This window comes from Pseudomonas sp. NFACC43 (genome assembly GCF_900119645.1).
Lineage (GTDB): Bacteria > Pseudomonadota > Gammaproteobacteria > Pseudomonadales > Pseudomonadaceae > Aquipseudomonas.
The window spans coordinates 114,061-215,381 of the sequence record NZ_FPKK01000010.1; the positions used below are offsets into that span (position 1 = coordinate 114,061).

At 62.4% G+C, this 101,321-nt stretch carries 71 protein-coding genes (1 of these 71 running past the window's edge); 40 read left to right on the plus strand and 31 right to left on the minus strand.

The features are described from left to right. A protein-coding gene (locus tag BT179_RS18125) for a DUF58 domain-containing protein (RefSeq protein WP_072431890.1) crosses the window boundary here: on the plus strand, positions 1-1,228 show its 3' portion. 104 nt of this gene lie to the left of the window's left edge; 1,228 of the gene's 1,332 nt are visible here — the last part of the coding sequence; the start codon falls outside the window, past its left edge; the stop codon is at positions 1,226-1,228. A gap of 2 nt (positions 1,229-1,230) precedes the next feature. Here the strand turns inward: BT179_RS18125 and BT179_RS18130 are convergent, their stop codons facing one another. From BT179_RS18130 to BT179_RS18145, 4 genes are all read right to left on the minus strand, one after another. Continuing rightward, a complete protein-coding gene (locus BT179_RS18130) occupies positions 1,231-5,289 on the minus strand; it encodes a hypothetical protein (RefSeq protein ID WP_072431891.1) in 4,059 nt (1,352 codons plus the stop codon). Beyond that, on the minus strand, positions 5,286-9,401 hold the full coding sequence (locus BT179_RS18135) for a Tc toxin subunit A-related protein (RefSeq protein ID WP_072431892.1): 4,116 nt from the start codon (positions 9,399-9,401) through the stop codon (positions 5,286-5,288). The genes BT179_RS18130 and BT179_RS18135 overlap by 4 nt, the downstream gene beginning before the upstream one ends. A gap of 67 nt (positions 9,402-9,468) precedes the next feature. Beyond that, the gene (locus BT179_RS18140) at positions 9,469-13,056 is read right to left on the minus strand and encodes a Tc toxin subunit A (protein WP_072431893.1); all 3,588 of its coding nucleotides are present in this window, start codon (positions 13,054-13,056) and stop codon (positions 9,469-9,471) included. Between the two features lie 14 nt (positions 13,057-13,070). Further along, entirely contained in the window at positions 13,071-14,810 is a 1,740-nt protein-coding gene (locus BT179_RS18145) for a hypothetical protein (protein ID WP_143148716.1), read from the minus strand. A 1,980-nt stretch (positions 14,811-16,790) separates the two neighbouring features. Here BT179_RS18145 and BT179_RS18150 point away from each other — a divergent pair. Then, positions 16,791-17,144 (plus strand): DUF6124 family protein, encoded by a 354-nt coding sequence (locus BT179_RS18150; protein ID WP_072432129.1) that lies wholly within the window; start codon positions 16,791-16,793, stop codon positions 17,142-17,144. Between the two features lie 157 nt (positions 17,145-17,301). Here BT179_RS18150 and BT179_RS18155 read toward each other — a convergent pair whose 3' ends face one another. Further along, positions 17,302-17,661 (minus strand): PilZ domain-containing protein, encoded by a 360-nt coding sequence (locus BT179_RS18155; RefSeq protein WP_072395228.1) that lies wholly within the window; start codon positions 17,659-17,661, stop codon positions 17,302-17,304. Between the two features lie 295 nt (positions 17,662-17,956). After that, positions 17,957-18,331, minus strand: a complete 375-nt coding sequence (locus tag BT179_RS18160) for a tetratricopeptide repeat protein (protein WP_072432126.1) — start codon at positions 18,329-18,331, stop codon at positions 17,957-17,959. A gap of 260 nt (positions 18,332-18,591) precedes the next feature. On the opposite strand from BT179_RS18160, the gene pyk reads away from it, so the two are divergent. Continuing rightward, the gene (gene pyk / locus BT179_RS18165) at positions 18,592-20,043 is read left to right on the plus strand and encodes a pyruvate kinase (RefSeq protein WP_072395232.1); all 1,452 of its coding nucleotides are present in this window, start codon (positions 18,592-18,594) and stop codon (positions 20,041-20,043) included. Positions 20,044-20,123: 80 nt separating this feature from the next. Here the strand turns inward: pyk and BT179_RS18170 are convergent, their stop codons facing one another. Together BT179_RS18170 and BT179_RS18175 are read right to left on the minus strand one after the other, a co-directional pair. After that, entirely contained in the window at positions 20,124-21,059 is a 936-nt protein-coding gene (locus BT179_RS18170) for an iron-sulfur-binding ferredoxin reductase (RefSeq protein WP_072395234.1), read from the minus strand. Further along, positions 21,052-22,158 carry a GGDEF domain-containing protein gene (locus tag BT179_RS18175; RefSeq protein ID WP_072395236.1) on the minus strand — a complete coding sequence of 369 codons (1,107 nt, stop codon included), beginning with the start codon at positions 22,156-22,158 and terminating at the stop codon, positions 21,052-21,054. The genes BT179_RS18170 and BT179_RS18175 overlap by 8 nt, the downstream gene beginning before the upstream one ends. A gap of 486 nt (positions 22,159-22,644) precedes the next feature. Between BT179_RS18175 and BT179_RS18180 the strand changes: the two genes are divergently transcribed. The 5 genes from BT179_RS18180 to BT179_RS18200 all read left to right on the plus strand — a co-directional run bounded on the left by BT179_RS18180 (position 22,645) and on the right by BT179_RS18200 (position 34,898). Further along, positions 22,645-24,168 (plus strand): fumarate hydratase, encoded by a 1,524-nt coding sequence (locus BT179_RS18180; protein ID WP_072432125.1) that lies wholly within the window; start codon positions 22,645-22,647, stop codon positions 24,166-24,168. Between the two features lie 237 nt (positions 24,169-24,405). Next, the gene (locus BT179_RS18185) at positions 24,406-28,860 is read left to right on the plus strand and encodes a SpvB/TcaC N-terminal domain-containing protein (protein ID WP_072432128.1); all 4,455 of its coding nucleotides are present in this window, start codon (positions 24,406-24,408) and stop codon (positions 28,858-28,860) included. Between the two features lie 3 nt (positions 28,861-28,863). After that, complete coding sequence (locus tag BT179_RS18190) at positions 28,864-31,701, plus strand: RHS repeat-associated core domain-containing protein (protein WP_072449269.1); 2,838 nt, start codon at positions 28,864-28,866, stop codon at positions 31,699-31,701. A gap of 88 nt (positions 31,702-31,789) precedes the next feature. Beyond that, on the plus strand, positions 31,790-33,556 hold the full coding sequence (locus BT179_RS18195) for a sensor histidine kinase (protein WP_072432123.1): 1,767 nt from the start codon (positions 31,790-31,792) through the stop codon (positions 33,554-33,556). After that, the gene (locus tag BT179_RS18200) at positions 33,549-34,898 is read left to right on the plus strand and encodes a sigma-54-dependent transcriptional regulator (RefSeq protein ID WP_256327853.1); all 1,350 of its coding nucleotides are present in this window, start codon (positions 33,549-33,551) and stop codon (positions 34,896-34,898) included. The genes BT179_RS18195 and BT179_RS18200 overlap by 8 nt, the downstream gene beginning before the upstream one ends. Positions 34,899-35,007: 109 nt before the next feature. Here the strand turns inward: BT179_RS18200 and BT179_RS18205 are convergent, their stop codons facing one another. Next, a complete protein-coding gene (locus tag BT179_RS18205; RefSeq protein ID WP_143007948.1) occupies positions 35,008-35,337 on the minus strand; it encodes a hypothetical protein in 330 nt (109 codons plus the stop codon). A 329-nt stretch (positions 35,338-35,666) separates the two neighbouring features. Between BT179_RS18205 and BT179_RS18210 the strand changes: the two genes are divergently transcribed. The 7 genes from BT179_RS18210 (at position 35,667) to BT179_RS18240 (ending at position 44,020) form a co-directional block, all read left to right on the plus strand. After that, entirely contained in the window at positions 35,667-36,419 is a 753-nt protein-coding gene (locus BT179_RS18210) for a fimbrial protein TcfA (protein WP_072395246.1), read from the plus strand. An 89-nt stretch (positions 36,420-36,508) separates the two neighbouring features. Further along, positions 36,509-37,006, plus strand: coding sequence for a CS1 type fimbrial major subunit (locus tag BT179_RS18215; RefSeq protein ID WP_072395258.1), 498 nt, complete (start codon positions 36,509-36,511; stop codon positions 37,004-37,006). Positions 37,007-37,078: 72 nt separating this feature from the next. Further along, positions 37,079-39,766: a TcfC E-set like domain-containing protein gene (locus BT179_RS18220; protein WP_072432122.1), complete on the plus strand. Its 2,688-nt coding sequence runs from the start codon at positions 37,079-37,081 to the stop codon at positions 39,764-39,766. Then, positions 39,763-40,908: a CfaE/CblD family pilus tip adhesin gene (locus tag BT179_RS18225; RefSeq protein ID WP_072432121.1), complete on the plus strand. Its 1,146-nt coding sequence runs from the start codon at positions 39,763-39,765 to the stop codon at positions 40,906-40,908. The genes BT179_RS18220 and BT179_RS18225 overlap by 4 nt, the downstream gene beginning before the upstream one ends. 346 nt (positions 40,909-41,254) lie before the next feature. Further along, the gene (locus BT179_RS18230; protein ID WP_072395264.1) at positions 41,255-42,574 is read left to right on the plus strand and encodes an MFS transporter; all 1,320 of its coding nucleotides are present in this window, start codon (positions 41,255-41,257) and stop codon (positions 42,572-42,574) included. A 297-nt stretch (positions 42,575-42,871) separates the two neighbouring features. After that, positions 42,872-43,231, plus strand: a complete 360-nt coding sequence (locus tag BT179_RS18235; protein ID WP_072395266.1) for a hypothetical protein — start codon at positions 42,872-42,874, stop codon at positions 43,229-43,231. A 168-nt stretch (positions 43,232-43,399) separates the two neighbouring features. After that, entirely contained in the window at positions 43,400-44,020 is a 621-nt protein-coding gene (locus BT179_RS18240; protein WP_072395267.1) for a flavin reductase family protein, read from the plus strand. A gap of 51 nt (positions 44,021-44,071) precedes the next feature. Here BT179_RS18240 and BT179_RS18245 read toward each other — a convergent pair whose 3' ends face one another. Both BT179_RS18245 and BT179_RS18250 read right to left on the minus strand, forming a co-directional pair. Beyond that, complete coding sequence (locus tag BT179_RS18245; RefSeq protein WP_072395269.1) at positions 44,072-44,305, minus strand: hypothetical protein; 234 nt, start codon at positions 44,303-44,305, stop codon at positions 44,072-44,074. A 41-nt stretch (positions 44,306-44,346) separates the two neighbouring features. Next, positions 44,347-44,700: a putative quinol monooxygenase gene (locus tag BT179_RS18250; RefSeq protein WP_072395271.1), complete on the minus strand. Its 354-nt coding sequence runs from the start codon at positions 44,698-44,700 to the stop codon at positions 44,347-44,349. A gap of 327 nt (positions 44,701-45,027) precedes the next feature. On the opposite strand from BT179_RS18250, the gene BT179_RS18255 reads away from it, so the two are divergent. After that, entirely contained in the window at positions 45,028-45,957 is a 930-nt protein-coding gene (locus BT179_RS18255) for an AraC family transcriptional regulator (protein ID WP_072395273.1), read from the plus strand. 27 nt (positions 45,958-45,984) lie between these two features. Here BT179_RS18255 and BT179_RS18260 read toward each other — a convergent pair whose 3' ends face one another. After that, a complete protein-coding gene (locus tag BT179_RS18260; protein WP_072432120.1) occupies positions 45,985-47,622 on the minus strand; it encodes a 5-guanidino-2-oxopentanoate decarboxylase in 1,638 nt (545 codons plus the stop codon). 157 nt (positions 47,623-47,779) lie between these two features. On the opposite strand from BT179_RS18260, the gene BT179_RS18265 reads away from it, so the two are divergent. Then, complete coding sequence (locus BT179_RS18265) at positions 47,780-48,667, plus strand: LysR substrate-binding domain-containing protein (RefSeq protein WP_072432119.1); 888 nt, start codon at positions 47,780-47,782, stop codon at positions 48,665-48,667. Here BT179_RS18265 and BT179_RS18270 read toward each other — a convergent pair. Then, a complete protein-coding gene (locus BT179_RS18270; RefSeq protein ID WP_072432118.1) occupies positions 48,654-49,673 on the minus strand; it encodes an alpha/beta fold hydrolase in 1,020 nt (339 codons plus the stop codon). The two genes, BT179_RS18265 and BT179_RS18270, sit on opposite strands and share 14 nt — an antisense overlap. A 269-nt stretch (positions 49,674-49,942) precedes the next feature. Beyond that, on the minus strand, positions 49,943-52,255 hold the full coding sequence (metE, locus tag BT179_RS18275) for a 5-methyltetrahydropteroyltriglutamate--homocysteine S-methyltransferase (RefSeq protein ID WP_072395282.1): 2,313 nt from the start codon (positions 52,253-52,255) through the stop codon (positions 49,943-49,945). 107 nt (positions 52,256-52,362) lie between these two features. Between metE and metR the strand changes: the two genes are divergently transcribed. Next, a complete protein-coding gene (metR, locus tag BT179_RS18280; protein ID WP_072395284.1) occupies positions 52,363-53,280 on the plus strand; it encodes a transcriptional regulator MetR in 918 nt (305 codons plus the stop codon). A 66-nt stretch (positions 53,281-53,346) separates the two neighbouring features. Here the strand turns inward: metR and BT179_RS18285 are convergent, their stop codons facing one another. The 4 genes from BT179_RS18285 to BT179_RS18300 all read right to left on the minus strand — a co-directional run bounded on the left by BT179_RS18285 (position 53,347) and on the right by BT179_RS18300 (position 56,498). Beyond that, positions 53,347-53,844 carry a GNAT family N-acetyltransferase gene (locus BT179_RS18285; RefSeq protein WP_072395286.1) on the minus strand — a complete coding sequence of 166 codons (498 nt, stop codon included), beginning with the start codon at positions 53,842-53,844 and terminating at the stop codon, positions 53,347-53,349. Further along, a complete protein-coding gene (locus BT179_RS18290) occupies positions 53,841-54,479 on the minus strand; it encodes a LysE family translocator (RefSeq protein ID WP_072395288.1) in 639 nt (212 codons plus the stop codon). The genes BT179_RS18285 and BT179_RS18290 overlap by 4 nt, the downstream gene beginning before the upstream one ends. A gap of 17 nt (positions 54,480-54,496) precedes the next feature. Continuing rightward, positions 54,497-54,913, minus strand: coding sequence for an NUDIX hydrolase (locus BT179_RS18295; protein WP_072395299.1), 417 nt, complete (start codon positions 54,911-54,913; stop codon positions 54,497-54,499). Between the two features lie 220 nt (positions 54,914-55,133). Continuing rightward, positions 55,134-56,498 (minus strand): response regulator c-di-GMP phosphodiesterase, NosR family, encoded by a 1,365-nt coding sequence (locus BT179_RS18300; RefSeq protein WP_072395302.1) that lies wholly within the window; start codon positions 56,496-56,498, stop codon positions 55,134-55,136. Between the two features lie 230 nt (positions 56,499-56,728). Between BT179_RS18300 and BT179_RS18305 the strand changes: the two genes are divergently transcribed. From BT179_RS18305 to BT179_RS18335, 7 genes are all read left to right on the plus strand, one after another. Beyond that, positions 56,729-59,026: a GGDEF/EAL domain-containing response regulator gene (locus tag BT179_RS18305; RefSeq protein WP_072432117.1), complete on the plus strand. Its 2,298-nt coding sequence runs from the start codon at positions 56,729-56,731 to the stop codon at positions 59,024-59,026. Then, the gene (locus BT179_RS18310) at positions 59,023-60,897 is read left to right on the plus strand and encodes a putative bifunctional diguanylate cyclase/phosphodiesterase (RefSeq protein WP_072395306.1); all 1,875 of its coding nucleotides are present in this window, start codon (positions 59,023-59,025) and stop codon (positions 60,895-60,897) included. The genes BT179_RS18305 and BT179_RS18310 overlap by 4 nt, the downstream gene beginning before the upstream one ends. Before the next feature lie 42 nt (positions 60,898-60,939). Then, positions 60,940-61,899 (plus strand): cytochrome-c peroxidase, encoded by a 960-nt coding sequence (locus BT179_RS18315; RefSeq protein WP_072432116.1) that lies wholly within the window; start codon positions 60,940-60,942, stop codon positions 61,897-61,899. Continuing rightward, positions 61,896-63,698: a DAHL domain-containing protein gene (locus tag BT179_RS18320; RefSeq protein WP_072432115.1), complete on the plus strand. Its 1,803-nt coding sequence runs from the start codon at positions 61,896-61,898 to the stop codon at positions 63,696-63,698. Before BT179_RS18315 ends, BT179_RS18320 begins: the two co-directional genes overlap by 4 nt. Beyond that, on the plus strand, positions 63,695-65,101 hold the full coding sequence (locus BT179_RS18325; protein ID WP_072395312.1) for an ATP-binding protein: 1,407 nt from the start codon (positions 63,695-63,697) through the stop codon (positions 65,099-65,101). Before BT179_RS18320 ends, BT179_RS18325 begins: the two co-directional genes overlap by 4 nt. A gap of 169 nt (positions 65,102-65,270) precedes the next feature. Further along, positions 65,271-66,923, plus strand: a complete 1,653-nt coding sequence (locus tag BT179_RS18330; protein ID WP_072395314.1) for an OpgD/OpgG family glucan biosynthesis protein — start codon at positions 65,271-65,273, stop codon at positions 66,921-66,923. 28 nt (positions 66,924-66,951) lie between these two features. Next, positions 66,952-69,240, plus strand: a complete 2,289-nt coding sequence (locus tag BT179_RS18335) for a glycoside hydrolase family 3 N-terminal domain-containing protein (RefSeq protein WP_256343852.1) — start codon at positions 66,952-66,954, stop codon at positions 69,238-69,240. Between the two features lie 125 nt (positions 69,241-69,365). Here BT179_RS18335 and BT179_RS18340 read toward each other — a convergent pair whose 3' ends face one another. Then, the gene (locus BT179_RS18340; protein WP_072395318.1) at positions 69,366-70,787 is read right to left on the minus strand and encodes an amino acid permease; all 1,422 of its coding nucleotides are present in this window, start codon (positions 70,785-70,787) and stop codon (positions 69,366-69,368) included. Positions 70,788-71,230: 443 nt separating this feature from the next. Between BT179_RS18340 and BT179_RS18345 the strand changes: the two genes are divergently transcribed. Then, a complete protein-coding gene (locus tag BT179_RS18345) occupies positions 71,231-72,220 on the plus strand; it encodes a LysR family transcriptional regulator (RefSeq protein ID WP_371264411.1) in 990 nt (329 codons plus the stop codon). Between the two features lie 16 nt (positions 72,221-72,236). Here BT179_RS18345 and BT179_RS18350 read toward each other — a convergent pair whose 3' ends face one another. After that, positions 72,237-72,698 (minus strand): RidA family protein, encoded by a 462-nt coding sequence (locus tag BT179_RS18350; protein ID WP_072395320.1) that lies wholly within the window; start codon positions 72,696-72,698, stop codon positions 72,237-72,239. 354 nt (positions 72,699-73,052) lie between these two features. Here BT179_RS18350 and BT179_RS18355 point away from each other — a divergent pair, with 354 nt between their 5' ends. Beyond that, complete coding sequence (locus BT179_RS18355; RefSeq protein WP_072432113.1) at positions 73,053-76,160, plus strand: transglycosylase domain-containing protein; 3,108 nt, start codon at positions 73,053-73,055, stop codon at positions 76,158-76,160. A 69-nt stretch (positions 76,161-76,229) separates the two neighbouring features. Here the strand turns inward: BT179_RS18355 and BT179_RS18360 are convergent, their stop codons facing one another. The 5 genes from BT179_RS18360 to BT179_RS18380 form a co-directional block, all read right to left on the minus strand. Next, a complete protein-coding gene (locus BT179_RS18360) occupies positions 76,230-77,498 on the minus strand; it encodes a hypothetical protein (protein ID WP_371128596.1) in 1,269 nt (422 codons plus the stop codon). Positions 77,499-77,516: 18 nt separating this feature from the next. Then, on the minus strand, positions 77,517-77,999 hold the full coding sequence (locus BT179_RS18365) for a CS1 type fimbrial major subunit (protein ID WP_072432112.1): 483 nt from the start codon (positions 77,997-77,999) through the stop codon (positions 77,517-77,519). A 34-nt stretch (positions 78,000-78,033) separates the two neighbouring features. Continuing rightward, positions 78,034-78,777 (minus strand): pilus assembly protein, encoded by a 744-nt coding sequence (locus tag BT179_RS18370; RefSeq protein WP_072432111.1) that lies wholly within the window; start codon positions 78,775-78,777, stop codon positions 78,034-78,036. A gap of 74 nt (positions 78,778-78,851) precedes the next feature. After that, on the minus strand, positions 78,852-81,374 hold the full coding sequence (locus BT179_RS18375) for a TcfC E-set like domain-containing protein (RefSeq protein WP_072432110.1): 2,523 nt from the start codon (positions 81,372-81,374) through the stop codon (positions 78,852-78,854). A 113-nt stretch (positions 81,375-81,487) separates the two neighbouring features. After that, on the minus strand, positions 81,488-81,976 hold the full coding sequence (locus BT179_RS18380; RefSeq protein WP_072395331.1) for a CS1 type fimbrial major subunit: 489 nt from the start codon (positions 81,974-81,976) through the stop codon (positions 81,488-81,490). Positions 81,977-82,409: 433 nt separating this feature from the next. On the opposite strand from BT179_RS18380, the gene BT179_RS18385 reads away from it, so the two are divergent. The 4 genes from BT179_RS18385 (at position 82,410) to purT (ending at position 85,655) form a co-directional block, all read left to right on the plus strand. After that, the gene (locus BT179_RS18385) at positions 82,410-82,973 is read left to right on the plus strand and encodes a PadR family transcriptional regulator (RefSeq protein ID WP_072432109.1); all 564 of its coding nucleotides are present in this window, start codon (positions 82,410-82,412) and stop codon (positions 82,971-82,973) included. Continuing rightward, complete coding sequence (locus tag BT179_RS18390) at positions 82,970-83,755, plus strand: siderophore-interacting protein (RefSeq protein ID WP_072432108.1); 786 nt, start codon at positions 82,970-82,972, stop codon at positions 83,753-83,755. Before BT179_RS18385 ends, BT179_RS18390 begins: the two co-directional genes overlap by 4 nt. Positions 83,756-83,903: 148 nt before the next feature. Next, positions 83,904-84,371, plus strand: coding sequence for a preQ0 transporter (locus BT179_RS18395; RefSeq protein WP_072395355.1), 468 nt, complete (start codon positions 83,904-83,906; stop codon positions 84,369-84,371). Positions 84,372-84,473: 102 nt separating this feature from the next. Next, entirely contained in the window at positions 84,474-85,655 is a 1,182-nt protein-coding gene (gene purT / locus BT179_RS18400) for a formate-dependent phosphoribosylglycinamide formyltransferase (RefSeq protein ID WP_072432107.1), read from the plus strand. A 112-nt stretch (positions 85,656-85,767) separates the two neighbouring features. Here purT and BT179_RS18405 read toward each other — a convergent pair whose 3' ends face one another. Then, positions 85,768-88,182, minus strand: coding sequence for a glucose/quinate/shikimate family membrane-bound PQQ-dependent dehydrogenase (locus BT179_RS18405; protein ID WP_072432106.1), 2,415 nt, complete (start codon positions 88,180-88,182; stop codon positions 85,768-85,770). Between the two features lie 512 nt (positions 88,183-88,694). Here BT179_RS18405 and BT179_RS18410 point away from each other — a divergent pair. Beyond that, positions 88,695-88,925, plus strand: coding sequence for a VF530 family protein (locus BT179_RS18410; protein WP_003205228.1), 231 nt, complete (start codon positions 88,695-88,697; stop codon positions 88,923-88,925). A gap of 9 nt (positions 88,926-88,934) precedes the next feature. Beyond that, positions 88,935-89,576, plus strand: coding sequence for a Pr6Pr family membrane protein (locus BT179_RS18415; protein WP_103894298.1), 642 nt, complete (start codon positions 88,935-88,937; stop codon positions 89,574-89,576). A gap of 37 nt (positions 89,577-89,613) precedes the next feature. On the opposite strand, the gene BT179_RS18420 is transcribed toward BT179_RS18415, so the two are convergent. From BT179_RS18420 to BT179_RS18430, 3 genes are read right to left on the minus strand one after another with little or no spacing between them, the layout of a single operon-like run. Further along, the gene (locus tag BT179_RS18420; RefSeq protein ID WP_072395363.1) at positions 89,614-89,823 is read right to left on the minus strand and encodes a DUF1289 domain-containing protein; all 210 of its coding nucleotides are present in this window, start codon (positions 89,821-89,823) and stop codon (positions 89,614-89,616) included. Next, positions 89,820-90,344 carry a gamma carbonic anhydrase family protein gene (locus BT179_RS18425; protein ID WP_072395365.1) on the minus strand — a complete coding sequence of 175 codons (525 nt, stop codon included), beginning with the start codon at positions 90,342-90,344 and terminating at the stop codon, positions 89,820-89,822. The genes BT179_RS18420 and BT179_RS18425 overlap by 4 nt, the downstream gene beginning before the upstream one ends. Positions 90,345-90,367: 23 nt before the next feature. Further along, entirely contained in the window at positions 90,368-90,967 is a 600-nt protein-coding gene (locus BT179_RS18430; protein ID WP_072395367.1) for a CoA pyrophosphatase, read from the minus strand. A 145-nt stretch (positions 90,968-91,112) separates the two neighbouring features. On the opposite strand from BT179_RS18430, the gene BT179_RS18435 reads away from it, so the two are divergent. After that, positions 91,113-91,664 (plus strand): NUDIX hydrolase, encoded by a 552-nt coding sequence (locus BT179_RS18435; RefSeq protein WP_072395388.1) that lies wholly within the window; start codon positions 91,113-91,115, stop codon positions 91,662-91,664. 39 nt (positions 91,665-91,703) lie between these two features. Next, entirely contained in the window at positions 91,704-92,210 is a 507-nt protein-coding gene (locus tag BT179_RS18440; RefSeq protein WP_072395390.1) for a L,D-transpeptidase family protein, read from the plus strand. 38 nt (positions 92,211-92,248) lie between these two features. Here BT179_RS18440 and BT179_RS18445 read toward each other — a convergent pair whose 3' ends face one another. After that, entirely contained in the window at positions 92,249-92,563 is a 315-nt protein-coding gene (locus BT179_RS18445) for a hypothetical protein (RefSeq protein WP_072432105.1), read from the minus strand. Between the two features lie 771 nt (positions 92,564-93,334). Between BT179_RS18445 and BT179_RS18450 the strand changes: the two genes are divergently transcribed. Genes BT179_RS18450 through nagE form a run of 5 tightly spaced genes read left to right on the plus strand, consistent with a single transcriptional unit; the run spans position 93,335 to position 100,508 of the window. Then, positions 93,335-94,066: a GntR family transcriptional regulator gene (locus BT179_RS18450; protein WP_072395392.1), complete on the plus strand. Its 732-nt coding sequence runs from the start codon at positions 93,335-93,337 to the stop codon at positions 94,064-94,066. 17 nt (positions 94,067-94,083) lie between these two features. After that, positions 94,084-95,190, plus strand: a complete 1,107-nt coding sequence (nagA, locus tag BT179_RS18455; protein WP_072395394.1) for an N-acetylglucosamine-6-phosphate deacetylase — start codon at positions 94,084-94,086, stop codon at positions 95,188-95,190. Beyond that, positions 95,171-96,193 carry an SIS domain-containing protein gene (locus BT179_RS18460; protein ID WP_123397838.1) on the plus strand — a complete coding sequence of 341 codons (1,023 nt, stop codon included), beginning with the start codon at positions 95,171-95,173 and terminating at the stop codon, positions 96,191-96,193. The genes nagA and BT179_RS18460 overlap by 20 nt, the downstream gene beginning before the upstream one ends. Positions 96,194-96,247: 54 nt before the next feature. Beyond that, positions 96,248-98,761, plus strand: a complete 2,514-nt coding sequence (gene ptsP / locus BT179_RS18465) for a phosphoenolpyruvate--protein phosphotransferase (RefSeq protein WP_072432103.1) — start codon at positions 96,248-96,250, stop codon at positions 98,759-98,761. A 31-nt stretch (positions 98,762-98,792) separates the two neighbouring features. Further along, on the plus strand, positions 98,793-100,508 hold the full coding sequence (gene nagE, locus BT179_RS18470) for an N-acetylglucosamine-specific PTS transporter subunit IIBC (RefSeq protein ID WP_072432102.1): 1,716 nt from the start codon (positions 98,793-98,795) through the stop codon (positions 100,506-100,508). Positions 100,509-100,829: 321 nt separating this feature from the next. Here the strand turns inward: nagE and BT179_RS18475 are convergent. After that, positions 100,830-101,321: IS110 family RNA-guided transposase (locus tag BT179_RS18475; RefSeq protein WP_143148717.1), on the minus strand; the 492-nt coding region annotated here is incomplete at its 5' end.

The window sequence follows — 101,321 nt, forward strand, 5'->3', positions numbered from 1 at the left end:
GCAGTCGATCAACTGGGGCTTGCTGCTGGCCTTGCTGGCCCTGGCGACTCTCGATGCGGTGCGCCTCAAGGGCTTGCCCTCGCCCCGGGTGCAACGGCAGATGCCCGGGAGTCTGGCGCTGGGTCGCTGGAGCGAAGTCCACCTGGGCATCACCCACGATTTCCCCCAGCCGCTGGACATCCTGGTCTTCGATCATGTCCCCGACGGCCTGGCCTTCGAACACCTTCCGCTGACAGTGGCGCTTCAACCGGGCCAACCCAGCCAGGCCGGCTATCGCCTGCGCCCGCTCAAGCGCGGCCACTTCATCTTCCAATACTGCGAGGTCAACCTGCCAAGCCCCTTGGGCCTGTGGTCCGACAAGCGCCTGCTGGCCGCGGCCGACGAGATCCGGGTCTATCCCGACTTCGCCAGGCTCTACGACGGCCAGTTGCTGGCGGTGGACAACTGGCTCAGCCAGCTTGGCGTGCGTCAGCGCCAGCGACGGGGCCAGGGGCAGGAATTCCATCAGTTGCGTGAGTTTCGCGAAGGCGACAGCCTGCGTCAGATCGACTGGAAGGCCACCGCCCGCCACCGCACGCCGATAGCCCGGGAATACGAAGACGAGCGCGACCAGCAGATCATCTTCATGCTCGATTGCGGCCGGCGCATGCGCAGCCAGGACGGCGAGCTGTCGCATTTCGATCACGCCCTCAACGCCTGCCTGCTGCTCAGCTACACCGCGCTGCGCCAGGGCGACGCCGTGGGCCTGAGCGCATTCGCCAGCGAACAGCCGCGCTACCTCGCCCCGGTCAAGGGCGCCGGCCAGCTCAATGTACTGCTCAATACCGTGTACGACCTCGACAGCACCTCGCGCCCCGCCGACTACCAGGCCGCCGCCAACGAACTGCTGGTCCGGCAGAAACGCCGGGCCCTGGTGGTGCTGGTGACCAACCTGCGGGATGAAGACGACGAGGACCTGCTGGCCGCCGTCAAGCGGCTCGGCCAACAGCATCGGGTACTGGTGGCCAGCCTGCGGGAAGAAGCGCTGGACCGCCTGCGGGAAACCCCGGTGCAGTCCTTGCCCGAGGCCCTGGCCTATTGCGGGGCCGTCGAGTATTTGAATGCACGCAACGAACTGCACGAGCGCCTGAACGCCCATGGCGTGGTGGTGTTGCAAGCCCGGCCCGGGGAGCTGGGGGCCGAGCTGGTGACGTTGTACCTGGGGTGGAAAAAAGCCGGGAATCTATAGGATCAATGCTCCACCTTGAACGGTAGCCAGCGAGGCGGCAGGTCAGGGCTTCGAAACTCCAGCTCGAATTCGCCGAAAGCGCCTTCCCGTGGAATGATCGACCAGGACAAGGGCACCGTGGTGACGGGCCGCAGGACACGCAATTGCGGGTCAAACCGCAGCCCGAGGGCTTCCGGAGGGAAGCCATACAACGAAACACTGGTTTCGTGAATCAGGTTACTGTCTTTCCTGACCTTCAATTCCAGCGTACTGGGCAGCGTATCCTTGAGGATCATTTTCCAGTTGACCAGATCGTCCATGTCGATCGGCCGCTCGTTCAGCCGAAGCGTGAATTCCCGCACCCAGGAATCCTGTGTCCCCGTGACCCTGGACTCCAACCGGGCTGCCTCCCACCCCAGCACGCCCCTGACGGATGCACTCAGGACATAACGCCCTATCCTCGGCGGTAATTCGAATGTGATCCGCGCCTTGCCAGCCGCATCGGTGACGACCGGCTCGAGCACAACGCCCTTGTAGAACCAGTGCACCCGCACCCCCTCTACCGGCTCGCCGCTGGCGGCACTGACCACCGTGGCCTCGGCGCTGATTTCTTCGCCCGGCGCGTTCTCCAGGCCCGAACCGGTCAGCTCCTGTATCACACAGGCTTCATGTACGAAATAGGTAAACTCAACGACCTCGATGCCACCGACGGCACGGGCAGTCACGGTGCCCGGCCCGGACGCCGTCGCCGTGAAACTGAAACGCGCGACGCCATAGAAATCGGTGAATGTCGCGACGTCCTCCATGGCCTGGTCAGTACCGCTCCAGGACACCTGAACATTTCGGGCAGGTTGTCCGGACAATGAATTGGTCAAGGTGATCTCAAAAAACAACGTCTCGCCCCAGTCAACCACTGTCGGCTCCTGGTTCGTTGCGGCCATGACATCCACAGGCAGGTGGCTGCCCAGGGAAAACGCATTCAGTGGTGAGCGGGCCAACAGTCTCGAGGCGGACAGTTGCAGGTAAAACGCCGCATCGGTCCGGTCAGCGGCCAACATACTGAGCGGCAGGCCGGCAGCGCCCAGGGGACGCGACACGCCCAGCCCTACCGGTCCGAAAGACAAGCCCGTGTCCAATTCATAGGCGCCATCGAGCCCCAGCGTCAGCGCCTGGTTGAGCAACGGACTGTCCGGCGGGGCCGAGAGTGTCAAGTCCAACCGCCCTTCGCGTCGGGGGAAAAAAGTACCTTCGCCCCAGCGCTGTTCTGCGCCGGTACCGACGCTGACGTTCAGATCGAGCCAGGGGTCTTCCTGATAGGCAAACACCGAAAATGTATGTTCGATCTGGGTCGCATCATAGGGGTTGATGACGGACGCCTGGACCTCCTGGCTTCCCGCGTTCGTCGGCTGGTAACTGCGCTGGGCGATACCGTCCAAGGCGCTCAAGGACACCTCCCCGTCGTCCCATTCCACGCTGACATCGTTTGCCGGCCTGCCGGTGAACGCCGACAGGTATCGCACGGCCAACCGTGCGCTTTCGCCCTTGCTCAACACCGGGTCGGTCGCCACGTCGTACGGCGTACCGATCACCACTTTGTTGTGGGCCAGCTTGAACCCGAAGGCCGACGGTTGGGTAAAGCCATCGACATCCCGGAAAGTGGCATTGCACCAACGCTCCGCGGTTTCGGTCGTTGCCGTCAGATCACAGCGATAGCGAACGCCACCCGCCGTCATGGGAGCAGGCTGCGCCAAGGACGGGGTGATGACCCATTGCGGCGGCAAATCCGGCGCCATGACGGTTTCCAGCAGCAGCCCATGCAGGCCTCCGAGGTTGTTCGTCGGTTGGACCGTGAGCTCGTGGGTCGCGCCGATGCACGGGTACAACGCGACATCGTCCGCCCAGGGCTTCTGCACCTGGTCGAAGACCAACCCGATCTCGGTGGACAGGTCCTGGGGCAGCGAACGAAACGCCAGGTCGCGTGGCTCCATCCCCGTGGAGATCACCTGCAGGTCAAATACGCCGCTGGTGTCGACCGGCAGTACGTCGACATTCCATTGCACGCCGCTGGCGGTGACGGTGACCGGAGCTTCCATATTGGCGATGACGATTGAACGGACGGCGGCCGGATCGCGCCAGCGCAGGGAAATCTCCTTGCCGATCAGCGGGCTGCCGGACTCAACCGCGAGGCGAAACGCATACGTCTGCCCCATGCGGCACACCGCCCCCGCCCCCACCCGGTCGACCGCAGTCTCATCCAAAGTGAAACTGGCCGTCTTCCAGGCGCTGGTGGCCAAGGTCTGGATCTCGAAGTCGTGCTTGAGCGCCGGCGCGCCTTCCCGGGGGTTGACCCGCGCTGCCAGGGTGTAGGCCCCATGCACAGCAGGCCGATCGATCACGCTGGCCCAGCCGTCGACGCCGGTGAAGGTGCGCTGGAGTCCCCCAGAGGCGTCCCACTCCACCGCAACCCCGGCAACCGGCTGGTCACCTGCCTGGGTCACCACCCGCAACATGCACCAGGCATAATCCCCCTCGTCCACCACCGGAGCCCGGTTGGGCCCGCGCACCTCGCCAATCTTCAGGCTGTGCCGGGCCAGCGACATGGGGTTTACCACGGTCGGCCTCAACAGGTCGGCGCTGCCCAACCGCAAGTTGAACTGGCCATCGTTCAGGTCCTGACAATCAAGGCGCCAGGCCAGAGGGGTGCTGGTGACCGGAACCGGCTGCATCAAGGCCGGCTGAACCGTCACGCCCAAGTCCTCGGGGGGCTTGCCCTCCCAGGCCAACCAGACATGACGGTTGAGCAGCGGGCTGTCGGCGGCAAAGGAGACTTCCAAGCGATACGACGCACCGCGGTCGGGGTAGCCGGTTTTCTCCCCCCAGGGCGCGGCGTCCATATTCGGGAACTTGACTTGCACAGTCTTCAGCGGGTCCGTGGCATGGGCCTGGACGTTGAAGGTGTGTGCCGTGTTGCCCTGTGCATAAAAGGGGCTCTCGACCCGGGCTTTCACGGCGAGCGCGCCGTCGCGGGCAGGGGTGAAATCAAGCCACGCCTCGCCACCGTCATCGGTCGGGCCGACTGAAATCATGTCATTGCCCAGCAGCCAGGTGACTTCATAACCGCGCATCGGCAGGTCCAGGTAATAGGACTTCACCCGAACGCCCAGCTTGACCGATTGAGCGTATTCGATCACCGGTTGATAGGCCGGGTCCAGGATAGTCTCGACCACCAGCCGATGATGCCCGAGCGAAACGGCAATCGGGTAGATATCGGCGTGGTACTTGCTGTAGATGGACAGGTTGAACCGTTGAGTGTCATCCGAGACCGGTTCAGGGCAATCCACCTGCCAGGCCGTTTCGATCGCTTGGTTTTCCCCCCATTCGGGGGAGATCACCACCGCCTCCAGGGGGTTGTCCTGGCTCCACAGCAAGGCTTCGGTGCCGGCCCAGGGGCTGTCCGGCGCCGGCTGGAAGGTGACCTGGTGGCGCTTGCTGCCGGTGGCACCGTGACACAGGTAGAGCAAGGGCTCCCCGGTCGGGGTGAACGCCTGGCCATCATTGACGATGCGCGCCAGCACCAGCGGCTCAAGCTCAAGGTGCAAATCGATCCGGGCGACGATGAGGTCCACGGTCGTCGAGGCTTGAGCCGGGCTGAGGATGACGAACTCGAAAAGATCCTCGCCCTCGACATCGAACTCGATCGACGCCGTGATGGGTGTCAGGCTCAATGCCAGGGTTTCAGGGGCGTCCCCCCTGTTCCCCGTTGCAGGCAACGGTATTTCCAACAGGTCTTCGGTGCCACGCCGGCGCAGGATGAAAACCCCCGGATCTGCATGGCGGTTGTCGTAGAGGAAACTCAAACGGTAGCGCCCCCCGGCTGATTGCGGTGCCGGCGCAGGCACTGTCTGGGTAATCCCCGTACCTTTGTAAAGAGACATGTAGAAGATGGGCAGCCCTTCCCATGTGCCTTCCTTGCGGGCGTAGTTGTATCCTGGCGCACCGGCGCTTTCCCAGTGGGCAAAGCCCAGGTCGAAATGCCCGTTGAGGAGGATATTGGTCCGGGTGTTGACAGGTTCTCTGTTCATCGTTGCGACCCCTTGAGCGCTGTGCTGCCGGCTGTTCGCACTTTGTCCTGGACATACCGGGAAAACGCCGGGCCTCCCACCTTGGCCGTGTAGCGCACCTTCACGATGACGTCGTTCAGGGCCTCCAGTTGCTTCTTCTGGCGGTGCTGCTCGCTATCGAACCAGGGGAAGGACAGGGTCCAACGGGACACCGCGCCAGTGTTCTCGAAGGTATTTCGCAAGCCCTCATCGGGTTTCAGCGCCGCCACGCCAAAATCGTCCAGGCCGATGGAAATGGCCATCTGTTCACCGCTGCTGATATTGAGCAGCACATCGGCCGGTGGCAGGGAACTGGCCCCGTACAGGTAGTCCAGCGACTCGAGGGAGGGCTTGATCGCGGTGGCACTGCCGATCTGCGTCAATGTTGCGCAGACGTTTTCAAAAGGGCCAAGCAACGTCGGCAAGGTGACATCCACGGCGCTGATCTGCCGGCAGTAGTGGTCGTGGTAGTCACGGTCGAACAGCAATTGGGAAAGTCGAAAATTCAGGACGCCGTTTTTTGTCAAATAGTTTCGCGCTTCATCCCAGCTTGCGTAGTCCGGCTCTGGATCGATGCCGTCATCGAACAACTGACGCAGGGATACGGTCTTGACGATCTCCAGTCGTCGCTCGTACCGCAGCAGGTAATCGGCTTCCATGCGCAGCAGATCGAGCCGCAACGCGTCTCCGGCGGTCAGGCCGTAATAATTGTCGAGCCACGCATCGGTGCGTATGTGAGAAAGACCGAACTCGGCGGTTTCCAGCTGCAATGCGCTCTGGGCGCTCAGGCACAGGCTGACGACCTGGTCGTAGGCCTGGTAATGCAGGGTCTTGCACTGCCCCAGGTACCAGCGGTACAGCTCGACGCGGGTGGCGCGGGTGAGCAGGAAATCATAGAGCGCCTGGGTCTGTGCATTCATCTTGAGAATCTGCTCCAGGCTGGCCTCGGCGGCGTAGACCGCGTGCTCCTGGGCCTTGATCTGCTCATTGATCATCGCCAGCTCCGCCGTGGCCTGATCCCGTGCCAGCCCCCAGTCCTGACGCCGCCGCCGATAGCTTTCGGAGGTGGCATCCTTCTCGGCATCGGTGCGCACCACCTCGGCCGCGACCTGGAACCCATAGCTGACGGCCCTGGGCAGGCTACCCGGCTGGTGCCCGCCGTTGGCCAGACCGAATATTGTGGGGAAGGCGTCGATGACAGCGCCGGCCACTTGCATCGATGTGCTCAGCGACGTCAGCCATTTAGCGGTGTCGAGCGCCCCCATGACCTTGTATTCGCTATTGGAAATGTGCTCGACATACAGCCTCGCGTAATGTGTTTGCCGTTCCTCGGTCAACGTGCGGCTGCTGTGCAAGGCCGCCAGAGTGTCCCGCAGTTGAGCGAGATTTTCTTCCTGCACCGTCCTGACGAAAGTACTCAGCTCGGTCAGATGGCGCTGCTGCAGAAGATCCTGTTCGCCCCGATCCTGCTGTTCCAGCAGGCGCATCACCTGATTGCCGCAATCCTGCAAGTACTGGGTGGCCCGGATGGCGGTATCGAACAGCGGGCGCCAGCGAAACGCCGCGACCCGCAAGGGACCGCCCATGGGACGTACGGGCCCGCCACCGCCGGCCGCCAGATTGTTGAGCAGATCCGAAGGGTTGATCGTGCTGAACAGTTCGATGGAGAGGGGTTTGCCGTCGATGGTCAGGTTGTTGCGCAGGTTGTACATGCGCTGGGCCGGTAATTCATAAAGCTGCATCACTCGCTGGCTCACCGGCAGCCGGAAACGACCGGCCCCGATGACGCCGGGGTCTTCGAAAAAACGGGTCCTGACCGGCAACGAACCCGAATCCAGCAGCAACGCCTGCTCGAATGCCTTGAGCTCGGCACTGTCCTCCAGCTCCTCGACCAGCTCCGCCAATGTGGCGGGCGTCCACTGGCTGAGAGTCTGAACGTCCGGGGCAGCGCCCATCAGGTTCTTGGCCCGCAGGTATTGCAGCTTGGCCGCCGCCAGGCTGTCACGGGTCAATTGCCGATACAGCCAGTCCCCCCACGCCACCAGGTTGGCGACGTAGTCGAGGAAAATCAGCATCTGGTAATGCCGCGGCGTCGAGTAAGCAATCGCGTCGGGATCGGTGGGGTTGTCGGCTTCGCAGCCCACGTCACCCTCGGCGCTGGGCACATTCAACGGTCGGCAACGCCAATAGCGCGGTTTCGGATTCGCTCGAGCGGCATCTGCGGGCGCCTGGGGATCGAAAATGAAATGCAGCCATTGCTGGGCTTCGACAAAACGCTCTTCGTCCTTGAGCCGCGTTGCCACCAAGTGGGGCAGATGAAAAAACAGTTCCCAGAAAAACAGCCCGTTGGCCCCGTCGAACGGCCCGTTGGGCTCGGCTGCCCCGTCGGGCAGCGCGGGCTCGTCGGGAAACTGGGTATCCCAATCGAGCACGGCATCGGTCGACACATTGGCGCGCGTCACCAGCTCAGCACCGATCAGGGTATTCAGGCGAGCGTACTTGAGGGTCAGGGCCGGGTCGTTGAGGTGCAGGAATTGGGCTCCGCGCGCATTGGTCTTGTGCAGGGAGGGCAGGCGAGGTTCGACAGCCAGGCCCTTGAGCTCCAGCACGAAGGTCTTGCTGCCAAAGCCTGTCGGCCCCTCCAGGATGAATGTGGCGGTCAAACCGGCAAAGCTATCGCGCTCATATTTATTCCAAGCGAATGACCAGCCGCCATTGTCGGAATGCGACTCGGTAGCGGATGGCGGATCACCGCCCGAGGGAAATTGCACCGATATCGTGAAAGCCTTCTGTTCGCCTTCCCTCCCGGGCACCAGAAGGGCACAGTGCGGTTGAAAGTGCAGTTGCTGCTTGCCTGCGTTCGTAGTCATGACCGTTTTGAGGGTAAATTTTTCTACCAGCGGATTCGCGCCCGCCGATACCGTTTCCGTCATCCTGGAAAAGTCCGTGGGCGACACGCGCTGCTGTAGGGTCGACGGGTTGGAGAAGCGAACCATGGCCAAGTGATCCATGATCGGCTTTTCATCGCCCACTTTGCGAAACAGCGCGTCGCGTGTTTCGTAAATCTCCACCGGCCCGGACCGACTCCCACTGAATACCGGCGGAGTCCGCGCATTGGTCAAATGCACCGCCAACCGCCCCTTGGGGTACAGCGGGTCCACATCGTCGCGCAGCATCACCGCCACCAGCCGGCAGTCCGGACTGACGTCGTCACCGAACTCGGACAGGTTCAGCCGTATCGGCGGCGACCACTTGCCGTCCAGCGTGATGAACGCCACCTTCAGCTCAAGCTCATAGGGCTTTTGCAAGCCGCCGTCGCCATCGAACAACGCCTGGCGCCATTCGGCCCAGACCAGGCACAAGCGCCCTCCCCAAAAGACCAGCCGGCTGTCGAGCACCTGCACATCGGCGGGAATGTCGACCGGTTGCCATTCGCTCCAGGCCGCCGGGTTGATCGCCCGGCTGTCGACATCCAGCTGGACGTCGGCCTTGCGCCAGAAATAGCGATAGGGCGCGATCCGCTCCCGGCCCACCAGGTAATAGTCGGCACGACGCGCATCGGCGCCGTCGACATAGCCGTTGAGCACATCCAGGTTGCACACCTCTTCAAAGGCGCGCAGATATTGCTGGATGCCCGACTGCACCGAATCGGTCGTCAGCCGGGTCTGGTTGAGATTGCTTTCCAGCGCCCTGAACAGGCTGGTCTTACGGATGCGCGCATATGGAGTGATGTAGTCCTCGGGCATGCATTTGAGCAATTGGCTGGCGGCCCACAGTGGGTATTGGCTGGCGATGTCCCAATCCTTCAGGTCCTTGCTGTCGAATTCCCGTTGGGTATAGCCCGGTTCGAGCTTCTGATAGACGGCATGGATGTACTGCTGCAAACAACTGACCGCCTCGGCGACCCAGGTCGTCTTGACCTGATGGTTATCCAGGGGATCGGTGCGCAGCCACTCCAGCAGGTCGTCCGCCGTTTGGATCGTCGGGTATCCCTTGTTGTCGTCCTTGTCTTCGATCTGCTTGATGCCCAAGGCACATTCGATCAACGCGTCTCGGCGCAGGGCGGTCGCCCGGGTGATGTCTTGCGTGGCCATTGCCCTCTCCTGTGAGTGGGGGGCACTCGTCAAGGCGACGAGTACCGTGGTGCTGGAGAAGCGTGCTTCATGAGATGAATTCGATGGGCATAAACAGCAGGCTCAGGTCATCCCTCCTGATTATCGGTTCGTCAACTTTAAGCGGTGCCGTGCTGGTGAACGTCACGTCGGCCATGCCCTCGGCGTTGGTGGTACCCAGGACAGGGATGTTGTAAAGCGGTTTGAGCTCCCAACTCACCGGCTCATGGGCAACCGGGTTGCCGTAGCGGTCGTGCAAGTGCGCCCGCAAGGTAACGTCGGTGCCGGCTTTTTCCTTGGTGACAACGAAATCGCCCTCCACGCGGGCAAACTCGAACGTAGAAGGATCGTTCCCCAGGGTGATCGTCACCGCCGGCTGTGGCTCGCGGGCATCGAGCCGACAGCTGATCAGGTCACGCCCCATCGTCGTACCGGCATGCACGGTGGCCGTGACCTTGCCATATTGGTTGGTGACGGACTTTGGCGGATCGATACGGCACGACTTGGACGTCCAGTACACGTTGACGTTTTTCTGCGGCTCCCCTGCGAGGGTAACCGTGAGGGTCAGTTCCGCCGTTTGATTGCTGTTGGCGATCATTTCGCTGCGATCTACCGTGCTTTGGACCTCCACCCGATCACCGCCGGCATGAAGACCGTACAAGGGTGAAGTCCTGTGGGGGTCCGCCAATTGGGCCGTGACCTGATCGGCCACGGCCTGGTAGGCACTGAAGGACGCATCGGGCGGCAACATGCCCAGTTTCAGCGTGGTCGATGCATCCAGCGTGCTCTGGAGCGAAAACCCACGCAGGCGCGTGAACAGATCCAGGTGCCCCAGGCTGCGGATGTAGCCCTGGCCGGGATTGACCCGATCGGCGCAGGCGCGCACTTCCTCGGCGCTCCAGTCGAAGAGTTCGGCCAGCAGCTCGGCGGCATGGGCCTGCACCAGTCTCAGCCCGTCTCCGGACAGGTCGTTGGGCAGCCCGTTGACCAGTTCCAGGTAATCGAGCAGTGGTGATTCGGGTTTCTGGCTGAGCGTTACGGCACGGTTGTAGACCGTCAGGTAATACAGCGCGCGTGGGGTGAAGGGGGCCGTGGCGGGTGCTGGCTCGACACCGTCACCGACGCGGAGGTAAAGCGCCAGGAACGCCTCGCTCAGCTTGAGGGTTTTCACGACGTCGCTGCGGTGCGTAAACCCCACCAGCATGCCCAGGAAAGGGTCGCCAGGTTCGTCATCGCGCCGATGGTTGCGCGACGACACGCCCGCGGCCGGACGTCCCAATACGTAGGAAAGCACCTCATATACCGTACTTCCCGCCCAGGCCAGCACCGGCAATGCCAGGGACGCGGACAGTTCGCCATACACCCCGAGGCTCTCCTGGACCACGCTGCGCTGGCCGGCACGGCTGCTCAGCAACACGCCGACGATCTGCTCGACGGTCTGTGGATCGTCCCGGCCGAGCACTTGGCGCACGATGCGCTCGACCATCGCCCGGGCATAGTCCTCGTAAGGCAGGTCGGCGGACTCGCTGCGATGGATCACCAGCCCGTGCGTGTCGGCCAGTTCGAGCAACTGCTGAGTCCATTGCCGGTCGTTGGACAACGGCGGGACACCAGCCATGCGCAACGCGGCCTCGGTGAACAACGCAGGCGCGAGCTGCGAGCGGAGCAGATCGAAGAGCCGGTTCTGTGCCGGCGAAGGCTCGGTGGGAGCGGCCACGGGTTGGACGCGCTCCACGGTCCAGGCCACGTCCAGGTTATTGTCGGCGCACCAGCGGACCCACCCCTCCAGGCGCTGGATCGACGCCAAGACATCCGCTGCCTGGCCGTCCGCGCCGATGACCGGCCGACCGAGCAACGCAACGAGCCCGGACTCTCCACTCAACCGCCTGAGAATCTCCACCGCCACATTCGGCGCGATTCCCAGTAGCTGCGCTAACCTGGCTATGCGGTAGAAACTGGACAGTACCGGCAGGCTGCGTTGCAGCGCGGTAAGGCCCAGGGCATCGGCGATCAATGGAGCCAGGTTGAAATAGGTAGCCAGGTCGATGTTCAGCCCGCCGCAAATCTGCGCGACCGTCAATGCATCGGCTTCCGTTTCCGGTATCAACTCGAACGTACCGTCGTCCATCAACAACGCGGGTGTCGACAGCGTGTCCCGGTTGAAGACACGGTCGAATTGCGACAGCTCGCTGCCACGACCGAAAACCGAGATATCCCCCACGAATACCGCAAATTCCTGCGCCGAACACCGATAGTCCTCCTGGAGCATCCGGAACAACCCCAATGCCCGGACGGTACTGCTCGTCATCCAGTAATCGGGCGGTTGCGCCTGCGACGAGGCGTTCGCCGTTGCAGCGGAATTCGATTCAGCGCCGATGATCGCGCTCAGCAGCGCATCGGTTTCATGGCTGGGCAACTCAAGGGCGTTGTCCAGACGGATCTTGCGATTGAGACGGTCGATCCTGTCGGTCGTGAAGATACCGTCTTCGGAAATAAGCTCGATGATCTTGTTGGTCTTTTCGTCGCCGCCATATCTGATGAACATCGACGGCTCTGCCAGCCCGTTGTTGACGAACACCGAGCCCGAATGCCCGGGCGTGACCCGGGCATCGAGCATCAACGCATGCTCGGACAGCGTCGGGGCAAACAATTCAACCGAGAGCAGGGCTTCAAGTCCGGATTGAGTCAGCTGGGTCCGCTGGTTGAAAAAGAACGTCTGGTTCAGGTTCTGCGATTCGATGTTCGAGCGCGCCGCGAAGTTTTCCTTGAAATAGCTGTCTTGATCCCCGTCGGGGAAAGGCGACGCCTCCAGCATGAGCTGTCGTAAGGCCGGACTCAGCCGGGCCGCTTGGGTGAGTGCATGACCGCTGGTGTCTCCCCAGGGCAGCGCACGCAGGAAATAAGGAAACGCCGGATCGCACCAGCGCACCACAGTGCCCACGGAAAGCCCCAGGTCCCGGGTCAGTTCGTCCAGCGTGGTCCAGGGATGATGGTAAGGCAGCCCGTTGGGGTAGCGTCGCCGGCTCAGTTTCTCGTCCAGGTTGCCGCCCCCGCCCAAGGAATCCGCGATGGACTTCTCCAGCACGGCGCTGATCACCTCGACCGATGACACCACGCGATGGGTCGTTACCGGATCGATGCGCAGCAGGTCCAAGTCCTTGCGTCGCAAGGTCAGCGCATAAGCGTCGCTGGCTTCGGAAGGCACGAGGCGCCGTTGCGACCAGTGCTTGAGCCACACCGCATAGGCCACGGGTGAATGAATGGCTTCGATTGCATCCGATGGGCATTTATTACCGAAATTGGGTTTGAACAGCCCTTCGTAAGTGGGGCCGTCGACCAACGCCAACAAGCCTTGACGCAGGTGCGAGGGCAGCGACTCGTGGCGGGTCAACTGGTCCTCGATGAAGCCCCTGAGCACCCTCGTCGCCAGCCCGTTGAGACGAAATGCAAGCGCCTGGGCATCCTCGCTTTCCAACCCGTACTCGTTCACCAGCCCGGCCACTCCTTTGCGTGCCAACGCACACACCGAGCCGCCCGCAGCAAAATACTGCTCAAGGTCGGACAGTTGTTCGGACTGTCGCTCAGCCAAGAGTTGTTCGCAAAAACGGCTGGCGATTCGAGCCGGAGAATCTTTCATCGCAGAGCTCCGCTTTAATGATTGAGGACGGCGCGAGCCGTGGGGTTTTCCTCTACCTGAGCCACTTCAAAACGCGGGCTATCACCCCAGTCCGTTCCACTCTGCCGCGCCTTCGCCCAGTGCGAGCCGGGGGCCAACGGTGCTTCGGGCGAGCCCGTCCAGGCACCGTCGGCCACCGGGCGATCCTGGGCGATCAACTGCCGGGCATCGAACCAGTACGACACATCGACGCCCTGGCCGGCCGCGCCGGTGCCTTCGAAAAACACCTGCCCGGCAAACCAGTGACCGGCCTCGGGCGAGGTGAACGTCGGGGCCGGGGATAACAGCAGTACCTCGTGCGCCGCGCTCCAGCCGGAGCGATAACCTTCGCATTCCTGCTGCACCATCAATGAATGAGTGCCGGCCGCACGCGTGATAGCGATGGGAATCGACCAGGTGCGGTTCGCCTGCACCTGCGCCCTGCCCAACAGCGTGTCGGGCGCGTCGCTCCAGGCCACTTCCACCCAATCGCCGACATAGCCATGGCCGGAAATCGTCGCTGTCGCGCCGAGGTGCTGTTGCAGCGCCGGGGACTCGATGAGCGGGATGGCCGGCACGGCGGTGAATTCATGGTCAGGACCGAAATCGGAGGGCTTGCCCTGAAAAAACTGTTTGGCCCGCAGCGTGTAAGTGCCCACCGGCAAATGGGTTTCATAGGACCAGTAGCCATCGACACCCCTGGCCCGCACCGTGGCCAGCGGCTCATCCGCGCCGTCGAGCCACAACTCGACCGTCGCCATGTCCACCCCGGACGCCTTGCGGGCATAGCCGTCGATGATCGAGACGCGGGCCATGGCATCCCCAGGCTGGGGATACTCGATGGTGGGCGGGAACAGGATCACCGTGAAGCTGGCCGGTTCGCTTTTCTCGGAAGGAAATTCGCCATACTGCTGGATGGCGTAGACCTTGTAATCGTCAAACAAAAGGTCTTCCCGAATGGGCACCGACCATTCGTTTCCCGTGACTGGGGCTTCGCCGAGGAGCCCTTCCGAGACGAACTCATGCACCCGCATCGTCGCCCCCGGAATGCCACCGGTGCCCCGGATGACCGGGTTGTGATCCACGTCTTCATCGATGGGTGAAGTGATAACCGGTTTCAACACGACGATATCGAACGGCTGGAGCACCTCGTCGGAAGTCTGGCCGCCGAAGGACTGTTTCACCCTGGCGGTATACGCGCCGGGCATGAAAGGTTCGTCTCGGGTGAAGCTCCAGGTGGTACCGCTCACCACCGCGTCATAGGGCGAATCCGGGTCGCCGTCGAACCACAGCTGCACCTGCCCACCGGCCAGGCAGGTGCCGGAAAAACGCGGCGTCAGGCCGTCGTGGCGAAACTCCACGGTGGGCACCGGGGCCCTGATGGTGAATTCCCGCGAGGGGGTCGGCTCAGACCGCAGGTCACTGCTCTCCCCGGCCGGCTTGAACAGTTGCCAGGCTTCGACGAAGTAGGTCCCTGGGTTCCAGGCTTCGGCGGCGATGCTGGACCAGGCGTTAATCGCCACGTTGGCAATCGGCGCGGCAGGCGTCGACTCCCCGACCCGCCGCACCTCGACCCGCGCGGCGGGCTGGCCCGTCCAGCTATGGCCGGTGCCGGAGAACACCGGTTTGCGGTCGGCGCCTACGCTAACCGTGAGGGTCGGGACCGGGACCGGCACAGTGATACTGAGCCCATATTCGAAGTCGGAGTAAATCCAGCCGCCAGCCCCATCGGACACACCTTGCCGGGCATTCATCTGATGAGGTGAGGAAGGAGGCCGATCGTTCCAATCCACTCTCCAACTGCGGTCTGTATTCACATTGGTATATATCTGAAGATCACCCTCTATATTGAAAATCTCTACCCTTGCACCGCTGCTGTAGCCAACACCTGAAAACCTCACGGTATTGGGACTGGGGTAGGACACCTGGGAATCTATCAATTTCGGCGGTTTTATTTTGAAAGCCCGGGAGACGCTTCGCCCAGACCCCTTCCCACTCAATGTTTGCATCGCCACAAGTGAAACAGGCCCAGCGGCTGTTGTAACGCTCGCACTCCAGACACCATTGGCGCCTACGGAACCTGTTCCGACCATAGTTGACGACCATTCGATATAAACCTGCACGGAGGCCCCTTCCAGACCCTGGTTACCTGAAAGGGTGAATGTTTGCATCTGATGGCTATTAGCGGAGGGGGAAGTAATAGCCAGAATTCCCAGGACTCGGTAGGTGACAGCAGCGGTTTTACCTGATGGATAACCAGCCAGACTGAACTGTGCCACCACAGGTACGGAACCGCTCGGTAGGGTGGCATTGAAAGTCGTTGACCAAATGCCGCCCGTTGCGGTTACCTCAGGCGCCAGAGCAAAGAGACTGTCGTTAGCCTTCACCACCCTAATCAACGTTCCAGGAGCAGCGGCTCCACTAAAACCCACACCAGTTTCCAGAAAAGAATTAGAAGCAGGCGCTGCCAAGGTCACCAAGTATATTCTCGATGTGCTAGCAGACTTTAAGGAATATATATCGCCAACTTTCTGCTTGGCGTAAATGGAAATCGAACCAGATGTCGGGCTCAGTTCTACACTGGCAGCCCACTTTCCATTCGACTGCATTGTTGCTGGCCCCAACGTAGCGTCGTTGTCTTCGTTGTACAGAATAACCGTACCACTGCCAGGCACCCCTCCTGCCCCCGAGACAGTAAATGTCCTGCTATTAACGTTTCGAATGGGGTCAATGGTTGGGGTGGGCGGGAGAGGTCGATAATAATATTTTTGACTTGCATATAGAAAAGGGTCATCTTCAAGGTAAATATCGTACGTATATTTATAGTACACCTCGACAAAATCAGAATTCCCTCGCACCGCAATCGTTTGATTTATTTCGTGCCAGTTCCCATCCTGAATCCCATCATCATCTGTAAGCTCCTGATATCCAGTCTCTACGGCCGATTTAAGACTTATGTAAACATTTCCGCTTCTTCGCCCATTACTCTTTGCACTGTATTTCGGCCTTCTCAACTCAAATGACTTTCCATCCGAAGACCATGCATATAAAGCCGTGAAATTTGCCCAAAGAGAACCGTTGACAGCTTGTAAAAAAACTTCCCCGGTTAAAGAGTTTGGATTAGATTCCGGCTCTTGGCCAAGCGTATCACTATCACCCTCAGTGACATGAGCAATCTCGCTCGCCGCCCCCGGTGAGGAGGCGAACTTATTTTTCTCAGGATCATCGCCAGTTTCCATGACTTACCCCTTAATCGTCACTCGTGCATAGAGGCTCATTGCGGCCGACGTATCACCGGAAGTCCGCTTGGGCTCAGTGAATGACAAAACAGCTTGCTTGATCACCTGTTAGTTCTGACAGTGCTGACGAGCGGCAGGGATCGGCGGTGTAGGCCTAATGCCCAACTGGCTACACCGCCTTGCGCAACGGACTACATATCCGCCAGAATCCGCCGGCTTGTGCGCCTTGGCCTTGCCCCGTAACTTGATTCGCGTCGCTGATAATCAGCGTCCGGGTTTAGTCGCCCGGTGTGAAGAACGATGTGCACAAGTGTCATCAAGCCGGGTAACCCTATCCCCGCACTTGATGGTGGCTGTTCGCAGGGCGCCCTCGGGCGCGCCGGGTTTCGTTTTTCCACCGGTCGACTAACCTGCGTCCAGCCGCCACCCCTCGTTTAGTCGCGAACCGGGTGGCAGCCCAATCATGGAAAAACGATGATGATCAAACCCACACCCAATCCCCCGAAAACCAACCCGCTGTCCGCCCCCCTCGACGCAAGAAAACTCGACAAAGCCGCCAAAAAGGCCCTGGACCATTACCTCAAGCCCGACACGCCGGCCAAACCCGAAAGGCACCTGGACTACTTCATCGTCGCGCCCGATGCCGACCCCGAAGGGCTACTGGTGCACAGTTATGAAACCTTCTGCTCGGTGAGCACGTTGATTCTGGATTTGTCCGAAGATCTGGAAGGTGCCACGCGCAACCTGGCGCTGGCGATTCATCAGATGGGCGAGATGGGGGTGTTGTTGCTGGAGCGGTTGCTGGATAACGAAGCGAAGGTCCAGCGCTGAAGGTCGAACGACCTCTAGAAGTAAAGAATGTATGAAGACCCTGTGGGAGCGAGCTTGCTCGCGATGACGGTGGATCAGCTGGCATCAATGCTGAATGTGCCGACGCCTTCGCGAGCAAGCCCACTCCCACAGAAGGCCTGGCCCTATGGAAGCATTCTCAAGCCGATTCCGACATCGAGCGAAAACTGAAGTACTGCTGCAGCGCACTGACCAGTTGCCCGTACTCCGGTGGAATCACCTGCAGACTGAAGCCAGCGTCGAAGTGCTGCGGCGTCACGTCCTCGTGGCACCACAGGCAAGTGGCCTTCAGCTTGATGTTCATCTGCGGCCCTTCATCGGCGGGAATCTTGAGGTGCAGGTCGAAATCCGCACCGACCATCAACGGCAACTGGCTGATCAGCATCAGCCCGTCTGCGGAAACATTGCCCAGGTAGCCGATGAGCTTGTCATTGACACCATTGAACACTTTCAGGAAGCACGGCAAGTCCTGCCGCTCTATCCGACGCTTTTTGTACATGTCCTGTATCGCTTTTCCCAGCCACCCAACAGGGTGCCTACCGAATACTTCGGAACGGGCCAAAGCCTGCCCGCTCTCCCCGATCCCGGTGCCAGACGCTTCCAAGCCTCTTGGCCATAATTCTGCCAGTCACAGGTGACGCCTCGAAATTAGAGACCTGGCTCTAATCACGACTTGTACAAATATAGCTGACGATTCAGCGACGACCAGCCAGGTGTCGTAAGTTTCATCTGGCGCAATGGTATAGACGAAGAATGGCCATGTATTTCACATGGCCATTTCTGTTGACGAACGGTCAGAATGCCGTCGGGCGGATTGCGGAGGCGCTGCGGGTCGGGTAATGCCCCAGGCTCTGCAGGGTTTCCAGGCGGGCGCGGGCGCGGAAAGCGTATTCGCTGGTGGGGTATTGAATGATGATGAACTGGTAGGTCTGTGCCGCATCGATGAACAGTTTCTGCCGCTCCAGGCACTGGCCACGCAGCATCGAGACCTCCGGCTGCATGTAGCGGCGGGCCCGGCTGGCGCGGTCGACCTGGGACAGTTCGAGCATCACCTGCTCGCAGTTGCCACGGTCATAGGCCTTGTAGGCCAGGTTCATATGATGGTTCATCGACCAACGGGTGCAGCCCGTGATGCTCAGGGCCAGGGCAACAAAAAGCACGAATCGCATGGGAGGTTCTCCTGTCTTGAGTCCTGTATCGACCTGGCCGGCAAAATCTTCAGCCTGAAAATGGAGCCGGGCTTGCGCTTGTGGCGAGGGGATTTATCCCCTCGCCACAAAAGCGATGTTCGGCTTTCGGGCTTAACAGGTGTGAAAATATTCGGGAATGTTCATTTCGAAAAAGAAACGAATAAGTAGTGCACATGAACAATGACTACACCCAAAGACCATAGTAGCCTTCGCTGGCGCTTGAACTTGAGGAGTCTTGCATGTCCGTCCGTCGCACCAAAATCGTCGCTACCCTAGGCCCGGCCAGTCACTCGCCGGAAGTTCTTGAACAGCTGATTCTGGCTGGCCTGGACGTCGCCCGCCTGAACTTTTCCCATGGCACGCCAGAAGAACACAAGGCCCGCGCCAAGCTGGTGCGCGACCTCGCGGCCAAGCATGGTCGCTTCGTCGCCTTGCTGGGCGACCTGCAAGGCCCGAAGATCCGTATCGCCAAATTCGCCAACAAGCGCATCGAACTGAAGATCGGTGACACCTTCACCTTCTCCACCAGCCATCCGCTGACCGAAGGCAACCAGCAGGTGGTGGGCATCGATTACCCGGACCTGGTCAAGGACTGCGGCGTGGGCGACGAGCTGCTGCTGGACGACGGCCGCGTGGTGATGCGCGTCGACACCGCCACCGCCACCGAACTGGTGTGCACCGTGACCATCGGCGGCCCGCTGTCGGACCACAAAGGCATCAACCGCCGCGGCGGCGGCCTCACGGCACCGGCCCTGACCGACAAGGACAAGGCCGACATCAAGCTGGCCGCGGAAATGGAAGTCGATTACCTGGCCGTGTCTTTCCCCCGTGACGCCGCCGACATGGAATACGCCCGCCAACTGCGCGACGAGGCTGGCGGCACCGCCTGGCTGGTGGCCAAGATCGAGCGCGCCGAAGCCGTGGCGGACGACGAGACCCTCGACGGCCTCATCAAGGCCTCCGACGCCGTGATGGTGGCCCGTGGCGACCTGGGCGTGGAAATCGGCGATGCCGAGCTGGTGGGTATCCAGAAGAAGATCATCCTGCACGCACGCCGTCATAACAAAGCGGTGATCGTCGCGACCCAGATGATGGAGTCGATGATCCAGAACCCGATGCCGACCCGCGCCGAGGTGTCCGACGTAGCCAACGCCGTGCTCGACTACACCGACGCCGTGATGCTCTCGGCCGAAAGCGCCGCCGGCCTCTACCCGCTCGAAGCGGTGCAGGCCATGGCGCGCATTTGCATCGGCGCTGAAAAGCACCCGACCAGCAAGACCTCCAGCCACCGCATCGGCAAGACCTTCGAGCGTTGCGACGAGAGCATCGCCCTGGCGACGATGTACACCGCCAACCATTTCCCCGGTGTGAAGGCGATCATCGCCCTGACCGAGAGTGGCTACACGCCTCTGATCATGTCGCGCATTCGTTCCTCGGTGCCGATCTACGCGTTCTCCCCGCACCGCGAAACCCAGGCCCGCGCGGCGCTGTTCCGCGGCGTCTACACCGTGCCGTTCGACCCGGCCGCCCTGCAACCGGGCGAAGTCAGCCAGGCGGCGGTGGATGAGCTGGTCAAGCGCGGCGTGGTGCAGACCGGTGACTGGGTCATCCTGACCAAAGGTGACAGCTACCACACCATCGGTGGCACCAACGGCATGAAGATCCTGCATGTGGGCGACCCGATGGTCTGAGTGACCGGCCGCTGAAAAAAGCCCTGCCATGTGAATGGCGGGGCTTTTTGCTTTCTGCCTGGAGGTGGGTGAGCACAGACTCAAGCCCGGGGAAGGAACACATCCACCAGCAGTTGATTACGCGGCAACCCCGCCAGGTACAAGCGCTTGGCGAAGGCCTCGACCCGCTCGGGATGACCACAGGCCAGGGCCTGGGTCTGCCGCGAGGGCAGCCGCAGCCGCGCCAGCGCCGCGGGGGCGTCGGACGAGGCCAGCAGCTCCACCGTGAGGTTCGGGTGCTTGGCCGCCAGCGCGGCCAGGGGTTTGTCCAGATAATGACCGCCAGCGTCATGGGCCACATGGATGAGGTGGATGCTGCCTCGATGTTGCTGGCGCAGGGCCTCGCGCAGGATGCCGAACAGCGGTGCCAGCCCGGTGCCAGCGGCCAGCAGCCACAGCGGTTTGTCGCGCCACTCGGGGTCGTAATGCAGGGCACCACCGCGCAGTTCACCGAGGCGGATGGGGTCGCCAGCCGTCATGGATCGGGCCGCATCGACGAACTGACCGGGCTGGCGACAGTCGAGGTGAAACTCCAGGAAGCGGTCTTCGCCGGGCAGGCTCGCCAGGGAATAAGGCCGGGCTATGTCACCGAGCCACAGCACCATGTGCTGGCCGGCCTGATAACGCAGCGCCCGCTCAGGCGTGATACGGATGCGCAGCACGTCGGGCCCCAGCCAATCCACCGCCGCCACCCGGGCAGCCTGACCGTCGCGCTGCGGATCGAAGGCGTGGATCTGCACGTCCTGCACCACCTGGCATTGACATGCCAGGCGCCAGCCCTGGTCGCGCTGCGTCGGGCTCAAGGCATCGGGCCGGCTGTCGCGCACGTCGCCGTCCACACATTGCACCAGGCACGCATGGCAACTGCCGGCGCGGCAACTGTAGGGCACGGCCACGCCGGACTGATTCAACGCGTCCAGCAGGTTGCTTCCCGCCGCCACCGTCCAGTGTCGGCCGGCAACCGTCAATTCAGGCATCGACATTCTCCCAGGCCGCCGCGCATCGGTTTCGCCCGTCGCGCTTGGCACGGTACAAGGCCTGGTCGGCGCGCTGCAAGGCGCCGTCCAGGTCGTCGTCGATTTCCAGCAGGGTCATGCCCACCGACAGGCTGAGGGTCCCCAGTCGCAAACCGCTCAACTCGACTTCGCTGAACGCTCGCCGCAGTCGTTCGCAGCAGGCAGTCAGGCGCGCGGGATCACAGGCAGGCAGCAGCATCACGAACTCTTCACCGCCATAGCGGGCCAGCACGTCACCTTCGCGCAGGCAGGCCGTGGCGACGCCGGCGAATGCCTGGAGCACCTGATCGCCTGCGGCATGGCCATGCAGGTCGTTGATGCGTTTGAAATGGTCCAGGTCGATCAAGGCCAGGCCATGGGCGACACCAGGCCTGAGGGAGTTGAGTTCACGAGTGGCCAGGCGCAGGAAGTGCCGGCGGTTGAACAGCCCGGTCAACTCGTCGGTGGCCACCAGGTCTTCGAGCTGGCGCATCATCCCGCGCAGGGTGTCCTGGTGCGCCTGCAAGGCAAAGCGTCGCTGGCGCATGCGTTGGCGCGAGGTCTGGACATATCGGGCGTACAATACCAGCCACACCAGCACAATAAACAGCACGCACACCTGCAACCCGGCCAGGGTCGGGTCGGGCAACCGGAAGAAGTAGGCATCCCACAGGGTAATGCCGGTGAAACTGATGAAGACCAGCGTCGCGCAACGCACGAAAGCCCGTCGGGACAAGTGAAACAGCCCGAACAGCAGGATCAGCACGTAGAACACCAGGAACACGCCCCGGGCCTGGTCCAGGTGCATCATCATCCAGGTCTGCCAGCCCAGGCCGATCAGGACCTGCGCCTCGGTGAGGCTTGGGTCGGCGAAACGCAGGTTGCGATCCGTGACAAACAGGACGAACAGAGCCCCCTGGCACAACACCACCAACCCACTGCCGATGATCACATCGCGCAACGAGTCTTGGTAATGACCACTGAAATATGCCAGCCACAACAACACCAGTGCCAGCGCGTAGGTTGCGGCCGCCAGGGCGAAGCGTTTGAGCAGGAGACGTTGAATGGCGTTATGGGTCAATCGTTGACTCACCGTTGGAAATGAGACTGAAAAATCAGTCCTACACTACAGGCCAGACGCCACTTTAGTGGCGTGCAGGGCAAATGACCATTCAATTCTGGAGCAGAAAAATGGCGTCAAAGCAATGGCCCAGATTGACGCATTATTCGATGCGGGCGGACCCCGGTTTGGGCCATGGATATGGTTCCCTGTGCGGAGGGATTTTATCCCCGCAGGGCTGCGCAGCAGCCCCAAAAAGCTCGAACGAGATCAGCCTGATACACCGAATTGTCTGGTTATGGGGATGCTGCGCAGCCCAGAGGGGATAAATCCCCTCGCCCAAAAGCAGCTCGCTCCCACAGGATGCCCGCCTGCGATATACTGCCGCGCCTTTTTAGCGTCGCGCCAGCATGCCCGGCGTGTCTTAAGAGGTGCCGTTCGTCGACCGATGCACCCAAACGAGCGACACCTTATTGAATGTTCCCGTCTTTGAGAGGAGCGCGACTCATGACCGTGATCAAGCAAGACGACCTGATTCAGAGCGTTGCCGACGCCCTGCAGTTCATTTCCTATTACCACCCCGTGGATTTCATCCAGGCGATGCACGAGGCCTACCTGCGCGAAGAATCGCCGGCGGCCCGTGATTCCATGGCGCAGATCCTGATCAACTCGCGCATGTGCGCCACCGGTCATCGGCCGATCTGCCAGGACACCGGCATCGTGACCGTGTTCGTGCGCGTGGGCATGGACGTGCGTTGGGATGGCGCGACCATGAGCCTGGACGACATGATCAACGAGGGCGTGCGTCGCGCCTACAACCTGCCGGAGAACGTGCTGCGTGCATCGATCCTCGCCGACCCGGCGGGCGCGCGCAAGAACACCAAGGACAACACCCCGGCGGTCATCCACTACTCCATCGTCCCGGGCAACACCGTGGAAGTGGACGTGGCGGCCAAGGGCGGCGGTTCCGAGAACAAGTCGAAGATGGCGATGCTCAACCCGTCCGACTCCATCGTCGACTGGGTACTCAAGACCGTGCCGACCATGGGTGCCGGCTGGTGTCCACCGGGCATGCTCGGCATCGGTATCGGCGGCACCGCCGAGAAGGCCGCCGTCATGGCCAAGGAAGTGTTGATGGAGTCCATCGACATCCATGAACTGAAGGCACGCGGCCCCCAAAACCGTATCGAAGAGATGCGCCTGGAGCTGTTCGAGAAGGTCAACCAGCTGGGCATCGGTGCCCAGGGCCTGGGTGGCCTGACCACCGTGCTCGACGTGAAGATCATGGACTACCCGACCCACGCCGCCTCCCTGCCGGTGTGCATGATCCCCAACTGTGCCGCCACCCGTCACGCCCATTTCGTGCTGGACGGCACCGGCCCGGCCTCCCTGGAAGCGCCACCCCTGGACGCCTACCCGGAAATCGTCTGGGAAGCCGGCCCGTCGGCCCGTCGCGTGAACCTCGATACCCTGACCCCGGAAGAAGTCCAGAGCTGGAAGCCGGGCGAAACCGTGTTGCTCAACGGCAAGATGCTTACCGGCCGTGACGCGGCGCACAAGCGCATGGTCGAGATGCTGAACAAGGGTGAAACCTTGCCGGTGGACCTCAAGGGCCGCTTCATCTACTACGTCGGCCCGGTCGATCCGGTCGGTGACGAAGTCGTGGGCCCGGCCGGTCCGACCACCGCCACGCGGATGGACAAGTTCACCCGCCAGATCCTGGAACAGACCGGCCTGCTGGGCATGATCGGCAAATCCGAGCGCGGCCCGACCGCAATCGAAGCGATCAAGGACAACAAGGCCGTCTACCTGATGGCCGTCGGTGGCGCCGCTTACCTGGTGGCTCAGGCGATTCGCAAATCCAAGGTCCTGGCATTCGCCGAACTGGGCATGGAAGCGATCTACGAGTTCGAGGTCAAGGACATGCCGGTGACCGTGGCGGTCGACAGCAAAGGCGAGTCGGTGCACATCACCGGCCCGGCGATCTGGCAGAAGAAGATCAGCGAAAACCTGGCGATCGAAGTGCAATAACCGTACGTCGAACCCGAAAAGGCCGGCAGGTGGCTCACCTGCCGGCCTTTTTTCATGTCCGCCGGAACTGCCGCACAGCGCTTTTCACCCGGGGCAACGGTGTCCCTGTCCGGGTACCTACCACTTATCGACCTGCTTGCGCACCTGTCGGATCTGACAGGTTACCCATCGCCCATCTCTTGGCATCCTCATGTTTTGCCGGGTATGGCCCTGGCGTTGCCGAACGAGATGATCACGATGGCAGAACAGACGCCCCTCCAGATTGTGCCCCCCACCCTCTCCAGCAGTGCATCCATTGCCACGATCGGCAACCGGATCGGCCCTGTCGGCACCCGGGGAGCCGCCTCGTTCGAGTTACCATTACCCTTGTCCGGAGCCCGTCACCTGACCCCCGCGCTGGCACTGCTCTATGGCAGCCAGGGCGGCAATGGCACCTTTGGTATCGGCATGCGGCTACCCATTCCCAGCATCGCCCGCCGGAGCAGCGAGGGCGTTCCGCACTATGCCGACGACGATGTGATGATCGATGCCGACGGCGTCGAGCGTTGGCCCGAATTACTGGAGCCGCCGATCATTCGACCCCAGGCAGGCCCCGGCGGCACTACCTGCGCGGTGGTGCGGTATTACCCCAGGGTCGAAAGCGCCTTCGACGTCTACGAACTCTGGACGCCCACGGACGGCGGCGCGCCGTTCTGGCGTGTCCAGGGCAGCAACGGCCACCTGTATTGCTACGGCAGCACTGAAGCCTCGCGCATCGCCGAACCCATCGACCCCGAGGCAGATCCTCCCGCGCCGATACGCATCGCCGAATGGCTGCTGCTGGAGGAGGTCAGCCCCTCGGGCGAGCACATCTATTATGAATACGCGGCCGATCCCGGCCCGTTCGACGGCCCCCACGACTATCGCACCCAGCGTTACCTGCGCCGGGTGTGCTACGGCAACGCCACGGCCAGTGAAACCTTTTACTGTTTCGAAGACCAAGACCCGGCAGACCGGGACTGGCATTTCCACCTGCTCCTGGACTACGGCCAGCGCACCCTCGACCTTGCGCAGAAACCTTCCTGGCTGACCGAGGAAGAGGCACCGTGGCACCTGCGCAGCGACCCGATCCACGCATACCGGTACGGGTTCGAAGTCGGCACGCGGCGCCTGTGCCATCAAGTCCTGATGTTCCATCACTTTCCCATCGAGACCGGCACCGAGCCCGCCCTGGTACAACGACTGCTGCTGGAATACACCTCGACGGCACTGGGCTACAGTCTGCTGACCGCCACCCATTACCAGGCCTGGGACGCCGAGGGTCGGGTCGAATACCGGCCGCCCGTGGAACTGCAATACAGCGGTTTCGAGCTCAACCTCACCCCCGAAACCTTCCTCGAGTTCGAGACGATGCCGGCCATCGAGGACGGTCGGCATTATCAATGCGTCGACCTCTACGGCGAGGGTGTTCCGGGTTTCCTCTGCCGGTACACCGACGGCTGGTATTACCGCGAACCCGAGCGCGCCGAGGCCGGTGGCGACACGATCGCCTACGGCCCGTGGTCACGCCTGGAGAGCCTGCCGGTCGCCAGCGACAACCCGGCGGTACTGCAAGTGTTGACCGACCTGACCGGCAGTGGCCGACTCAACTGGGTCATCGCCCAGCCCGGCATGAACGGCTTCTACACCCTCAACCCGGACCGCAGCTGGTCAGGTTTCCAGAGCTTGCAGCGCTTGCCGACCGAATTCCTGCACCCGGCCGCGCAACTGGGTGACCTTGTCGGCGACGGCTTGCGTTCCCTGGCCATGATCGGGCCCAAAAGCGTGCGGCTGTATGCCAACCTGCGCGAACAAGGATTCGCCCCTGGCGTGAATGTGCCCCACGAACCGGACAGCGAATTGCCCCTGTTCAGCAACGTACGCAGCGAGCTGGTGTTGTTCGGCAACCTGCTGGGCAGCGACAGCACTGAGCTGTGTCGCATCCGCTTCGATGAGATCAAGTGCTGGCCGAACCTGGGGCACGGGCGTTTCGGCGAAGGATTCGTCATGAGCGCCCTGCCCTTTCATTATGGTGAGTTCGACGCCGACCGGGTACGGATCGCCGACCTGGACGGCTCCGGCGCCCCCGCGCTGATCTACCTCGACAGCGACGGCTTCGACATCTACCTCAACCGCGGCGGCAATGGCCTCGAGCAGACACCGGTCCGGGTGCCCTGGCCCACCGGTGTGCGGTACGACAATCTGTGCCAGGTCACCCTGGCCGACCTGCAGGGCCTGGGTTGCGCCAGCCTGATCCTCAGCACGCCCCACATGACCGATATCGGCAAGCCCAGACACTGGCGCTATGATTTCGTCACGGCCCGCCCCTATCTGCTGGAGGGCACGAACAACAACATGGGCTGCAGCACCCGCCTCGCCTACCGCAGCAGCGCCCAATACTGGCTGGATGAAAAGCAGCAGCACGTGGCCCAGGACAAACTCCCCGTGTGCTATCTGCCGCTGGCCCTGCTGCTGGTGGCGCGTCAACAGCAGCGGGACGAGATCACCGGCAATTGCCTGACCCAACGCTTCACTTATTTCGAAGGCGACTACGACAGCCGTCACCGTGAGTTGCGTGGTTTCGGCCGGTTGTACCAGCTCGACAGCGAAGTCTGCGAAGACGAGGCGCAAGAGGGCTTCACCGCACCGGTACTGGTCAAGACCTGGTTCCACACCGGTCGCACCGTCGACCAGCCCCTGAGGGACTGTTTCGCAGGCGACGCCGACGCGGTGCCATTGGGGCCGACGCTGCTGGCCCGCTTCCATGAAAGCGACGAGGCCAACGAGATCATCGTTCCCGACCCGGACACCGCTCGGGAAATGGCCTATGCCTTGGGCGGCTACGTCCTGCGCAGTGAAACCCATCCCGTCGATCCGGACGGCCCCCCCAGGCCCTATACCGTGACGCAACAGCGCTACCTGCTGCGCCATCCCCACGCCCATCAGAAAAGCCTGCTGGTGCTGGAGCTGGAGACCCTCACCCATCAATACGACGGTTTCCCCCACGATCCGCAAGTGCGGCACGACATCAACCTGAAATGGAACCTCTTCGGCCAGCTCATCCACGGGTTCGCCGTTCACTATGCCCGTCGTCTCACCGCCCTGGACTCACCGCCCTTCGAAGACGAACTGGAAAACACCTGGTGGCGCGATGCCCATGACGAGCAGCAGCAGCTGTTCCATATCATCGAGAAACGGGCCGAGCACCTGCACCTGATCGATGACACCGGGCTGCGCCAGCGTCTGGGCCTGCCATGGCGCTCCAGGGCCAACGGGTTGCAACGTCCGAAAGGCGAACTGCCCCAGGGACTCAACCCCAGGCAGATCAGCTACGAAACGTTCCTCGAACACCAGGATTCCGCGCCCTGGGTCGCCGCCCGGCAACTGATCGCACTGCAGGAACAGAATTACCTGCTGGACGAGCACGATGACATCGCCTTCCAAGCCCTGCGTGGCCCTCTGGAAGTGGCTGAATTCGACAAACAGGCTCTGGACGCCTACGACACCGTGCCGCCCCCTTTCGATATTCGCGAGGAACTGGAAACCATAGGCTACGAGCCCATGAAACTGTTCCTGCCGGAAGATCCCGACGAGGACATGGCTGAAAACCTCTGGTCGAAAAAGCTCGGCTTTGCCATCTACCAGCCTCTGGAGGGTTTTTTCCAGGTCAGTGCCCTGCAAGAGACCCAAAGCCATGGCATCACGACGGTCGAATATGACCCTTACCACCTGATGAGCATCGCCATAACCCTGCCGGACGGCTGCCAGACCCGTGTCCGATACGATTACCACTCGCTGTTGCCGCAGCAGATCGTCGATGCCAACGACAACATCCAGCAAGCCTTGTATGGCCCCGGCGGGGTGCCATTGGGGATCACCTTCCATGGCACCGAAAACGGCGTTCCGGCCGGCTTCGATGACATCGCCTGTTACCGTCCGCCCGAGGACCTGACGCCGGGTCATGCCATCGCCTATCCGGAAGAAACCCTGGGCAATATCGCCAGCGCGGTGCGCACCGACGCGCTCAGCTGGATGGGCTCGCTCGACGTCACGCTGGTGCTCTCGACGCAGCGCGACGAGTGGATCCGCGAGCGTTACATGCTGCCCAATGGCCATGTCCGTGCCTCAGGCCGAACCCGCCTGGCGCAACTGAAACAACGCAGCGCCGCCGAGGAACTGCTTTGGGTGCTGGTCAATGCCGCACCCCGGGAACCGGCCCACAGCGTGGTGCTGAGCGCCGATCGCTACCCGGACGATCCGTTACGGCAGGTCCGCATCGCCGTCAGCGCCGTCGACGGTTTCGGTCGCGCCCTGCAAACCAAGCAACGGGTCGAGGCCGGCCAGGCCTACGCCGTGGCCGAGGACGGTTCGCTGGTGCTGGAAAACGGGCAGCCGCTGCAACACCTGGCCGAACAACGCTGGCGCGTGAGCCAGCGTGTCGAGTACGACAACAAAGGGCTGGTCACCCGAGTCTATCGCCCTTATTTCGCCGATGCCTGGCGCTACATCAACGACGCCTCGCTGCGTGTCCACGGCTACCACGACCAGCAGTTCTACGACCCGCCGGGACGCCTGGTCAAGGTCATCAATGCCAAGGGACACGAGGCCTGGCATGTCTATCATCCCTGGTATCAATGCGACCATGACTACAACGATACGGATCCCGGGGCCTGACAGGTGAACAGCCAGCCCCACGCAAACACGCCAGTGCTGGCGGTGTTCGACGGACGCGCCGGCCCGGTGCGGCGCGTGGACTACCTGCGCGACTCCAGCGGCGATCAGACACAGCGGCTGATCACTGCCCAGGCGCATGACGTGGCCGGCCGCATCGTTTTCCAGTGGGACCCTCGCCTGCACGGTACGGAAACGGCCAACCTGCATAGCTTCTATAGCCTGTCGGGAACCCCGTTGCTCACCCACAGTGTCGACGGCGGAATGCGTCGGGAGCTCTTCGGCGTGGCAGGACAGAAACTGAGGGGCTGGGACGGGCGCGGCAGCGAGCAACACATCGATTACGACTCGCGACTACGCCCCGTGGCGATCCGGGAACGAGGCCGGGACCAGGCCTGGGTCGCCGTCGAATACCTGCACTATGGCGACAGCTCGAGCGACAGTGCCCGGCGCAATCGATGCGGTCGGCTGGTGGAGCATTACGACACTGCCGGGCGTCTATCGATGATCGATTATTCAATGGCCGGTGCCTCGCTCCATCAGTCCCGGCGCTTTCTCGTCACGCTGGACTCGCCAGACTGGCCCCGGAACGAAACCGAGCGCGATGCGCTGCTCGAACCCACTGCCTACGACACACACTGGTTCTACAGCGCCCTGACTGAAATCCTGGGCCACAGGGATGCCAAGGGCCATGCCCAACGCCGGGACTTCGACATCGCCGGACAGCTCGCGGCCACTCACTTGCAATGGGCCGACAGCCCCATCGCGCAGGTGATTGTCCAACGCATGCAATACAACGCCGACGGTAGACTGAACGCATATGTCGCCGGTAACGGGGTCATGACCACCTACAGCCATGACCCTGCCAATGGACGCCTGCTTGAACAAAAGGCTGTCAAAGACAGCGACGTCCTTCAACACTTCAGCTACCGGTACGACCCCGTGGGGAATATGACGTCCCTGACCGACCACACCCATGTCACCCGTTATCACGCCAACCAGCGCATCGAGGGCGTCCGCCGGTTCACCTACGACAGCCTGTATCGCCTGGAAAGCGCCACGGGCCTGGAGGCTGGCGGCGCCGGCACTCAACCGCAACTGCCAGCGCTGATCCCGCCGATGGACCTGTCACTGCGCACGCCCTACACCCAGCATTATCGCTACGACCCAGGCGGCAATCTGCAGACACTGATCCACAACAGCGCGGCCCCGGGCCAGGCGCATACGCTGCACCTGACCATGGACCCGTCGAGCAATCGTTGCGTGCAGTGGCGCAAGGGCGATGTTCCCGGCGATGACCTGAGCTTCGATGCCGACGGCAACCCGTTGACACTGCCCGGAACCGGCAGGCAACTGACCTGGAACCTGCGCAACCAGTTGCACGGCGTGACACAGGTGCATCGCCTGGCCAGCGACGACGATGAGGAGCGCTACGTCTACGACGCCCAGGGCTTGCGTGTGCGCAAGCGGCAAAGCAGCCAGGCGGCCGCTACACGCCATGTGCGCGAGGTGCGCTACTTGCCCGGCCTCGAGATCCGCACCCTGGACGACAGCCAGGCGCTGCATGTCTGCACCTTGCAAGGCCTGGGCTTCAACGTGCGGGGACTCTACTGGGAAAAAGGCCGGCCGGAAGAAATCGACCAGGGCCAGCTGCGCTACAGCCTGGAAGACCACCTGGGCTCACTGGTCAAGGAACTGGACCAGGACGCCCGGCTCATCAGCCATGAAGGGTATTACCCTTTCGGCGGCACCGCATGGTGGGCAGCGGACTGCGAGGTACAGGCCAGCCAGAAAACCATCCGCTACAGCGGCAAGGAAAGGGACGCCAGCGGGCTTTACTGCTATGGATTGCGTTACTACGCGCCGTGGACGATGCGCTGGGTCAACCCGGACCCGGCGGGGCCGGTGGATGGGTTGAACCTGTATGCGATGGTGGGGAACAACCCTATGCGCTATTCGGACAACCTGGGCCTGAACAAGGACAGCAAGACGCTCCAGGGGGGCAACGAGCTGCTCACGCTCATGAGCGAGCGTACCCAGCTCATTCTGCAAGGCGGGGCCAACCCGCTGCCCGCTATTACCGGCTCACCGGCCAAAGTGAAAAAAATGCGCGAGATCCATTTCAGCGACAACCCGGAAGCCGAGCTGTTTCTCAAGAAGAACAGGGACGACAACCTGGTCGCCCATGCGGGCTTTGAAATACCCGGCGCGACACCTGACGAAACGATTCGACTGACGGATTTCTTCAATATCCCGTTGCCTCCCCAGTTAACGGTGGAACGCCACGGCGTCGTGGAATATCGTCCCGCCGAACAAGGCCTGGAGAGAGACGATCCGGTCTCGGGGGGCATCTTCAAGTTCGGCGATATCGACCGTTACGAGACATTCCTGGAGAAGAAGCTCATCGAGACGTACCAGGACACCCAACGTCCCATCAAGGTCTACAAAGGCACGAACCCCGACCCGATCAACCTGGCGGGCCTGGAGTACGAAACCCCCACGTTTCAACCCCTGCTCCAGAGGCGGTTGAAGGCCCATATCGTCGCGGGGGGAAGTTACCTGCCCAAATCCGCCGGGCTTCCAGGCATGCATGCCGAGAGCGTCGGCGGACACGTTGCGCTGGCTTTTCAGAAGGCCATGACGGGTGAAGCCGATCCGTCGCAGATTCTGGTCGTGACGCAGAAACTCAAGGGTGCCAAGACCGCCTCGGCCTTCCCCGCCTGTTTCAACTGCGCCAACATCCTGATGGAGTCCCAGGATGGCTCTGCCCCGTTCAATGTCCTGACCGATAGGGTGAACATGACTCATCAACAATGGAACCGCGCACTGCAGCCGTACATTTGAGCGCCTGGCCGGCACGCGCGTGATCTTGGCCCTGGCTACGGTCAGCATGCTATGGTGCGCGCCCGACTTTCTACCGGTTCGCGCCAGCATGCTGCCGACTTCCCGTACCTTGCGTCTGTCGTTGTATACCCTGCTGATCCTGGCGGGCGCCGTCGGCGCCGCGGCCCTGGCCGTGCGCCACGCCGAACGCGCGGCCTTGGAGGAAGACGCCAGCCGTGCGAACCAGCAACTGGCGTTGTACGCCAATTCCCTGCACACCCTGATCGACCGTTACCGTGCCCTGCCCGCCGTGCTGGCCCTGGACCCGGAGTTGCGCGCGGCCCTCCACGGTCCCGTCAGCGCAGCGCAGCAGGATGCGCTGAATCGCAAACTGGAAAAGATCAACGGTGCCGCGCAATCGTCCACCCTGGAATTGCTCGACCGTACCGGTCTGGCGGTGGCGGCCAGCAACTGGCGGTTGCCCAGCAGCTACGTCGGGCACAACTATGGGTTCCGGCCTTATTTTCTCCAGACCCGTACCCAGGGCACCGGGCGGTTTTATGCGGTGGGCGTGACCAGCGGCATCCCGGGATACTTCCTGTCCAGCGCGGTGACCGGCGACGACGGCGGCTTCCTCGGGGCGATGGTGGTGAAGCTGGAATTTCCCGAGCTCGAACGAGAATGGCGCCAGGGCAGCGACACCCTGCTGGTCAGCGATGCCCGAGGCATCATCTTCATTGCCAACCGACCGGGTTGGCGCTATCGCCACCTGCGCCCCCTGACCGACAGCGACCGCGCCGAGCTCAAGGCCACCCGCCAATACGACAAGCAGCCGCTGCAAGCGCTGTCCTTCGAGCCGTTGCGGCGCTTTGACGACAACAGCCATCTGAGCCGGGTCGAGGCTCCCGAGGGCGCTGCGGATTACTTGTGGGAGTCCCTGCCGCTGCCTGCCGAAGGCTGGACGCTGCACCTGCTGCGCCCTCCTCAGATCGCCTTCGAGGACCTGCGCAACGCCGGGCTCGCCGCTGCCGGCTCATGGCTGGCGCTGGTGTTCCTGTTGCTGTTTCTCAACCAGCGCTGGCGCCTGGCGAAACTGCGTCAGCGCAGCCGCGCCGAACTCGAACGCCTGGTGCAAGAGCGCACCCGGGAGCTGCGCACGGCCCAGGAAGGGCTGGTGCAATCGGCCAAGCTGGCGGCCCTGGGGCAGATGTCGGCGGCCCTGGCCCATGAAATCAACCAGCCGCTGACCGCCCAGCGCACGCAACTGGCGACCCTGCGCCTGCTGTTGGATCACGGCCGGGTCGATGATGCCTACAAGGCCCTCAATCCGGTGGACGACATGCTCACCCGCATGGCCGCCCTCACCGGCCACCTGAAGACCTTCGCCCGCAAAAGCCCCAGCGGCCTGCGCGAACGCCTGGACCTGGCGGCGGTGGTGGACCAGGCCCTGCAACTGCTGGAGACACGCCTGCGCGATGAGCAGATCGACACCGTGCTGCACCTGGCCCGCCCGGCGTGGGTACGTGGCGACGCGATCCGCCTCGAACAGGTGTTGATCAATCTGTTGCGCAATGCCCTCGACGCCATGGCCGGACAACCGCTCAAACGCCTGGAAATACGCCTGGAGGCCGATGATCAGTTGTGGCGCCTGACGGTCAGCGACAGTGGTAGCGGCATCGCCGAGGAACACCTGGCGCAGGTCTTCGATCCGTTCTTCACCACCAAGGCCGTGGGCGACGGCCTGGGCCTGGGGCTGGCGGTTTCGTTCGCCATCATCCATGAGTCCGGCGGACGACTGACGGCGGACAACCATGAAAACGGCGCGGTATTCTGCGTGACCTTGCCCATCGACCAGGAGGCGCAGTTGCATGCCTAGCGAGTCCCTGTTGCAAAACGTGATGGTGGTGGACGACGAAGCCAGCATTCGCAGCGCCGTCGAGCAATGGCTGAGCCTCTCGGGGTTCCAGGTGCAATTGTTCGGCCGCGCCGAGGAGTGCCTGGCGAGCTTGCCTGAGCATTTTGCCGGGGTGATCCTCAGCGATGTACGCATGCCTGGGCTCAGCGGCCTGGAACTGCTGGCCGAAGTACGGCGGCGCGACCCGGATCTGCCGGTGATTCTGCTGACCGGCCACGGCGACGTGCCCATGGCCGTCGAAGCCATGCGTGACGGCGCCTACGACTTCCTGGAAAAACCCTTCAGCCCCGAAGCCCTGCTCGGCAGCCTGCGCCGTGCCCTGGACAAGCGCGCCCTGGTCCTGGAGAACCGGCGGCTGCACGAACAGGCCGACGCCAGGGCCCGACTCGATGGGACATTGCTGGGTGTTTCCCGGGCGCTGCAGAACCTGCGGCGCCAGGTACTGGACCTGGCGACGTTGCCGGTCAACGTGCTGATCCGCGGCGAAACCGGCAGCGGCAAGGAATTGGTCGCCCGTTGCCTGCATGACTTCGGCCCGCGGGCGAGCAAGCCCTTCGTGGCCTTGAACTGCGCGGCCATTCCCGAGCCGCTGTTCGAGGCGGAACTGTTCGGCCATGAAAGCGGCGCGTTCACCGGCGCCCAGGGCAAGCGCATCGGCAAGCTCGAATACGCCGACGGAGGCACGCTGTTTCTCGATGAGATCGAAAGCATGCCTCTGGCCCAGCAGGTCAAGCTGCTGAGGGTATTGCAGGAACAGAAGCTCGAACGCCTGGGCTCGAACCAGAGCATTGCCGTGGACCTGCGCATCGTCGCCGCCACCAAGCCGGACTTGCTGGAAGAAGCCCGGGCCGGACGCTTTCGCGAAGACCTGGCTTATCGCCTGAACATCGCCGAGCTGCGCCTGCCGCCGTTGCGTGAGCGGCGCGAAGACATTCCCCTGCTGTTCGAACACTTCACCCACAGCGCCGCCGAACGCCTCGGCCGCCGCGCCGCGCCCCTGAGCGGCCCGCAACTGAGCCATCTGCTGAGCCACGACTGGCCGGGCAACGTGCGCGAACTGGCGAATGTCGCCGAACGCCAGTTACTGGGGCTGGACCAGCCGCACCTGCTGGAAAGCGAGCCAGGCCAATCCCTCGCGGCCCGGCAGGAAGCGTTCGAAGCCCAATGCCTGCGCGCCGCCCTGGCCCGACACAAGGGTGACGTGAAAGCGGTGCTCGAAGAACTGCAGCTACCACGCCGCACCTTCAACGAAAAGATGCAGCGCCATGGGCTGAGTCGAGAAATGTTCCTGCAGGACAGCTGATGCCGCAAGGCCTGGATCGGCCATCGCTCGGACCGCTGCGGTGTCGGCCCCCCATACCGCAGACACCCGCCCCATATGGACGCGAGCCTGCTCGCGGTGGACGCAGCGCCTAGCTTGAGACCAGGCTGGCGAGCATCCTTTTCTTGCCGGCCACATCCAGGGCGCGGTAACTCTCCAATAGCATTTCCTCATCAGGCGCCAATGATGGCTTCACGGCTTGCCCGCGTTCGCCGATCAGGACGTACTGCGCATCCACGCCGATCACCGCCAGTTTCGCCACCAGGTCGGCCGGGCATTTCTGCCGCCCGGACACCACTTCCTTCAAGCGTTGCGGGCTGGACTCCCCGGCGGCCCGGGAGGCGGCCGCCAACGAAAAACCGCAACGGTCAATCTCTTCGCGCAAGCGAACGTGGATATATCCCACCAAATCTATTGACATGGTGTAACTATCCCACCAAAATAATTCGGACAAACAACACTCATCTTTGCCTCACAGGAATCCACCATGCCCGTGCCAATGCCGCGCGTCCGAGAAGTCACCTCATTGACGGCAGCCAGCGTGTTCAGGTGCGTTGGGTCTGAATCTACTTTGGAAATTTCCTACATGAAATAGGGATGCATCTGTAGCACAAAAGGAAGTAACACAAATATAGCTCGCCCCCGAGACGAGAGATTTCTCTTCACCGCTACGGACCCGGAGTCAAGGGCAGGATCCTCCACCAAGCGTATTGAAAACCTTGATGTTTTCTCACCCACTTGAGGTCAGACATGCATTTGTATCAAACATTTACCGTTCGATGGGCTGTCTCGAGCAAGCTGGCACTCCTGACGCTGGTACTCGGTTTGTCGATGCCGGCGGCCGCCAACATGGTGGTCTACCCGATGACCAGCACCATCGGCGCCGAACAGGACGGTATCGGCCAGATCCAACTGCACTCCAAATCGGACAAGGTGCAATACATCAAGGTCAGCGTGACCCGGATCCAGCGCCCCGGCACACCGGACGAACATGAAAGCCCGCTGTCTCCCGCCGATACCCAGGGTATCGTCGTGTCGCCACAACGCACGGTGCTCGCCCCGGGCGCCAGTCGTACGGTACGTATTATCGCGCAAGCGATCCCCAGCGAGGAAACCGTCTACCGCGTTTATTTCGAGCCGGTGGCCGCGCCGGACCTGGCGGATGAAGTCACCTCCGAGCAAGGCGTCCAGCCCAGGATCGGGGTCAACCTGATCTGGGGCGCCCTGGTACGCCTGCTGCCCGACGAACGCCGCACCAGCATCAGCCTGCAGCAGAACGGCGGCGCCCTGCGCAACGACGGCACCCTGCGCGTCGGCGTATTGCAAGTCGGCCGCTGCGCCGACACCAAGGGCGAGAAAGACTGCATCTGGAACGACGTCAATCGCAGCCTGTACCCGGGAAGCACACTCCCCGTCTCGCCGCCCGGCGTGAACGGCAACGTGCTGATGCGCTTCGTGACCAGCGACGACAAGCAGCCCCGCACCCTGGCCGTGCTGCCTTAAAGCCCCACCCCTCTACCCCTTTTTCACCTGAGCTACGTGCCTTGCACGTGGTCTGGCCCTGTTCATCCATAGCAAAGAGGCAACACCCCATGAAACTGTTCCAAATCGCTCCGTTGGCACTGGCTGCCCTGGTTTCACTGCCCGCCCTGGCGGTGGAAAAAAGCATCCTGGTCTACGCCGATGTCGATCCGACGATCGAACTGCTCCAGTCCGATGGCAGCCCGCTGCCGGCTTCCATGGAGATGGCCTACCTGCCAGGCGCGGGTCTGCAGCCTACCCGCCTGGGAACGCGGATCTTCAGCAATGACACCGACAAAGACATGACCCTGCGGCTGATCACCAACCCGGTGCTGGCGAACATGACCAATCCCGCCGCCACGGGCGTTCCCCTGTCCGTCAGCTTCGGTGGACGCGCACTGAACACCACCGGTGTCTCCCTGTCGGCTGCCGACCTGTTCCCCGGCGGCGACCCGACCAGCGGCTCGATCGAGCAGATGCTGGACATCCGCCAGACCACCGTCGGCGCCATCGCCAACGCCGGCCGCTATGAAGGCATCGTCAGCCTGGTCCTGACCCAGCAGCCGTAACGACCGTCGGTCCTCCCCGGAGGGGGGGTACGGCACCGTCGTACCTCCCCTTTTTCTTCGCCAAGGCCCCGTATGAAACTCCATTTCACCGCACTCTCCATTTCCCTTTCATGGGCGCTGGCCGATGCCGTAGCGGCCACGTCCGCCGACCTGACTCGGGTACCGGCTGGCTTCGAAGCCCTGGTCGAGGGTCAGGTGGAACAACTCGAGCTGCAACTGTTCAATCGCAACCTCGGCCTGCATCCGGTGCTGGTCCGGCCCGGCCGGATCGAATTCCAGCAACCGGAACGCATCGCGGCCCTGCTGGTGGAGGCCGGCGCGCTGGCCACGCCCCAGGAACTGTTGCCACTGCTGTCACAGCCCTTGCCCAGCAACAGCCAACTGGCCTGCTCCTACGGTCTGGCCAGCGAGGCGAGTTGCGGCTATCTGGAAACCGAGGCAGTGGCCGTGATCCTCGACGAGGCCGGCGCCCGGCTCCAGGTGCTCCTGCGCAAGGACTGGCTGCCCACCAACGAGGCCTCGACCCTGCGGTTGCATACACCGAGCGAGGCGCAGAACGCCCTCGTCCACCGGCAGAACATCAATATCGCCCAGTCCGACAGTTACCGTGCCCTGGGCGCCAGCGGCCTCGGTGCACTGGGCCTGGGTGAAAACAGCCACCTGGGATTCACCTGGATCTACCAGGCCAACCAGAACAAGCGTGGCAGCGACAGCAACCTGGAATTCAACAACGCCTATTACCGGCGCGATTTCGACCGCGAACACTATGCGCAGGCGGGACGCATGGACATGAGCAACCTGTCCAGCGCCGAAGGCGGCAACTTCAATTTCAGCCTGCTGCCCCTGGGCCGGATCGACGGTGCCCGGGTCGGCACCACCCTGGCCTACCTCAATCGCGATGTCGTCGGGCAGGGCACGCCTATCTCCCTGATCCTGACCCAGCGCGCCCGCGTCGACGCCTTTCGCGGCGAGGAATTGCTTTCGACGTCTTACCTGGATGCCGGCGTGCAGAACGTCGACACCCGCACCTTCCCCAACGGCAGTTATCCGGTGACCCTGCGGGTGATCGAAAACGGCCAGGTGACCCGTACCGAAACCGTGCCCTTCAGCCGCACCGACGGCAACGGCCTGGGGGATGACACCGTGCAATGGTTCTTGCAGGGCGGGCGCACGGCCGAGCACTCCCTGTACGAACAGGACCCCGCCGCCGTGGTCCAGACCGGCCTGCGGGTGCCGTTGCTGGACAACCTGGCGCTCACCAGCGGCATCACCTGGCTGGACACGGCCTTCTACAACGAAAGCCGCCTGGACTGGGCCGGTACGCTGGGCGCCAGCAGTTGGTCATTGTCGGCCGCTATCCTGGAGGGCAATGACGGGGCGAGCGGCAACAGCCAGCAATTGACGTTCAACCATGGCCTGTCCTGGAACCTCTATCGCTACTCGCTGCGCAGCCCGTCCTGCGAGCACAACCGGCGTACCTACCAGCAGAGTGGCTGCAACGAATCGCTGACGGCCAGCGCGTCGCTACCCCTGGCCGGCGGCGCCCTCAGTGCCGGCTACAGCTACAACCGTTATGCCCAGGTGAACCCTTCCTATTACTGGAACACGTTGCCCGGCGAGCCGGACCTGACCGACGAACTGACCACCGCGACCTGGGCCCGCACCCTGCAGGTGGGTTTCTCCCGCGGTCATCCCCTGGGGCAGTTCCACCTCACCCACCGGGTGGGCGCGTTTCGCAACCAGAGCGGCAACCGGCCCACCGACCACGGCGTGTACCTGAGCCTCAGCCTGTCCCATAACGAGCGCTCCACCTCCGGCGGCTTCCGGCATAGCAGTGTCGGCATGGACGCGCGCCGCGAACGGGCCGCCAGCGACAGTGTGCGGACCAGCCTGGCCCACACCCGTGTCTGGGACGGCGAACAAGGTCGCAACGAACTGAACACCGGGCTGGGTTACGACGACCTCGGCCGCTGGGACGCCGAACTGGCCGGGCGCCTCGAGCGCAGCTGGGGCGAAACGAGCCTGGCGGTGTCGCAGCGTGGCGGCGACCGGAACGATTCACGCCCCGGCCTCAGCGGCAACCACTCCTCTTCCCTGGCACTGGGGCGCGAGGGTTTCTTCTGGGGCCACGGCCAAGGCGGTACGGGCCCCGGAGCCGCCGTCGGCATCGTCGCGGCGCCGGCGGACAATGCAAACGGTGCCGCGGCCAAGGTCAGTGGCGGCTACGGCTCACAGACCAGCATCGGCTTCGGTGAAAAACGGCTGATTCCGATCAATGGCTTCCAGGTTTCCCAGACTCGCATCAGCGATGCCGATGCCTCGCGCCAGAACCTGAGCACGGTGAACGTCGGCAACGGCAGCCGCGACTGGTTCCTGCCACCCGGCAAGCTGGCGGTGCAGTACATCGAATCCAGCCTCAGCTACACCTACGTCGGACGCCTGGTGGATGCCCAGGGCCAACCGCTGGCACAGGCCGCCATCCTCAACGCGGCGATGATGGAAACCGCCGAGGACGGCAGCTTCGTCGTCGACCTGGCCAAACACCCGCAACCGTTGTTCGCCCTGGACCTGAACGGGGTGCACGCCTGTGCCGTGCAGTCGGCGACCGCGCGCAGCAGCTTGCGGCAGGTCGGCACGCTCACCTGCCATAGCACCACCCTGGACGCATTGCCGAAGGACCTGAACGACCCCGATCGACTGGGACGCTGGACGGCACGCCGCAGCGCCGCGTTATCGCCAGACAAGAGAAACCTGCCATGACTTCGACCTTTCAACGTTGGGCGCGTCGCCTGGGCGCACTGATCGGCGCGTTCGCTGCGCTGCCGGTGCTGGGGGACATCCATCCCGGCAACCACTATCAATCCGAGATGCTGCAGTTCGACCGCTCGACTCCGCCCGCCGATCATTACATCTGGACGCGAATGATCCATGGCTGGCACGAACAGCCTGTGGAACATTCGAGCTACAGAACGATGCACTTTGTCTGCCTGTCCAACACCGATCCCGCCACCGGACAATGCCGAACCACCACAGGAGGAAGATATGGCACCACCGATATCCCCCTGCGTTTCACGGAAAGACGCAGCCGGCTTTCCGTGGTCTTGACCCTCAAAGGCAACATCACGCGCAGAAATGCGATAAACAGCCCCTGTGGGACGTGGGGAACCAGCACCTATATGCTGACCTCGACATCAAGCGGGAACTGCGAGGGCGTAGATGTGACGGGCACCGCCTCCACCCTCTGGATTCCTCGCTCGGAACTCGCCAAATTGCCCTCCGGTGGCATCTGGACGGCACAACTGGTCATGAAGCTCAGGAGGTTCTACTCGCAGCCGATCGGAGACGCCCATATCTACACCGTGGATTTCAAGCTGGACGTCACCGACCACAATAACGTGCAGATCTACCTGCCCGCCTACGGCATCAGCACCCCGCAGGTGGACCTGAACCTGCGCACCCGGCCATTGAGCAGCGGGCCGGGCGGCGTGGTATCCGGCCAGGCGGTGGTCGATGCGTGCCTCTACGACGGCTATAACGCCAACAGCCACCGTTACGAGGTGCGCATCACCGGCGCCAACCCCGTGCCCGGCATGGAGGGCCGCTTCTTCGTGCACCATGCCTCCGGCGGCACGGGTGAGCGAAACCGGATCGAATACCGGGTTCGCACCCGCACCGCCAACCTGGGGGAGACACAGCACGTGTCGGGACAAACGGTGGCCCATACCGGTATCGACAATGCCGATATCCGCGCCGTGCGCTTGCCCAACGTGCCCTTCCCGGTCGTGTGCACCCCATGGCCCATCACCCTGGATACACCGCCCTTCAACCAGATCGACAAGGACACCGGGCAATACCGGGGCGAGTTGAAACTGGAGTTCACACCGTCGACGACTTCACCCTGAGGCTGGCACTGGACAGAAGTGCGCCAAGGCGCTTCTGTTAGGTCGTTCTTCTTGCAGTGACTGGCCTGGCCTCATCGCGAGCGAGCTCGCTCCCACATGTCGTCCTGTGGACACATCACCCTGTGGGAGCGAGCTTGCTCGCGATGAGGCCGGCCACAACAACACAGCCCCTCCAAGTAAGCGGATTCCCGCTCACCCTCACGACACCGATAGGCGGATTTCCGCTCATTATCCAACGCCAGCCCCTCTAGACCGGCCCTTCGTCTCCTGGCACAGCTCCTGCTATAGCCCTGTCAGGCTGCGTTCCCGCGCGCTCCACAAAAACAATTAAACGAAGGATCCTTCAATGGATAACTCCAACGCCCTGCCCCTTGGGTCGGCTGCCGTGCCCGCCCGTGAAAGAACCACCGCCAGCCGGATCAAATCGATCTTCAGCGGCTCGGTCGGCAACATGGTCGAGTGGTATGACTGGTACGTCTATGCCGCTTTCTCGTTGTACTTCGCCAAAGTCTTCTTCCCCAAGGGCGACACCACCGCCCAGTTGCTCAACACCGCCGCCATCTTCGCCGTAGGTTTCCTGATGCGTCCTATCGGTGGATGGCTGATGGGCCTGTACGCTGACCGTGCCGGCCGCAAACGGGCATTGATGGCGTCGGTGTACCTGATGTGCTTCGGCTCGCTGATCATCGCCCTGAGCCCCGGCTACGAAACCATCGGCGTCGGCGCGCCGATCCTGCTGGTGTTCGCCCGCTTGCTCCAGGGCCTGTCGGTGGGAGGCGAATACGGCACCTCGGCCACCTACCTGAGCGAAATGGCGACCAAGGAACGTCGCGGCTTCTTCTCCAGTTTCCAGTACGTGACCCTGATTTCCGGCCAGCTCATCGCCCTCGGCGTGCTGATCGTGCTGCAGCAGTTCCTCACCAGCGAACAGTTGTATGCCTGGGGGTGGCGTATTCCTTTCGCCATCGGCGCGTTGTGCGCGATCGTGGCGCTGTACCTGCGTCGCGGCATGGAAGAAACCGAGTCGTTCACCAAGAAGGAAAAGTCCAAGGAAAGCGCCATGCGCACCTTGCTGCGCCATCCCAAGGAACTGCTCACCGTGGTCGGCCTGACCATGGGCGGCACCCTGGCGTTCTACACCTACACCACCTATATGCAGAAATACCTGGTGAACACCGTCGGCATGAGCATCTCCGACTCCACCACGATTTCCGCTGCCACGCTGTTCCTGTTCATGTGCCTGCAGCCGGTGATCGGCGGCCTGTCGGACAAGATCGGGCGCCGGCCGATCCTGATCGCCTTCGGCATCCTCGGCACACTGTTCACCGTGCCGATCCTGACCACCCTGCACACCATCCAGACCTGGTGGGGCGCGTTCTTCCTGATCATGGCCGCGCTGATCATTGTCAGTGGCTACACCTCGATCAACGCCGTGGTGAAAGCCGAACTGTTCCCCACTGAAATCCGCGCCCTGGGTGTCGGCCTGCCTTACGCCCTGACCGTGTCGATCTTCGGCGGTACCGCCGAATACATTGCCCTCTGGTTCAAGAGCATCGGCATGGAGACCGGCTACTACTGGTACGTCACGGCGTGCATCGCCGTGTCGCTGCTGGTGTACATCACCATGAAGGACACCCGCAAACACTCGCGGATCGTGACCGACTGATCACCGAGGTGCACAAAACGAAGGGGCGAACCTACTGGGTTCGCCCCTTTTTCGTTCGGTATCGAAAGATTTATCCGACATTAATCTCTGGTTAATGCCTGCCTCTCATTCTCATCCTCAACAGAACGCCGTTGACCTTGCCGGTGATGAGTTTTATCGACCGCTGGGCCTCTGCCGCCCACATATCTATTTAACCGATTGTTTTAAGCATTTTTTTGCTCTTTTTAATCGATTTAACAAGCGTAACATGAGTTTCAACCCCAAGGCGTCCATCGCCAACCACTTCGGAGTACTGAAATGAAAACCAAACTGATGATCGCCCTGACCCTGTCGATGCTGGCTGCCAACACCTTCGCCGCCGATGGTTATGACAAGACCGGTTCCGCCGCTTTCGGCTCAGAGGCCAGCGCCGCCATCGAACGTAGCCACGTCGGTAGCTATGCCGCCGATGGCTTCGACAAGACCGGCACCGCAGACGCCATTGCCGCCGATGGCTTCGACAAGACCGGCACCGCTGACGCCATTGCCGCTGATGGCTTCGACAAGACCGGCACCGCTGACGCCATTGCCGCTGATGGCTTCGACAAGACCGGCACTGCTAACGCCATTGCCGCCGACGGTTTCGACAAGACCGGCACTGCTGAAGCGATTGGTTGATGAGTGGGTATCAAGAGATCGCCGCCTCTGGCAGCGACGGCAGGACGGTTAAGATCCCGTCGGCGTTGCCAAAGGTTGCGATCTTTCTTGCACCACCAGAACTGGAAATAAATGCCCTGGCCTTGCACTATTGGCCCCTTTCGAAAGCGCTTCCAGGGATCGCCCGCCATGCCCGATGACATCCATTTCTATGAACCCGCCAACGGCCACGGCCTGCCCCATGACCCGTTCAATGCCATCGTCGGCCCGCGCCCTATCGGTTGGATCTCTTCCCAGGATGCCGAAGGCCGCCTGAACCTGGCGCCCTACAGTTTTTTCAATGCGTTCAACTACATCCCGCCGATCATTGGCTTTTCCAGCGTCGGGCGCAAAGACAGCCTCAACAACATCGAACAGACCGGTGAGTTCGCCTGGAACCTGGCCACGCGGCCGCTGGCCGAGCAGATGAACCAGAGCTGCGCGATGGTTGCACCCGAGGTCGACGAGTTCGAACTGGCGGGTTTGACGACGGCCGCGTCGCGGGTGATACAGGTGCCGCGCGTCGCCGAAAGCCCGGTGTCCTTCGAATGCAAGGTCACGCAGATCATTCAGTTGCAGCGGGCGGACAAAGGCCTGGTGCCGAGTTGGCTGATCCTCGGCGAAGTCGTCGCCGTGCACATCGCCAAGTGGCTGTTGAAGGACGGGATCTACGACACCGCTGCCGCCGAACCGATCCTGCGCGGCGGCGGCCCGGCGGATTACTTCCAGCTGGGCCCCGAGGCGTTGTTCAAGATGCATCGCCCGAAGTAGAGGGTCGCCACAGGTGCAGACCCGTTCCCGAGCCCAACAGGCGACGCGGGTTTACCAGAGCAATCCGCCATCCTCGCTGACGCCCTTGAGGTGGGTCAGTTGCACGGCTGCGGCCTCATCGGCCTTGGCGGCGGTATCGAAGGTCTGCTCTTCGAGCACCTTGTTGAAACGCGGCGCACCGGCCCCACCGATGGCCTTGGTGGCGATGGCGGCATGGTAGCCGCCCCCTTCTTTGGGGATGACGGCGGAGACAGCTTCGAAGGTTTCAAAGGCTTTACGTGCCATGTGTACGCATCCTGGCGGTGGAAATGACCGCCATTAAACCTTCAACCGGCCAGTTTGTGTACCGCCGCCAGGCACCCTTCGGTCGCCTGGGTGGCAGACACTTCCCGGAACGTATGGAAGTCCAGGCTGCTGACCACCAGGTCCTGCACCAGTTCGGCGAAAATGCCCATGGCCGGGGAATTGAAGTAGGCGTCCATCGATTGCTGATCGGTCCAGAGCCCCGACACCAGCCACAAGTCGGCGTCGCATTGCGATTGTTGCAGGGCAAAGTGGATGCAACCGGGGGCCTGGCGCGAGGGCGCGATCAGCGTGCTCAGGCGTGCACCCAGTGCCCGGGAGCAACCGGACCGGGCCCGCACGAAAGCCATGTGACTGACGGGGATCTGCTTAGACATGTTCAACCCTCCCAGGTAATCCGTTGTGCAGCCGGGGACAGGCTGCGACAGGATCAAAGGTTAAGCGCCACGCCACCAGGTTCGTTAGTCGATTTCTGCCGACCCCTTGCACAATCCTGCGTATTGCTGGCGCCAGATACGGCGATGGCACCACAGGGACCCGGGAAATTGAGACAAAAGGTTTCAAGCAAGTTTCAGGGGATATTCCCGGGCGACGACACGGCGAGCCGTGCAGGATCAGGCAAGCTTTCAACAGGATGTGGCTACCGCTGCGCCTTGCACAAACATAAGCTTTGCCCATCGCCCCTGACATTCGAGGATCCCGGCATGTCGCCGCTCGACCACGCCCACGCCCCCCTGGACTCGCATCAGGAACAACAGCGCGCCGAACTGGCGTCGATCATCGATCGCAATACCAGCGAAGACGGCAGCTACGCGACCGCCATCGGTTCGCTGCACCTGGGACGCCACAGTCGGCCCCATGAGTTTGCGACGGCGCTGGCACAACCGGCGCTGTGCATCATGGCCCAAGGCAGGAAACAGGTGTACCTGGCGGATGAACTGTTCAGCTACGATCCGCTCCACTACCTGGTGGTTTCCGTGTCGGTGCCGTTGAGCGGGCGCATTGCCGAAGTGTCCCCCGAACACCCGATCCTGGCCCTGCGCCTGGACATCGATCCAGCGGAAATCACCGCCCTGATCGCCGACGCCGGACCGTTGGGAGTGCCGACCCGGCCTGCCGGACGCGGGCTGTATGTGGAGCGCCTGGACACGCCGATGCTCGACGCCGTGCTGCGGCTGGCGCGGCTGCTGGACACGCCGAAAGACATCGCCATGCTCGCGCCACTGGTGCGCAGGGAAATTCTCTACCGCCTGCTGCGCAGCCCACAGGGCTACCGGCTGTACGAGATCGCCATCGCCAACAGCCAGAGCCATCGCATCAGCCAGGCGATCAAATGGCTCAACGGTCATTTCGAACAACCGCTGCGCATCGATGACCTGGCCCGGGAAGTGAACCTCAGCGTCTCGACCCTGCATCATCGCTTCAAGGCCATGACGGCCATGAGCCCGTTGCAGTATCAGAAACAACTGCGCTTGCAGGAAGCCCGCCGGCTGATGCTGGCCGAGGGGCTGGAAGCCTCGGCGGCCGGTTATCGGGTGGGCTACGAAAGCCCTTCGCAGTTCAGCCGCGAATACAGCCGGTTGTTCGGAGCCCCGCCGTTGCGGGACCTGGCGCGGTTGCGCCTGACGGTCTGACGTGACTTGCCGCTGCCTGGCTCGGCCTCATCGCGACACCTGAGCCATCCAGAGCGCCTGGTCGATCTCGATCAGCGTCGGGCCTTGGCGGTCGCGGGCCGCCAGCAATGCCGCGCGCAAATGCTCCACGCCATCGATGGCTTGCGCAAAGCAGCCCAGGGCCCTGGCGACGCCGACAAAGTCCGGGGTGTAGATGTCTACGCCGACCGGCTCGATGACGCGCCTGACCATGTATTTCTTGATCTCTTCGTAGCCCTGGTTGTTCCACAGCAGCACGATCACCGGTGTACACGCCTCCACGGCGCTGGCCAGTTCCGCCAGGGTGAATTGCAAGCCGCCATCGCCGATCAGGCACACCACCGCCGGACGCCCCTGGCCCTGGTCCGTGCCGCCGAGCCAGGCACCGATGGCTGCCGGCAACGCGTAGCCGAGGGTGCCATAGCCGGTGGACGCGTTGAACCAGCGGCGTGGCTGTTCGAGATTGAAGGTCAGGTTGCCGGTATACACCGGTTGCGTGGAGTCGCCGACAAAAACCGCATCGGGCAGCGTCTGGAGAACGGTATCGAGCAACAGCGTCTGGGCACGGGTCGGGGCATCCCAATCCTGCTCCAGGGCGACGCGCAAGCGCGCCACGCGAGCCGCGCCCCAATCGGTGTCGCGCTCAGGCAGCGGCAGGCGGCCCAGTTCGTCCAGCAAGGCCTGGGCGGCGGTACGGGAATCCGCTACCAGAGCCAGGTGCGGCGGATAATTGCGCACGGTCTGGTCCGGGTCGATGTCGATGCGCAGCAGCGCACCGGGAATCTCGAAGCCGCCAGCGAAGGTAACGTCATAGTCGGTCTCGGCCAGTTCAGTGCCGACGGCCAGCACCACGTCCGCCTCGGCCACCAGCGCACGAGTGGCCACCAGGCTTTGGGTGGAGCCTATCAGCAAGGGGTGACGGGACGGCAACAGGCCCTTGGCGTTGATGGTCAAGGCCACTGGCGCACCGAGGCGCTCGGCCAGTTCGGTCAGCTGGGCCGCGGCATCGATGGCTCCGCCTCCGGCCAGGATCAACGGTCGCCTGGCGTTCGCCAGCAGGGCCGTCATGGAAGCCACGGCGGCCGGCGCGGCACCGGCACGGCTGATATTGACCGGCGTACTGGTCAGCAAGGCATCCGCTTCTTCAACCAGGACGTCCAGCGGAATCTCGATATGCACCGGCCGCGGCCGTCCAGCCTGGAACAGCGCGAAAGCCCTGGCCAGCACCCCTGGCAACTCGGCGGCGGACATCAAGGTGTGGGAAAACGCCGCGACACCACCCACCAGCGCACTCTGGTTCGGCAGCTCGTGCAGCTTGCCACGGCCGCCCCCCAGCTGACTGCGGGACTGGACGCTGGAAATCACCAGCATCGGAATCGAATCGGCATAGGCCTGACCCATGGCCGTGGCGATGTTGGTCATGCCCGGGCCGGTGATGATGAAACACACGCCGGGCTTGCCGCTGACCCGAGCATATCCGTCGGCCATGAAACCGGCGCCCTGCTCATGGCGCGGTGTCACGTGGCGAATGCTGGAGCCGGCCAGCCCACGGTACAACTCCACCGTGTGCACTCCGGGAATGCCGAATACCTGCTCGACGCCATAGCCTTCCAGTAACTTGACCAACACTTCGCCGCACGTTGCCATTGCCCCTGCCCTTTTCCAGTCTTGACGAGCCCCCGGCAGCCGCTGGCATAGAGCCTGTCTGCCTTGGGGATGGGGTTATTGGAACGGGCAGGCCATAGCGGCAACAATGGATAAAAAGTCATACTAGCCATGTCCTCACGTCATGACTCGGCTCTCTATGAAACGACTTCCTCCGTTGCCGGCATTGCATACCTTCCTGGTCACGGCCCAGTGCTGCAATTTCACCCGGGCGGCCGAACAGCTGCACATCACCCAGGGCGCAGTGAGTCGACAGATCGCAGGCCTGGAGGATCACTTGGGGTATGCTTTGTTCCAGCGCCACGCGCGCGGCCTGAGCCTGACCGCCGAGGGCCAGGCATGGCTGCCCAGGGTCCAGGAAGTGTTCGGCCTGATCAGCGATGCCGTGGAGCAGATCGGCGAGAAACGCCAGACCCTGCAGCTCAAGGCACCGACCTGTGTGATGCGCTGGCTGCTGCCGCGCCTGCTGCAATGGCAGAAGGAACGTCCGGACCTGCCGGTGAAACTGACCAGCACCGCTCGGCACGGTGTCGATTTCCAGCGCGAACCCTTCGACGCCGCGGTGATCTACGGTCAGCCGCCGGACACCTCGCTGGCCTGCCTGCACCTGTTCGACGAGCAACTGACGCCGGTGTGTTCCCGGTCGCAGCTCGAAGGCCCCGTGCCGCTGCGCACCCCCGCCGACCTGCAGCACCACCTGCTGCTGCACCCCACCGATGATGAGCGCGACTGGAATGCCTGGCTGGAAGCCGCCGGTGTGAAACTGGCCCGGATCGCCCACGGCCAGCATTTCGAGACACTGGACCTGGCCATGTCCATGGCCTCCCAGGGCACCGGGGTGGCCATCGGCGACTGGGCGCTGATCGGCGACGATCTCAAGGCTGGAAGACTGACGACACCGTTCGACCTGAAAGTCAGGACCGGCCTGGGCTACTACCTGGTCTGTCCACGCAGCGCCCAGGCTTCGCCAGCGTTGCAGGCGCTGATGGCCTGGCTGGTGGAACAGGCCCGCACTAGAGCAGATTAGGCGCCTGGGCCGGTTCCAGCTGGGCCCAGTGGGAGGTGTCTTCGCGGTGCTGCCGCAGATAGGGCAACACCGCCCCCAGCAACGGCTCCCTGAACGCCTCCTGGAAGCGATGGGCCAGACCCGGTATCAGTTTCAACTGGCTGCCCCGGATATGGGCCGCCAGGTGCACCCCGTGCATGACCGGCAACAGGGGATCGGCCGTGCCGTGGACCACCAGGGTCGGCACCTGCAGCTGGTTGAGCAGCGCTACCCGGCTGGGCTCCGCCATGATTGCCATGATCTGGCGCTTGACGCCCTCGGGATTGAAGGCCCGGTCGTAGGCCTGCGCGGCCTGGTGCAGCAACGCCTGGCGATCATCCACCACCATGGGACTGCCCAAGGCGGCCAGCAGGTCGGCCTGCTGCTCCAGGGCCATCTCTCGGTTCGGCGCACCGCGTCGCGACAGCAGTTGCACCAGCGCTTCGCTGGGCGCCGGCAGCCCCTGGGCGCTGGAGCTGGTCATGATCAGGGTCAGGCTTTCGACCCGCTGTGGCGCCATGGCCGCCATGTGCTGGGCGATCATGCCGCCCATGCTCGCGCCCAGTATGTGAAAACGCTGCACTTGCAACGCGTCCATCAAGCCCAGCCCGTCGCTGGCCATATCGGTCAAGGTATAGGGCGCCGCCACCGGCAAGCCCAGCTTGTAGCGCAAGGCTTCGAACGTGAGGTTGGCGCTGCCGGGGGCCTGGCGCCAGGTGGACAGGCCCACGTCCCGGTTGTCGTAGCGAATCACCCGGAAGCCTTGCTCGCACAGGGCTGTCACCACTTCATCCGGCCAATGGATCAATTGCCCGCCCAACCCCATCACCAGCAGCAACGCCGGATCGGACGCACGGCCAATACTCTGGTACGCCAGGCTGACCTGGTCCAGATCGACCCGTTGGGTCGCGACATTGACATCACAACGAGACGCCGCCAACGACGGCAAGCCGAACATCAGGACGGCCAGGAAAATGAACACACGCATGAAGAAACACCAAAACGCAGAACCCCAGTAGAGCGCGAGTCTGATGAAATTCGTTCAAGCGCGCTGCCACAGTTGCGTGACAGTTTGATGAAGATTGCCGAGCGGTCGAATGCCCGCCCCGCTCCCGGGCGGGCATGCCGCCAGGGAAGCGTCGCGTTCCGCTTCTGCATGGTGACGCGCAGCGTCACGGTGGCATTCCCACACGGAGCATGGGAACGATCAATATTCCATATTGGGTGTGAACAGACCTCCCCCTGTGGCTAGGAAATTCAAGCCAGCTGGCTGCGCAACTGCCGTGCCGCCGCCACCATGTTCACCAGCGCCGCCTCGGTCTCGGGCCATGCGCGGGTCTTCAGGCCGCAGTCGGGGTTGATCCACAGCTGTTCGGCGGGGATTCGCTCGACCGCCTTGCTCACCAACGCAACCATCTCGGCGGTGTCCGGTACCCGTGGCGAATGGATGTCGTAGACACCCGGGCCAATGTCGTTCGGGTAGTCGAACGCTTCGAAGGCATCGAGCAGTTCCATGTCCGAGCGGGAGGTTTCGATGGTGATGACATCGGCATCCATGTCGGCGATGGCCTGGATCACGTCATTGAACTCGCTGTAGCACATGTGGGTGTGGATCTGGGTTTCATCCCGCACTCCCGACGCGCTCAAGCGAAACGCCTCCACGGCCCAGTCCAGGTACTCCTGCCATTGCCCGCGACGCAGCGGCAACCCCTCGCGGAACGCCGCCTCGTCGATCTGCACGATGCGGATCCCGGCAGCCTCCAGGTCCAGGACTTCGTCACGCAGGGCCAGTGCCAGTTGTTGCGCCTGGGTTTGGCGCGACACGTCTTCGCGCGGAAAGGACCACATCAGCATGGTCACCGGGCCGGTGAGCATGCCTTTCATGACCTTGTCGGTCAGGCTTTGGGCGTAGCGGATCCAGTCGACAGTCATGGCCTTGGGGCGGCTGATGTCACCATAAATGATGGCCGGCTTGACGCAGCGCGAGCCGTAACTCTGCACCCAACCGAAACGGGTGAAGGCGTAGCCGTCCAGTTGTTCGGCGAAGTATTCCACCATGTCGTTGCGCTCGGCTTCGCCATGGACCAGCACGTCCAGGCCCAGGCGTTCCTGGATCTGCACGGCGTGGCGGATCTCGGTGTGCATGGCGTCCTGATAATCGTTGGCCGACAGCTTGCCCTGCCGGTATGCCTGGCGTGCCAGGCGAATGGCCGGGGTCTGCGGGAACGAGCCGATGGTGGTCGTGGGGAAGGCCGGCAACTTCAGCCGCGCGCGCTGCTGCTCGATCCGTTGCGCGAAAGGCGAACGGCGCTGGCTGTCCTGCGGGCCGATCGCAGCGAGGCGGGCCTGGACCTCGGGTTTGTGAATGCGCGTCGAGGCGGCGCGGCGGGCCTGCGCGTCGCGGCTTTCGGCCAAGGCCTGGCGAGCGCCGGGGGCAAGTGGATCGTTCAGCGCATCGCGCAGCACGGCCACTTCACCACACTTCTGCACGGCGAAGGCCAGCCAGCCCTTGAGTTCGGGATCGAGCCGGTCTTCGCGTTCCAGATCCACCGGGCTGTGCAGCAACGAGCACGACGTGCTCACCCAGAGGTTGTCGCCGAAACGCTCCTGGGCCGGCTGCAGTTGCGCCAGCGCCTGTTCCAGTTCGCAACGCCAGACATTGCGGCCATTGACCAGGCCCACCGACAGGATCTTGTAGCTGGGCAGGCGATCCAGGACCTGGCCCAGTTGCTCCGGCGCCCGGACTGCATCGATGTGCAAGCCGTCCACCGGCAGGCCCACGGCCAGGCCCAGGTTGTCCTGCAAGCCGCTGAAATAGGTCGCCACCAGTTTCTTCAGGGGTGAATACTGAAGAATGTGATAAGCCCGCTCGAAGGCGTTTTTCCAGGCCTGGGGCAGGTCGAGGGTGAGGATCGGCTCGTCGATCTGCACCCATTCCACACCCTGGGCTTTCAGGCGATTGAGGATCTCGCCGTAGACCGGCAACAACCGCTCCAGCAACTCGAGCCTGTCGAAATCCTGCCCCTTGGCCTTGCCCAGCCACAGGTACGTGAGGGGGCCGATGATCACCGGTTTGACCCGATGTCCCAGGGCGTGGGCTTCGTCCACCTCATCGAACAGCTGCGACCAGCTCAGGCTGAAGGTCTGTCCGGCGCAAAACTCCGGGACCAGATAGTGGTAATTGGTGTCGAACCATTTGGTCAGTTCCTGGGCGTGCTGCGTCTGGCCATGCTCGGCACTGCAGCAAGACACCGTGGCGCCACGGGCCATGGCGAACAAGGTGTCCAGGCTCGGTTGGCCATGGGCGTCGAGGGTCGCGTGGAATCGCTCCGGCACGGCTCCCAGGGTCAAGGTGTGGCTGAGCACCTGGTCGTACCAGGCGAAATCCCCCACCGGCAGCAGGTCTATCCCGGCGTCTTTCTGCAATTGCCAGTGCCGGGCCCGCAATTCACGGCCCACCGCCTGCAACCCGGCCGTGTCCAGGTCGCCCTTCCAGTAGGCTTCAAGCGCTTTTTTCAGTTCTCGGTCGGCGCCGATGCGGGGAAATCCCAAGGTGTGGGCCAGGGCCATGGTGTGCGTCCTCCTGTAAAAGATGCCGCCATTGTCGACAGCCAGCCCCACATGAGACAAACTCAACCTTTTCGCGTTGATCACAAGTTTTCTTCATGGAGCCTCCGGTGCTTGAACTCCGTCACCTCAAGACCCTGCACGCATTGCGCGAAGCCGACAGCCTGGTGGAGGCCGCCGAACGCCTGCACCTGACCCAGTCCGCGCTGTCCCACCAGTTCAAGGAACTGGAGGAGCGCCTGGGCATGCAGTTGTTCGTACGCAAGACCAAACCGGTACGGTTCACCAGCGCCGGCCTGCGCCTGTTGCAACTGGCCGATGCGACCCTGCCCTTGCTGCGCAGCGCCGAGCGGGACATCGCCCGGCTGGCCGGGGGGACCGCCGGACGCCTGCACATGGCGATTGAATGCCACAGTTGCTTCCAGTGGCTGATGCCCACCATCGACCAGTTTCGCGATGCCTGGCCGGAAGTCGAACTGGACCTGGCCTCCGGCTTCGCCTTCGCCCCGCTGCCGGCCCTGGCCCGAGGCGACCTGGACCTGGTGGTGACCTCCGATCCCCTGGAGCTGGCGGGCATTACCTACGTGCCGCTGTTCACCTACGAAGCCATGCTGGCCGTCGCCAACCAGCATCGGCTGGCGGGCAAACCCTACATCGTGCCCGAGGACCTGGTCAGCGAAACCCTGATTACATACCCGGTGGAGCGGGATCGACTGGACATCTTCACCCGCTTCCTGGAACCGGCCGACATCGAACCGGCCCAGGTCCGCACGTCCGAACTGACGGTGATGATGATGCAACTGGTGGCCAGCGGCCGCGGCGTGTGCGGCATGCCCCACTGGGCGCTGCATGAATACAGTTCACGGGGTTATGTGAAAGCCAAGCGGCTGGGAGAAAAGGGCCTGTTCGCCACGTTGTACGCCGCGGTACGGACCGACATGCTCGATGCTCCCTATATGCGCGACTTCCTGCTGACGGCCAAGGACACCTCGTTTTCCACGCTGGACGGGGTCAGCGCCGTTCGGTGAAGCGCGTTGTGGCAAGGGGACGAATCCCCTTGCCAGAAAAGAGCTCGACCCTCATGGCCGGTTGGCCTACAGCTCGAGCCACATGTGAATCTTGTCGAAGTACTCGTCGCCCACGCGGATCGCCATCGGCTCGAGGCCGTACAGCACGAAGCCGCAACGCTGGTAGAGCTTGATGGCCGGGTCGTTGCCGGCGGTGACGGTCAGTTGCACCAGGCGCAGGAAGTCATGCCGACGGGCCTCGGCCAGGGCAGCCTCCAGCAGGCGCTGACCGAGGCCCCGATGACGATGGGCATCGACGACATACATGCCGAACAGCGTTGCCTTGTGCCGGGCCTTTTGCCGATGGTCCAGGGCCAGGCCGACGATTGCGGCCAGCTCGTCGGCCACGAACGCCCCCAGGACCACATCAAACCGGCCGGTCAGGCGTGACTCCCACCAGTTCATGGGCATGGCCGCCCGCTCGCTGACGCTGGAGGTAAAGGCCTGCGGATGACGCTCGTAGGCCTGCAGCATCAACTCGCGATACGCCTGGGCATCGCCAGCGCGCAGCCGTCGAATGCTCACGCGGTCCGCCGTTGCTCGAACATCAGCCGCAGCGCCAGCCCGCCCAGGACAAACCCCATGAAATAGCGCTGTGCCGCCAGCCAGGTGGGGTTATGGACGAACCACGAGGCGATGCCCGCGGCAAACAGCGCAATCAGCAGGTTGACGCTGAAACTGACGCTGATCTGGGTCAGCCCGAGGATGATGCTCTGGGTAAACAGCGAACCGTGTTCCGGGCTGATGAACTGCGGGAACACCGACAGGTAGAACATCGCGATCTTCGGATTCAGGGCGCTGGTGAGAAACCCCATGGTGATCAGCTTGCGCGTCGAATCCGCCGGCAGCTGCCGGGCTTCGAACGGCGAGCGCGCCCCGGGCCTGAGTGCCTGCCAGGCCAGCCACAACAGGTACAGCGCACCGGCCCATTTCAAGACTTCATAGGCCATGGGCACCGCCATGAACACCGCCGTCAGCCCCGCGGCCGCGGCGAACATGTGCACGAAGAAACCCGCGACCACCCCCAGCAGGGACGTGACCCCGGCCTTGCGGCCCTGGCAGATCGAGCGGGAAATCAGGTAGATCATGTTCGGCCCGGGCGTGAGCACCATCAGCAACGCGGCGGCGGCGAAGATCAGCAGGTCCGGCAGAGGAATCATGGGCATCGATCCTTGAGTCAGCAGGTCGCAAGACAGGTGGTTCGATAAAACGGCAGGATCGCCTCGCCTGTCAACGGCGCCAGCAAAAGCCCTCCGTCACCGGCCGGATCGATCCAGCGCACTTCCTCGATTTCGGCGGCGGGCGACACCGGGGCATCGATGCTCAAGAGGAACACTTGCGCCTCTACGACAAACCCCGGCTCGTTGGCCGCCGGCGCGCTGAACGCCCCCAGGTAGCGGGCCTGCGTCGGATCGATGGCCAGGCCTAGCTCTTCGTCCAGCTCACGGGCCAGGGCCTGCACCGGTTGTTCATGGGCCTCGATCTTGCCGCCCGGCTGCATGAAGGCCCGGGTGCCACGCTTGCGCACCAGCAGGGTACGACCGTCCGGCCCGATCAACAGGGCGGCGGCGATGCGAATAACGGAAGTGCTCATGAATGCTCGGCCTCGACGCAAAAAATGCCGCCAAGGTTACAGACCGAAGTGGCGGGGAGCAAAGCCGGATGCCCGTTTCAGGATCCGCAGATCCCGCCTGATGCAAGGCAATGCAATCGATTAAAGCAGAGGCATCGTGGCGAGGGAGCAAGCTCCCTCGTCACGATGCCTCTGCACAACGCTCGAATGAACAGCAGCCCAGGCAGCTATCAGACTCCGTTTACCCCAGCATCGGCTTCGGCGCGGCAGGGTCCGCTTCCTCGGGAATCTTGACGAATACGCTGTACCGGGCCCCTTCCATCGCTTCGAAGGCGATGAGCTTATCCACCAGCGGGGCACTCAGGACCTTGCCGGCGTTGAGCAACAACATGCCGTTATCCGCGTTCAGGTTACGGGCCAGGACCATGCCCGCCGTCAGTTCACGGGTGTTCATCACCTTCACCGTCGGGTCGGACAGGGTCACGTCTTCCAGGTATTCGCCACAGGCCTTGATGAAGTCTTCCACCATGTCCGGGTCGTACAGCTTGCCGGCATATTTGCGGATGTAGACCAGCGCTTCGTCGCTGTTCATCTGTCGCTCGAGAATCAGCCCGCGCTGCAGCTCGATGAAGTCCACCGCCAGCTTCAACAGCCGCGAACCGAAGGGAATGGCCTCGCCCTTGAGATGGTCGGGAAAGCCGCTGCCGTCCCAGCGCTCCTGGTGATGCAGGATGATGCGCGCCGCGTCCTTCATCGGGTCCAGGGTCATCAGCAGCGATTCGCTCTGCTTGGGATAGGCGCGATACAGCTCCAGCTCGTTGTGGTGCAGCAGGTCGGCCGGCGTGGTCATCATGTTGTCGGTCCAGCTCAGCTTGCCGATGTTGTACAGCGCCGCGGCCATGGTCAGGTCGCGGTCGGTTGACTCGTCGAGGAAATGCAGCCGGCTATACACCCGGATCAGCTCGATGATCTGCCGGTTGGTCTGCTTGGCCTTGGGCAGGCGCAGGTTGGCGATCAGCGAGAACACCTCGGTACCGGTCACGTAACTGCGCTTGAGCTCTTCATAGGCCAGGTCGAGCATGTCGGCGGTCTGCTGCAGCTCGGCGGTGCGTGACGCCACGCGCTTTTCCAGGGTCGCGTTGAGGGTCTTGAGCTGCTGGTTCTGCTCGCGGTTCAACGCTTCGAGGCGCTGGCGCTCGTTTTCCGAATGCTGGTGGGCCAGGGCCTGGCGTAGCGCCTGCACCAGTTCCTCGTCGTTCCAGGGCTTGCTGAGGTAGCGATAGAGCTGCCCCTCGTTGATGGCCTTGGTCATCATGTCGACGTCGGCGTAGCCGGTGAGCAGGATGCGCAACGTCGACGGATACAGCTTGCGAATGTGCGCCAGCAGCGTGGCGCCATCCATGTTGGGCATGCGTGCATCGGTCATCACCAGATCGACCGGCCGCTCCTTGAGGATTTCCAGGGCCTTGGCACCGCTGTCGGCCAGCAGGATCTCATAAGGCTGGCTACGCAATAAACGCCGCAGGCTATTGAGAATCGACTCCTCGTCATCCACCAGCAGCACCGTCGGCTTCGTGACCGGAACGTCCGGCGATTGATCTTCCATAGCTACCCCCTCCTGTAAACGACAACAGTTCTACCCACCCCCGCATAAGAACAGGCTAGTAGATCGCGAAGATTTAGGCACGATTTGCCATCACTGGCCGAGCGCATCCCGATCGGACGACTATGCTGTACCCCATGAAGGGCCAAGTACAGGCCAGATTACTCATGCCAGTGAAAGGGATATCCGATGTGCCCACGGTTCAATCGTCAGCATCTCCCCGGTGCACGGCCATGAGCCTGCCCCTGGACAAGGCCAACCGGCGGATTCTGATCGTCGACGACACCCAGACGATCCATGAGGATTTCCGCAAGATCCTCAGCCCCCAGGAGGCCCCCGAAGACAGCCTGAGCAGTGCCGAGGAGGCTTTGTTCGGCGCTCCGGTGGCGGCGGCCAGCCACAGTTTCATCCTCGATTCGGCCTTCCAGGGCATGGAAGCCCTGAACAAGGTGGAAACGGCGCTGGAACAGGGCCAGCCCTACGCCATGGCCTTCATCGACATGCGCATGCCCCCTGGCTGGGATGGCCTGGAAACCATCGAGCGGCTGTGGCGCGTCGATCCCAAGCTGCAAGTGGCACTGTGCACCGCCTATTCGGACTATTCCTGGGAGGACATCGCCGATCGTCTCGAACTGGGCGACCGCCTGCTGATCCTGAAAAAACCCTTCGACGCCATCGAGATCCGCCAGATGGCCAGCACCCTGACCGTCAAATGGCAGATGACCGAAGACGCCGCGCTGAAAATGGACATGCTCGAACAGGCGGTGCAAGAACGCACCCGGGAGCTGGCGGACGCCAACATCATCGTGCAGAACAGCCCCACCATCCTCTATCGCCTGCGCGGCGAACCGCCGTTTCCCTTGATGTACATCTCCCACAACATCACCAAGTTCGGTCATGTGGCGGCGCAACTGGTCAACTCGCCTGAATGGGCACAGATGCTGATCCATCCGGACGACCAGGCCAAGATCGACCAGGCCATGGTGCGCGTGCTGGATCGTGACTCGACGGGGGCCTCCATCGAGTTTCGCATGCGCACCGGCGACGGCTCGTTCCGCTGGGTGGAAAACCGCTACATTCCGGTGCGTAACGAACAGGGTCTGCTCCTGGAGGTGGAAGGGATCATCCTGGACATCACCGAACGCAAGCTGGCCGAGGAAAAGATCGCCCTGCTGGCCCGCACCGACAGCCTGACCGGCCTGGCCAACCGCGCCACGGTGATCGAGCGCCTGCACCAGGCCTTCGCCGCCGCGCGTCGGGGCGCCGCGCCGTTTGCGATGTTCTACCTGGACCTGGACCACTTCAAGCGGATCAACGACACCCTGGGCCACCCCATCGGCGACCTGCTGTTGCAGGAGGTCGCCAAGCGCCTGAAAGACTGTACCCGGGAGAACGATGTGGTGGCGCGCCTGGGCGGCGACGAGTTCGCCATCCTGCAACTGGACGTCCACGAGCCGACCCATTGTGCGGCCCTGGCGGCCAAGATCCGCGATACCCTGGTGGCGCCCTACTCCCTGGACGGCAACGATGTGCGGATTTCCGTGAGCATCGGCATCGCCCTGTACACCCCCCAGAGCCCGAGCGCCGACAGCCTGATGGCGCAGTCCGACATGGCCCTGTACCGCTCCAAGGAAAAAGGCCGGAACCAGTACCACTTCCACAATGAAGAGATCAACCAGGAGGTTACCGACCGGGTCACCCTGACCAACGAGCTGCGCCAGGCCATCGAGAACAACGAGTTGCAGTTGCACTACCTGCCGGAGGTCGACCTCGGCACCGGCAAGATCCTGGGCATGGGTGTCCAGGTGCGCTGGAAGCATCCCGAACGGGGCTGGCTGGAACCTTCGGCGTTCATGCCGGCGGCCGAGAAGAGCGGGATCATCGTCGCCCTCGGCCATTGGGTGCTCGACCAGGCCTGCCAGCAGATGCGCCAGTGGCGCGACCAGGGCATGGCGCCCCCGGTCATCGCCATCGACCTGTCCCTGACCCAGCTCAAGACCGGCCCGGAGCTGATCTACGATGTCCTGCGCACCACCGCACGTTGGGAACTGGCGCCCTGGGACCTGCGCTTCGACGTGACCGAAGCCACCCTGGCCCAGACCAAGTGGACCCACAACGACGTGCTGCCGCGGCTGTGCGAGTTGGGCGTGCAGATCGCCATCGACGACTTCGGCACCGAGTATTCCTCCTTCGATTACCTCAAGACCTATCGGGTCAACCACCTCAAGCTCGCCCAGAGGTTTCTCGACAGCGCCAACGCCGACCCCGAGAACGCCACGACCCTGCGGGCGATCATCAATTTCGCCCGGGACGTGGGCATCGGGATCATCGCCGAAGGCGTCGAGACCCAGGAGCAACGCACCACGCTGATGTCCAGCGGCAGCGGCGGGCCGATCCTGGCCCAGGGTCACTACTTCAGCACGGTGGTGGACAGCGGCCAGGCCGGAGAACTGCTCAAGGCCGGTACCATCGTTCCCGTGACGGATCATTGGACACGGCCCGCGAGCCAGCTGTCGGAGAGCAATCCATGAACCCTATGTCGGTACCTGCCAACCGGCGAATCCTGGTGGTGGACGATACGCCGGCGATCCACCAGGACTTTCGCAAGATCCTCAGCCCCAGCGCCGGCAGCGACGACTCGCTGGACGACACCGAGAGCCTGCTGTTCGGCACACCCCAGGTGAGCCGGCTGCAGTTCCAGATCGACTCGGCCTATCAGGGCGAAGAAGCCCTGGAACTGGTCAAGCGCGCCCAGGCCGAAGGCCAGCCTTATGCGCTGGTGTTCGCCGACATGCGCATGCCGCCGGGCTGGGACGGCCTGCAGACCATCGAGCGTCTCTGGGAAGCCGACCCGCGGCTGCAGATCGCCCTGTGTACGGCGTTTTCGGATTACACCTGGGAAACCATGTCGGAGCGCATCGAATTCGACGACCAGCTGCTGATCCTCAAGAAACCGTTCGACACCCTGGAAATCCGCCAGATGGCCAGTGCCATGACCTGGAAATGGCAACTGGCCCAGGATGCGGCGCGCAAGATGCGCAGCCTGGAGCGCACCATCGAGGAGCGGGTCCAGGAATTGCTCAAGGTGTCGCACCTGCTGCAATACGACGTGCTCACCGAGCTGCCCAACAGCATGTTGCTGGGCGATCGCCTGACCCAGGCCATGGCCCAGTGCCGCCGGCATGACCGGCAACTGGCGGTCATGTTCATCGGACTGGACCGCTTCAAGCGCATCAACAACGCCCTGGGGCATCCGGTGGGCGATGAAATGCTCAAGCGTGTGGCCAGGACCCTGGCTACCGTGGTGCGCGAATCCGATTCGGTGTTTCGCTACGGCTCCGACGAGTTCGTGGTGGTGCTGGGTGACGTCACGGATCCGCAGCAGATCAAGGGTGTGGCGGAAAAACTGCTGACGGCCATCAGCACGCCCCACCCCATCGATGGACATGACCTGACCGTCACCGCGAGCCTGGGGGTCAGCCTGTACCCGGCCGACGGTTTCGATGCGGTGGCGTTGATCAAGAAAGCCGAGACGGCGATGCGCAACGTCAAGGAGACCGGGCCCAACGACTACCGTTTCTTCACCGAAGACATGAACCGCCGGGCCCGCCAGCAACAGACCATCGAGTCCGGCTTGCGCCTGGCCCTGCAACGCAAGGAGTTCGTGCTGCATTACCAGCCCAAGCTGGACCTGCACACTGGCAAGGTGGTCGGCGTCGAGGCGCTGGTGCGCTGGGACCGGCCCGGCCACGGGCTGATCTACCCGTCGGATTTCATCCCGGTGGCCGAGGACAGCGGCCTGATCGTGCCCCTGAGCCAGTGGGTGCTCCAGGAAGCCTGCCAGCAGGCCTGCCGCTGGCAGGCCCAGGGCATGAAGCCGCTGTACCTGTCGGTGAACGTCTCGGCCATCGATTTCCGGCAACGAGGCTTCGTCGAAGGCATCGCCCACACCCTCAAGGAAACCGGGCTGGACCCGACACAGTTAGAACTGGAGATCACCGAAAGCGTGTTGATGCAGAACATCGACACCACCGTCGCCGTCCTCAAGGCCATCAAGCAACTGGGGATACGCCTGGCCATCGACGACTTCGGTACTGGCTATTCGAGCCTGAGCTACCTGCAGAAATTTCCGGTGGATGTGCTGAAGATCGACCAGTCGTTCGTGGGCGACCTGAGCATCGACAGCAACGACGCCAAGCTGGTGAGCACCATCATCAGCCTGGGCAGGAGCCTGAACCTGCACATCATCGCCGAAGGCGTGGAAACCCTTGAGCAACTGGAATTCCTCAAGGCCCACCAGTGCGAGGAAGCCCAGGGGTACTACTTCAGCAGGGCAGTGGAGCCGCAAGCTTTTGTCCAGTGGGTAGCCGAGTGGGAACAACGTCCGAACCCGTTTTCATGAATCCCCAGGATTCATCCACCCAGAGATTCAAGGAAGCATCCGATGGCGTCATCTGTATCGTTATTGGCTCTCGGCCTGCTCATGGGCTTGGGCCTGACCGCCCATGCCGCCCCCCTGGACGAACCGCTCAAACCGTTGCCTCCCATTCCTGCCCTGGACCCCAAGCGTGTCCAGCTCGGCCAGCGCCTGTTCCATGATCCACGGCTATCGGTCAACAACACCCTGTCCTGCGCCAGCTGCCATCGCCTGGACAAGGGCGGCGCCGACGGCACACCGTTTTCCCTGGGCTTCGACGGCAAGCCGGTGGAGGTCAATACCCCCACCGTGTTCAACGCCAGCCTGAACTTCCACCAGTTCTGGGACGGTCGCGTCGACACCCTGGAAGAACAGGTGCATGTGGTCGTGACCAGCCCCGCGGAAATGGGCAGTACCTGGGAAACCGTGGTCAAGCGCATCGCCGACGACCCGGGCTACGCCAAGGACTTTGCCGACGCCTACCCCGACGGGGTCACCCAACCGAACATCAAGCATGCCCTGGCCGACTTCGAACGCACCCTGCTGACCCCCAACTCGCGCTTCGACAAATATCTGCTGGGCGACACCGATATCCTCACGCCCAGGGAAAAGTTCGGCTACCAGCGTTTCAAGGAATACGGCTGCATCGCCTGCCACCAGGGGGTGAACATCGGCGGCAACATGTTCCAGAAATTCGGCGTCATGGGTGATTACATCCAGGACCGGGGCCACCCTGCCCGGGCCGACGAAGGTCGGTTCAACGTCACTGGCGACGAAGCCGACCGCCAGGTCTTCAAGGTCCCCAGCCTGCGCAACGTCGCCGTCACCGCCCCGTATTTCCATGACGGCTCCGCGTCGACCCTGGAACAGGCGGTTCAGGTGATGTTCAAGTACCAGCTAGGGCGTGAGCCCTTGAAGAACGACACGGAGCTGATCGTCGAATTCCTCAAGACCCTGACCGGTGAATGGGAGGGCAAGCCCCTATGAGCCCTCTTCGTCGCATCAGCCTGTTGCTTGTCGGCCTCCTGCTCGCTTCGATCCTGCTGTTCATGTATGTCAATTCCAGTGCGCAGCAGGCCGCCTCGTACATCGAGTCCCGGGACCTGATCCGCCTGCTCAAGCAGCAGGACGCCATCTGGGACAACGAAGTGCTCAAGTCACGGATCGCCCTGAGCCACAACTACGACCCGCTGGTCTCGCCGCTGCACGAGATGACGCGCCTGTGGCAGCGCCTGGACGCCATCGAGTCGGAGCCGGGCCGCCACACACCCTCGCGGTGGGAGGGCCTGCGGGACGAATACCTCAAGGCCGTCAAGGAAAAGACCCGCCTGGTGGAACAGTTCAAGTCCCACAATGCGGTGCTGCGCAACTCCCTGGCCTTCCTGCCGACCGCCGAAGATGACATCCAGGCCCAGTTCGCCCAACTGCCCGATACGGAAAAACTGCAACTGCAGAGCGTCACCATCGATACCTACGACCTGCTGCTCAGCAGCATGGAGTTTTCCCATCTCACCACCCCTGAAGTCGCCGCCGAAGTGCTGCTGGGCCTGAACCGGCTCGACATCAACAAAGAGCGCCTGCCGGTGGGACTGGGGGGTTCGGTCGATATCCTGAGCCGGCACATCGCCCTGATCCTGCGCGAACAACCTCGGGTCAACGAATTGTTGCAGGGTATCGAAGCCGTCCCCGTTTCCGATCACCTGGACGCCATCACCCACCTGCTGGAGAAAGACCAGGAGACAGCGGCCAGCAAGCACCAGCGCAACCATGTGTACCTGCTGGTGTTCGCCACGTTCCTGGTGCTGATCCTGATCTGGCTGGCGATCCGGCTGGTGCGCAGCTTCGCCGAGATCAAGCGGGTCAACAGCGCCCTGCAAAGCGCCAACGACGAGCTGGAGCAACGGGTCGAGGAGCGCACCCGCCAGCTCAAGGACACCCAGAGCGAACTGATGGATACCGCCCGCCAGGCCGGCATGGCGGAGATCGCCACCAACGTCCTGCACAACGTGGGCAACGTGCTCAACAGCGTGAATATCTCCGCCGATCTGGTCAGCCGCAAACTGCGCGGCAGCAAGGCCCAGGGGCTGGGCAAGGCGATGCAATTGATCAACGAGCACCCCCACGACCTGGGGCATTTCCTCACCGAAGACGAAAAGGGCAAGCTGCTGCCCGGCTACCTCAACCAGCTGGTGGAGGCCATGGCGGTCGAACAGCAGGGCCTGCTCGATGAACTGGCGCAGTTGAGCAAGAGCGTGGACCACATCAAGGACATCGTCTCCACCCAGCAATCCTACGCCGGTGCCAACAGCCTGATGGAGCCGCTGGTGGTCAGCGAACTGCTCGAAGACGCCCTGCGCATGAATTCCGGTGCCCTGACCCGCCACCATGTAACCGTGATCAAGGAGTACGGCGACGTACCCCGGATCATGGGCGACAAGCACCGCCTGCTGCTGATCCTGATCAACCTGATCAGCAACGCCAAGTACGCCATGGCCGGGGTGTCCAATCATGCGCGGAACATGACCCTGAGCGCCCAAGTGGTGGATGGCGAGACCCTGCAGATCAGCGTCAAGGACGAAGGCGAAGGCATCCCGGCGCAAAACATGACCCGCATCTTCGCCCACGGTTTCACCACCCGCAAGGAAGGCCACGGTTTCGGCCTGCACAGCTGCGCACTGGCAGCCATTGAAATGAACGGCCATCTCACCGCCCACAGTGACGGGCCAGGCACGGGGGCGACGTTCGTGTTGCAAGTGCCCCTGAAACTCGCGGAAGGTGAGCCATGAACAGCCTGAGCAACCGGCGCATCCTGCTGATCGACGATACGCCTGCCATTCATGACGATTTCCGCAAGATCCTCACGCCCCAGGACGACAGCAACACGGACCTGCAAGACATGGAGAACGCCCTGTTCGGCGAGGCACCGAAACCTGTCGGCCCGGTCTTCGAACTCGACTCGGCCTATGGCGGGCAGGAAGGCTTGAACAAGCTGCTGCAGGCGCTGGAACAGGATCGTCCGTACGCCCTGGCCTTCGTCGACATGCGCATGCCCGAGGGCTGGGACGGCGCCAGGACCATCGAGGAACTCTGGAAACGCGACCCGCAATTGCAGGTGGTGGTCTGCACCGCTTATTCGGATTACTCCTGGGATGAACTGCTGGACCGCTTGAACGGCCATGACCGGCTGCTGATCCTGAAGAAGCCCTTCGACAACATCGAAGTCCAGCAGATGGCCAACACCCTGACCACCAAGTGGGAAATGACCTCCCGCGCACAGTTGAAGATGAACAAGCTCGAAGAGCTGGTGGAACAACGGACCCAGGCGTTCAAGCAGGCCAGCTCCTTGCTGCAGATGGAAATCGACGAACGCAAGATGCTGGAAACCCAACTGGTGCAATCGGAAAAGCTCGCCTCCCTGGGCCAGTTGGCCGCCGGGGTCGCCCATGAGATCAACAACCCGATCGGCTTCATTTCCTCCAACCTGGGGGCGCTGGACGGTTACTTCGGCAAACTGGAGGAAATGCTCCTGGCTTATGGCAGCGCCGAACAGGCCATCGCCTCGCCGGAGACGGTGGTGCGCCTGGCGAAGCTGCGCGAACAGGTGGAACTGGACTTTCTCGTCGAAGACATACCGCTGCTGATCAAGGAGTCCAAGGATGGCATCGCCCGGGTCGGACAGATCGTCAAGGACCTCAAGGACTTCTCCCGGGTCGACTCCAACCAGGAATGGCAGATGGCGAATCTGCAACAGGGCATGGATTCGACCCTGAACATCGTGGCCAACGAGATCAAGTACAAGGCCGACGTGGTCAAGGAGTACACCCCTCTACCGGAAGTCGAGTGCCTGCCGTCGCAGATCAACCAGGTGATCATGAACCTGATCGTTAACGCCGCCCAGGCCATCGGCCCGGAGCGCGGCACCATCACCCTGCGCAACGGCGTGGAGGGTGATCGCGTCTGGATCGAAGTCGCCGACAACGGCTCGGGCATCCCGCCGGAAACCCTGCAAAAGATCTTCGACCCGTTCTTCACCACCAAGCCCATCGGCCAGGGCACGGGGCTTGGTCTGTCGCTGTCCTATGGGATCGTGAAGAAACACAATGGGGAGATTACGGTCAGCAGCGAGGTCGGCGTGGGCACCACGTTCCGCGTGGAGTTGCCGGTTCGGCAGATGAAGCAGGTGGGGTAAGCGATCCGGATGCAGTCGCCTGTTCCGTGACGAGGCATACCTGCAGCCACTGGATAATCGACTCCAACCTTCGGATGCCTACCCATACCTGTCAGGTTTGACAGTAGACGAGCATTGCCTGTCGATTGAACATCCCTGCATCAAATGTTCACTCTCAGGGAAGGCTCCCATGTTGAATCGGCGAGATCTGCTCAGGTTCACATCGCTTTGCGCAACATTTGCCTCATTGAAGCTTCCCCTGACGGCTGTCGGTGACACCGCGCAAATCGATGACACCAATCGTTTCACTTACGAAAAGCTGATCACGCTCGCCGAAAAAATGGCGATGAAACCGTACGTACGGCCCGCCACTCCTGCGCAATCCTCTCTATCGAAAATCGATTACAACGCGCGAGGTCTTATCCGCTTCGACACCACTCGTGCACTGTTCGCGAAGGGACCCGGCAAATATCCGCTCACGTTTTTCCATCTGGGCGACCTTTTCCGCGTCCCGGTCAAGATGCATGTCATCGCCAACGGCATCTCCCAACCTATCGATTACGACAAGACGCTATTCAGCATGCCTGCCGACAGCCCCGCTCAGGCACTTGGAGCCGACAGCGGTTTTGCCGGTTTTCGATTCCAGGAAAGTCGCCTGGGAAACCAGAAGAAACTTGATTGGAAACAAAACGACTGGGTGGCTTTTCTGGGGGCCTCGTATTTTCGAGCCATTGGCGAACAGTATCAGTATGGAATTTCAGCCCGGGGTATAGCACTGGACGTTGCTTCGGCGAGCAAGGCTGAAGAATTTCCGGACTTCACCCACTTCTGGTTCGAGACGCCAACCCATGACCAACAGTCGGCCATGACGGTCTACGCATTGCTCGATAGCAGCAGTCTGTGTGGCGCTTATCGTTTTGTGATCAGCCGCACCGAAGGGGTACTGATGGACATCGAGGCCGAGCTGTTCCTGCGCCAGGATATCGATCGCTTCGGCATCGCCCCGCTGACGTCCATGTTTTGGTTCGGTGAACCGGCCAAGCTGACGGCTATCGACTGGCGCCCCGAGGTCCACGACTCCGATGGACTGGCGCTTTGGACGGGAACGGGCGAGCACATCTGGCGCCCACTGAACAATCCTGCACGTACCATGGCTTCGGCATTTTCAGACAACAATCCCCGCGGATTCGGACTGCTTCAACGTGACCGATCTTTCGCCAATTATCTGGACAGGGTCCAGTATCAGCGCCGCCCCAGCGTATGGGTAGAACCTCTGGAGGACTGGGGCGAAGGAAGCGTACAACTGGTGGAAATCCCGACCGACGACGAAATCCACGACAACATCGTCGCGATGTGGGTCCCCAAGGAGCCCGCCGAAGCCGGCAATCACTACCGCTTGAAATATCGTTTGCATTGGCTTTCCGATGAGCCGTATCCCAGCAATCTGGCACGCTGCGTAGCCACACGCCTGGGGACTGGGGGCATTCCAGGCTCCCCGCGTCCCAAGGGAGTACGCAAATTCGTTGTGGAGTTCATGGGAGCGCCGCTTGAAACGCTGACCTGCGACACGAAGCCACAAGCCGTGCTATGGGCGTCCAGAGGATCGTTCTCTAACGTTTTGACCGCATCCATGCCAGGCAGCGGGCTGCCGGGGCACTGGCACGCTCAATTCGATCTGACTGCCGAGGGCAGCGAGCCGGTCGAGATGCGCCTGTATTTGCGCCTTGGGAAAGAAACGCTTTCCGAAACCTGGCTCTTCCAGTACCACCCCTTCAACTCAAAACCCCAGGCACTGGCGCAGCAAGCGTCCCTTCGCTCATCCCCCGTCACCCCCAAGGCCTAGTCCCATGACGAGCATACGCGTGACCACGATGACCCTGATGGTTGTCTTGATCGTCATGATCGGTGTTCATCCCGCGCCCCGGGCCGGCGAGCGAGCCGGGAAACCGCAGGAAGACGCGGTTTTTATCGAACACTTGATCAACCAGATGACCCTTGAGGAAAAGGCCGGTCAACTGACCCAACTGGCCGTTCACATCACCCCGATGGGAGCCACTGTCGACGTCAAGGATGGACCCACCATCGGTATCACTGAGGCGGGTTCCCTGATAGGTGCTTATGGCGCCGAGCACACGGCGGCGCTACAACGCGAAGCCATCCAGAATGCGCGTCTGCACATTCCGCTGCTGTTCGCCTTCGATGTGATCCACGGCTTCCGTACTGTATTCCCCGTACCGCTGGCCGAGGCGTCGGCCTGGGACCCGGAGCTGTCTCGACGAACCGCCCGGGCAGCAGCCGTCGAAGCCACGGCGAGCGGCTTGCATTGGACGTATGCGCCGATGGTGGATATCGCACGGGACCCACGTTGGGGAAGAGTCGTCGAAGGAGCCGGCGAAGATCCTTTCCTGGGCGCAGCCTTGGCAGCCTCTCGAGTGGGCGGTTTCCGCGGCCAGGGCGTTCCCGATACATCGGCCATCCTGAGCACCGCAAAGCATTTTGTCGGCTACGGCGCCGCCGAGGGGGGGCGTGACTACAACACCTCGGATATGTCCGAGCGAACGCTCGAGGAAGTCTACCTTCCACCGTTTCGTGCCGCCGTACAGGCCGGCGTCGATTCGATCATGCCCGGCTACAACGATATGGACAGCACGCCGATGCACGCCAGTCAAAGACTGATCAATGACAAGCTGCGCGGTGAATGGGGATTCAAAGGGATAGTCGTCAGTGATTACCAGGCCATCGGTGACCTGATACAGCATGGCGTCGCCTCGACAAAGCAAGAGGCAGCCCGACTGGCGCTGGGCGCTACAGTGGACATTGCCATGGTCAGCGGCAACTATGCCACGGAGCTCCCTGCTCTGGTACGTAGCGGTCGACTCCCCACCCCCTTGGTCGATGATGCGGTGCGACGCGTGCTTGAGGCCAAACAACGGCTGGGCCTGTTCGACGACCCTTATCGATACAGCGACCCGGCTCGCGAAAAAGCGCTGACAATGACACCCCACGCGCGCGCGCTGGCACGAGAGGCCGCACAGAAATCCATTGTGCTGCTAAAAAATGACGGGGACTTGCTACCGCTGTCGAAAAGCCTGCGAAAGATTCTCGTGGTCGGCGCCTTGGCAAATGATGCCCAGTCCACCCTGGGCCCCTGGTTCGGCGTCGGTCGTGCCGAAGAGTCGATAACGGTACTAGAGGGCATAAGACGTGCGGTATCGCCCACAACTGACGTTGTCCATATGGCTGGCGCCTCTCCCGACAGCCTCGATATTTCCGGTCTCGAAGAGGCTCGGGACGCCGCCAGCGACGCCGATGTGATTGTTGCGGTGCTCGGCGAGACGGCCAACATGAGTGGAGAGGCGCGCAGCCGCACCTCCCTTGATTTACCCGGGGCGCAAGACACGCTTTGGGCGCAATTGCAAAGCACTGGCAAACCCATGGTCGTGGTTCTCATGAACGGCCGCCCGTTGGCCATACAGGCCATGGACAGACAAGTGCCCGCCATCATCGAGGCCTGGTTCCTGGGATCCGAAATGGGAAATGCCGTGGCCGATGTGCTGTTTGGCGATGTAAACCCCAGCGGCAAACTTCCTGTCACGTTTCCGCGCACCGTCGGCCAGATTCCTCTTTACCATGCGCATAAAAACACCGGACGACCGCCGGACAAAGCCAATCTCTTCACTTCCAGATACACGGATGAAGAATGGACTCCTCTTTACCCCTTTGGTCACGGCCTGAGTTACACCACGTTCAGCTACGGATCACCTGAGCTCAGCAAGCGGCAACTGGCCTTCGATGAGACGCTCGGTGTGCAGGTTGATGTGCGCAATAGCGGCCAACGAGCCGGTGAGGAAATCGTCCAGTTGTACCTACGGCAGAACATCGCCAGCTACACGCGCCCGGTGCGTACGTTGCGTGGCTTTACCAAGGTCCGACTGGCCCCGGGTGAAACGAAGACCGTCGAATTCCTGCTGGATCAGGACGACTTCGCGTTACTGGGCCCGGACCTTCTGCGGTTCGTCGAAATGGGGACTTTCCAGGTGTTCGTCGGAGGCAGCTCCACCACCACCAATGGGGCAAGCTTCGAAGTCACGACCAGTGCCCGACTGCCGGTCCAGCACTCCGCAATTCCACGCCTGCCGCGGGGAAATGTCTCGCGTTGAACCCACTCTCACCCAGACCAGACGACCAGACCCGCTCCTGGGCGAGCCTAGGGCCTTTTGCGCACACGACACTTATGAAAAAGCCCCGATCAATCGATCGGGGCTTGCGGTTTCATCCAGGGCGGCTACGAAGCCGCTCCAACCGAACCTTGGGCAACGCCCCTCGGTTGCAACTTGAAGACATGGAACAGCACCGTCAGCAATACCAGGAACGCCGGCCCCACATACAGCGCCACGCGGGTATCCGGGAAATACGCCATCAGGCCCACCACCAGCACCAGGAATGCCAGCGCCAGGTACGAACTGACCGGGTACAGCCACATACGGTATTTCAGCGCGGCACGCTCGGAAGTGCTCAGGCCCCTGCGGAATCTGAGCTGGGCCAGCAGGATCATCACCCAGGTCCAGATCGCGCCGAAGGTGGCGATGGACGTCACCCAGACGAAGACTTTCTCAGGCACCAGGTAATTGAGCAGCACACCCACCAGCAACGCGGCGATGGACAGCAGCAATGCACGACGCGGTACACCGTTGGCCGAAGTGGTGGCGAAACCGGCCGGGGCCTGGCCGTTCTGCGCCAGGCTGTAGAGCATCCGCCCGGTACTGAAGATACCGCCGTTGCAGGACGACAGCGCGGCGGTGATCACCACGAAGTTGATGATGCCGGCGGCGGTCTTGATGCCCAGGCGTTCGAAGGTCATCACGAACGGGCTGCCCTGGGTACCGATCTCGTTCCACGGGTAGATCGACAGGATCACGAACAGCGCGCCGACGTAGAACAGCAGGATCCGCCAGAACACCGAGCCGATGGCGTTGGGGATGGTTTTCTGCGGGTTCTTCGCCTCACCGGCGGTCAGGCCGATCATCTCCACGCCCAGGTACGCGAACATCACCATCTGCAGGGACATCAGCACGCCGGACACGCCGTTGGGCATGAAGCCGCCGTGGGCCCAGAGGTTGGAAATGCCCAGGGCCACGCCATCGTTGCCGAGCCCGAAGGCGATGATGCCGACGCCGCCGATGACCATGGCGATGATGGTCACGATCTTGATCAGGGCGAACCAGAACTCGAACTCACCGAAGGCCTTGACCGCGATCAGGTTGATCGAGCCCATGCTGACCAGTGCGGCCAGGGCCCAGATCCAGCGTGGTACGTCGGGAAACCAGATACCCATGTACACCGCCACCGCCGTGATCTCGGCGACGCAAGTCACCAGCCACAGGAACCAGTAGTTCCAACCGGTCAGGAAACCTGCCAGCGGCCCGAGGTAATCCTGGGCATAGCGGCTGAACGAACCGGCCACCGGGTTGTGCACGGCCATCTCGCCGAGAGCGCGCATGATTACAAGGATCGCCAGGCCGCCAATGATGTAGGACAGCATGATCGCCGGGCCAGCCATCTCGATGGCCTTGGCCGAACCGAGGAACAGCCCGACACCGATGCAGGCGCCGAGCGCCATGAGGCGGATGTGGCGCTCGCCGAGCTCACGTTTGAGCGGACCACCCTGAGCGGTCTCGCCATGGGGCAGATGATTGCCGACAGGCATAGGGATACAACCTCGTTTTGTTATTGGATTGACCACCAGGTTTCCAAGACCACGGGCCGATAAGCCTGCCGCCTTGCCGAAACCGGGTCTGTTTCGTGGACAGACCGTCCTGGAGACCAGAGCCTCAAGACCGATGGGTCGTGCAGTATAAAAAGCCGGGGATAGAGAGATTCACTGTAAAACCAGGGAAATTCAGGGATAAGCCTCAGGGAAAACCGTGTTTTTGGAGATGTATTATCTGGATGAGAGACGTTTCCAAAAGCGCCGCGCAGTATTGCACAGAGAGGATTCAGCGTCATGCCTGGGGCCAGGGCGATGGCTCTGGCACAAGGCTTTCAGGCGCCTGTGACCGTCGGGGCGGGAGGATTATCTGTGGCGAGGGGATCGGACATCGCCTTGGTTGACCGGACGCCTTCTCGTATCATCAGTCCACCACACGCGGAATGATGTTAGTGAACCAGTCACCTGAAAGCGCCTCGCCAAAAACCACTGACGCCACTGGCCCGAAATGGGATGTCGGCGAAGCGGTCAGCCAGCTATCCTGGGACGACTTGCGGATCATCAAAATCCTGAGTGACTGTGGCAACCGCGCCGCTACGGCGAAGAAGCTCGGCATCAACGTCTCCACCGTCTCGCGCCGGGTCGCGCAGGTGGAGAAAACGCTGGGGGTCGCGCTGTTCGATCATCGCAAGGCGGGGTATCTGCTGACTGCCGAAGGTGTAGAGCTGCGTGCACTGGCAGAGCGAGTCGAACTGGACATTGTCAGTGTGACTCGCAGGGTTTCCCGTGTCGGCCAGGGCCCGCTGGGAAAACTGAGGATTACCACCAGCGACTCGCTTCTGCTGTACTTCCTTACACCGATCATCGCGGACTTCAAAACCCTCAATGAGGGGATCACCATTGAAGTGTTGGTCGGCAACCAGACGCTGAGCCTTGCGAGAGACGAGTCAGACATTGCGGTGCGCGCGACGAAGAAGCCGGCTGATACTCTGGTAGGTCGCAAGCTCGCCAACATTGCCTGGGCCCCGTATGGCAGCGCCAAGCAGGCAGCGATTGCCGATCCATTCGCCGATGGACAGTCGTGGGTTTCCTACTCGGGTGGCCTGTGCGGCTTGAAGGCAACCCGTTATGTCGAATGTCGGGTTCCCCCCGAGTACATTGCCTACCGCACTGATTCCGTGGCTGCAGCGAGCGCCGCGATTGCGGCGGGCCTGGGTTTTGGTTTCCTTCCCTGCATGCTGGGCGACATTACTCCAGGACTGCTTCGGGCCGGCCCAGTGGTGCAGGAGCTTCAGGATGAGCTATGGCTGCTTACCCATCAGGACATCAGGAAGTCCTGGCGAGTGAAAGCTTTCATGACATTCTGCGCGGCTGCTGTGGCCGACCTCAAACCGCTGGTCGAAGGTCGGCAGGCCATCCCGGCTTCTTGGTAGAAACCGGGAACGTCGGTCATTTGGCCTGGGCGCCAATCACGGCACGGCACACAATCTCGATGAGCTGTGGACGCTGTGCAAGCCGCGACACACCGATAATATTACTGGCCGCCTGCGGGCGCTCAGTGCCATAGGCCGCCTTGCGCACCTTGCCGACAACGGCAAAGGCCGCGTCCATGTCCAACACATACAGCGTCTCTTCAACGACATCCTGCATCGTGGCGCCATACAGGGCCAGCAACTTGGCAATGTTGTCGTAGGAAACCCGCATCTGTTCGCCCATCGACGAGAAATCGCTCGGGCGACCGTCAGCATCCAGCCGGGCCGGCGCTACCAGATTACCCTCTTCGTCATGGCTGAACTGGCCGGAGACGAAGATCTCGCTCCCAACCCGCCGCGCCTGCGGGTAGCCGTAGCCCTCTTCCCATGGAACGCCCCAGTAGGCGGTGTCGTCGTTGAAAGGTCGTGAAGCGGCCATTGGATTCTCCTTGGCGAATGATGGGATCGACGTGATCCGACTGGCCGAAAGCCTAACACCGGATTGAACGCTACCCCTGGTGCATTAATGCGCCTCCAAAGGCGCAAAAGTACGCCACCGTTTCGCTGAGTGCTTCGCTATCCTGGGATATCGCTACGATAACCCGCCGAAAAATTCCCGCCACCCGCCGAGCAAAAGGGTCGGAATGATATAGAAACCAGCCTCCCTCCCCGAGTGATTTCAAAGAGGTCTACCTCAAACTTAGGGAGTTGTCCCAATTTCCCCTCCCCCAGCGCCAACCACCGTCTAAGCTTCAAGCAAGTCCGATCAATCTGCGTGAATGGATCAGTGACTATGGGCGCTTTGTGGCAAACCGATTCGAGTAAACCTGTGGTCCCGACTGAGCGTATGGAAGAAGCGCCTTTACCCCAAGAAAAACGCCGCGTCCGACATGGTTGGCGAGCTTTCTGGTTGTTGCTGCTGATTATCGTGGTGGTGGTCGGCCTGGCGGCCGCCAAGGAGATGCGCACTTCAAGGTTCCAGGCCAGTGAACTGAGCCGGTACGCCGGATCCTTGAGCTATTCGGTGCAGCCAGGCCCCAGCGATGCCATCGTCTATCCCGGCGACGGACCGTTCGACCGGCGGTTGGGCTATAGCGCCCTGGGGGAGTTCCTGCCGCGGTTGCTCAAGCGCAATTACGTGATCCATGCCCAGGCGCGGTTTTCGCCGGCGTTGATGGACTATGTCGACAAAGGGCTGTTCGTCCCCTACCCGGAAAAGATCCAGGCCGGCCTGACCATCACCGATTGCCGCGCAGCACCGCTGTATCAGTTCAAGTACCCGCAACAGTTGTATGCGAGTTTCGACGCCATCCCGCCGGTGGTGGTACAGAGCCTGCTGTTCATCGAGAACCGCTTCCTGCTCGATCCCCGCTACCCCGAGGCCAACCCGGCAGTGGACTGGCCGCGCTTCGGCATGGCGGCGTGGTCGCAGGTGGCCAAGTTGTTGAGCTTGCCGGGGCAATCGGCCGGGGGCAGCACGCTGGCGACCCAACTGGAGAAATACCGCCATTCCCCCGACGGCCTCACCGTTTCGGGCGCGGAGAAGATCCGCCAGATGATTTCCGCCAGTGTGCGTGCCTATCAGTCCGGCCCGCAAACCCTCGAGGCGCGGCAACGGATCATCCGCGACTACCTCAACAGCGTGCCGCTCTCCGCCGTTCCGGGTCATGGTGAAGTACACGGCATGGCAGAAGGCTTGCGGGTCTGGTACGGCGCCGATTTCAAACGGGCCAACGAACGGTTGTTCAGCGACGCCACCGACCCTCGGAGCCTGGCCGAAAAGGGCCTGGCCCTGCGGGAGATGCTGTCGTTGATGATCGCCCAGCGGCGCCCTTCCCATTACCTGTCCAAGGGCCGCGACGAGCTGGCGCGCCTGACCGACAGCCACCTCCGGCTGCTGGCGCAGAACGGAGTGATCGACGCGGCCCTGGCCGAGGCCGCCCTGGCCAGCAAGGTCAGTTATCGCGACTGGGTCCAGGACCCGACGATCCAGCCCATCGAATCCAATAAAGGCATCAGCGCCGCCCGCAGCCGCCTCGCCACGCTGCTCAACCGTCCACTGTACGACCTCGATCGCCTGGACCTCTCGGCCACCAGCACGTTGCAAAGCGATCTGCAGGCCCAGGCCACCGACTACCTCAAGCGCCTGGCCGACCCGGCCTTCGCGGCCGAGATCGGCCTGATGGGCGAACGCCTGTTGACCCCCACCAGCACCACCCAGGTGCGCTACAGCTTCACCCTGCTGGAGCTGACCCCGGACGGCTCGCGGGTGCGGGTGCAGACCGACAGTACCGACCAGCCCTTCGATATCAACGAAGGCAGCAAGCTCGAACTGGGCTCCACCGCCAAGCTGCGGGTGCTCACCACCTACCTGCAGATCATCGCCGAACTGCACGAACGTTATGCCGGACAATCCCCGGCGCAGTTGAAGAAAACCGAGATCGCCGAGCAGGACCGCCTGTCCCGCTGGGCCGTCGACTACCTGATCCAGAACAGCGACCGCAACCTGCCGAAAATGCTCGAGGCGGCATTGGACCGGACCTATTCCGCCAGCCCCGGCGAGGCGTTCTTCACCGGCGGCGGCCTGCATACCTTCCACAACTTCCGCAGCGAAGACAACGGCCGCAACCCCACCTTGCGCGACTCCCTGCGCGAATCGATCAACCTGCCGTTCATTCGCCTGATGCGCGACCTGGTGCGCTACGCGACCTACGCCGGCCCCAGCAACAGCGCCGAGCTGCTCAAGGACGACAGGGATCCGCGTCGCCAGGAATATCTGGCCCAGTTCGCCGACCGCGAAGGCACCTCGTTCCTGCTCAAGTTCTGGAAGAAGTACCAGAAGAAGGACACCAGCCAGCGCCTCGAAACCTTCCTCGACAGCATGCACCCCACCGCGATCCGTCTGGCTGCCGTGCACCGCTACTTCTTTCCCAACGACAGCCAGGAGAGCTTCAACCGCTTCGTGCGCTCGCACCTGAAATCGGCCAAGAGCGCCGAGAAACTCACCGACGAACGCCTGGAGCGGCTTTACCAGAGCTACGGTCCCGGCGCCTACGACCTGCCGGACCAGGGCTTCATCGCCAAGGTGCATCCCCTGGACCTGTGGTTGATGGGTTATCTGCTCAACAACCCGGACGCCAAGTTCAGCCAGATCGTCAAGGCCAGCGAGTTCGAACGCCAGGAGGTCTACAGCTGGCTGTTCAAGAGCCGACACAAGAGCGCCCGGGACAGTCGCATCCGTACCATGCTGGAGATCGAAGCCTTCCTGGATATCCACCAGCGCTGGCAGAAAGTCGGCTACCCGTTCGACCATCTCGTACCGTCGCTGGCCACCGCCATCGGCAGTTCCGGCGACCGCCCCGCCGCGCTGGCGGAGCTGGTGGGCACCATCCTCAACGACGGGGTCCGGCTGCCGGCGCTGCGGGTCGACAGCCTGCACTTCGCCGCCAACACCCCCTATGAAACCCAGTTGGTCAATGACCCGGACAACGGCAAGCAGGTGATGCCCGTCGAGGTGGCGCGGGCGTTGCGCGGGGCATTGTCCCAGGTGGTCGATGCCGGCACCGCGAAGCGGGTGGCCGGGAGTTTCAAACTGGCCGATGGCACGCCATTGCAGATGGGCGGCAAGACCGGCACCGGCGACAACCGCATCGAGGCCGTCGGCGCCGGCGGGCGGGTCATCAGTTCCAAGTCCATCAACCGCACCGCCACCTTCGTGTTCTACATCGGCGACAGCCATTTCGGCACGCTCACCGCCTACGTTCCGGGCGCCTCGGCGCAGAACTTCAAATTCACTTCGGCCCTGCCGGTGCAGGTTCTCAAGGGCATGGCGCCCATACTCTCCCCTTACCTGCAACCCGGCACCCATACCCAATGCCAGCCGTTGGTGGCTCGTCGGTAAGGATCACCGCCGTGGAATCGAGGGTGTGCACAACGTCGTTTGAATAACCGGCAGTATCGGACGAAAGGGCTACACCTCCGAATCCCAGATCACTGTCACCGTGCCACCGTACTGCTTGGCATCCCCTGTCAGCATTTGCCCGACCTGGTCGCGGCCGACTTCGAAATGCAGGATGCCCGGCTTGCGATCGATGAAGATCCCCGGCTGGAACAGCTCCGTGCCGCTGCCGTCAAGATAGAGCCGACGGCGGTTGACCGGTTGGCCGGCAGCGTCGGTCAGGCCGCTGGGCAGGGTCACACTGATATTGACCGGCACCAGAAGTCCGGAGCTGGGCGCCCAGAGCATGCAGGTGTTGTCGCTGGCGTCGGCGAACTGACAATGCAGGTTCATCTTGAAACGCGACGAGGCCCAGAGATGAAAAGTCTGGTCACGAAACAGCCGTGTCGGTTTCTGCCCGTGGTTCAACCAGGCCTGCCAGCCTCCCTGGGGTTCCAGCACGACCTTGTTCCCGCCGGGAGGCACTTCGACCCTGAGCGTGTGCTCGACCTCCAGCTGGAAATTGAGCGTCAGCAAGGAGTCATTCGCGACCATGACATCGCCGAAATCAAAGTCCCCGCCCGGCCCGATGGAATAAGACATCGTGCCGGTGTAGCGACCAGCGGACATCTTCAAGGGATTGGGGGTACGCAACTCGTAGGAGAAGCTGACCTGGTCATAACGAAACGAAGGGATCAGGTATCTGGCTTGTTTTGCGCATACACCGGTTTGGGGGAAATGCCAGAAAAACGAATAGGTCACCGCGGATACCCCCGCCCCGAGGCCTGAACTGCGACACGGCGAAGGGGCCTCGTTCCAGGCGCTCCCCCAGAGCAAGCCGTGCGCGACGTTCACATTTGGCACCCCCGTCAGAGCAGTGACATCCAGATCCCGATACTGCGCACCGATGCCTGCCACGCGCATTTCCACGACGCTGCTTTCTCCGGTGATGGCGTGGGTCACTGTAACCGTGCGCCATTGAGCCGGTACCTTGAACATCGCGCCTTGGCGAATGGAGGCGTGGTTGTCCTGGATGGGACCTGAGGCGTTGACATCAATGGGGAAAAAAACGCTGGAGATACCCAAGGCGTTGCATTGCGCAGCATGGAGGAAACAATAGCCCCCCAGCGGCGTGGTGTTGGTGAACGTGTTCTCCCTGGGCTTCAAAGGGTCGGGCCGGAAACTTGCGCTGATGTCCATGGTCACTGCGCTTGCCGTCGACATGCCGGCCAGCAGCAGGGCAAGAATCGTGGCGACGCGACACAACGAACGCCCGCGTCCGATGGTGTTTGAAGGGCTCATACTCTCTCCGATTAATAGCTACGGGGCCACCGCGTCGAACACCATGTGCACGGTGCCGTGGTAATTGCCGGGGGCATAATCCTCATCCGTCCTGACGGCGGAAACCTCCAGGCCAACGCGGCGCCCGGGCCGGGCCTCGGCGGCCGAAACCACCCGATTCGAATCGAGGCTCAATTCAACGTTATTGAACAAGACATGCAGGTCGATGCGATCACGGCCGTTGGACAAATACGCCTGCTCGGCCAGGCGGGCATCGATGGCGCCGTTGGCGTTCTTGACTTCGTAGTTGGCCCGTAACGGCAAGAGGCCGGAGGTCAGGGTGTTGAACTGCATCGGTTGCTCGCGCTCGACCAGTTGCGGGTCTACCGGCAGGACGTGAAAGTCGACGGTCGGCAGGGTGACGAGAACTTCGAATATTTCTCGCTCCACGGCTCCCCATGCCGGGAGAGCCGGGAGTGTGAGGGTGCTGAACAGGAAGGAACGGACCAGTGTCTTGAACATGATGGATACCTTTGGCGTCAGCGACGGCAAGTCGTCAGCCTTTGATTTCGACGGCTTTCTTCCCTGGGCCTTCGATCAGGTCGAAACGGTATTCACGCCCCGGCTCCTTATCGAATGCAAAGGTACGACCGGCCATGACGTGGTGCTTTGTCGTCGGCCTGCAATCGTTTTCTTTTTTCGCGGCACAATCCTTGAACTCATCGATCACCACCACGCTGTTACCGTTGTTGCGCACCTGGTAGCGTGCGGCGCTGTCGTCGATGACCGTCTCGAAACGGGTGTCCCTGGGTCTTACGAAAAACACCGTGCCGAAACCGGCCAGCACTTTCACTCCGGCTGCGATGCGCTCCTTCTTGTAGTCCTCGCGTTCCTCGGCGCTGATCGCGAACTCGTCCTCGGCCTCCGGCACCACCGGCACGAAGCGAATCCGGAAGTAGCGTTCCTTGTCGCGATCGCCCATGAACAGCAAGCGAGTGCCCTGCACGCCATTGGCCGGCACGATCAGGCGCGCGGGACTCGCCATCAGGCCATTCCTGGTCATGGCGTCGACCTGGTCCTGCAGCGGCACCTCCTGGTAGCTGCCATCCTCGGCGTAGAGAATTTCCATGATCTCGACCTTCACGAACGCCGTGGATGTACCGCCGTTGAAAACCCTTTTCATGTAGGTGCTTTTGTTGCCGTCAAGGTAGTCGTAGACCACGCCGACGTTAATCTGCGGCCCGGCCTGGACCGTCATGGAAAACAGCGAAAAACCACACAAAGCCAATAAGCGTTTCATTGCCAAACCTCATGGATCGAAGACAGTCGATGACGACCGTTTCAGGGAATACGTTTTGAAGGTGGAAATCAGGCTCAACCCGCCGTCTGGCGCACAGGATCGTTGCCGGCCAGTGTGTCCGGCGTGCAACGCAGATCGCCGATCATCAATACATCGCCCTCGCGGCTGGCGCTGTCCGGGTCGAGTCGGAACTGGCAAAGCAAGTCGTTGCCGTAGCGCACCTCCAGCGTCGGCGAGCTTGCGTTCATCTCCATGGAGAAAAATCCGTCCACTTCGCTGACGCCGCGGCTGGCGTGATTGATGACGTGATGGCCCTTGAGCGGCTTGCCCTGTTCATCCAACAGGCGCCCCAGAACGGTGACCGTTCTGATGACACTCACCTTGCGGTAGTCCACGCCGCCCTTGTTCAAGTGGTAGCGGGTGCGCGCAGGGGAGATGCTGGCCGCCGGCGGATGGATACCGTCGAAGTCGAACGTCACCATGCTGTTCTGGTAGGCGCTGGTGGCCACGAAGTTGCGCCCGGGACGCAGGGTGGTGGTGCCGCCGGTCAGGTCGTCGGCAAGCAGGACGATATTGTCCAGGTCTGTCTCCACATCGACGATCATGCCCGCGCCGCCGCTCTGCGGCAGGCCGGAGAAGGCGACCTTCCCGCCGCCCACGGCCACCGTACTGCTCAGGTTCAAGCCGCCGGTGAGGTTGTCGTTGTAGGAAGAACGCTGGATGAAGCCGTCGCCATACAACCCATCGGTTTCGAAACTGGCAAGGCCTGACAGCCCCATGCCGTAGGTATCGGCCAGGGCCGTGGCGGAAACACTTTGCAGTACGTGATCCTCAAGATCCCGGCGATAGGTCAGCGAGGCATTATTGTCCCGGTCGCCGTCGCGGGAGGTCCGCGTGCCGATGCTGCCGGTCCAGTACTCCCCCGGCCCGCCCAGCGCGACATTGACACTCAGGTCCAGGCCACGATTGCGGCGCTCGGCGGTACTTGACGTGCCTGGGCGGTCGAACACCGACAATCGCCAATTGGCGTCGCTGCCACCCAGCTTGCCACGCTGATTCCAACCCAGGTCCAGGCCGGTGCCCTGGACGTTACCCTCGCTATAGAACAATCGTCCGTTGACGGATGCCTTGTTGCTCAACCGATGGTTGATCGACAGCGACGAATTGCTGGTATGGCCGACGAACACGTTGCGCTGGCGCACGCGAGTGCCGTCGGGCAGGGTCTCGTAGGTGTTGCGGGTGTCCAGCCAACTGCGGTTATGACTGGCCACCACGCTGCCCAGGCCATAGCTGTAGAGCCCTTGCAGGTCCATCCCGGTGCCGTATTTTTCGGTCTGGTAGACGTTGGCGAACAGACTCGCGCTGCTGGCCAATGTCCAGTCCACCGAGGTGCCGTACTGCAATTTGTCCTGCACCTGTCGCGTGGAAAGTCCCAGTACCACCCGAGGGTGCGCCAGGTAATTGAGGCCGAAACCGGCGGTGGTGAAACCGCTCGGTTGGTCATCCCAGTTGCTCAACAGTCTGCTTTCACGGCCGGCGAACAGGTTATAGCGCCAGCGATCGTCGGCACTGCGCCAATTGTTGGGTTTGTAGACCAGCTCCTGGGTGGTGGCGGTGGTCTGTCCGTCCTCGATCAGCCGCACCTCCACTTCATAGATGCCGCCGGGCAGTGGCCGGGTGTCCAGGCTCTGCAAGCCGGCGCTGACGGCCTGGGTATTGATCAACAGGCCGTTGCGGTAGATCTCTACCGCGGCCTGACGGCTGGCGGTGACATAGATCGGGTACACGCTGGGCTTGGGATTATGGATGAGCAGGCTGTCGGAGCTGCCATACATGACCCCCAGCGCGGTGTCCGGATTGGCCCCGAACGAGCGGATCTGCCGGTTCAGGCCATCGGATCCTGGCATGAAGTAACCCAGGCGAAAGAACGTGTCTTCCATTTCGCGCTGGGTAAAAAGTTCATGGACGGCGTGATAGAGCTTGTCATCCGGCCCGCCAAGGCGGGAGAGCTGCAAGTCGAACGACTGGCTCCAGTTGCCCAGGCTGGAACTGGCGTTGAGGCCATAACGCCCCCCCGTGTCCTGTTCCTGGCCGCCATTGAGGTTGAGTTGGTTGTTGAAGATAAGGCCAAGGCTGCCGTCTTGCGGCAGGTCGTGATAACGCTTTTGCGCGGTGCCGCGTTCGACACTCTGGGTCAGAATCGACACCAGCGAATGTTCGAGGCTGTAGTGCACCGCCAGAAGCCCCGAGGTGCATTGGGCTTCACAAGCCCCCAGGGGACGCCCCGCCTTGAGCAGGTGCTCCCATTGCCCACGGTCGGCTGCCGAGATCGGGCTGTCCTGGGTGTCGGTGAATTCCAGCAGGGTTATGCGATCGTCCCGCGTCAACACCACCATGGCTTCGCCGAGGTACTGTTGATCGAGTTCTATACGAACCGCCAGTGGCACATCGAAAAAGTGGGTTTCAAACTCCTCCGGTAGCCCCTTGGCCTGGGACAACAGACTTCTGGGTGTCGTACCGGGGGCCGCCGGCGCAGCCAATGCACTCGCGCACAGCATCAGCGCGAGGGCACCCGCGATGGGTGTCTTCGGAAACATCAACGGATTCTCATATCAGCTAGCTAACGGACGTTCCAGGTACAGGCCGGCCGGATGGCCGACCTGTGTCTATGCCCGCGGGAAGAGAAGAGACTCATCGGGCGTCGAAGGGCTTACGGACGCGGCACCGCGTCGAAGATCACGGTGAAGTCGGCAGTGTATTGGCCTACCTGACTCTCCAGAGGGACGGTGGAAGCCATGATGAGCATGTCGGCCTGGGTACCTGGTGTGGACGCTGCGTCACTGACGACTTCCTGGGGGAACTCGGTCAGGGTGACGTTGTTGAACCGAGTAAGCAGGGGAATGGAATCCGTACCATTGGTCAGCGAAGCCTGGCCACCCAACAGATAGGCATGGACCGAACCATCGGTGTTCTTCACGTCGAAGGTCTGGCGCACGGAACTCAGGGTGTTGGTCACAGGGTTGTAATTCATGACCTCATCCTTACCGAAGTCCGGATCGCGCGGCAGCACATGGAACTGCTTGGTGGGAATGGTTGCGCTGATATGGATGGAGGAGCGTGCATCGTCGAGGGCAAACGCCTGCGAAGAACCCAGGGCCACGGCGACCAGGGCAGTACCGGATACGAATTGTTTGAGCATGTTTGTCACACCTGTTCTTTGCATAAAGAGAAGGGTTGAAGTTGCAGCCCGATGAAGACCGGGGCTACCCCACAACGCCGGAGCATGATCGTCGCTCTTTAATTAAAAATAAGCAGGCAAATTCCCACAGATGCGTAGTAAAACCAGCATCCATAACAAAGAAAAAGACTCGTGTTTTTATAAAACACAAGTTTGGATGTAAGAAACTACCCACACCCGCATCCCTTGCCGACCGGCGGTTCCAGCACTGCTGAAAGATCAGGCAATTATGCTGCCCGTAGGCATGAGGTAATCAGCTAAGGTTCTAGCGAACTCAACTAGCGAACCCAGCTCGAGAGACATCTTAGTTCCGCGATATATCTAACGTCAAAAGATATATCTTGAAATTAAGACATATCTCGACCTCAACTTATTTATAACGGAGAACAGATATATGCCAGCCTCCCATCTTCATTCCGATTGCAGCGGCTACCCACGGCACCCGGCTAGCCGTGGACGCGGTGGTCGTGGCCCACGCATCTTCGCCGCCGGTGACCTGCGATTGCTGTTGCTGGCCTTGATCGCCGAGCAGGCTTGCCACGGCTATGACTTGATCCGCCAGATCGAAAACATGTTCGAAGGAGCCTATAGCCCCAGCCCCGGTGTGATCTACCCGACCCTGACCGCGCTTGAGGTGAGCGCAATGATCCAGGGCGACAACGATGGCGGAAAAAAACGCTACAGCGTGACCGACGCCGGACGTCTATTGCTTGAGGAACAATCCACGGCGCTGGAAGGCGTACGGATGCGCATCGAAGCGGGCAAACGCTCCTTGCGTGGCCATGAGCGCCCCCCGGAAATCCACGAAGCGGTGTATAACTTGCGTCATGCGCTGTACCAGCATCATGGCCACTGGAGCCCGGAAGAAACCATGCGAGTACGCGACCTGCTCAACGCCACCGCCCAAGCCATCATCGACGGCCCCGGTCGTCCACCCGTTGCGGAAACAAGCCAATGACAGAGACCGATCCAAACATCATTCACCGTGTCAGCCACGAAATCAGGCGACGACGCCTGCAAGTATTGCGGGTGATGGACCTCACCCCACGCATGCGCCGCATCACGGTCGGCGGACCGGAGCTGGCCGGGTTCGTCAGCCTGGGCACGGACGACCACGTGAAGGTGTTCTTCCCGCAGAGCGCCGAAGAGCGGGCCGCCCTGGACACCTTCGACCCCAGTGCCGGCAAGGCCCAAGGGCCGATGCCCGAAATGCGCGACTACACCCCGCGCCGCTATGACCTGGACACCCTGGAACTGGACCTCGACTTCGTGCTTCACGGCGACGGCCCCGCCTCGACCTGGGCAGCCCAGGCAATGCCGGGACAGTTCCTGGACATCGCCGGGCCGCGAGGCTCGATGATCGTACCGGACATCTTCGACAGCTATCTGCTGGTGGGCGACGAAACCGCCCTACCCGCCATCGCCCGCCGCCTCGAAGGCCTGGCGCCGAACCGGCGGGCCCTGGTAGTGGTGGAAGTTGCCAACGGTGCCGAACAACAGGTGCTCCAGAGCCCGGCGCAGGTCCATGTGATCTGGGTACTGCGCGAAGGCCGCCAGAACACCCTGCTGACCACCGTGCGCCAACTGCAGATGCCCCCTGGCAAGCTCTACGCCTGGGTCGCGACCGAAAGCAAAGTATCGCGGCAGATTCGCAAGGTGTTGCTGGAGGAGAAAGGGTTGGACCAGGACTTCGTGAAGGCTGTGGGGTACTGGAAGGCGCAGGGGAGCGAGGAGGAATGAAGCGCGTCCAGCTCTCACTGGTATTGCTGAGGGCCCATCTTTCGTCGAGCCATGACTGATCGTCCCCCCACGCTGCGCGTGGGAACGATCAATCCCAGTGCGCTCTATCAGCTAAGATGATCGAACCTTCCACCCGGTACCCCGCTCCATGCTCTTCCTGATCGCCTACATCGCCAGCGTCGTGCTGATCAACTTCGCGTTTTCCGCCGCGCCACACCTGGACATCATCTGGTCGGCGTGGGGCGGGCTGGTGTTTATCCTGCGGGACATGGTGCAGACCCGCTTCGGCCATGGCGCCATCGTGGCGATGCTGGCGGCCCTGGTGTTGTCCTACGTGACCTCGGATCCGACCATCGCCCTGGCCAGTGCCACCGCGTTTGCCGTGTCCGAGTGCATCGACTGGCTGGTGTTCACCATCACCCGGCGTCCGTTGCATGATCGCCTGTGGATCAGCTCGGCACTGAGCATCCCCTTGGACACTTTCATTTTCTTCGGTTTGATCGACGCCCTGACACCGGGTGTGGTCATCACCGCCCTGGCCTCGAAATTCGCCGGGGTCACCGCCGTCTGGCTGATCATGGCCTGGCGTTTACGCCGGCAAGCAGTGGCCAGTTGAAGCCAAACCCCGCGGTTCATGTAAAATGCCGCGTTTTCTCTCCATGGGAAGCTCGCAAGGCGCGCAACCCTCGATGATCCGCTCCTGTTTGAGGACCTTCAGATGACCCGTATCGGAACTCCATTGTCGCCCACCGCGACCCGCGTTTTGTTGTGTGGCAGCGGTGAGCTGGGCAAGGAAGTGGTGATCGAACTGCAGCGCCTGGGCGTCGAGGTGATTGCCGTGGACCGCTACGCCAACGCGCCGGCCATGCAAGTGGCCCACCGCAGCCATGTGATCAACATGCTCGACGGTGCCGCCCTGCGTGCCGTGATCGAGGCCGAGAAGCCGCATTTCATCGTGCCGGAAATCGAAGCCATCGCCACCGCCACCCTGGTGGAACTGGAAGCCGAAGGCTTCACCGTGATCCCCACCGCCCGCGCCGCGCAACTGACCATGAACCGCGAAGGCATCCGGCGCCTGGCCGCCGAAGAGCTGGGCCTGCCGACTTCGCCTTATTTCTTCGCCGACACCGTGGAAGATTACCGCAAGGCCGTCCAGACCCTGGGTTTCCCATGCGTGGTCAAGCCGGTCATGAGTTCCTCGGGCAAGGGCCAGAGCCTGCTGCGCAGCGTCGATGACGTGCAGAAGGCCTGGGACTACGCCCAGGAAGGTGGCCGCGCCGGCAAGGGCCGGGTCATCATCGAGGGCTTTATCGATTTCGACTACGAGATCACCCTGCTCACCGTGCGTCATGTCGGCGGCACCACGTTCTGCGCGCCGGTCGGCCATAGGCAGGAGAAAGGCGACTACCAGGAATCCTGGCAGCCCCAGGCCATGAGCCCGGTGGCCCTGGCCGAATCCGAGCGTGTCGCCAAGGCGGTGACCGAGGCCCTGGGCGGTCGCGGGCTGTTTGGCGTCGAGCTGTTCATCAAGGGTGACCAGGTGTGGTTCAGCGAAGTATCGCCCCGCCCCCACGACACCGGTTTGGTGACCCTGATTTCCCAGGACCTGTCGCAATTCGCCCTGCACGCCCGGGCCATCCTCGGCCTGCCGATCCCGCTGATCCGTCAGTTCGGTCCATCGGCTTCGGCAGTGCTGCTGGTGGAAGGCCAGTCGACCCAGACCGCTTTCGCCAACCTCGGCGCCGCCCTGAGCGAACCGGACACCGCCCTGCGCCTGTTCGGCAAGCCGGAAGTCAACGGTCAGCGCCGCCTGGGCGTGGCCCTGGCCCGCGACGAATCCATCGAAGCGGCCCGCGCCAAGGCGACCCGGGCTTCACAGGCGGTTAAGATCGAGTTGTAAAACCGGGCGGGATACATCCCCTGTGGTGAGGAGATTTCTCGCCACCTCAGACAAGCTCAAAAAAAGGCGACACCCGCAAAGGTGTCGCCTTTTTCATGAACGCCGGTGCCGCTTAGTCCGGCAGTTTGTAGGCAATCACATAGTCACCCTGCTTGGTCCCCAGGGAACCGTGGCCGCCGGCGACGACCAGCACATACTGCTTGCCGTCCTTGCCGGTATAGGTCATCGGCGTGGTCTGGGCGCCGGCCGGCAGGCGGCCTTCCCACAGTTGCTTGCCGTTCTTCACGTCGTAGGCACGCAGGTACTGGTCGAGGGTACCACTGAGGAACGCCAGGCCACTGGCGGTGGTGAAAGTGCCGCCCAGACTCGGTACGCCCATGCTCAGCGGAATCGGTACCGGCGAGCTGTCGCGCACGGTGCCGTTCTTGTGTTTCCACAGGGTCTTGTTGTTGGTCAGGTCGACCGCCGCCACATACCCCCAGGCCGGCGCCTGGCACGGCAGGCCCATCGGCGAGAGCAGCGCTTCGAGGATCACGCCGTAGGGCGCCCCCTTGTTCGGCTGCACGCCTTCGGTTTCGCTCTTGCGACCCGGACCGCCGGCCACTTCCGCCGCCGGTACCAGCTTGGACTTGAACGCCATGTAGCTGGGGTTGACGAACGCGATCTGGCGCACCGGATCCACCGAGATACCGCCCCAGTCGAATACGCCGAAATTGCCCGGGTAGACGATGGAGCCCTGCAGCGATGGCGGCGTGAACATGCCCTCATAGCGCAGCGACTTGAAGTCGATGCGGCAGAGCATCTGGTCGAAGGGGGTCACGCCCCACATGTCGCTTTCCTTGAGGACCGGCGGCACGAAGTTCAGGTCGGACATCGGTTGGGTCGGCGAGGTGTAGTCACCTTCCACCGCGCCTTGGGGGACCGGGATCTCCTTGATCGGCACGATCGGCTGGCCGTTGCTGCGGTCCAGCACATAGATGCTGCCCTGCTTGGTCGAAGCCAGTACGGCCGGCTTCACGCCGTCGGCAGTCTTGAGGTCCATCAAGGTCGGTTGGCCGCCCACGTCCATGTCCCACAGGTCGTGGTGGGTGAACTGGAAGTACCAGCGGACCTTGCCGGTGGCGATGTCCAGCGCGGTCAGGCCTGCGGCATATTTTTCCGATTCAGGGGTACGCAGGCCACCGAACTGATCGGGGGTCTGGTTGCCCATCGGCAGGTACAGCATGCCGAGCTTTTCATCGACGCTGAACATGGACCACATGTTCGGCGAGTTGCGGGTGTAGACCTGGCCTTCGGCGATCGGCGTGGTGTCGTCCGGCTTGCCGCTGTCCCAGTTCCACACCAGCTTGCCGGTGTGCACGTCGTAGGCGCGGATCACACCGCTAGGCTCGTCGATGGAGACGTTGTCGGTCACGTGGCCACCGATCACCACCAGGTTCTGGGTGACCGCCGGTGGCGAAGTGGAATAGTAGCCGCCAGCCGTGAAGCTGCCGATGTTGGCGGTCAGGTCGACCTGGCCCTTGTCGCCGAAGTCTTCGCACATCTTGCCGGTGTCGGCGTTCAGGGCGATCAGGCGGGTATCGGCGGTCGGCAGGAAGATCCGCCGTGGGCAGACCGTGCTCGCCGGCGTGGTGCTGGCAGTGCCGGTGGGGCTCTGTTCGGCAGAAGCGTAGACTGCGTCATCGTGATAGGTCACGCCACGGCAGGTCATGTGGGCCCAGCCCTTGAAATTCTCCGCCTTCTGGGTGGAAAGCTTCGGATCGAAACGCCAGATCTCCTTGCCGGTCTCCGGCTCCAGCGCGATCACCTGGCTGTGAGGCGTGCAGACATAGAGCATGCCGTTGGCTTTCAGCGGGGTGTTTTCGGCGGTGGTCTCGCCCGGATCGTTCGGCCCTGGCAGGTCGCCCGTGCGATAGGTCCAGGCCGGTACCAGTTTGCTGACGTTTTGCGGGGTGATCTGTGCCAGCGGCGAATAACGGTCGCCATGGGCGCTGCGGCCATAGGAGTTCCAGTCGCCGTCCGGCATCGCCGGTGCGGTGTTGGTCATGCCCGGCACCGCATCGCGGTCCAGCTGGCCCTTGATCTCGCCCGGGTTGGTAAACTGGCTGGCGAGTGCCGCGACACCGGCGATGACCACGGCGGCACCCAGGGCGCGGGTGCCCATGTTCGATGCCTCGGCGCTCAGCAATGGACGGCGGAACCACGGCAGCAACAGGACGATGCCCAAGGCAAACAGCATCGCCAGGCGCGGCACCAGTTGCCACCAGTCCAGGCCCACTTCCCACAAGGCCCAGACGGTGCTGGCGAACAACACCAATGCGTAAAGGCCCAGGGCCGCACGACGAGCCATGATCAACAGCACACCCGTCAGGGCCAGGCCGATACCGGCCAGCAGGTAATACAGCGAGCCGCCCAGCATGCTCAGCTTGACACCGCCGGCCAACAGGGCCAGGCCCATCAATAGAAGCAGAATGCCGAGCAGGCTCGGTAGCAGACGGCTTCGACTCAAAGCACCCTCAGTGCTCATAGTGTGATTCTCCGTGAGGTTTTAAAGAGTCCCGCGCAAGTTGTCACTTTAGATGACGATCTTGAAGGGGCATGGTTCAGTTGAAAAAGGCAAATTCGGTTGACGCGGCCCCTGTGGGAGCGAGCTTTCTGGCGATGGCTGCGTGTCAGCCGACTTCAATGCTGGGTGTGCAATCGCTATCGCGAGCCTGGTCGCTCCCACAGAAATCGGCTCGTCACGCAGATTGAGACAGCGCTGTCTTTCAAAGTCTGAACATTGAACATAGTGCAAGCGTTCTTGGGTCCGGATACAGAAGTGAGCTGAAGGCAATGGCTCTGGCACGCCAGAAGAAGCGTTTCAGCAGGCGGCGCAAGGATAATGTCCTGTTACCAATAGAGAAAGATCTTTTATTGACATGGATCCTTTCGATTCCGGTAACAGTGTGCCCCACTCAAGACGCATCTATGCTTCCCCCTCGAGGGGCACCTCGGCTAAGGTGCGCGGCTTTACATCTTCACGGTAAAAGGCCTCCCATGACCGAACCCAACAACAACCCGCTGCACGGCGTGACGCTGGAGCAGATCCTCAATGCGCTGGTTCAGCACTACGAATGGTCGGGATTGGCCGAACGCATTGACATTCGCTGCTTCAAGAGCGACCCGAGCATCAAGTCGAGCCTGACCTTCCTGCGCAAGACCCCTTGGGCACGCGAGAAAGTCGAGCGCTTGTACATCAAGCTGATGCGCACCAAGCGGCCCGTCTGAGCCGTGGACATCGATAACGCCTTGCGCCGACGCCTGGTGTCGCTGGCGGCATTGCTCGGTTGGCTGGGGTTGAGCATCCAGCTCTACCTGATCCTGCTCGGTCGCTGGAGCCTCGGCGCGAGCCTGCTGGGCGGCCTGGTGAATTTCTTCAGCTTCTTCACGGTACTGACCAACACCCTGGTGGCGGTGGTACTGACCTGGGAAGTGACCCCGCGCGAATCAGCGGTGCGGCGCTGGTTCCTGCTACCCAGCGTAAGCAGCGGTATCGCCGTGAGCATCGCCCTAGTCAGCCTGGCCTACAACCTGCTGCTACGCCATCTGTGGCAACCCGAAGGCTGGCAGTTCGTGGCCGACGAACTGCTGCACGACGTGATGCCGCTGCTGTACGTCGCCTATTGGTGGCTTTGCGTTCCCAAGGGCACCTTGCGCCTCAGGCACATCGGGCTGTGGATAGCCTATCCCCTGGTGTATTTCGCCTATGTCCTGCTAAGGGGCGACCTGCTGGCGGCGTACCCCTACCCTTTCATCGACGTGTCGAACCTGGGCTATCCACAAGTGTTCCTCAATGCCGGAGGGATCTTGGCAGGATTCGTCGGCATCGCGCTGGGTGTGGTGGGGCTGGACCGGTGGGCAGGCCGACCTTCCAGGTAACGGGCCCGCCCTACTTCGGATATGTCTTCGGATCGGGTCAGGAGCTGGTCGGCAACGCCCACACCAGTCCATTGGCCTTGGCCCGCTCATGACACAGCGCCAGGACATGACGCCGTTCATCGTTGTCCATTTTTCTCCAGCGAGTGATTTCCGACACCGTGCGCTGGCAACCGGTGCAGATGTCATGGTCGTCCAACGAGCAGATGTTCACACAGGGTGACGGCACCGGGCGTTCGGGGGTGTTCATTGTTCCTGCTCCTTCAGGTCACGGGCGTAACGCTGCGCGTTGTGGACGTAATGCGCGGCGCTGGCTTCCAGCATTTTCTTCTGGGCTTCGGTCAATTCCCTGACGACCTTGCCGGGTGAGCCCATCACCAGCGAACCGTCGGGAATCTCCTTGTTTTCACCGATCAGCGCGTTGGCGCCGATGATGCAGTTCCTGCCGATCTTCGCGCCATTGAGGATCACCGCATTGATGCCAATGAGGCTGTAGTCCCCCACCGTGCAGCCGTGCAGCATGGCGTTATGACCGATGGTCACGCCGGTGCCGATGGTCAGCGGGAACCCCATGTCGGTGTGCATCACCGTGCCGTCCTGCACGTTACTGTCCTTGCCCACCAGGATCAGTTCATTGTCTCCACGCAGTACCGCATTGAACCAGACACTGGCGCCTTCTTCGAGGCGGACCTTGCCCACCAGCGTGGCATTGGGCGCAACCCAGCTCTGTGGGTGGATTTCGACGCGGGCATCGCCCAGGCGATATTTCATGAATCTCCTCGCAGGCCGTTCTTTTAGTTATTGAGGAAGCTTCTGGGCGGTTTGTGCAGGTCTATGCCCGCATCGAACAACAGGTTCACCAGCTCGACGATCATGATCGCCGTCAGGCCCCAGATTTTATATTCGCCAAAACGATAGCTGGGAACGTACCAACTGCAACCCTGATAATCGATGCGGTGAGTGTGCTCGCGGGGGTCCTTGCGGAAAAACTCCAGGGGCACGCTGAACACCGCGGCGATCTCGGCATCGTTGGCCTGGTACTCGACATAATCGGGGATCACCCCCACATAAGGCGTCACCTTGATGCCGTGCAACGAAATCAGCGGGCTGAGGGGGCCGATCACTTCCACCAGGCCGGGGGGCAGGCCGATTTCCTCTTCAGCCTCGCGCAGGGCGGTGAAGATCAGGTCGGGATCTTCCGGGTCGCGGCGCCCGCCGGGGAACGCCACTTCGCCGCCATGGGTCGACAGGCCGCTGGCGCGCAAGGTCAAAAGCAGTTCAGGTTCATCACTGCGAGTGATCGGCACCAGCACCGCGGCTTCAGGAAAACGTCGGTCGACCTCCAGTTCGCGCGGGGTGTGGTTGCTTACTCGATGCAGTAGCTCGTCCAGCATGAGACTTCTCGATTTATTCGCTACCTTGCATCATGCACCAATCATCCAGGCGGCCCAAGCCCTGCACCGCGTCGTGTCGCGAAACGACAACTTGCCGCACCGGCCCACGCACGCCAAGATAGGCGCAGCATCCAGGAATCCAAGCATGAAATTCTGCAGCCAGTGCGGTAATCCGGTGACCCAGCGCATACCCGAAGGCGACTCGCGCCTGCGTTTCGTTTGCGACACTTGCCACACCATTCATTACCAGAACCCCAACATCGTGGCCGGTTGCGTACCGACCTGGGGCAGCAAGGTGCTGCTGTGCCGGCGCGCCATCGAGCCGCGGCGCGGTTACTGGACACTGCCGGCGGGCTTCATGGAGAACGGCGAGACGGTCGAACAGGCCGCCGTGCGCGAAACCGCCGAGGAGGCCTGCGCCCGGGTACGAAATCTGAGCATCTATACGCTGATTGACGTACCGCATATCAGCCAGGTACATGTATTCTTCCGCGCCGAACTGGTGGACCAGGATTTCGCCGCAGGGCCCGAGAGCCTGGAAGTGAAACTGTTCGAAGAAGCGGATATTCCCTGGGATGAACTGGCCTTCCGCACAGTAGGCCGTACCCTGGAATACTTCTATGCTGACCGGCAAGCCGAGGACTATCCGGTGCGATCCGAATCGATCCCGCCGCTGGCCCAGCCTGCCAACACATAACATCCAAATAGCTGCGACACCTCAAGGGATATCGTTTCAATGCGCTGGTTGCTTGTCCTGTTCTGCCTGTCGTTCACCGCTGTGTCCCAGGCCTCCGCGGTGGGAACCTATAACGGCAAGGTCATCGAAAAAGTGCTGGTGCTCAAGTCCGCCCATCAATTGCAATTGATCAACGACGGCAAGCCGCTCAAGACCTATCGCATCTCCCTGGGCAAGGGCGCCAAGAAAGGCCCCAAGCTGATCGAAGGCGACAAACGCACCCCCGAGGGTTTCTATTGGATCGACTGGCGCAAGACCAGCGAACGCTTCTACCTGTCCATGCACATTTCCTACCCCAACATCAGCGACGCCGCCCGCGCCCGCCGCGAAGGAGTGGAACCGGGAGGCATGATCATGATCCACGGCACGCCTGATTCGGAGGAAAACCCTGAACAGCTGTTCCACACCCTGGACTGGACCGATGGCTGCATTGCCATGCGCAATGTGGACATGCGCGAAGTCTGGAACCTGGTGCCGGATGGGACGATGATCGAGATTCGTCCTTGAAGGGTGGAAAGACAAGGCTGAGCTTATGGTTAGAGCTCCTAAGAATCACCAGGAGCAACAACTTTAAAAGTCCATGAGCGCGAACTCTCACCATTAGCGCGGGCTTTGAGCTTGTATTCCTTGATGGACGTTTCTAAGTCCTCAAACTTCCAGATCCCATGGATATCAGTGTAGGTTCTTGCAAACTCTTTGGGACCCTCCCCATCGAACAGCAAAACTTGACTGTCTATGGGAGCATAGCCCTGCACAAATATCTTTTTAGCCGTTGTTGTTCCACCGTCTGGAATGTAAGGCACCTGAGTCCGTACTCCAACCCACACAATTGCTATAGGGGGCAATTTCTCTGTGGTCATGATGGTTCTCCTCGTTAAGTGACATAGGGAGACCCAATTCAGCAGCGTTACTAACACTTTGGCTACTGTCAGAGATGACAGTTCGCAGTTGGTTTTCGACTATTGGTAGTCAGGCCAGAAAAGCGTGGGGCCGCTGCGCGCGCCAACGGAAACAAGCTCCCTCACCACAGGGGACGGTGACGATCTCAAATCGTCCGGGCTTGTTGCCCTGTGATTTTTCGGACGGTCAAACCCGGTCGCTGAATTGGCAGCGACACCCAAGGCTAGAGCCCCCACTTCCGAGGGACAACCCTAAAAACATGTCGGAAACTTCGGTGCGTCTGACAGATCGCAGTTTCTGTGGCGAGGGGATTTATCCCCGCTGGGCTGCGCAGCAGCCCCAAGGTAGCCAACTCAAATTTACCTGACACACCGCGCTGTCAGGTTTTAGGGCCGCTTCGCACCCCAGCGGGAGCAAGCTCCCTCGCCGCAATGGCCCGTTAGTCCCAGTCTCGGGTGACCGCCCGTCAACATCGAAAAATAAAATAAAAAAATCCCACCTTCAGAAATTGCCTACAGATGAATACCAATTCACACCGTAGGGGTTGTCGCAGGCGGCGATCTTTGCTGTTGAATTCCCAGCCTCTAATACCACTTCAATCCCACCCCTCAAAAACCATCGAAATACACCGGTAAACCCTGGGAAAGCGGCGTTGACATGGTATTCAAGTGGTATTAGCTTCCACCCCAATTACCGAGCGACAACAATTCAACAACGTATCGGACATCGATATGAACGACATCCTGGCCCTGCGCCCTGACGACACCCAACCCACGCCGCTGTACCTGCAGCTGGCGCGTAACCTGGAGACGGCGATTCATGCCGGCCAATGGAAAGCCGAGCAGGCGATGCCGTCCGAGCGCAGCTTGAGCGAACAACTGGGCATTTCCCGGGTCACCGCCCGCAAGGCCCTGGAAGTGTTGTTCGAACAAGGCCTGATCCGCCGTAACCAGGGTTCGGGCACCTTCATCACCCCGCGCCTGGAGCAGCCGCTGTCACGCTTGAGTGGCTTCAGCGAGATGCTGCGACTCAAAGGCTTCGTGCCCGGCTCCCAATGGCTGGAACGGGAAATCACGCCGCCGACCCACGAAGAACTGATCCGCCTGGGCCTGTCGCCGACCGACAAGGTCGCGCGGCTCAAGCGCCTGCGCAAGGCCGATGACACGGTCATGGCCATCGAGATGAGCACCCTACCCGCCAGCATCATCCCCAAGCCCCAGGCAGTGGGCGACTCGCTCTATGAATTCCTCGACGGCATCGGCAAACCCGTGGTGCGCGCCCTGCAACACATCCAGGCCATCAACGCCTCGGACGAATTCGCCGCCCTGGTGGGCATCGCCCCCGGCACCGCCATGTTGCTGATGACCCGGGTCGGTTACCTGGAAGACAACACCCCCATCGAAGTCACCGACACCTATTGCCGCAACGACTACTACGACTTTGTCGCCGAGCTGCGGCGCTAGACGAGCAGAGAATTTTCATGTCCGAAGACAACATCCTCACCCCCGACGGCTGGGTTCGTGGCCGCCTGCTCCATGAGCACGGCAAGGTCGTGTCCATCGAAGGCCAGCCTTGCGATCCGGCCAGCAACGACCTGCCCTACCTGCTGCCCGGTTTCATCGACCTGCACGTCCATGGCGGAGGCGGCAAGGACATCATGCAAGGCGCCTCGGCGTTCGAAACCATCGCCCGCACCCATGTGCGTTTCGGCACCACCGCGCTGCTGGCCACCACCATGACCGCGCCCAGCGAAGAGATCGCCAGCGTGCTCCAGGCCCTCGGCGAATTCTGTGAACAACGCCCGAGTAGCAGCGCCCGGGTCCTGGGCGTGCACTTGGAGGGCCCTTACATCAATCCCGGAAAACTGGGCGCCCAACCGAATTTCGCGCACACCGCGTTGCTGGCCGAGGTGGAGCGTTACCTGGCCCTGGCACCGATCCGGGTGATCACCATCGCCCCGGAAATTGCCGGTCACGACGCCTTGATCCGCGCCCTCAGCGCCCGGGGCGTGCGCATGCAGATCGGTCATACCCTGGGCAGTTATGAAGAAGGTGTCGCGGCGCTGGCCGCCGGGGCCACCAGCTTTACCCACTTGTACAACGCCATGAGCCCGCTGCATCACCGCGAGCCAGGCATCGTCGGCGCGGCCCTGGCCCACGCCCGTTATGCCGAGCTGATCCCCGACTTGCTCCACGTGCACCCCGGCGCCATGCGCGTGGCCCTGCGTTCGATTCCCTGCCTGTATTGCGTCACCGATTCCACCGCCGCCGCCGGCATGCCCGACGGCGAATACAGGCTGGGCAGCCATACCGTGACCAAGTGCCTGGGCGGTGTACGCCTGGCCGACGGCACACTGGCCGGCAGCACCCTGACCATGGACCAGGCCCTGCGCAACCTGGTGAAAATCGGCTTGCCCCTCGCCGAAGCCTCCCAGCGCCTGTCGCAGTTCCCCGCCGACTATCTCGGCCTGCCCGAGCGCGGCCGCCTGCAACCCGGTGCCTGGGCCGACTGCGTACGCCTGGACCGTTACCTGACCCTGACCGACGTGACGGTCGAAGGAGAAGCCATTGACTTCAAAAATGCTTGAAGAGGCCCTGGCCTCGTCCCAGGCCGTCGAGCGCCAGTTGCAGCAGCTGGACCCTACGCTGGTGGAAATCGCCGGGCGCCTGCGCCGCCAACCGCCGCAGGTAGCGATGACCGTCGCTCGCGGCAGCTCCGATCATGCCGCCAGCTACTTCGCCTACCTGACCATGCAGCAACTGGGCTTGCCGGTGGCCTCGTTGCCGATGTCGGTGGTGACCATGCAGCAGGCCCCGCTCAAGGTCAGCGGACAGGTGGCGTTCGGCTTTTCCCAGTCGGGACAGAGCCCCGACCTGGTGAACAGCCTGCGTCTGCTACGCAAGCGCGGGGCCCTGAGCGTGGCCTTGGTCAACGCCGTCGATTCGCCCCTGGAAGCGGCCTGCGAATTCAGCGTGCCGCTGTGCGCCGGCGTCGAAAGCAGCGTCGCCGCCACCAAGAGTTTCATCGCCACCCTCAGCGCCAGTGCGCGGCTGGTGGCGCACTGCAAGGGCGACGCCGAGTTGCTGGAAGCCGGTAGCGCCCTGCCCGAAGGCTTGCGCGAGGCTGCCCGGCAGGATTGGCACCGCGCTGTCGAAACGTTGCGCGACTGTCAGCGATTGATGGTCATCGGCCGGGGCGCCGGGTTCGCCATCGCCCAGGAAGCGGCGCTCAAGTTCAAGGAAACCTCGGCGATCCAGGCCGAGGCCTTCAGCAGTGCCGAGGTCCGCCATGGGCCGATGGCCTTGATCGATGAAAACTACCCGTTGCTGGTGTTCGCGCCCCGTGGCGCCGAGCAGGCCGGCGTGTTGAGCCTGGCCGCGGACATGCGCCAGCGCGGTGCCCGGGTCGTGCTGGCGGCACCCGATGACATCGTCGAACGCGACCTCACGCTGACCCGTGCCGAACACCCGGCCCTGGACCCGATCCTGGCGATCCAGAGCTTCTACACGATGGCCGCGAACCTGGCGGCGGCCCGGGGCCTGGATCCGGACCATCCACGGCACCTGAGCAAGGTCACCCGAACCCACTGATACGACGGCTTTCCTTCAATAACCAGGCTGACAAGCGTCTGACGAGAGCACCCCATGCCCAACAACAATAACGAGCTGATCCTCAGCGCCCCCCTCAGCGGCCCGGTGCTCACCCTCGCCAACGTCCCGGACGCGGTATTTGCCAGCGGCGCCATGGGCGACGGAATCGCCATCGACCCGCTGAACGATACCCTGCACGCGCCCTGTGACGGCGAGGTGATCCATGTCGCCCGCAGCGGCCACGCCGTGACCCTGCGAGCCGATAACGGTGTCGAATTGCTGCTGCACCTGGGACTGGATACGGTGGAGCTGCAAGGCGACGGCTTCTCCATGCTGGTCAAGGAAGGGGCACGGGTCAGCCACGGCCAGCCGCTTTTGCGCTATGACCTGGACAAGGTGGCGCAACGCTGCAAGAGCCTGGTCAGCCTGATGGTGGTCACCAATGGCGACCGTTTCCAGGCACGGCCTATCACGCTCAAGGGCGTCAAGGTGGGCGAACCGCTGTTGAATATCGTCGCCAAGGCGCCCCGCGAAGCAGAGGCCGATGACCCTGGCACCGCGCTGCAAGTCTATGGCGAAGTTCGTATTGCCCACCGCGGCGGCCTGCATGCGCGGCCCGCGGCACTCATCCGCCAGACGGCCCAAGGCTTCAAGAGCCGCTCGCACCTGCATTTCGGCGGTAAGTCGGCGTCCTGCGACAGTGTCATGGGGCTGATGGGCCTCGCCGTCACCGAACAGGCGCAAGTCCGGGTCAGTTGCCGGGGCAGCGATGCCGAAGCGGCGCTACAGGCTTTGCTGCTGACCTTGTCCACCGCCCTGGCCGAGGACGACCATGCAGCGGCGCCGGTAGTACGACCACAGGTGCGCCCCGCCGAGGACGGCGTGCTGCACGGTGTCTGCGCCGCCCCGGGGCTGGTGGCCGGGCCATTGGTCCAGCTGGGGGCGATCGAGTTGCCGCCGGACCTGGGTGGGCATGATGTCCAGGCGCAGCGTCGGCACCTGGAGGCCGCGCTCAAGCATGTCAGCGACGAAATCCAGCACACCCTGCAACAGGCCCGGGCCCGGCGCAATCGTGACGAAGAGGCCATTTTCGGAGCCCATCTGGCGCTGCTGGAAGACCCCGTGCTGCTGGACGCCGCCTATCAGGCCATCGACCAGGGCAGCGCCGCGCCCCATGCCTGGAGCCAGTCCATCGACGTGCAATGCCAGGTCCTGCAACAATTGGGCAGTACCTTGCTGGCCGAACGCGCCAATGACTTGCGCGACCTGCGCCAGCGCGTCCTGCGGGCGTTGCTGGGCGAGGCCTGGCAACTGGAAGCGGCGGCCGGCGCCATCGTCGCCGCGCAGGAGCTGACCCCGTCGGATCTGCTGGCGCTCAGCGCCCAGGGCGTGGCCGGCGTGTGCATGGTCGAAGGCGGGGCGACCTCCCATGTCGCGATCCTCGCCCGAGGCAAAGGCCTGCCGTGCCTGGTGGCCTTGGGCGATGCCCTGTTGACTCAGGAACAGGGCCAGGCCGTGGTGCTGGACGCCGACAACGGTCGTCTCGAGCTGACGCCGAGCGCCGAACGCCTGGCCCAGGTGCAGCAGGCACAAGCCCGGCAAGCCACCCGTCGCGGCGAGCAACAGGCCCTGGCCCACCTGCCGGCGCAGACCATCGATGGAATGCACGTCGAGGTGGCCGCCAACGTGGCCTCCAGCGCCGAAGCAGCCCTGGCCTTGGCCAATGGTGCCGACGGCGTGGGCCTGTTGCGCACCGAGTTCCTTTTCGTCGACCGCCACACCGCGCCCGACGAAGAGGAACAACGCCAGGCCTATCAAGCCGTGCTCCAGGCCATGGGCGACAAGCCAGTGATCATCCGCACCATCGACGTGGGCGGCGACAAACAGCTGGACTACCTGCCACTGCCGTTCGAAGCCAACCCGGTGCTCGGCCTGCGGGGCATTCGCCTTGCCCAGGTGCGCCCGCAACTGCTGGACTTGCAGTTGCGGGCCTTGCTGCAAACCCGTCCGCTGGAGCGTTGCCGGATCCTGTTGCCCATGGTCACCGAAGTCGACGAGCTGCTGCACATCCGCCAGCGTCTCGATGCCCTGGGCGCCGAGCTGGGCCTGGAGGAGCGACCGCAACTGGGTGTGATGATCGAAGTGCCGGCCGCCGCGTTACTGGCCGAACAGTTGGCCGAACACGCGGATTTCCTGTCCATCGGCACCAACGATCTCTCGCAATACACCCTGGCCATGGACCGCGACCACGCAGGCCTCGCCGCCCGGGTCGACGCCCTGCATCCGGCGCTGCTGCGGCTGATCGCCCAGACCTGCGCAGGCGCGGCGAAGCACGGGCGCTGGGTCGGGGTCTGCGGCGCCCTGGCCTCCGATCCGCTGGCGACACCCGTACTGATCGGGCTGGGTGTGCGCGAACTGTCGGTAAGCCCGCCGCAGATCGGTGAAATCAAGGAGCGTGTGCGTCACCTCGACGCCACGCAATGCGCCTGCCTGAGCACCGAACTGCTGAACCTCGGCAGTGCCCAGGCCGTGCGCCGTGCCTGCCTCCAACACTGGCCCCTGGGCTGAGCCCCCTCGAAGAACAACAAGGAGAGACGCCATGTACCAGCATTTCATCGAAGGGCTGCAACGCCTCGGCCGGGCCCTGATGCTGCCCATCGCGATCCTGCCCATCGCCGGCCTGTTGCTGCGCCTGGGTGACACGGATCTCTTGAACATCGCCATCATCCACGATGCAGGCCAGGCGATTTTCGCCAACCTGCCGATGATCTTCGCCATCGGCATCGCGGTGGGTTTCGCCCGAGACAACAACGGCACGGCAGGCCTGGCGGGGGCCATCGGCTATCTGGTGATGATCGCGACCCTGAAGGTGCTCGACGCCAGTATCAACATGGGCATGCTGGCCGGGATCATCAGCGGCTTGCTGGCCGGCGCGCTGTACAACCGCTTCAAGGACATCAAACTGCCCGAGTACCTGGCATTCTTCGGCGGCCGGCGCTTCGTGCCGATTGTCACCGGGTTCAGCGCCGTCGGCCTGGGGGTGGTGTTCGGATTGATCTGGCCGCCCATCCAGGCCGGGATCAACGGCTTCGGCGCCCTGCTGATGGAGAGCGGCAGTTTCGGCGCATTCGTGTTCGGCGTCTTCAACCGCCTGCTGATCGTCACCGGGCTGCACCACATCCTCAACAACATGGCCTGGTTCATCTTCGGCAGCTTCACCGACCCGCAGACCGGCGCGGTGGTCACCGGCGACCTGACCCGCTACTTCGCCGGCGACCCTAATGGCGGCCAGTTCATGACCGGCATGTTTCCGGTGATGCTGTTCGGCCTGCCCGCCGCGTGCCTGGCCATGTATCGCAACGCCCTGCCCCAGCGACGCAAGGTCATGGGCGGGATCCTGTTGTCCATGGCGCTGACGTCGTTCCTTACCGGGGTGACCGAGCCGGTGGAATTCGCCTTCATGTTCCTGGCCCCCCTGTTGTTCCTGCTGCACGCCCTGCTCACCGGGCTGTCCATGGCGATCACCGACTGGCTGAACATCCGCCTGGGCTTCACGTTTTCCGGCGGTTTCATCGACATGGTGCTGGGCTGGGGCAAGTCGAGCAACGGCTGGCTGGTGGTGCCGGTGGGGCTGGTCTATGCGGTGATCTATTACACGGTGTTCGACTTCTGCATCCGCCGCTTCGACCTCAAGACCCCGGGCCGGGAAGATGTGCCGGCAATGGACAAGCCGGTCGTTGCCCAGCACCAGCGGGCCGGGGCCTATATCCAGGCACTGGGTGGCGCCGACAACCTGATCACCGTGGGCGCGTGCACCACCCGGCTGCGACTGGACATGGTGGACCGCAACAAAGCCAGCGATGCGCAACTCAAGGCCCTGGGCGCCATGGCCGTGGTGCGTCCTGGCAATGGCGGGAGTCTGCAGGTGGTGGTAGGGCCAATGGCCGACAGCATCGCCGATGAAATCCGCCTGGCACTGCCTGCCTCCGACCGCCATGCCAGCACTGGCGCGGCCACTGCGAACGAGACGGCGGCCACGCCCGTCGTGCCCGCCGCCGAAGCCCGGCAATGGATGGATGCGCTGGGTGGCGAGGGCAACGTGTTGCAACTCGACTGCGTGGCGATGAGCCGGTTGCGGGTGCGCCTGGCCGATGGCAGGCAATTGTCGGAAAGCCAGCTGCGGACGCTGGGATGCCAGGGGGTCAGTGCCTTGGAAGGAGGCGTTTGGCACCTGTTGCTGGGGGAGAAGGCGCCGACGTTGTGGCAGGCGCTGGAAGCGATGGTGCTGAGCCGTCAGGCGGATGTGAAAGCCTAGACCCCAATCCCTCGCCACAGGTCCATGCCTGCAGGTAGGTGCTGGTTTCAACTTTTGCCGCACCCAATAAAATGTATGGTCAGCCCTTCTCCTGCAACCTCATGGCTGTTTTCGGTAAAGCTGGCTTGCGCTAATGTATCCGGGCTCGTTGTGAGCGTTGCTGCAACAACGCTCGGCCCTCGATGAGTAGCCGCTCCCGACTGTCCTGAAAAAACCCTCAGCTTCTAAAGCTGATTTTATTGCCAGGTTCTCAGTCGGGCCGTTTGCCGTTTACTGTCATCAGTCAGTGACGTCGCAAAAGCCGGTGGTAACGCTGTGCATTCAAGCGTTCGGATGTGGGTCGTACTGGCCGCCTTTGGCCAGTACCGCCCACACGATTCGCGCCAGTTTGTTTGCTAGCGCACACGCGACGACATTGGAGTGGCGACGCGTCAGTAGCTCTCGAACCCAAGGCCCCAAGGCGTCCTCTCGCTTATCGATATGCTGAATAACGGATCGCGCGCCCTGTACCAGCAATTGGCGGATGTGCTTGTCGCCACGCTTGCTGATCCCCAGAAGCACCGTCTTCCCACCCGTCGAATACTGCCTCGGCACCAGCCCCAGCGAAGCGGCAAAATCGCGTCCACTTCGATAGTTCGACGCATCGCCCACATCCGCCAATACCGCACTGGCGGTGATTGGGCCGATGCCAGGAATACTCTGCAAACGATTTCCGGCATCGTCTTCTTTCAACTGCTGTTTCAGGTCGGACTCGATGTCCTTGATTTCATCATTCAGCTGTTGGATTTGACGATGAAGACGCATCACCACGCT

Bases quoted from the DNA above. Each gene is read 5' to 3' on its own strand.
- BT179_RS18130 (WP_072431891.1), bottom strand. From the start codon at position 5,289: ATGAACAGAGAACCTGTCAACACCCGGACCAATATCCTCCTCAACGGG.
- BT179_RS18135 (WP_072431892.1), bottom strand. From the start codon at position 9,401: ATGGCCACGCAAGACATCACCCGGGCGACCGCCCTGCGCCGAGACGCG.
- BT179_RS18140 (WP_072431893.1), bottom strand. From the start codon at position 13,056: ATGAAAGATTCTCCGGCTCGAATCGCCAGCCGTTTTTGCGAACAACTC.
- BT179_RS18150 (WP_072432129.1), top strand. From the start codon at position 16,791: ATGATCAAACCCACACCCAATCCCCCGAAAACCAACCCGCTGTCCGCC.
- BT179_RS18155 (WP_072395228.1), bottom strand. From the start codon at position 17,661: ATGTACAAAAAGCGTCGGATAGAGCGGCAGGACTTGCCGTGCTTCCTG.
- BT179_RS18160 (WP_072432126.1), bottom strand. From the start codon at position 18,331: ATGCGATTCGTGCTTTTTGTTGCCCTGGCCCTGAGCATCACGGGCTGC.
- pyk (WP_072395232.1), top strand. From the start codon at position 18,592: ATGTCCGTCCGTCGCACCAAAATCGTCGCTACCCTAGGCCCGGCCAGT.
- BT179_RS18170 (WP_072395234.1), bottom strand. From the start codon at position 21,059: ATGCCTGAATTGACGGTTGCCGGCCGACACTGGACGGTGGCGGCGGGA.
- BT179_RS18180 (WP_072432125.1), top strand. From the start codon at position 22,645: ATGACCGTGATCAAGCAAGACGACCTGATTCAGAGCGTTGCCGACGCC.
- BT179_RS18185 (WP_072432128.1), top strand. From the start codon at position 24,406: ATGGCAGAACAGACGCCCCTCCAGATTGTGCCCCCCACCCTCTCCAGC.
- BT179_RS18195 (WP_072432123.1), top strand. From the start codon at position 31,790: ATGCTGCCGACTTCCCGTACCTTGCGTCTGTCGTTGTATACCCTGCTG.
- BT179_RS18200 (WP_256327853.1), top strand. From the start codon at position 33,549: ATGCCTAGCGAGTCCCTGTTGCAAAACGTGATGGTGGTGGACGACGAA.
- BT179_RS18205 (WP_143007948.1), bottom strand. From the start codon at position 35,337: ATGTCAATAGATTTGGTGGGATATATCCACGTTCGCTTGCGCGAAGAG.
- BT179_RS18210 (WP_072395246.1), top strand. From the start codon at position 35,667: ATGCATTTGTATCAAACATTTACCGTTCGATGGGCTGTCTCGAGCAAG.
- BT179_RS18215 (WP_072395258.1), top strand. From the start codon at position 36,509: ATGAAACTGTTCCAAATCGCTCCGTTGGCACTGGCTGCCCTGGTTTCA.
- BT179_RS18220 (WP_072432122.1), top strand. From the start codon at position 37,079: ATGAAACTCCATTTCACCGCACTCTCCATTTCCCTTTCATGGGCGCTG.
- BT179_RS18225 (WP_072432121.1), top strand. From the start codon at position 39,763: ATGACTTCGACCTTTCAACGTTGGGCGCGTCGCCTGGGCGCACTGATC.
- BT179_RS18230 (WP_072395264.1), top strand. From the start codon at position 41,255: ATGGATAACTCCAACGCCCTGCCCCTTGGGTCGGCTGCCGTGCCCGCC.
- BT179_RS18235 (WP_072395266.1), top strand. From the start codon at position 42,872: ATGAAAACCAAACTGATGATCGCCCTGACCCTGTCGATGCTGGCTGCC.
- BT179_RS18240 (WP_072395267.1), top strand. From the start codon at position 43,400: ATGCCCGATGACATCCATTTCTATGAACCCGCCAACGGCCACGGCCTG.
- BT179_RS18245 (WP_072395269.1), bottom strand. From the start codon at position 44,305: ATGGCACGTAAAGCCTTTGAAACCTTCGAAGCTGTCTCCGCCGTCATC.
- BT179_RS18250 (WP_072395271.1), bottom strand. From the start codon at position 44,700: ATGTCTAAGCAGATCCCCGTCAGTCACATGGCTTTCGTGCGGGCCCGG.
- BT179_RS18255 (WP_072395273.1), top strand. From the start codon at position 45,028: ATGTCGCCGCTCGACCACGCCCACGCCCCCCTGGACTCGCATCAGGAA.
- BT179_RS18260 (WP_072432120.1), bottom strand. From the start codon at position 47,622: ATGGCAACGTGCGGCGAAGTGTTGGTCAAGTTACTGGAAGGCTATGGC.
- BT179_RS18265 (WP_072432119.1), top strand. From the start codon at position 47,780: ATGAAACGACTTCCTCCGTTGCCGGCATTGCATACCTTCCTGGTCACG.
- BT179_RS18270 (WP_072432118.1), bottom strand. From the start codon at position 49,673: ATGCGTGTGTTCATTTTCCTGGCCGTCCTGATGTTCGGCTTGCCGTCG.
- metE (WP_072395282.1), bottom strand. From the start codon at position 52,255: ATGGCCCTGGCCCACACCTTGGGATTTCCCCGCATCGGCGCCGACCGA.
- BT179_RS18290 (WP_072395288.1), bottom strand. From the start codon at position 54,479: ATGATTCCTCTGCCGGACCTGCTGATCTTCGCCGCCGCCGCGTTGCTG.
- BT179_RS18295 (WP_072395299.1), bottom strand. From the start codon at position 54,913: ATGAGCACTTCCGTTATTCGCATCGCCGCCGCCCTGTTGATCGGGCCG.
- BT179_RS18300 (WP_072395302.1), bottom strand. From the start codon at position 56,498: ATGGAAGATCAATCGCCGGACGTTCCGGTCACGAAGCCGACGGTGCTG.
- BT179_RS18305 (WP_072432117.1), top strand. From the start codon at position 56,729: ATGAGCCTGCCCCTGGACAAGGCCAACCGGCGGATTCTGATCGTCGAC.
- BT179_RS18310 (WP_072395306.1), top strand. From the start codon at position 59,023: ATGAACCCTATGTCGGTACCTGCCAACCGGCGAATCCTGGTGGTGGAC.
- BT179_RS18315 (WP_072432116.1), top strand. From the start codon at position 60,940: ATGGCGTCATCTGTATCGTTATTGGCTCTCGGCCTGCTCATGGGCTTG.
- BT179_RS18320 (WP_072432115.1), top strand. From the start codon at position 61,896: ATGAGCCCTCTTCGTCGCATCAGCCTGTTGCTTGTCGGCCTCCTGCTC.
- BT179_RS18325 (WP_072395312.1), top strand. From the start codon at position 63,695: ATGAACAGCCTGAGCAACCGGCGCATCCTGCTGATCGACGATACGCCT.
- BT179_RS18330 (WP_072395314.1), top strand. From the start codon at position 65,271: ATGTTGAATCGGCGAGATCTGCTCAGGTTCACATCGCTTTGCGCAACA.
- BT179_RS18335 (WP_256343852.1), top strand. From the start codon at position 66,952: ATGACCCTGATGGTTGTCTTGATCGTCATGATCGGTGTTCATCCCGCG.
- BT179_RS18340 (WP_072395318.1), bottom strand. From the start codon at position 70,787: ATGCCTGTCGGCAATCATCTGCCCCATGGCGAGACCGCTCAGGGTGGT.
- BT179_RS18345 (WP_371264411.1), top strand. From the start codon at position 71,231: ATGATGTTAGTGAACCAGTCACCTGAAAGCGCCTCGCCAAAAACCACT.
- BT179_RS18350 (WP_072395320.1), bottom strand. From the start codon at position 72,698: ATGGCCGCTTCACGACCTTTCAACGACGACACCGCCTACTGGGGCGTT.
- BT179_RS18355 (WP_072432113.1), top strand. From the start codon at position 73,053: ATGGGCGCTTTGTGGCAAACCGATTCGAGTAAACCTGTGGTCCCGACT.
- BT179_RS18360 (WP_371128596.1), bottom strand. From the start codon at position 77,498: ATGAGCCCTTCAAACACCATCGGACGCGGGCGTTCGTTGTGTCGCGTC.
- BT179_RS18365 (WP_072432112.1), bottom strand. From the start codon at position 77,999: ATGTTCAAGACACTGGTCCGTTCCTTCCTGTTCAGCACCCTCACACTC.
- BT179_RS18370 (WP_072432111.1), bottom strand. From the start codon at position 78,777: ATGAAACGCTTATTGGCTTTGTGTGGTTTTTCGCTGTTTTCCATGACG.
- BT179_RS18375 (WP_072432110.1), bottom strand. From the start codon at position 81,374: ATGTTTCCGAAGACACCCATCGCGGGTGCCCTCGCGCTGATGCTGTGC.
- BT179_RS18380 (WP_072395331.1), bottom strand. From the start codon at position 81,976: ATGCTCAAACAATTCGTATCCGGTACTGCCCTGGTCGCCGTGGCCCTG.
- BT179_RS18385 (WP_072432109.1), top strand. From the start codon at position 82,410: ATGCCAGCCTCCCATCTTCATTCCGATTGCAGCGGCTACCCACGGCAC.
- BT179_RS18390 (WP_072432108.1), top strand. From the start codon at position 82,970: ATGACAGAGACCGATCCAAACATCATTCACCGTGTCAGCCACGAAATC.
- BT179_RS18395 (WP_072395355.1), top strand. From the start codon at position 83,904: ATGCTCTTCCTGATCGCCTACATCGCCAGCGTCGTGCTGATCAACTTC.
- purT (WP_072432107.1), top strand. From the start codon at position 84,474: ATGACCCGTATCGGAACTCCATTGTCGCCCACCGCGACCCGCGTTTTG.
- BT179_RS18405 (WP_072432106.1), bottom strand. From the start codon at position 88,182: ATGAGCACTGAGGGTGCTTTGAGTCGAAGCCGTCTGCTACCGAGCCTG.
- BT179_RS18410 (WP_003205228.1), top strand. From the start codon at position 88,695: ATGACCGAACCCAACAACAACCCGCTGCACGGCGTGACGCTGGAGCAG.
- BT179_RS18420 (WP_072395363.1), bottom strand. From the start codon at position 89,823: ATGAACACCCCCGAACGCCCGGTGCCGTCACCCTGTGTGAACATCTGC.
- BT179_RS18425 (WP_072395365.1), bottom strand. From the start codon at position 90,344: ATGAAATATCGCCTGGGCGATGCCCGCGTCGAAATCCACCCACAGAGC.
- BT179_RS18430 (WP_072395367.1), bottom strand. From the start codon at position 90,967: ATGCTGGACGAGCTACTGCATCGAGTAAGCAACCACACCCCGCGCGAA.
- BT179_RS18435 (WP_072395388.1), top strand. From the start codon at position 91,113: ATGAAATTCTGCAGCCAGTGCGGTAATCCGGTGACCCAGCGCATACCC.
- BT179_RS18440 (WP_072395390.1), top strand. From the start codon at position 91,704: ATGCGCTGGTTGCTTGTCCTGTTCTGCCTGTCGTTCACCGCTGTGTCC.
- BT179_RS18445 (WP_072432105.1), bottom strand. From the start codon at position 92,563: ATGACCACAGAGAAATTGCCCCCTATAGCAATTGTGTGGGTTGGAGTA.
- BT179_RS18450 (WP_072395392.1), top strand. From the start codon at position 93,335: ATGAACGACATCCTGGCCCTGCGCCCTGACGACACCCAACCCACGCCG.
- nagA (WP_072395394.1), top strand. From the start codon at position 94,084: ATGTCCGAAGACAACATCCTCACCCCCGACGGCTGGGTTCGTGGCCGC.
- ptsP (WP_072432103.1), top strand. From the start codon at position 96,248: ATGCCCAACAACAATAACGAGCTGATCCTCAGCGCCCCCCTCAGCGGC.
- nagE (WP_072432102.1), top strand. From the start codon at position 98,793: ATGTACCAGCATTTCATCGAAGGGCTGCAACGCCTCGGCCGGGCCCTG.